The organism is Ancylobacter sp. Lp-2 (assembly GCF_020523795.1).
Taxonomy (GTDB): domain Bacteria; phylum Pseudomonadota; class Alphaproteobacteria; order Rhizobiales; family Xanthobacteraceae; genus Ancylobacter.
The window spans coordinates 115,344-228,287 of sequence record NZ_JAJALI010000003.1; the positions used below are offsets into that span (position 1 = coordinate 115,344).

At 69.1% G+C, this 112,944-nt stretch carries 101 protein-coding genes (2 of these 101 running past the window's edge); 57 read left to right on the top strand and 44 right to left on the bottom strand.

Translation table 11 applies throughout. From position 1 onward, the window contains the following. Both LGR54_RS08830 and LGR54_RS08835 read left to right on the top strand, forming a co-directional pair. Positions 1–1,049, top strand: partial view of an Hsp70 family protein gene (locus LGR54_RS08830; RefSeq protein WP_230361603.1) — the 3' portion only. Its footprint begins 199 nt before the window's first position; only the last 1,049 of its 1,248 coding nucleotides appear in the window; the start codon falls outside the window, past its left edge; it ends in the stop codon at positions 1,047–1,049. An 80-nt stretch (positions 1,050–1,129) separates the two neighbouring features. Then, positions 1,130–2,086, top strand: coding sequence for a LysR substrate-binding domain-containing protein (locus LGR54_RS08835; RefSeq protein ID WP_230361604.1), 957 nt, complete (start codon positions 1,130–1,132; stop codon positions 2,084–2,086). Between the two features lie 3 nt (positions 2,087–2,089). On the opposite strand, the gene LGR54_RS08840 is transcribed toward LGR54_RS08835, so the two are convergent. From LGR54_RS08840 to LGR54_RS08870, 7 genes are all read right to left on the bottom strand, one after another. Continuing rightward, positions 2,090–2,608: a gluconokinase gene (locus LGR54_RS08840; protein ID WP_230361605.1), complete on the bottom strand. Its 519-nt coding sequence runs from the start codon at positions 2,606–2,608 to the stop codon at positions 2,090–2,092. 10 nt (positions 2,609–2,618) lie between these two features. Next, a complete protein-coding gene (locus LGR54_RS08845; protein WP_370638186.1) occupies positions 2,619–3,899 on the bottom strand; it encodes a TRAP transporter large permease in 1,281 nt (426 codons plus the stop codon). Beyond that, a complete protein-coding gene (locus LGR54_RS08850; RefSeq protein ID WP_230361607.1) occupies positions 3,899–4,552 on the bottom strand; it encodes a TRAP transporter small permease in 654 nt (217 codons plus the stop codon). The genes LGR54_RS08845 and LGR54_RS08850 overlap by 1 nt, the downstream gene beginning before the upstream one ends. A gap of 70 nt (positions 4,553–4,622) precedes the next feature. After that, positions 4,623–5,633: a DctP family TRAP transporter solute-binding subunit gene (locus LGR54_RS08855; RefSeq protein ID WP_230361608.1), complete on the bottom strand. Its 1,011-nt coding sequence runs from the start codon at positions 5,631–5,633 to the stop codon at positions 4,623–4,625. 57 nt (positions 5,634–5,690) lie between these two features. Continuing rightward, on the bottom strand, positions 5,691–6,611 hold the full coding sequence (locus LGR54_RS08860) for an NAD(P)-dependent oxidoreductase (protein WP_230361609.1): 921 nt from the start codon (positions 6,609–6,611) through the stop codon (positions 5,691–5,693). A gap of 23 nt (positions 6,612–6,634) precedes the next feature. Next, the gene (locus LGR54_RS08865) at positions 6,635–6,946 is read right to left on the bottom strand and encodes a putative quinol monooxygenase (protein ID WP_230361610.1); all 312 of its coding nucleotides are present in this window, start codon (positions 6,944–6,946) and stop codon (positions 6,635–6,637) included. A gap of 87 nt (positions 6,947–7,033) precedes the next feature. Further along, the gene (locus LGR54_RS08870) at positions 7,034–8,392 is read right to left on the bottom strand and encodes an NAD(P)H-dependent oxidoreductase (RefSeq protein ID WP_230361611.1); all 1,359 of its coding nucleotides are present in this window, start codon (positions 8,390–8,392) and stop codon (positions 7,034–7,036) included. 454 nt (positions 8,393–8,846) lie between these two features. Between LGR54_RS08870 and LGR54_RS08875 the strand changes: the two genes are divergently transcribed. Beyond that, positions 8,847–10,175, top strand: a complete 1,329-nt coding sequence (locus tag LGR54_RS08875) for an NAD(P)/FAD-dependent oxidoreductase (RefSeq protein WP_230361612.1) — start codon at positions 8,847–8,849, stop codon at positions 10,173–10,175. A gap of 83 nt (positions 10,176–10,258) precedes the next feature. Here the strand turns inward: LGR54_RS08875 and LGR54_RS08880 are convergent, their stop codons facing one another. From LGR54_RS08880 to LGR54_RS08935, 12 genes are all read right to left on the bottom strand, one after another. Next, positions 10,259–15,490 (bottom strand): glycosyltransferase, encoded by a 5,232-nt coding sequence (locus tag LGR54_RS08880; RefSeq protein ID WP_230361613.1) that lies wholly within the window; start codon positions 15,488–15,490, stop codon positions 10,259–10,261. Positions 15,491–15,588: 98 nt separating this feature from the next. After that, a complete protein-coding gene (locus LGR54_RS08885) occupies positions 15,589–16,584 on the bottom strand; it encodes a galactokinase (RefSeq protein ID WP_230361614.1) in 996 nt (331 codons plus the stop codon). A 15-nt stretch (positions 16,585–16,599) separates the two neighbouring features. Continuing rightward, complete coding sequence (locus LGR54_RS08890; RefSeq protein ID WP_230361615.1) at positions 16,600–17,820, bottom strand: HAD-IIIA family hydrolase; 1,221 nt, start codon at positions 17,818–17,820, stop codon at positions 16,600–16,602. Beyond that, positions 17,802–18,398, bottom strand: a complete 597-nt coding sequence (locus LGR54_RS08895) for an SIS domain-containing protein (RefSeq protein ID WP_230361616.1) — start codon at positions 18,396–18,398, stop codon at positions 17,802–17,804. The genes LGR54_RS08890 and LGR54_RS08895 overlap by 19 nt, the downstream gene beginning before the upstream one ends. 351 nt (positions 18,399–18,749) lie before the next feature. Then, a complete protein-coding gene (locus tag LGR54_RS08900; protein ID WP_230361617.1) occupies positions 18,750–20,978 on the bottom strand; it encodes a xanthine dehydrogenase family protein molybdopterin-binding subunit in 2,229 nt (742 codons plus the stop codon). A 5-nt stretch (positions 20,979–20,983) separates the two neighbouring features. Continuing rightward, positions 20,984–21,436, bottom strand: coding sequence for a (2Fe-2S)-binding protein (locus LGR54_RS08905; protein ID WP_230361618.1), 453 nt, complete (start codon positions 21,434–21,436; stop codon positions 20,984–20,986). A gap of 160 nt (positions 21,437–21,596) precedes the next feature. After that, positions 21,597–22,250 (bottom strand): arylesterase, encoded by a 654-nt coding sequence (locus LGR54_RS08910; protein ID WP_230361619.1) that lies wholly within the window; start codon positions 22,248–22,250, stop codon positions 21,597–21,599. A gap of 533 nt (positions 22,251–22,783) precedes the next feature. Next, a complete protein-coding gene (locus LGR54_RS08915) occupies positions 22,784–23,323 on the bottom strand; it encodes a flavin reductase (protein WP_230361620.1) in 540 nt (179 codons plus the stop codon). A gap of 38 nt (positions 23,324–23,361) precedes the next feature. Continuing rightward, on the bottom strand, positions 23,362–24,675 hold the full coding sequence (locus tag LGR54_RS08920) for an NtaA/DmoA family FMN-dependent monooxygenase (protein ID WP_230361621.1): 1,314 nt from the start codon (positions 24,673–24,675) through the stop codon (positions 23,362–23,364). Positions 24,676–24,679: 4 nt separating this feature from the next. Beyond that, complete coding sequence (locus LGR54_RS08925) at positions 24,680–25,516, bottom strand: ABC transporter ATP-binding protein (RefSeq protein WP_230361622.1); 837 nt, start codon at positions 25,514–25,516, stop codon at positions 24,680–24,682. Beyond that, positions 25,517–26,335 carry an ABC transporter permease gene (locus LGR54_RS08930; protein WP_230361623.1) on the bottom strand — a complete coding sequence of 273 codons (819 nt, stop codon included), beginning with the start codon at positions 26,333–26,335 and terminating at the stop codon, positions 25,517–25,519. Between the two features lie 85 nt (positions 26,336–26,420). Then, complete coding sequence (locus LGR54_RS08935) at positions 26,421–27,503, bottom strand: putative urea ABC transporter substrate-binding protein (protein ID WP_230361624.1); 1,083 nt, start codon at positions 27,501–27,503, stop codon at positions 26,421–26,423. Positions 27,504–27,662: 159 nt separating this feature from the next. On the opposite strand from LGR54_RS08935, the gene LGR54_RS08940 reads away from it, so the two are divergent. The 3 genes from LGR54_RS08940 to LGR54_RS08950 all read left to right on the top strand — a co-directional run bounded on the left by LGR54_RS08940 (position 27,663) and on the right by LGR54_RS08950 (position 30,732). Continuing rightward, positions 27,663–28,292: a TetR/AcrR family transcriptional regulator gene (locus LGR54_RS08940; RefSeq protein ID WP_230361625.1), complete on the top strand. Its 630-nt coding sequence runs from the start codon at positions 27,663–27,665 to the stop codon at positions 28,290–28,292. A gap of 659 nt (positions 28,293–28,951) precedes the next feature. Beyond that, complete coding sequence (locus tag LGR54_RS08945) at positions 28,952–29,647, top strand: cysteine hydrolase family protein (protein ID WP_230361626.1); 696 nt, start codon at positions 28,952–28,954, stop codon at positions 29,645–29,647. A 29-nt stretch (positions 29,648–29,676) separates the two neighbouring features. Next, positions 29,677–30,732, top strand: coding sequence for a dipeptidase (locus tag LGR54_RS08950; protein WP_230361627.1), 1,056 nt, complete (start codon positions 29,677–29,679; stop codon positions 30,730–30,732). Positions 30,733–30,743: 11 nt separating this feature from the next. Here LGR54_RS08950 and LGR54_RS08955 read toward each other — a convergent pair whose 3' ends face one another. Next, positions 30,744–32,522 carry a chloride channel protein gene (locus LGR54_RS08955; RefSeq protein ID WP_230361628.1) on the bottom strand — a complete coding sequence of 593 codons (1,779 nt, stop codon included), beginning with the start codon at positions 32,520–32,522 and terminating at the stop codon, positions 30,744–30,746. Between the two features lie 110 nt (positions 32,523–32,632). Continuing rightward, positions 32,633–32,890: a DUF2188 domain-containing protein gene (locus LGR54_RS08960; protein WP_230361629.1), complete on the bottom strand. Its 258-nt coding sequence runs from the start codon at positions 32,888–32,890 to the stop codon at positions 32,633–32,635. Between the two features lie 252 nt (positions 32,891–33,142). Here LGR54_RS08960 and LGR54_RS08965 point away from each other — a divergent pair, with 252 nt between their 5' ends. The 4 genes from LGR54_RS08965 to LGR54_RS08980 all read left to right on the top strand — a co-directional run bounded on the left by LGR54_RS08965 (position 33,143) and on the right by LGR54_RS08980 (position 37,485). Next, entirely contained in the window at positions 33,143–34,693 is a 1,551-nt protein-coding gene (locus tag LGR54_RS08965; RefSeq protein WP_230361630.1) for an MFS transporter, read from the top strand. Positions 34,694–34,863: 170 nt separating this feature from the next. After that, a complete protein-coding gene (locus tag LGR54_RS08970) occupies positions 34,864–36,579 on the top strand; it encodes a solute carrier family 23 protein (protein ID WP_230361631.1) in 1,716 nt (571 codons plus the stop codon). Between the two features lie 119 nt (positions 36,580–36,698). Then, entirely contained in the window at positions 36,699–37,031 is a 333-nt protein-coding gene (locus tag LGR54_RS08975) for an STAS domain-containing protein (RefSeq protein WP_230361632.1), read from the top strand. Between the two features lie 31 nt (positions 37,032–37,062). After that, entirely contained in the window at positions 37,063–37,485 is a 423-nt protein-coding gene (locus LGR54_RS08980) for an ATP-binding protein (protein WP_230361633.1), read from the top strand. A 35-nt stretch (positions 37,486–37,520) separates the two neighbouring features. On the opposite strand, the gene LGR54_RS08985 is transcribed toward LGR54_RS08980, so the two are convergent. From LGR54_RS08985 to LGR54_RS09000, 4 genes are all read right to left on the bottom strand, one after another. Continuing rightward, positions 37,521–39,101 carry a Na+/Picotransporter gene (locus LGR54_RS08985; protein WP_230361634.1) on the bottom strand — a complete coding sequence of 527 codons (1,581 nt, stop codon included), beginning with the start codon at positions 39,099–39,101 and terminating at the stop codon, positions 37,521–37,523. Positions 39,102–39,248: 147 nt separating this feature from the next. Next, entirely contained in the window at positions 39,249–39,620 is a 372-nt protein-coding gene (locus tag LGR54_RS08990; RefSeq protein ID WP_230361635.1) for a response regulator, read from the bottom strand. A 5-nt stretch (positions 39,621–39,625) separates the two neighbouring features. Beyond that, the gene (locus LGR54_RS08995; protein WP_230361636.1) at positions 39,626–42,004 is read right to left on the bottom strand and encodes a response regulator; all 2,379 of its coding nucleotides are present in this window, start codon (positions 42,002–42,004) and stop codon (positions 39,626–39,628) included. Positions 42,005–42,061: 57 nt separating this feature from the next. Continuing rightward, positions 42,062–43,231, bottom strand: coding sequence for a PP2C family protein-serine/threonine phosphatase (locus LGR54_RS09000; RefSeq protein ID WP_230361637.1), 1,170 nt, complete (start codon positions 43,229–43,231; stop codon positions 42,062–42,064). Between the two features lie 152 nt (positions 43,232–43,383). Here LGR54_RS09000 and LGR54_RS09005 point away from each other — a divergent pair, with 152 nt between their 5' ends. Then, entirely contained in the window at positions 43,384–43,572 is a 189-nt protein-coding gene (locus tag LGR54_RS09005; RefSeq protein WP_230361638.1) for a hypothetical protein, read from the top strand. 4 nt (positions 43,573–43,576) lie between these two features. Here the strand turns inward: LGR54_RS09005 and LGR54_RS09010 are convergent, their stop codons facing one another. Genes LGR54_RS09010 through LGR54_RS09025 form a run of 4 tightly spaced genes read right to left on the bottom strand, consistent with a single transcriptional unit; the run spans position 43,577 to position 46,540 of the window. Beyond that, positions 43,577–44,314, bottom strand: a complete 738-nt coding sequence (locus LGR54_RS09010) for an SDR family NAD(P)-dependent oxidoreductase (protein WP_230361639.1) — start codon at positions 44,312–44,314, stop codon at positions 43,577–43,579. A 3-nt stretch (positions 44,315–44,317) separates the two neighbouring features. After that, the gene (locus LGR54_RS09015; protein ID WP_230361640.1) at positions 44,318–44,758 is read right to left on the bottom strand and encodes a heme-binding protein; all 441 of its coding nucleotides are present in this window, start codon (positions 44,756–44,758) and stop codon (positions 44,318–44,320) included. Position 44,759: 1 nt separating this feature from the next. Next, a complete protein-coding gene (locus LGR54_RS26010; RefSeq protein WP_230361641.1) occupies positions 44,760–45,671 on the bottom strand; it encodes an NAD(P)-dependent oxidoreductase in 912 nt (303 codons plus the stop codon). Positions 45,672–45,676: 5 nt separating this feature from the next. Beyond that, entirely contained in the window at positions 45,677–46,540 is an 864-nt protein-coding gene (locus LGR54_RS09025; RefSeq protein WP_230361642.1) for an alpha/beta fold hydrolase, read from the bottom strand. Between the two features lie 345 nt (positions 46,541–46,885). Here LGR54_RS09025 and LGR54_RS09030 point away from each other — a divergent pair, with 345 nt between their 5' ends. The 9 genes from LGR54_RS09030 to LGR54_RS09070 all read left to right on the top strand — a co-directional run bounded on the left by LGR54_RS09030 (position 46,886) and on the right by LGR54_RS09070 (position 55,213). Beyond that, positions 46,886–47,839: a cyclase family protein gene (locus tag LGR54_RS09030; protein WP_230361643.1), complete on the top strand. Its 954-nt coding sequence runs from the start codon at positions 46,886–46,888 to the stop codon at positions 47,837–47,839. 76 nt (positions 47,840–47,915) lie between these two features. Then, entirely contained in the window at positions 47,916–48,848 is a 933-nt protein-coding gene (locus LGR54_RS09035; RefSeq protein WP_230361644.1) for a 3-keto-5-aminohexanoate cleavage protein, read from the top strand. A gap of 33 nt (positions 48,849–48,881) precedes the next feature. Beyond that, positions 48,882–49,883, top strand: coding sequence for a Gfo/Idh/MocA family protein (locus tag LGR54_RS09040; protein ID WP_230361645.1), 1,002 nt, complete (start codon positions 48,882–48,884; stop codon positions 49,881–49,883). 10 nt (positions 49,884–49,893) lie between these two features. Next, complete coding sequence (locus LGR54_RS09045; protein WP_230361646.1) at positions 49,894–50,652, top strand: SDR family oxidoreductase; 759 nt, start codon at positions 49,894–49,896, stop codon at positions 50,650–50,652. Between the two features lie 362 nt (positions 50,653–51,014). After that, complete coding sequence (locus LGR54_RS09050; RefSeq protein WP_230361647.1) at positions 51,015–52,043, top strand: ABC transporter substrate-binding protein; 1,029 nt, start codon at positions 51,015–51,017, stop codon at positions 52,041–52,043. After that, entirely contained in the window at positions 52,040–52,873 is an 834-nt protein-coding gene (locus tag LGR54_RS09055) for an ABC transporter ATP-binding protein (protein WP_230361648.1), read from the top strand. Before LGR54_RS09050 ends, LGR54_RS09055 begins: the two co-directional genes overlap by 4 nt. Beyond that, positions 52,873–53,682: an ABC transporter permease gene (locus LGR54_RS09060; protein ID WP_230361649.1), complete on the top strand. Its 810-nt coding sequence runs from the start codon at positions 52,873–52,875 to the stop codon at positions 53,680–53,682. The genes LGR54_RS09055 and LGR54_RS09060 overlap by 1 nt, the downstream gene beginning before the upstream one ends. Then, positions 53,679–54,527 carry an ABC transporter permease gene (locus LGR54_RS09065; protein WP_230361650.1) on the top strand — a complete coding sequence of 283 codons (849 nt, stop codon included), beginning with the start codon at positions 53,679–53,681 and terminating at the stop codon, positions 54,525–54,527. The genes LGR54_RS09060 and LGR54_RS09065 overlap by 4 nt, the downstream gene beginning before the upstream one ends. Before the next feature lie 8 nt (positions 54,528–54,535). Further along, complete coding sequence (locus LGR54_RS09070; protein WP_230361651.1) at positions 54,536–55,213, top strand: hypothetical protein; 678 nt, start codon at positions 54,536–54,538, stop codon at positions 55,211–55,213. Here LGR54_RS09070 and LGR54_RS09075 read toward each other — a convergent pair. Both LGR54_RS09075 and hisD read right to left on the bottom strand, forming a co-directional pair. Further along, positions 55,210–56,121: a polysaccharide deacetylase family protein gene (locus LGR54_RS09075; protein WP_230361652.1), complete on the bottom strand. Its 912-nt coding sequence runs from the start codon at positions 56,119–56,121 to the stop codon at positions 55,210–55,212. The genes LGR54_RS09070 and LGR54_RS09075 overlap by 4 nt on opposite strands. A 3-nt stretch (positions 56,122–56,124) precedes the next feature. After that, entirely contained in the window at positions 56,125–57,441 is a 1,317-nt protein-coding gene (gene hisD / locus LGR54_RS09080) for a histidinol dehydrogenase (RefSeq protein ID WP_230361653.1), read from the bottom strand. A gap of 174 nt (positions 57,442–57,615) precedes the next feature. Here hisD and LGR54_RS09085 point away from each other — a divergent pair, with 174 nt between their 5' ends. The 13 genes from LGR54_RS09085 to LGR54_RS09145 all read left to right on the top strand — a co-directional run bounded on the left by LGR54_RS09085 (position 57,616) and on the right by LGR54_RS09145 (position 70,360). Next, a complete protein-coding gene (locus LGR54_RS09085) occupies positions 57,616–58,092 on the top strand; it encodes a VOC family protein (RefSeq protein WP_230361654.1) in 477 nt (158 codons plus the stop codon). 11 nt (positions 58,093–58,103) lie between these two features. Next, a complete protein-coding gene (locus LGR54_RS09090) occupies positions 58,104–59,342 on the top strand; it encodes an acyl-CoA dehydrogenase family protein (protein ID WP_230361655.1) in 1,239 nt (412 codons plus the stop codon). A 26-nt stretch (positions 59,343–59,368) separates the two neighbouring features. Further along, a complete protein-coding gene (locus tag LGR54_RS09095; RefSeq protein WP_230361656.1) occupies positions 59,369–60,073 on the top strand; it encodes a TetR/AcrR family transcriptional regulator in 705 nt (234 codons plus the stop codon). 95 nt (positions 60,074–60,168) lie between these two features. Continuing rightward, positions 60,169–60,903, top strand: coding sequence for an FCD domain-containing protein (locus LGR54_RS09100; protein ID WP_230361657.1), 735 nt, complete (start codon positions 60,169–60,171; stop codon positions 60,901–60,903). Between the two features lie 128 nt (positions 60,904–61,031). Next, positions 61,032–62,270, top strand: coding sequence for an LVIVD repeat-containing protein (locus LGR54_RS09105; RefSeq protein WP_230361658.1), 1,239 nt, complete (start codon positions 61,032–61,034; stop codon positions 62,268–62,270). Positions 62,271–62,286: 16 nt separating this feature from the next. Continuing rightward, a complete protein-coding gene (locus LGR54_RS09110) occupies positions 62,287–63,291 on the top strand; it encodes a GTP-binding protein (protein WP_230361659.1) in 1,005 nt (334 codons plus the stop codon). Positions 63,292–63,813: 522 nt separating this feature from the next. Then, on the top strand, positions 63,814–64,836 hold the full coding sequence (locus LGR54_RS09115; RefSeq protein WP_230361660.1) for a tripartite tricarboxylate transporter substrate binding protein: 1,023 nt from the start codon (positions 63,814–63,816) through the stop codon (positions 64,834–64,836). 515 nt (positions 64,837–65,351) lie between these two features. Further along, the gene (locus LGR54_RS09120) at positions 65,352–65,804 is read left to right on the top strand and encodes a tripartite tricarboxylate transporter TctB family protein (RefSeq protein WP_230361661.1); all 453 of its coding nucleotides are present in this window, start codon (positions 65,352–65,354) and stop codon (positions 65,802–65,804) included. 18 nt (positions 65,805–65,822) lie between these two features. Then, positions 65,823–67,352, top strand: coding sequence for a tripartite tricarboxylate transporter permease (locus tag LGR54_RS09125; RefSeq protein ID WP_230361662.1), 1,530 nt, complete (start codon positions 65,823–65,825; stop codon positions 67,350–67,352). A 9-nt stretch (positions 67,353–67,361) separates the two neighbouring features. Continuing rightward, entirely contained in the window at positions 67,362–68,387 is a 1,026-nt protein-coding gene (locus LGR54_RS09130) for an amidohydrolase family protein (protein WP_230361663.1), read from the top strand. Then, complete coding sequence (locus LGR54_RS09135; RefSeq protein WP_230361664.1) at positions 68,384–68,794, top strand: cupin domain-containing protein; 411 nt, start codon at positions 68,384–68,386, stop codon at positions 68,792–68,794. Before LGR54_RS09130 ends, LGR54_RS09135 begins: the two co-directional genes overlap by 4 nt. After that, positions 68,791–69,879, top strand: coding sequence for an Ldh family oxidoreductase (locus LGR54_RS09140; protein ID WP_230361665.1), 1,089 nt, complete (start codon positions 68,791–68,793; stop codon positions 69,877–69,879). The genes LGR54_RS09135 and LGR54_RS09140 overlap by 4 nt, the downstream gene beginning before the upstream one ends. A 13-nt stretch (positions 69,880–69,892) precedes the next feature. Next, positions 69,893–70,360 (top strand): cupin domain-containing protein, encoded by a 468-nt coding sequence (locus LGR54_RS09145; protein ID WP_230361666.1) that lies wholly within the window; start codon positions 69,893–69,895, stop codon positions 70,358–70,360. On the opposite strand, the gene LGR54_RS09150 is transcribed toward LGR54_RS09145, so the two are convergent. Beyond that, positions 70,336–71,316, bottom strand: a complete 981-nt coding sequence (locus LGR54_RS09150) for a LysR family transcriptional regulator (protein WP_230361667.1) — start codon at positions 71,314–71,316, stop codon at positions 70,336–70,338. The genes LGR54_RS09145 and LGR54_RS09150 overlap by 25 nt on opposite strands. 77 nt (positions 71,317–71,393) lie before the next feature. Between LGR54_RS09150 and LGR54_RS09155 the strand changes: the two genes are divergently transcribed. The 5 genes from LGR54_RS09155 (at position 71,394) to LGR54_RS09175 (ending at position 76,057) form a co-directional block, all read left to right on the top strand. Continuing rightward, positions 71,394–71,966, top strand: coding sequence for a flavin reductase family protein (locus tag LGR54_RS09155; RefSeq protein WP_230361668.1), 573 nt, complete (start codon positions 71,394–71,396; stop codon positions 71,964–71,966). Then, entirely contained in the window at positions 71,963–73,063 is a 1,101-nt protein-coding gene (locus tag LGR54_RS09160; RefSeq protein WP_230361669.1) for an LLM class flavin-dependent oxidoreductase, read from the top strand. The genes LGR54_RS09155 and LGR54_RS09160 overlap by 4 nt, the downstream gene beginning before the upstream one ends. Before the next feature lie 76 nt (positions 73,064–73,139). Beyond that, complete coding sequence (locus tag LGR54_RS09165) at positions 73,140–74,177, top strand: Gfo/Idh/MocA family protein (RefSeq protein ID WP_230361670.1); 1,038 nt, start codon at positions 73,140–73,142, stop codon at positions 74,175–74,177. Between the two features lie 307 nt (positions 74,178–74,484). Then, positions 74,485–75,033, top strand: coding sequence for a carboxymuconolactone decarboxylase family protein (locus LGR54_RS09170; protein ID WP_230361671.1), 549 nt, complete (start codon positions 74,485–74,487; stop codon positions 75,031–75,033). Positions 75,034–75,094: 61 nt separating this feature from the next. Then, positions 75,095–76,057, top strand: a complete 963-nt coding sequence (locus tag LGR54_RS09175; RefSeq protein WP_230361672.1) for a LysR family transcriptional regulator — start codon at positions 75,095–75,097, stop codon at positions 76,055–76,057. An 80-nt stretch (positions 76,058–76,137) separates the two neighbouring features. Here the strand turns inward: LGR54_RS09175 and LGR54_RS09180 are convergent, their stop codons facing one another. The 6 genes from LGR54_RS09180 to LGR54_RS09205 form a co-directional block, all read right to left on the bottom strand. Beyond that, positions 76,138–77,646, bottom strand: coding sequence for a tripartite tricarboxylate transporter permease (locus LGR54_RS09180; protein ID WP_230361673.1), 1,509 nt, complete (start codon positions 77,644–77,646; stop codon positions 76,138–76,140). Positions 77,647–77,655: 9 nt separating this feature from the next. Further along, positions 77,656–78,105 carry a tripartite tricarboxylate transporter TctB family protein gene (locus LGR54_RS09185; protein ID WP_230361674.1) on the bottom strand — a complete coding sequence of 150 codons (450 nt, stop codon included), beginning with the start codon at positions 78,103–78,105 and terminating at the stop codon, positions 77,656–77,658. Positions 78,106–78,247: 142 nt separating this feature from the next. Next, positions 78,248–79,264 carry a tripartite tricarboxylate transporter substrate binding protein gene (locus LGR54_RS09190; protein ID WP_230361675.1) on the bottom strand — a complete coding sequence of 339 codons (1,017 nt, stop codon included), beginning with the start codon at positions 79,262–79,264 and terminating at the stop codon, positions 78,248–78,250. Between the two features lie 186 nt (positions 79,265–79,450). Continuing rightward, positions 79,451–80,587, bottom strand: coding sequence for a Gfo/Idh/MocA family protein (locus tag LGR54_RS09195; protein ID WP_230362073.1), 1,137 nt, complete (start codon positions 80,585–80,587; stop codon positions 79,451–79,453). A gap of 198 nt (positions 80,588–80,785) precedes the next feature. Beyond that, entirely contained in the window at positions 80,786–81,871 is a 1,086-nt protein-coding gene (locus tag LGR54_RS09200) for a Gfo/Idh/MocA family protein (protein ID WP_230361676.1), read from the bottom strand. Positions 81,872–82,215: 344 nt separating this feature from the next. Then, entirely contained in the window at positions 82,216–83,109 is an 894-nt protein-coding gene (locus LGR54_RS09205; RefSeq protein WP_230361677.1) for a fatty acid desaturase, read from the bottom strand. 157 nt (positions 83,110–83,266) lie between these two features. On the opposite strand from LGR54_RS09205, the gene LGR54_RS09210 reads away from it, so the two are divergent. The 11 genes from LGR54_RS09210 (at position 83,267) to LGR54_RS09265 (ending at position 94,581) form a co-directional block, all read left to right on the top strand. Further along, positions 83,267–84,190: an ABC transporter substrate-binding protein gene (locus LGR54_RS09210; RefSeq protein ID WP_230361678.1), complete on the top strand. Its 924-nt coding sequence runs from the start codon at positions 83,267–83,269 to the stop codon at positions 84,188–84,190. Beyond that, positions 84,187–85,419 carry an ABC transporter permease gene (locus tag LGR54_RS26015; protein ID WP_230361679.1) on the top strand — a complete coding sequence of 411 codons (1,233 nt, stop codon included), beginning with the start codon at positions 84,187–84,189 and terminating at the stop codon, positions 85,417–85,419. Before LGR54_RS09210 ends, LGR54_RS26015 begins: the two co-directional genes overlap by 4 nt. Continuing rightward, positions 85,416–86,345: an ABC transporter ATP-binding protein gene (locus LGR54_RS09220; protein ID WP_230361680.1), complete on the top strand. Its 930-nt coding sequence runs from the start codon at positions 85,416–85,418 to the stop codon at positions 86,343–86,345. The genes LGR54_RS26015 and LGR54_RS09220 overlap by 4 nt, the downstream gene beginning before the upstream one ends. Further along, positions 86,342–87,109, top strand: coding sequence for an ABC transporter permease (locus tag LGR54_RS09225; RefSeq protein WP_304511996.1), 768 nt, complete (start codon positions 86,342–86,344; stop codon positions 87,107–87,109). The genes LGR54_RS09220 and LGR54_RS09225 overlap by 4 nt, the downstream gene beginning before the upstream one ends. Before the next feature lie 144 nt (positions 87,110–87,253). Then, complete coding sequence (locus LGR54_RS09235) at positions 87,254–88,207, top strand: LysR family transcriptional regulator (RefSeq protein ID WP_255607435.1); 954 nt, start codon at positions 87,254–87,256, stop codon at positions 88,205–88,207. Between the two features lie 208 nt (positions 88,208–88,415). Then, positions 88,416–89,399 (top strand): TRAP transporter substrate-binding protein, encoded by a 984-nt coding sequence (locus tag LGR54_RS09240; RefSeq protein ID WP_230361681.1) that lies wholly within the window; start codon positions 88,416–88,418, stop codon positions 89,397–89,399. Next, positions 89,396–89,875, top strand: a complete 480-nt coding sequence (locus LGR54_RS09245; RefSeq protein ID WP_230361682.1) for a TRAP transporter small permease subunit — start codon at positions 89,396–89,398, stop codon at positions 89,873–89,875. Before LGR54_RS09240 ends, LGR54_RS09245 begins: the two co-directional genes overlap by 4 nt. 118 nt (positions 89,876–89,993) lie before the next feature. Next, positions 89,994–91,280 (top strand): TRAP transporter large permease, encoded by a 1,287-nt coding sequence (locus LGR54_RS09250; RefSeq protein WP_214008233.1) that lies wholly within the window; start codon positions 89,994–89,996, stop codon positions 91,278–91,280. A 30-nt stretch (positions 91,281–91,310) separates the two neighbouring features. Further along, positions 91,311–92,570 (top strand): aminotransferase class III-fold pyridoxal phosphate-dependent enzyme, encoded by a 1,260-nt coding sequence (locus tag LGR54_RS09255; RefSeq protein ID WP_230361683.1) that lies wholly within the window; start codon positions 91,311–91,313, stop codon positions 92,568–92,570. After that, positions 92,567–93,373 carry an SDR family NAD(P)-dependent oxidoreductase gene (locus tag LGR54_RS09260; protein WP_230361684.1) on the top strand — a complete coding sequence of 269 codons (807 nt, stop codon included), beginning with the start codon at positions 92,567–92,569 and terminating at the stop codon, positions 93,371–93,373. The genes LGR54_RS09255 and LGR54_RS09260 overlap by 4 nt, the downstream gene beginning before the upstream one ends. A 5-nt stretch (positions 93,374–93,378) precedes the next feature. Beyond that, positions 93,379–94,581, top strand: coding sequence for an MFS transporter (locus LGR54_RS09265; protein WP_230361685.1), 1,203 nt, complete (start codon positions 93,379–93,381; stop codon positions 94,579–94,581). A gap of 10 nt (positions 94,582–94,591) precedes the next feature. Here the strand turns inward: LGR54_RS09265 and LGR54_RS09270 are convergent, their stop codons facing one another. Next, entirely contained in the window at positions 94,592–95,143 is a 552-nt protein-coding gene (locus LGR54_RS09270) for a cupin domain-containing protein (protein WP_230361686.1), read from the bottom strand. Between the two features lie 183 nt (positions 95,144–95,326). Between LGR54_RS09270 and LGR54_RS09275 the strand changes: the two genes are divergently transcribed. Beyond that, positions 95,327–96,607 (top strand): aspartate aminotransferase family protein, encoded by a 1,281-nt coding sequence (locus tag LGR54_RS09275; RefSeq protein ID WP_230362075.1) that lies wholly within the window; start codon positions 95,327–95,329, stop codon positions 96,605–96,607. Positions 96,608–96,631: 24 nt separating this feature from the next. Here the strand turns inward: LGR54_RS09275 and LGR54_RS09280 are convergent, their stop codons facing one another. Together LGR54_RS09280 and LGR54_RS09285 are read right to left on the bottom strand one after the other, a co-directional pair. Beyond that, a complete protein-coding gene (locus LGR54_RS09280; RefSeq protein ID WP_230361687.1) occupies positions 96,632–99,754 on the bottom strand; it encodes a multidrug efflux RND transporter permease subunit in 3,123 nt (1,040 codons plus the stop codon). 10 nt (positions 99,755–99,764) lie between these two features. After that, a complete protein-coding gene (locus tag LGR54_RS09285; protein WP_230361688.1) occupies positions 99,765–100,973 on the bottom strand; it encodes an efflux RND transporter periplasmic adaptor subunit in 1,209 nt (402 codons plus the stop codon). 356 nt (positions 100,974–101,329) lie between these two features. On the opposite strand from LGR54_RS09285, the gene LGR54_RS09290 reads away from it, so the two are divergent. Beyond that, a complete protein-coding gene (locus LGR54_RS09290; RefSeq protein ID WP_230361689.1) occupies positions 101,330–102,358 on the top strand; it encodes an aldo/keto reductase in 1,029 nt (342 codons plus the stop codon). A gap of 83 nt (positions 102,359–102,441) precedes the next feature. On the opposite strand, the gene LGR54_RS09295 is transcribed toward LGR54_RS09290, so the two are convergent. Beyond that, the gene (locus LGR54_RS09295; RefSeq protein ID WP_230361690.1) at positions 102,442–103,245 is read right to left on the bottom strand and encodes a MetQ/NlpA family ABC transporter substrate-binding protein; all 804 of its coding nucleotides are present in this window, start codon (positions 103,243–103,245) and stop codon (positions 102,442–102,444) included. A gap of 446 nt (positions 103,246–103,691) precedes the next feature. Here LGR54_RS09295 and LGR54_RS09300 point away from each other — a divergent pair, with 446 nt between their 5' ends. The 6 genes from LGR54_RS09300 (at position 103,692) to LGR54_RS09325 (ending at position 110,551) form a co-directional block, all read left to right on the top strand. Beyond that, the gene (locus LGR54_RS09300; protein WP_230361691.1) at positions 103,692–103,892 is read left to right on the top strand and encodes a hypothetical protein; all 201 of its coding nucleotides are present in this window, start codon (positions 103,692–103,694) and stop codon (positions 103,890–103,892) included. A gap of 20 nt (positions 103,893–103,912) precedes the next feature. Further along, positions 103,913–105,115 (top strand): methionine ABC transporter ATP-binding protein, encoded by a 1,203-nt coding sequence (locus LGR54_RS09305; RefSeq protein WP_230361692.1) that lies wholly within the window; start codon positions 103,913–103,915, stop codon positions 105,113–105,115. A 4-nt stretch (positions 105,116–105,119) separates the two neighbouring features. Next, positions 105,120–105,785, top strand: a complete 666-nt coding sequence (locus tag LGR54_RS09310) for a methionine ABC transporter permease (RefSeq protein WP_230362076.1) — start codon at positions 105,120–105,122, stop codon at positions 105,783–105,785. Positions 105,786–105,812: 27 nt separating this feature from the next. After that, positions 105,813–106,604 (top strand): MetQ/NlpA family ABC transporter substrate-binding protein, encoded by a 792-nt coding sequence (locus LGR54_RS09315; RefSeq protein WP_230361693.1) that lies wholly within the window; start codon positions 105,813–105,815, stop codon positions 106,602–106,604. A 195-nt stretch (positions 106,605–106,799) separates the two neighbouring features. Continuing rightward, positions 106,800–107,930, top strand: coding sequence for a DNA repair exonuclease (locus LGR54_RS09320; protein WP_230361694.1), 1,131 nt, complete (start codon positions 106,800–106,802; stop codon positions 107,928–107,930). After that, a complete protein-coding gene (locus LGR54_RS09325; protein ID WP_230361695.1) occupies positions 107,927–110,551 on the top strand; it encodes a DNA-binding protein in 2,625 nt (874 codons plus the stop codon). Before LGR54_RS09320 ends, LGR54_RS09325 begins: the two co-directional genes overlap by 4 nt. A gap of 25 nt (positions 110,552–110,576) precedes the next feature. Here the strand turns inward: LGR54_RS09325 and LGR54_RS09330 are convergent, their stop codons facing one another. Both LGR54_RS09330 and LGR54_RS09335 read right to left on the bottom strand, forming a co-directional pair. After that, complete coding sequence (locus LGR54_RS09330) at positions 110,577–111,542, bottom strand: MBL fold metallo-hydrolase (protein WP_230361696.1); 966 nt, start codon at positions 111,540–111,542, stop codon at positions 110,577–110,579. Between the two features lie 143 nt (positions 111,543–111,685). After that, positions 111,686–112,944: the 3' portion of an aminotransferase class III-fold pyridoxal phosphate-dependent enzyme gene (locus LGR54_RS09335; protein ID WP_230361697.1), read on the bottom strand. The gene runs 37 nt beyond the window's last position; the window shows 1,259 of its 1,296 coding nt (coding positions 38–1,296); the start codon falls outside the window, past its right edge; it ends in the stop codon at positions 111,686–111,688.

Genomic DNA, 112,944 nt, shown 5'->3' on the forward strand with positions numbered 1-112,944 from the left:
GCTCGCTGAAATCGGTGCTCGGCACCTCGCTGATCGACGAGACCACGCCGCTCGGCCGCCAGCGGCTCGGCTTCCGGGCGGTGATCGGCGAATTTCTCCGCGAGGTGAAGGCGCGCGGCGAAGCGGCGGCCGGCGCCACGCTCGACAAGGTGGTGCTGGGCCGTCCCGTGCACTTCGTCGACGGCGACCCGTCCGGCGACGCGCGGGCGCAGGACGCGCTCGGCGACATCGCCAGCAGCATCGGCTTTACCGACATCTCCTTCCAGTTCGAGCCGATCGCCGCCGGGCTCGACTATGAACGGCAGGTCGCCGGCGAGGAGCTGGCGCTGATCGCCGACATCGGCGGCGGCACCTCCGACTTCTCCATCGTGCGCATCGCCCGCGGCCATGCCGACCATACCGACCGCTCCTCCGACATCCTCGCCAATGAGGGCGTGCGGATCGGCGGCACCGATTTCGACCGCCAGCTGTCGCTGTCCATGGTGATGCCGCTGCTCGGCCATGGCAGCCCGCTGAAGCGCAAGGGCCTGTCCATGCCGGTGGGGATCTATCAGGACCTCGCCACCTGGTCGGCCATCAACCGGCTGTATGACGGCCGCACCGTCCGCTCGATTCGCGAGCTGGAGCGCGAGGCGGCGCATCCCGGCCTAGTCGCGCGGCTGGCGCGGGCGGTGGAGGACGAGCGCGGCCACGGCCTCGCCCTCGACGTCGAGGCGGCGAAGATCAACGTCGCCGAGGCCGGCGAGACGGTGCTCGACCTCGCCACCATCGAGGCAGGCCTGTCGGTGGGCATCGCCCATGCCGACCTCGTTGAGCATACCGGCCTGCTCGCCGAGCGCATCGCCGCGCGGGTCGGCTCCTGCCTCACCGCCGCCGGCCTCACCGCCGACGCCATCGACGCGCTGTTCCTCACCGGCGGCTCGACCCGGCTGTCGCATGTGCGCGCGGCGATCCGTGCCTGCGTACCGAAGGCGCGGGTGATCGAGGGCGACACCTTCGGCTCGGTCGGCACCGGCCTCGCCATCGAAGCCGGCCGCCGCTACGGCTGACGCTGCGGCGGGCGCCGATTGCCGGCCCCCGCCGCCGCCCGCTATGATGCCGGTTCCCTTCCGCGAACCGGGCATGAGAGATGCAGCTGCCGATCCGCGCCATCTTCGTGTTCCGCACCGTCGCCCGCCTCGGCAGCATCTCCAAGGCGGCGGAGGAACTCGCCGTCACCCCCTCGGCGGTGAGCCAGCAGGTGCAGGCGCTGGAAACCCAGCTCGGCCTGACGCTGATGAGCAAGGTCGGCCGCCGCATCGTGCTCACCGAGGCCGGCGAGCGCTATTTCGCCACCATCAATGACGAGGTGGAGCGCATCGCCGAGGCGACGAACCTGATCCGCGGCTATCGCTCGGTGACGACGCTGACGGTGCGCGCCACGCCGACCCTGTCCAACAAATGGCTGCTGCCGCGGCTCGGGGCGTTTCTCGACCGCCACCCCGACCTCGAGGTGCGCATCGACGGCACCAACGAGCCGACCACCTTCCGGCGCGAGGTGGTCGATGTCGAGATCCGCCATGGCGACGGCCGCTGGCCCGGCCTGTTCGTCGAGGGCATGGCGGAGGAGGACTTCCTGCCCGCCTGCTCGCCGGACTACGCGCCGGCCGCCAGCCTCACCGCCGCCGAGCTGCCGCGCTTTCGGCTGATCCACTCGGTGAAGTCGCAGGCGCAATGGCCGCGCTGGTTCGCGCTTGCCGGCGTGCAGCCGACGGAGCGCTGGGCGCGGGTGCTGTTCGACCGCAGCCACATGGCGATCGACGCCGCCGCCGGGGCGATGGGCATCGCGCTGGAAAGCACGCTGATGATGGAACGCGAGCTGGAGACCGGCCGGCTGATCTGCCCGGTGGCCGAGCCGCCGCCGATCCGGCTGGTGACGCAGTGGATCGTCTGCCCGCACGAGCATCTGCGCCAGCGCAAGGTGCGGCTGTTCCTCGACTGGCTGCGCACCGAGCGCGCCGGCTGGGAGGCCCGCCGCCGCAATGCCCGCGCCGCCAGCGAGGCATTGGCCCGTCGCGCCGCCCGCAAGCCGGCGCCGGCCGGCTGAGGCTCAGCCCGGCACGCGCTCCGCCGCGTGAAGGCCGCGCAACGCCTCGGCGACCATCGCCTCCGGGCTTAGCGTCAGCGACACCGCCACCGCGCCCTCGCCGGGCTCCGGCGCCTCCAGCGTCGCCAGCTGGCTGTCGAGCAGGGTGATGCCGGCGAAATGGCCGGGCCGGGCGCGTAGCCGCTCGGCGATCAATTCGCGCGGGCCGTGGAGATACACGAACCGCACGCCGGCGAGCCGCTCGCGCAGGAAGTCGCGGTAGATGGCCCGCAGCGCCGAGCAGGCGATAACCACCGGCCGGCGCGGCTCCGCCCGCGCCGCCGCGCACACCGCCTCCAGCCATGGCCAGCGCATGGCGTCAGTCAGCCCGATGCCCTGCCGCATGCGGGCGACATTCTCCGGGGGGTGCAGGGCGTCGGCCTCGATGAAGGCCGCGCCGAGCGCGCTGGCGAGCTGCTGGGCGACGGTGCTCTTGCCGGCGCCCGCCACGCCCATCACCACCACGAAATCCGGTACCGTCATCGACCTGCCCTCAGTAGAGCCCGAGCAGGTGCAGCGGCCCGAGCGTCAGCACAGGGAACAGCACCAGCGCGAAGATCGCCAGCGTCAGCACCGTCATCGGCGCCAGCGAGCCCTTCACCACCTCGTCGACGCTCATCCCCGACACCTGCGCCGCGGCGAACAGGCAGACGCCGACCGGCGGGGTGACGAGGCCGAGGGTCAGCGTCATCACCGTGATGATCAGGAAGTGGATCGGGTCGATGCCGAGCGCCGTCACCGTCGGCATCAGCACGGGTATCAGGATGAACATCGCCGGGATCGCCTCCATGAAGATGCCGATCAGCAGCAGGAAGACGAAGATCACCAGGAGGCCGGAGGTCGGCCCGAGGCTCATGCCGCCGAGGATCGCCGTCAGCTTCTCCGGCAGCCCCTCATAGGTGAACACCCAGGCGGCGATCTGCGAGGTGGCGGCGATGAACAAGATGGTGCCGGAGATGCGGGCGGTGGAGACGAGGATCTCCGGCACCTCGGAGAGCGGGATGGTGCGGTAGACCAGCACGCCCAGCACCAGCACATAGGTCACCGCGATCGCCGCCGCCTCGGTGGGGGTGAACACGCCGGAGGCGATGCCGATGATCAGGATCAACGGGGTGAGCATCGGCAGGATGGCGCGCAGCCCGGTCACCACCACCATGCGGAAATTGAACGGCGAAGGCGGATTGTAGCCGTAGCGCACCGAATAGAAGTGGTTGAACACCAGGAAGGCGAAGGCGATGAACAGCCCCGGCACCAGCCCGGCCACCAGCAGCGTGCCGATCGACACATTGGCAATCGAGCCGGCGATGACGATCAGGATCGAGGGCGGGATGATCGAGGACAGCGTGGCGGTGCACAGCGTCATGCCGACCGCATAGCCCTTCGGGAAGCCGTGCCGCTCCATCGCCTTGATCTCGATGGCGCCGACCGAGGCGATGTCGGCCACCGAGGAGCCGGACACGCCGGAGAAGATCACCGAGGACAGCACGTTCACATGGCCGAGCCCGCCCGGCAGCCAGCCGACCATGGATTCGGCGAAGTCGAAGATGCGCTCGGCGACCCGCCCGCGCTCCATCACCGCGCCGACCAGGATGAACAGCGGCACCGCCACCAGCAGGAACGAGTTCATCGAGGAGAACATCGTCTGGGTGAGCAGGTCGAGCGGCATCGGCGTGAACATCAGCAGCGTGGCGACGGCGGCGAGGCCCAGGGCGATGGCCAAGGGCACGCCGAGCGCGCTGAGGCCGCAGAACAGGGCGAAGAGGATGACGCTCATCATTGGTAGTGCGCTCCCGTGACGGTGGGGCCGGCGGCGACGTGCTGGTGGCCGCCGGTCATCGAGATGTCGGCATGGACGATCTCGTCCGGCGGCAGGCCCATTTCCGGCATCGCGATCAGTTCGCGCCGCCGCCGCAGCGAATCGACGATGGCGAGGATGGCGATGACCGAGGAGACCGGCATGACCAAGCCGATCACCCACATCGGGATCGGCAGCGTCGCCGCCTCCTCGTTCATCATGATCTGCTGCTCGACCAGGGTGATGCCGGTCCAGCCGACCAGCAGGAAGAAGCCGATCGAGAACACGACATAGATCGGCACCGCGATGTGCTTCGACAGGCTGGGCATCATGGCGAGGAACACCACGACGCGGGCGCTCTCCACGGTGCGGAAGCCGGCGGCGAGGCCGAGGAACACCATCCAGATGAACAGGAAGCGTACCGCTTCCTCGGTCCAGGGCAGCGGATGACCGATGAGCCGGCCGATCACCTGCATCAGCACCACCACCAGGATGCCGCCGCAGGCGAGGCCCGCCGCGTAGTCGGCGACCACCTCGACCAGCCGGCCGAGCGAGAAGCCGCGAGAAGATCCGGCAACGGAAGACGCGGCGGCGGAAGAGTTTACGGCGGAAGATTTATCGGGCGAGGACATGAGAACACCACCTGTCCACGAGGGGGGAGCGGCGGCCATGGGCCGCCGCCGGGGCTCGGTACGCCTCGCCTCAGCTCTTGCCGGCGAAGGAGGTGGTGCGCTGGAAGAAGGACGGGTCCTTCACCAGTGCCTCGAACACCGGGTAGAGGCTCTTCGACACCGCGACGAAGCCGGCGCGCTGCTCGGGGGTCAGCTCGTTGGTCTTCATGCCGTTCTTCTCCAGCGTGGCGATGGAGGCGGCGATGTCGGCGGCGTCGGCCTTAGCCTTCCAGTCCTCGGTCTCCCTGGCCGCCTCGGCGAGCGCGGTCTTGAACTTGTCCGGCAGCGCCTGGTAGCGGCGCGGATTCATGCCGAGCACCCAGGCATCGGCGATGTGGTTGGAGATGGTCAGGTATTTCTGCACTTCGTAGAGGCGGGCGCTGACCGGCACGTTGACCGGGTTCTCCTGCCCGTCGACCACGCCGAGCTGAAGGGCATTATACACCTCGGCGAAGGCCATCGGGGTGGGCGCCGCGCCCATCGCGCCGAAGAACTTCACCCAGAGCGGGTTGTTCGGCACCCGCAGCTTCAGGCCCTTCAGATCGTCCGGCGCGGTGATCGGCCGCTTGGAATTGGTGATCTGCCGCAGCGGGCGCGACCACAGATCGAGGCCGACGATGCCGATCTTCGACAGGTCGCCGCGCAGTTCCTCGCCGAGCTCGCTGTCGAGATAGGCGCGCAGCTGGTCGGTGCCGTCGAACAGATAGGGCACCGCGATGGCGGTGAATTTCGGGTTGAAGGTGGCGTAGAGCGAGGTGGCGTTGAGCAGCATGTCGAGCGAGCCGCCCGCCAGCTGCTTCACCCCGGCCGAGGGGTCGCCGCCATAGAGGGTGCCGTTTGGGAAGACCTTGATCTCCAGTTCGCCATTGGTCTTCTGCTTCACCACCTCGGCGAAGTGCTTGGCAGCGAGGGTGATCTCCGAGGTGTCGGCATCCGGCGTGGAGAGGGTGAGCGTCTCGGCGCCGGCGGAAACCGCAAGGGAGAGCGAGGCGGCGGCGAGCGAGGCGGCGACCAGAAGGCCGCGGAGCGAGAAGGCGTTCATGTCGTTTCCTCCGTAGCGGGATTCTTTGTCCCGGTTGACTGGCATTATTTGCCATGGTCAGGCGTCGGCGGAAGCCTCCGCCGGCTGGTTGGCGCGCCGCAGCTCGAGGAGCACGGCGCTGTGGTCGAGATCGGCGCCGCCGTGCTCGACCAGATTCTGGAACAGAAGGTCGACCGTGGCGGCGACCGGCAGGGTGAGGCCGTGCGAGCGGGCGAAGCGCAGCGCCGTCGAGGTGTCCTTCACCTGATACTTGGCCGGGCCGCCCGGCGCATAGTCGCCGCGCACCATGCGCTCGCCGTGCTGGCGCAGCACGGTCGAGTCGGCGAAGCCGCCGATCAGCGCCTCCCGCACCTTTTCGGGGTCGGCGCCGCCGCGCTCGGCGAGCAGCAGGGCTTCCGCCACCGCGCAGATGTTCGAGGCGACGATCAGCTGGTTGGCGAGCTTGGCGAGCTCGCCCGAGCCGGCCGGCCCGACATGGGTGACGCGTCCGAGCGGCGCGAACAGCGGCGCGAGATCGGCGATGGCGCGTGCCTCGCCGCCGGCCATGATGGAGAGCGTACCCTCGCGGGCGCCGCGCTCGCCGCCGGAGACGGGGGCATCGACATAGCGCAGGCCGCGACGGGCGCAGGTCTCGGACTGGGCGCGGGCGGTCTCCACCGGGATCGAGCTCATCACCACCAAAGTCGCGCCGGTGCGCATGGCGGCGATCACCCCTTCCGGCCCGCCGAGCACGGCGTCGCAGACCGGGCCGGAAGAGAGTATGCACACCACCGCATCGGCGCCGGTGGCGGCCGCCTTGGCGGAGGCGGCGATTTCGACGCCGTCGGCGACCAGCCCTTCGGCCTTCGCCGCCGTGCGGTTCCATGCCTGTACAGTGAAGCCGGCCTGCGCCAGCCGCCGCGCCATGTGGCCGCCCATGATGCCGGTGCCGACGAGGCCGATCCGGCGCAGCGGTGTGGGCAAAGGGATATCGGCCATCGCGGTGCCTCCTGTTCCGGTCGTCACGGATGCTGGCGGGCGGCGAAGCGCACCGGCCGTTCCTCGACGATCAGCGGCGGAAACGCCTGCCGGAACCGGGCGAGATGCGGCGTCTCCAGATGCGCGTCGAAGGCGGCGCGGCTGTCATAGACCTCGTAGAACACCACGCTGTCGCCGGCTTCCGGCACCACCACGTCGAACTGCCGGCAGCCCGGCTCGTCGGCGAGCGAATGGTGGGCATCATCCTGCGCGGCGGCGAGGAAAGCGTCGAGCGCGCCGGGCTTCACCCGGAACTCGGCGATGACGACGAAGGGCGTCTGCGGGGCGGCGGTCATGTCGTCGTCCTGTGAGAAAGCGGAAAAGGTACGAAGGCCGGGAGGCGAAGGCAGGGAGGCGCGTGCCGCCCTGCCCTCGCCCTTGCCTCAGGCGGCGACGCTGGTGCCGGGGCGGAAGGTGTCTTCCATCTCGCGGCGCAGCCGGACCACGTCGAGATCGGCGGTGAGCTCGACATCGTCGAAGGAGACGATCTGGTCCTTCTTGAGCGGCCGCTTGAGCTTGACGTTGTGGGCGAGGCCGATCGGCAGCGCCCGCAGGTCGAGGCTGCGGGTCGCCGGGATGGCATTGGCCCACACGGCGTAGCCGCCCTCGCCGTCCAGCATCTCGCCGGGCTGCATGTCCTTCTTGGCGGTGGCGACGGCATCGCCGCGGAACTCCTTCGAGCAGCCGGTCGGTTCGCCGCGCAGGCAGGCCGAGAGCACGCTCACCGAGGTCTCCAGCCCGATGATGTGGAACGGGCGCCACATCGAGGCGTACCAGCCGGACGGATCGGTCAGGAGGCCGTACTGCTTGAAGCAGGCGCGCGCATATTCGTTGTGCGCCTTGAAGGTGACGAACACGCCGTAGCGGATGTTGTTGTAGACCTCGCGCCCGTCCGGCTCCTGGCTGGCGGCGATGTCGACGAGGCCGGAGCGCGCCATGCGCCCGCCATCCGCCGCCGGGCGGAACACCTTGGCGAGGTCGTGCAGGCCGGCGGGCGGGAAGGCCAGCCCGTCATCCGGGCAGTCGAGGCCGGTACCGTTGGCCACCGCCGCCATCTCGATCGCCGCCTTGGTGCCGTCGGTGAAGGAGTTGTACATCTTCGGATTGAAGTCGCCGGCCTTCACCTCCTCCTCGGTCCAGCCGAAGAAGCCCCAGACGGTGTCGGGGGTGGAGTAGCGGTAGCGCGGCTCGAAATTCATGCCCTTGCCGGCGGCGGTGATCTCGAAGCCGGTGGCGCGCGCCCAGTCGACCAGCTCGCAGATCAGCGCCGGCTGGTCGCCATAGGCCATGGAATAGATGACGCCCTGCTTGCGGGCGCGCTCGGCGAGGATCGGTCCGACCATCACGTCGGCCTCGACATTGACCATCACCACATGCTTGCGGGCGTCGATGGCGGCCAGCGCGTGGCGGGTGCCGGCGATCGGGTGGCCGGTGGCCTCGATGACGCATTCGATCTCGTCGCAGGCCAGCATCGCCGCCGCGTCGTCGGTGACGAAGGTGCGGCCGGTCTTCACCGCGTCGCCGGCGCTGGTCGCCGCGTAGCGCTCCGCCGGCCAGCCCACCCGCGCCAGCGATTCCCGCGCCTTGCCAACATTGAGGTCGGCGACGGCGACGATCTGCAATCCCTCGATGCGCTGCGCCTGGGCGAGCACCATCGAGCCGAATTTGCCGGCGCCGATCAGGCCGGCCCGGACCGGACGGCCGGCGGCGGCGCGGGCTTGAAGCAAGGTCGAGAGATTCATCGTGCGATCCTCAGATGCGATCCTGGCGCCCCTCGGGTCGAGCCGGGACGGCGCGGGCCATGAGGGAGCGCCGGCGCGGCTCTCCTGTTCAGGAGGCGGCGCGTCAGGCGTCGTTCACGGACGCGCGCGGCCACGGGGCCGGCGTCGGGGACGATGCGGGTTGGGTCGAAAGCGGCGTTTTGTCCTCCACCCCGAAGCCGGGATCACGTCCCGCTTCACGGTGCGGCAGCGATCTGTCGTGCTGCTCGAAGCTGACCATAGGGCGGCAGGTCCGTTAGTTCCATTTAGAAAGACAGCCCGACTTGTTAGCCTGGCTTAACGATCCAGCCTGCCCGCCGGCGCGCTTGCCCAAGTGCACGTTCGCCGCACGTCCAGGGGGTGGAACTTTCCACGCAGGATCAGCCATCATGGCAGGGGTCGCCGGGGGCACGACGACATCAATGAGTGCAGGCCAATGAACAGCAAGATTGAAACACCCTCCCAAACTCACCGACCCCGCGTGGTGATCGCCGGCGCCGGCTTCGGCGGCCTTCAGGCGGCACGCGGCCTCGCCGGCGCACCGGTCGACATCACGCTGATCGACCGGCACAACTACCATTGCTTCCAGCCGCTGCTCTATCAGGTGGCCACCGCCGTGCTCTCGCCGGCCGATATCGCCTGGCCGGTGCGGCACGTGCTGTCGCGGCAGTCCAACGTGACGATGCTGATGGCGCGCGCCGAGGGCGTCGACCGCGCCGCCCGCGAGCTCGTCACCAGCGAGGGGCGCATTCCCTACGACATCCTCGTGCTCGCCACCGGCGCCACGCATTCCTATTTCGGCCATGACGACTGGGCCGCTGACGCGCCCGGCCTCAAGGACATCGAGGACGCCACTCGGCTGCGGCGCAGCATCCTCGTCTCCTTCGAGCGCGCCGAGGCGACCAATGACGACGAGTTGCGCCGGCGCCTGCTCACCTTCGTGATCATCGGCGGCGGACCGACCGGCGTCGAGCTCGCCGGGGCGGTCGCCGAGGTGGCGCGCCACGCGCTGGCGCCGGACTTCAAGCGCGTCGACCCGCGTACCGCCCGCATCCTGCTGATCGAGGCCGGCGAGCGCATCCTGCCGAGCTTCCCCGAGCCGCTCTCCGCCTATGCGCGCCAGAAGCTGGAACAGATGGGCGTGGAGGTGATGACCGGCCGCGCGGTGATCGATTGCGGGCCCGACCATGTCGACCTCGCCGGCGGCGAGCGCATCCATTCCTCGACCAAGATCTGGGCGGCCGGCGTACGCGCCTCGGCGGCGGCACAATGGCTCGGCGCCGAGACCGACCGGGCCGGGCGCTGCATCGTCGGCGCGGATCTCGCGCTACCCGGCGATCCCGACATCTTCGTCATCGGCGACACCTCGGCGCCGCCGCCGGCCAATGGCCGGCCGATCCCCGGCATCGCGCCGGCCGCCAAGCAGATGGGCGACCACGTCGCGGCGGTGATCGCGGCGCGGGTCGCCGGCAAGCCGGCGCCGGGCGCCTTCCGCTACCGCCATGTCGGCGACCTCGCCACCATCGGGCGCAACGCCGCGGTGGTGAAGCTCGGCCGCTGGCAACTGAAGGGGTTCACCGGCTGGGCGTTCTGGGGCGTGGTGCACGTCTACTTCCTGATCGGCACCCGCAACCGCATCGCGGTGGCACTGAGCTGGCTGTGGAACTACATCACCCACCAGCGCTCCGCCCGCCTGATCACCGGCGACCCGACACCCGGGGCCTCCGGCAGCGCTCCACCGCCGACGGCGGCCTCCCCGCACTGAGCGGGGACACTCCACGCGGCGGCTCCGGGCGGGGCTTCCGGGCGGGAGCCCTGACGCCCCCGCCGGACGGCACGGCGTCGGGGCTAGTGCTTCACCGACGCGAACATCCGCTCCATCACCGCGATGCTGTCGTCGTAGAAAGCCTGGTAGCGGCGGCGGCTGGTTTCCGCCAGCGCCGACAGCGGCGTGGGATCGGCGGCCAGCCGCAGGATGCTCGCCACCAGCGCGTCGAGATCGTCATGGCCGTGCAGCGGATCGCCGGTCTCGATGCCCTTGCCGCCCCACTTCGTGGTCAGCAGCGGCATGCCATAGGCCATGGCCTGCACCGTCTTCACATTGATGCCGGTGCCCATGGTGACCGGCGAGACCACGACGTCGGCGTCGCCGTAGAAGGTGCCGATATCCGGCACGAAACCGTGCAGCTTCACCCAGGGACGGCGGAACAGCGCCGCCTCGCCGGGCGCTAGGTCGTCGATCATGTCCCGCACCTGCCCGGCAATGTGCAGGGTGAACGGGCTCTGCTTGCCGCCGAGCTGCCGCTCGATCGCCTGCAGCAGCTGCAGGGCGATAGCGAGATTGATGCGGTTAGCGCTCGCCACCATGCCGACATCGGTCATCTTGGTGAAGGGGCGGTCGAGGAAGCGGGCCTCCTCGACATGCGGGATGACAATAGCGGTCTCGCGGCCGGTGACCGAGTTGAAGTACGCGGCCTCCTCGGCGCGGCGGGCCACCACGAGATCGGCGCGGCGCAGATAGGCGCCCTCCTCCTCCGGCGAGCAGGAGAAGAATTCGAGCGGCTGGCCGTTCTTGCGCAGCATCTCGTAGCGGTCGCCCATCTTGTCGTGGGTGTCGATCACCTTGAGGATATGGGCCGGCACATAGTCGAGCAGGCGCGACTGGAAGACGTAGGAGCAGAACACCACGTCGATGTCGCGGCTGGCGCACAGGCGCTGGATGTGCTCGCCGAGCCCTTCCTCGTACCAGCCATCGAACGGGATCTGCTCGCCATTGGAGCCGAGCCCGCAGGTATTCGGCAGGATGTCGAGGCTGTCCCACTGCGCATGCATCATCGCCACCGTGCTGGCGTCGTACATGTGGCTTTCCAGCAGCGCGAAATGCACCTTGTGGCCCATCTGCTGGAACTTGCGGGCGAAGGCCTGGATGGTGGCCTGGTTGCCGTGATTATCGGGGTGCGAGGGGAACGGGCTGAAATACAGCACGTTCAGCTTGCCGGACTGGCGGCGCTCCAGCGCCGAAAGCGGCGGCTGGCGCTCGGCATGCGCGGCGGCGATGTCCGACGGCGTGCCGGCCGGCAGATGCTCGATCAGGAAGGTATCGCGCCACTTCTCGACCAGCATGGCGCCGTTGCGCAGCGCCAGCGTCTTGGGCTGGGCAGCGCTCTCGGCGGCATAGGAGCCGTGCTCGAAATGGATGACCTCGGACTCGGCCACGCACACCACGCGGTGCCCCTTGTCGCGCGCGGTCATGGCGAGGTCGGAATCCTCGCAATAGGCCGGCACGTAGCGCTCGTCGAAGCCGCCGATCTCGCGCCAGAACGCGCCGCGCACCAGCATGGAGGCACCGGTGGCGTAATCGACCTCGCGGGAGAACGCATAGAGCGGCGCCTGCCGGTCGCGGCCGCGGCCGATATTGGTCGCCGTGCCGTCGGAATAGAGCGCGGCGCCGGTCTCCTGGATGGTGCCGTCCTGGTAGATCAGCTTGGAGCCGGCGATGGCGATGCGCGGATCCTCGTCCATCGCCCGCAGCAGCGGCTCGAGCCAGCCGGGCAGCACCACGGTATCGTTGTTGAGGAACAGCAAATGCCGGCCGCTGGCGCGGGCGGCGGCGTTCTTGCAGTTCAAAAGGAAGCCCTGGTTGCTCTCGCCCTTGGCGACCCGCAGCCCGGGGAACAGCGTCGCCGCGTTCACCGTCTCGTCGGTGGAGCCGTCATCGGCCAGGATCACCTCGTAGCGGATGCCGGTGGCGCGCCCGGCGAGCAACACCGAGCTGAGGCAGGCCTGGGTCAGCTCCCATTTGTTGTAGGCCGGCACGATGATCGACACGTCGATCGGCGTGCTGGCGTCATAGACCGGGTAAGCCGCCGGCGGGGCGGCACGGCAGTTCTCGATGTAGAGATCGAGCGGCAGCACCCGCGCCCGGTCGAGCACGCGCAGCAGCGAGGAACGGTTGGCGAGCTCGCCGAAATTCTCCCGCACCAGCATGCGGCCATTGTCGGAGAGGCGCGACCACAGCGCCTCGTCGCGATAGAGCGCGATCACCGCGTCGGCGAAGGCTTCCGGCTCGTCGCGGATGAGCGCATGCAGGCCATCGACGATGCCCATGCCCTCGGCGGCGACGACGGTGCACACCGACGGCACGCCGGCGCCGAGGCTGGCGCCGAGCTTGCCCTTGATGCCCGCGCCAAAGAGCAGCGGCGCGACGCTCAGCCGGTAGGCGGCGAGCACCGGGTCGAGATCGGCGACATAGCCGACATGGCGCACCCCCGGCTCGTTGGCGAGCGCCAGCACCTCGGGCGGCGCCTCGGCGCCGACGATGTGGAACTCGACACCGGGCAGCGCGGCGCGCACCCGCGGCCACACCTTGTCGACGAACCAGACGACGGCGCCGACATTCGGCGTGTGCTTGAAACCGCCGAGGAAGAACAGGTTGGCGCGCCCGCCATAGCCGGGCGGGTTCTCGCTGACCGGGCTGTAGAGAGCCGGGAAGACCGAGACCTTGTCGAGGTCGAGATATGTCTCGAGGAAGGGGATCTCGGCGGCGCTGACCAGGATGACGTGGTCGACGGCGCGCATCATCGCGACCTCGCGCTCGCGGGTCGCCTCCGCCTTGGCACGATCCGCCGGGTCGCCGCTGAGATCGGCGGCACGCCCCTCGCGCAGGAAATAGAGGTCGGGCGCGTGCAGGATCACCAGCGCGTCGGGCGCCATCTGCCGCGCCGCCGGCAGCAGGGCTTCCGCCACGTCGAAGCGGACGAAGTAAAAGGCGCCGAAATCGCCGCCGCGCTCGCGCACATAGTCGCCGGCGCTGTGATAGCCGCTGGCATGGGTGATCACCGTGACGCCGAGGGCCTCGAGATTCTCCCGGTAAGGCGCGGTGTCGGTGAGATCGGTGGCGCAGAACGTCACCTCGAAGCCGAGGGCGCGCAGATCGGCGATCACGCCGAAGCTGGCGCGCTCGCCGGCCGAGACGTCGGGGCGCGGCAGCCGGTAGTCGGCGACCAGGATGCGCTTGGCGCGCAGCGGATCCTCCACCGGCGCGTGGACCTTGCCCTGATCGGCGCCCTCGGCGGTCAGCTGCATGAGCAGCTCGGCCTCGCGCTGCGCCACGGCGATCTTCTCGGGATCGCGCTTGTCGGCGGAGCGGCGGAAGCGCGCGGCGGTGCGCTGCGAGAACGGCTTCACGCAGGCGGCGAGCACGCGCAGGGCAACCGCGTAGAGCGGTGCGCTGCTCATCTTCCGCGACCGGCCCGTCTCGACCAGATGACCGCAGGCGCTCAGCCAGTCGCGCTGGAACCGGGCGCCCTTGCGGCTGTCCAGCGAGCGACGCAGGCTGTAGGCGCTGCGCTCGGGAAGGATCGCCTCCGGCAGCAGGAGAACGCGCAGCGCCGCCCGTTCCAGACCCTTGCGCAGCGGCCGGAACGGCTTGGAATAGGCCCGGCGCAGCTCGCTCACCAGCCGGTCGCCGGCGGTGGTCATCGCGGCGATGCGCAGCTCGGCCTGCCGCAGCGCGGCTTCGCCGGCGAATTTGCTCTCGGCCAGTTGCCGGCGCAGATCCTCGGCTTCCAGCCGCGCGCTGCGGCCGGACGTGGCCGACCCGCCCTGCAGCGCAGCCTCGCGCGCCTTGATCTCACGCTCGCGGGCTTCGAGAGCCGCGGCGAGGTCGGCGGCGCCGCGCTCGCGTGCCTGAAGCCTCTCGTTCTGCTCCGTCACCGCCTGCAGCCGGGTGGCGAACTCGGCGACCCTGACGCGCTCGTCGGCGGCGGTCGAGGTCAGGTTGTCGATGCGCCCGCGCAGCTCGTCGGAGAGCGCACGCTCCTTCGCCAGCTCGTCGGAACGGCGGATGACGCTGGAGAGTGCCGATACCAGAGCCGCCCGCAGATGAGCCTCGTCGCCTTCCGCCGGAACCCCGATGTCCTCGATTGCCTTCATCAGTCGTTCGACGTCCCGTGCGTTGGATTCGGCCTGCTGGCCGGCGAGTTCCGCCAGCCGTGACAGGAGCTGGTTTCTCTCGGAAAGAAAGCGAAGGCTGGCGGCGCCGAGCTGGTCGACATCGGAGATGGCCGTCTCGGCACTACCCAGATAGGTATCCAGTGCCCCGCGCATCTTGTCACTAGAGCTCAAAGTATCTTCTGGCATCATGATTAGCGGCACGGTACCGGCGCGCAGCGCCGCCAGCGCCAGATGCATGCGGCCGGTGACCACGAGGTCGACCGCCTTGAGCACGAGGACGTTGCCGCCGAAGCCGACGCCGGGATCGACCCGCACGGCCCGGTCGGGGCCGAGATTGGCCTCGATCCAGTCGAGGGCGAGCGCCTCGTAGTCCTCGTCGGAGGGATGGTTCTCCCAACCGCGCGCATCGCTCGACATCAGCACGTAGAAGGCCTGCGGGTGGGCGCGTGACAATTCGCCGAGGATGCGGGCGACGAAGTCGCGGCGCTTCTCCTCCGTCGGCTCGCCGGAGAAGTAGCGGAACGACTGCTCGGAGAAGTTGAGCCCGAGCACGGGATGCCGGTCGCCGGCGCCGGCGATGCGCGCCAGGGTCGCCTCGCTCGCCGCATTGGCCTCGGTGGGGCAGAAGAAGGACAGATCGGGAAAGAAGGTACCCTTGCGCCCGAGCTGGCGTTCGAAATTCGCCAGCGAGCGCTTGTCGCGTAGCCGGAAGGCCACCGAGGGCATCAGCCGCAGCCGCTCCAGTATCTCCGGCGCGACGCGGGAGCGGAACGAGCAGAAGACGAAGACGCCATGGCCCCGTGCCACCGCCTCGCCGACCAGATCGAGGCGCTCGAAGCTCGATTCGAGGCCGCAGGAGCCGTCGACCACATCGGCGCCGAGCACCAGTAGGACGTCGCCGGGCTCCAGCCGCTCGCCATATCCCTGGAACGGGCCGGGCGCCTCGCTGACATGGCCGTAGCCGGCCGGCAGGTCGAGCCAATCGAGCCACCGGCAATCCGCCGACAGGTTGGCGATTACCACCGGCCGATCGCGGAACAGCTCGATCACGCCGCGCAGCATGCCGTCATCGCCCTTGCTGCCCGGCGTGGCGGGAGGAACGAGGATGATGCGGCCCTGGCTCATAAAACGTCCTTGTCTGCGTCTCGGCTCGCCGGGCGGGTCCGTCATGCGGCGGCGACCGACCGGCTCGGTGGCGCCCCGCGCCACCCCTCCGCCGCGGACTAGTGAATGTTGGTCACGGTGGAGCCGCCATTGGTCAGCGCCACCTTAACGACATTTCCGCTGCCGAACCGTTCCGAAAACAACGGATGCAGGTTCGGATCGGCGAGGAACAGCACGAAGCCGCCGCCACCGGCGCCGAGCAGCTTGCCGCCCCAGGCGCCCAGCTCCTTGCCGTGGATATAGAGCTCGTCGATCGCCGAGTTCGACACCGAGGAACCCAGTTGGCGCTTCAGCTGCCAGCCATGGTCGAGCAGCTCGGCGAAGCGCACCACGGTCGACAGGTCGTCGCCCGGCGCCTCCAGCAGCGAGGCCCCGATCCGGGTCATCTCGTACATCTCGCGCAGATAGGCCTCGTTGGCGCCGGACTTGGTGCGCTGGTCCTGGCTCTGCAGCACCGTCGAGGCGCTGCGCTGGCCGCCGGTATAGACCAGCAGCATCGAGGAGTTCAGCAAGGTAAGGCGGCTGGTGGTCAGCCGCAGCGGCTCGATGGAGAAGGAATCGCCGGTGAACTCGTAGCGCGCGAGGCCGCCGAACGCCGCATGGATCTGGTCCTGGACGCCGACATTCTCCTTGAGGATGTCCTGCTCCATGTGGATCGCCTGCCGCGCCAGCTCGTAGCGGGTGAGCTCGATGCCGCGCATGCGGTTGAGCAGGTTCAGGAAGCCGACGGTGAAGGAGGACGACGAGCCGAGCCCGGTCGAGCCCGGCAGGTCCGACATGGTGGCGATGTTGAGCGGTGCGGTCCAGCCGTGCAGCTTCAGCGCCTCGCGGATCACCGGATGCTGGATGTCCTCCACCCGGTCGACGCTTTCCGTCGTGCGGTAGGTGACGCGGAAATGCTGATCGGCGATCGCGGCCAGCGGCAGCGCCTGGATATAGACGAACTTGTCGATCGTGCCGCCGAGAACCGCGCCGGGATGCGAGCGGAAATGCGAGGGGTAGTCGGTTCCGCCGCCGAGAAAGCTCGCCCTAAGGGGGGTCCTGCTGATCCACATATGTGCCTCGAAGATTCAAATCGATTGTCGCAGCAGATCCAGCACGGAACCGCCCCCATAGCGCAGGCCGCGAATGCCCGCGGCGGCGGCGGCCTGCATGTCCGCCTCGGTGTCGCCGATCATCACGCTGCGCGCCGCATCCACCGGCCAGGCGGCGAGCAGATCCTCGATCATACCCGGCCCCGGCTTGCGGTGGCGGCTGTCGCGGCGATAGGCCTCGACGGTGGCCTCGATATGGTACGGGCAATATTCGAGCGCATCGATATGGCCGCCGATCTCGGCCAGCTCGCCCTGCATCGCCCGGTGAAAGGCGAGAATGGCGGGCTCTTCGTAACGGCCGCGCGCGACGCCGGCCTGGTTGGTCACCACGAAGACCAGATAGCCCGCGGCATTGGCGTATTCGACCGCCTCGCGGGCGCCGGGCATCCAGTCGAGATCCTCGACGCGGTGCGTGTAGCCGGCATCGCGGTTCAGCGTGCCGTCGCGGTCGAAGAACACCGCCGGACGCCGACGCACGCGCGGAAGTTCCTCCTGCACGCGGGCGAAGGTCTCGGGCACGCCGATATCGATGAAATAGCTGCCCGCCGGCGCCGGCACCGCCGCCACCCGGCCGGCCGCGACGAGGCGCGGCAACACGTCGGCCTCCAGCGAGCACGCCGTGCCGGCCGGGATGAGGTCGAGGATCTCGCGCGTCAGCAGATAGACGCCGGCATTGATCAGGCCAGGCTTGCCCGCCCGCTCCGGGCTCTTCTCCAGAAAGGCGCGGACATGGTGGCCGTCGAGCGTGACGCTGCCGAAACGGCCGGCGTCCGGCACGTGCTGCAGCAGCATCTGCGCGGCGAGGCCGGGCTCGGCGGCCTTCGCCTCGCGAAAGGCGCGCGCGAAGCGCACGAGGTCGGCGTCGATCCAGCTATCGCCGTTGAGCAGCAGGAATTCGTCGTCGAGCCGCGGACCGGCGAAGGCCAGCGCGCCGCCGGTGCCGAGCGGCGCCGGCTCCACCAGCACCTCGATATCGGCGCCATAGAGACGCTTGCCGTCGAACGCGTCGACGATCTGCTCGCCGAAGCGCCCGGCCAGCAGCACGATCCGGGTAATGCCGTAGCGGGCGACTTCCTGGATCAGGTGATCGAGGAAGGGCCGCCCGGCCACCGGCAGCATCGGCTTCGGGGTCGCGGCGGTCAGATCACCAAGTCGCGTCCCGAGCCCGCCGCAGAGGATCAGCGCTTGGGAGAGCAAAGGGTGGACTCGACGAGCGCGCAGATCAGGTGCCCGACCGCGATGTGCGCTTCCTGGATGTGGTTGGTCTGGCCATGCGGCACGGCGATGAGGATGTCGGACAGCGCCGTCATCTTGCCGCCATTGGCGCCGGTGAGGCCGATGGTGACGATGCCCATCTCGCGCGCCGCCTCGAAGGCCTTCACCACATTGGCGCTGTTGCCGCTGGTCGACATGCCGACCAGCACGTCGCCCTCGCGGCCGATGCCGCGCAGCTGGCGCGAGAAGGTGTTCTCGTAGCCGTAATCATTGCCGATGGCGGTCAGCGCCGAGGTGTCCACCGTGAGCGACAGCGCCGCCATCGGCTCGCGGTCGAACAGGAAGCGGCCCATCAGCTCGGCCGCAAGGTGCTGGGCGTCGGCAGCCGAGCCGCCATTGCCGCAGAAGATCACCTTGCCGCCAGCGGTCAGCGCGGCCATCCACGCATCGGCGGCGCGCTCCACATCGGCGCTCACCTCGGTGAGGCGCTTCATCAGCTTTTCGGTTTCAGCGAAATATGCCGAGATGACCGCCGCCCGGTCGGTCGACTTTGTCAGCATGCGTTCTCTCACGTTGCCGAATGCGCCCCCGCGTGTGCCCGCGTCGGCCTGTCATCATTCCAGGCGCATGATTCCGACATAGCCCTTCCTCCCGCAAAACGCCAGCGTCAGCTTAGTAAAGTTCAAAAATAGAAGCAGTTGGAACGCGATGAACGTCGGACGTCGAGCCCGCCATCCGGCGGTTCGGCGATGGCGCGACCTCGGCAAATTGGCGGCTGGGCAAAGTTGGCGGCTGGGCCGTGGCGCCGGGGCCGGCGCGGCCGCGAGCCCCTCTGTCGCCTCGGCGAGGACGGAGCGGCGGCGAGAGGGGGGGGGAGCGGCCGGCAGCGCGCCGGCCGCTCCCCGGGAGCATCACACCTTGAAGTCTTCCAGCCGGAACGGCAGCGAGCGCAGCCGCTGGCCGGTAGCGTCGAAGATGGCGTTGGACAGCGCCGGGGCGACGCCCGGCACGCCCGGCTCGCCAATGCCGGTCGGCGCGTTGGCGGAGGGCAGGATATGCACCTCCACCTTCGGCATTTCCGACATGCGCAGCGGGATATAGGTGTCGAAATTCGCCTGCTCGACCACGCCCTTGTCGAGGGTGATCTCGTCATGCAGCGCCGCGCCGAGCCCGAAGCCGACGCCGCCCTCGATCTGGGCGGCGATCACGTCCGGGTTGACGGCGATGCCGCAATCGACGGCGCACACCACCTTCTCGACCTTGATCTGCCCGTTCACCACGGCGACGTCGATCACGCTGCCGACCACGGTGTTGAAGCTCTCGTGCAAGGCGAGGCCCCGGCCCTTGCCGGCGCCGGCCTTCGGGCCCCAGCCAGCCTTTTCGGCGAGCAGCTTGAGCACGGCGGCGTGGCGCGGCTTGTCCTTCAGCAGTTCGAGGCGGAACTCGACCGGGTCGCGACCGGCGGCATGGGCGAGCTCGTCGATGGTCACCTCCACCACATGGGCGGTGTGGGTGTGGCCGACCGAGCGCCACCACAGCGTCGGCACCTTCACCTTCGGCGAATGCAGCTGCACGCTGAAATCGCCGATGGCGTAGTTGGTGTCGGCCGCGCCCTCCACCGAGGTGCCGTCGACGCCTTCCTTGATCGCGAAGGCCTCGAAGGGCGTGCCGGCCATGAAGGACTGGCCGACGATGCTCTGCTCCCAGCCGGCGATCTTGCCGTCGGCGGTCAGGCCGGCCCGGACCTTGTGGTAGAACATCGGGCGGTAATGGCCGCCCTTGATGTCGTCCTCGCGGGTCCAGACGAGGTGCACCGGCGCCCGGCCGTCGATCGCCTTGAGGATGGTGGCGGCCTCGGCGATGTAGTCGGCCGGCGGGTTGGCGCGACGACCGAAGGAGCCGCCGGCCCAGACGGTCTCGATCTTCACCTGTTCGGGCTTCAGTCCCATGATGCCGGCGGTGACCGCCTGCTCGATGGTCTGGAACTGCGAGCCAGCATGGATGGTGACGCCGTCGGCGGTCTTCTCGATCACGCAGTTCAGCGGTTCCATCGGCGCGTGGGCGAGATAGGGGAAGGCGAACTCACTCTCGATCGTCTTGGCCGCGCCGGCGATGCCCTTGGCGGCGTCGCCGCGCCGGGCGGCGTTGAGGCCGGGGGTGGCGGCGAGCGTCTTGTACTCGTCGAGCAGCTCGGTGGTGCCACGGCTCTCCGCCTGGCTCTCGTCCCATTCGATGGCGGCGAGCGCCTCGCGACCCTGGATCGCCGCCCAGGTGTTCTGCGCCAGCACCGCGACGCCGGCCGGCACCGCGACCACGTCGACGACGCCCGGCACCTTCTTGGCGGCGGCGGCGTCGAAGGACTTCACCGTGGCGCCGAAGCGGTCCGGCCGCCGGAGGACGGCGGTGAGCATGCCGGGAACACGGACATCGAGCGCATAGACCGCCTTGCCGTCGGTCTTGTCGACGGAATCGAGGCGCGGCAGGCGGGTGCCGATCAGCCGGAAGTCCTTGGGATCCTTCAGCGTCACATCAGTGGGGATCGGCAGGCGCGCCGCGTCGGCGGCGAACTCGCCGAAGCCGGCGCGGTGGCTGCCGCTGGTCAGCGTCCCCTTGTCGATGGTGACGCTGGCGGCCGGCACCTGCCATTTCGCGGCGGCGGCGGCGATCAGCATCTGGCGGGCGGCGGCGCCGGCCTTGCGCAGCTGCTCCCAGCTATTGGCGACCGAGGTCGAGCCGCCGGTACCCTGCACCGGGCCGAACAACAGGTTGTTGTAGAGCTGGGCGTCGGCCGGGGCGAAGGCGGCGCGCATCTGGCTCCAGTCGGCGTCGAGCTCCTCCGCGACGATGGTGGCGAGGCCGGTGGTGACGCCCTGGCCCATGTCGAGATGCTTGATGAGCACGGTGACGGTGCCGTCCGGCGCGATCTTCACGAAGGCGTTCGGCATCGGGCCGTCGGTCGGCGCGGCGGCGAGCGCCTCGGACGGGCCGAGCCGGACGCCGATGACGAGGGCGCCGGAAATCGCGGCAGCGGCCTTCAGGAAGCCGCGGCGGGACGGCGCGGCAAGGGTGGCAGTGTTTGCGGACGCGGGAGCGAGGCGCTCAAGCATCCGGGCATAGTCGGCGGGCTTGATGATGTGCATGGCGCTCACGCGAGGTTGGAGGCGGCTTCGTGGATGGCGGCGCGGATGCGCTGATAGGTGGCGCAGCGGCAGACATTGCCGTCCATCGCGGCGTCGATGTCCTCGTCGGTCGGCTTGCGGTTCTCGCTGAGCAGGCCGACGGCCGACATGATCTGGCCGGACTGGCAGTAGCCGCATTGCACGACGTCGAGCTTGCGCCACGCCGTGACGACGGCGGTGCCGACCTCGCCGCCGACGCCCTCGATGGTGGTGACGTTCTTGCCCTCGACATCGGACAGCGCGGTCTGGCACGAGCGTACCGGCGTGCCGTCGACATGCACGGTGCAGGCGCCGCACAGCGCCGCGCCGCAGCCGAACTTGGTACCGGTCAGCCCGACCACGTCCCGCAGCGCCCATAGCAGCGGCATGCTGCCATCGGCCTCGATGGTGTGTTCGGATCCGTTGAGTGTGAATTTCATCTTCGCCCTCTCCAATGGGGATGAGGACGCGCGGGCGCACGCCGCCGAGTTTCCCGGCCGACGACGAACACCTCTACGCTCCCGCCAAAAGGCTAGGCTTCATGACGACCATCATCTAATCACCAGTCCGTGACTGATCAGGACCGCCCGGGCGGCCCCCTCACCCGCCGCCGGCGACGCCGGGAAGCCAGGCCTCCACCGTCGGCAGGATGCGGGAGACGATGACGTCGATCCCCGCTGCGTTGGGATGCATGCCGTCGCGCAGGTTCAGCGACGGCACCGCCGCCACCCCGGACAGGAAGAAGCGATAGAGCGGAACGCCGTGCTTGCGCGCCAGTCGCGGATAGATCGCCTGGAAGCGCGACATGTAGACGAGACCCTGGCTCGGCGGCGCGATCATGCCGGCGAGCAGCACGGAAATGCCCCGCGCCCTGAGGCGCGACAGGATGGCGTCGAGCGCCGCCTCCGTCTCCGCCGGGTCGGCTCCGCGCAGCGCGTCATTGGCCCCGAGTTCGAGGATCACGCCTCGCGTGCCGGTTGGCACCGAGCGGTCGAGGCGCGCCAGCCCGGCACTCGCCGTATCGCCGGAGACCCCGGCATTGACAATGGTCACGTCGTGCCCGCGAGCCCGCAGCGCCACCTGGAGCTTGGCGGGAAGGGCATCGCCGGCGGCGAGGCGATAGCCACTGGTCAGGCTGTCGCCGAGCGCGACAATGCGCAGCGTCTCGGCCCGCGCGCCCAGGGTGGACAGCAGCAGGACAGCCAGCAACAGGGTGAGGCTTCGAAGCCGGAGCGGCGGTGCGGGAAGGCTCATGCGGCGGATATTCCGCTGTTCCGCCGCCACGATCCAGACCCTCGCCGGGACCTCACCAACCTCTTACCGGCGCCACGAGGTCGCCGCCGGATGGGAGGGGCCGACGGCGCGAACCTTCGGCACCCGGCCGGAACACTCGCCTCCCCCCGGCGTTGGCCAGAAGACCGAAGGGGAGATAGCGCATGAGACTGTCGATCGTGCTGGCGGCAAGCGCCGCCCTGGTGGGCATTTCCGGCCCGGCCCTCGCGCAGGATGGTGGAAATCCGCCCGGAACCGGCCCCGCGCCGACACAGCCGGCACCCGCACCGCCGCCGATGCCGGGAGGCCCGCCCGCCCCGCCGCCGGGAGCACCCGACGGACCGCCGGCACCCGGATCGGCGGTGCGACAGCCGCCTCCGGGACCGCCGCCGGGACGTGCGGAAAACCAGTCCCCGCTGCCGGATTGCTCGCCGCCGAACTGCGGCACCCCGAAGATCATGGACTAGCGTACCGGCACGGCCGGGCTGGCGCCCGGCCCGCTCAAGGCCCGGCACTCACTCCGGCGGCTTGCCCAGCGCGTGATAGCCGCGCAGGAAATACATCAGCCCCTCGCGGGTGCCGGCCTCGTCGAGGCCGACCACCTCGCAGAACAGCACGTCATGCGTGCCGACCTCGACGAAGCGGGTGATGCGGCAATCGAAGCTCGCCAGCGCCCCGACCAGCACCGGCGCGCCAGTGATGCCGGGACGCCACTCGCCGGCGTGGAAGCGCTCGGCCGGCGGCACCTTGCCGCCGAAGCGGTCGGACAGCTCCTGCTGCCCGGCCGCCAGCGTGTTGACGCACAATACCCCATTGGCGTGGATGGTGGCGCTCGCGGACGAGCCGCGATTGAGGCACACCAGCAGCGTCGGGGGGTCGTCGGTGACGCTGCACACGGCGGAGGCGGTGAAGCCGTGCCGCCCGCCGGGCCCGTCGGTGGTCACCACGTTCACCGCCGCGCCGAGGCGGGCCATGGCGTCGCGATACTCCTGTCGGCCGACCGGAGCGAGCTCCGGTTCGGCCGGCACGATGTCCTTGTGCAGGCAGGAACCCATGGGGATCTCCTTATCCCGCGCGATGTCCGCGCTGTCGCTCAGAATTCGCGCAGGTTGTCGCGCAGAAGCTGGTGCTTGTACTCGGTGCGCACAAGCCCGCGCGCCTGCAGCTCAGGCACCAGCCCGTCGCAGATCTCGGTGATGTAGCGGCGCGAGACGCGCAGCACCGGGGTGGTGATCAGGAAGCCGTCGCCGCCGACCTCCTCCATCGCCGCGCCCATCTTCTCCGCCACCTGCGCCGGCGTGCCGATCAGTTCCAGCGAGGAGACGAGGCCGCCGCCGCCCGACGCCGCCAGCTGGCGCAGCGTCTTGCCGGAGCCCCACTGCTGGAACTTGTCGAGCGTGCCGGACTCGCCGTTGGTCACCAGCTTTTCCGGCAGCGGCTTGTCGAGGTCGTACTTCGAGAAGTCGATCTCGGTGATGGCGGAGATCGAGATCAGCACGTCGGTGACGAAATTGTCGGACATGGTGACGTTGTCGTAGCGGGCGCGCGCCTCCGCTTCCGTCTCGCCGAGGCTCGGACAGATGCAGAAGAACACCTTGATGTCGTCCGGGTTGCGGCCGAATTTCTCGGCGCGGGCGCGGATGTCGGCGCGGAACTCCTTCATGCCCTCGATGCCGTTCGCCACCGAGACGATGGCGTCGGAATGCTGGGCGGCGAAGTCGCGGCCGCGCGGCGAGGCGCCCGCCTGAAGGTAGACCGGGCGGCGCTGCGGTGAGGGCACGGTGTTGAGCGGGCCGCGCACCTTGTAGAACCGGCCTTCGTGATCGACGGTGTGCACCTTGGAGCCGTCGGCATAGATGCCGTTCTTGCGGTCGAGCACCACCGCGTCCGGCTCCCATGAGTCGAACAGCTTGCCGACCACTTCCATGTACTCGTCGGCCATGGCGTAGCGGTCCTCGCGGGCCGGCAGCTTGTCCATGCCGAAATTCTTCGCCATCAGGTCCTCGGCCGAGGTGACGACGTTCCAGCCGAAGCGGCCCTTGGTCAGGCTGTCGATGGTGGAGGACAACCGCGCCAGCATGAAGGGCGGATAGGCCATGGTGGACATGGTGGCGACGACGCCGAGATGGCTGGTCGCCATGCCCATGGCCACCGCGAGCGGCGCCGGATCGGCCTTCGGCACCATCATGGCGTGCGCGAGCGAGATGTCGCGCGAGGCGCCGTAGGTCTCCGGCACCATCAGCTTGTCCTCGATCATGATCAGATCGAAGCAGGCGCGCTCCATGGCCTGCGCCATCTCGATATAGAACCGGCCGTCCCACGGATTGCCGCCCTGGCCGAAGGGTTCGCGCCATTCGTCGGGCGTGAAGTTCATGAACCAGGCGAGGTGGAAGCGCTTGTCGGCCATTGTGTCAGTCCTTCACCAGTGCCGCAGCGGAGGTGCCGCCAGCGGATAAGAGAGAGTCGGGAACCAGAGCGAGACGTGCCTGGGCGCGGTCCGCCTCGAAGCGGCGACTGTCGCGGACGATCCGGCACTTGGTCTCGTAGTCGGAGACGATAGTGGCGCCGAAGCGCTCCGGCGCCTGCGGGTCCTTGCGCGGCCGCTCGACGGCGATGACGCGGGTGCCGAGCAGGAACGCCTCGGGCAGATCGTGGGTGACCATGACGATGGTCATGGCGTTCTCTTCCCACAGCTCGCTGACCAGCTCGTGCATCTGCTTGCGGGTGCCGGGGTCGAGCGCGCCGAACGGCTCGTCGAGCAGCAGCACCTTCGGCTTCATGATCAGCGCCTGCGCGAGGGCGAGGCGCTGCTGCATGCCGCCGGATAGCTGGGCGGGATATTTCTCCGCGTGCTCGGCGAGGCCGACGCGGGTGAGCAGCGCCATGGCGCGCTCCTCCACCGCCCGGCGGCGGGCGCCGAACAGCCGGCCGAGCAGCGGCGACGCCGCCCATTGCGGACCCATCATGACGTTGCCCAGCACGGTACGGTGCGGGAACACCGAGTAGCGCTGGAACACCACGCCGCGATCGGCGGTCGGCTCGGGGGCGATCGGCTCGCCATCGATCAGGATGCGCCCGCGCGTCGGGGCCTCCTGCGAGAGCAGCATGCGCAGGAAGGTGGTCTTGCCGGCACCGGAGGGGCCGATCACGGCGAGGAATTCGTGGTCGTCCAGCGTCAGGTTGATGCGCTCGAGCACGATATGCTCGCCATATTCCTTCCAGACGTCGTCGAAGATGATCTGGGTCATTCAGGCCGCCTTGATCCGGTCCCAGGGATAGGCGACGGCGGCGATCTTGCGCAGCGCGTAGTCCATCAGGAAAGCGAGCAGCGTGATCCAGGCGACATAGGGCAGGATCACGTCCATCGCGAGATAGCGACGCACCAGGAAGATGCGGTAGCCGAGCCCGCCCTCGGCGGTGATCGCCTCGGCGGCGATGACGAACAGCCAGGCGGCGCCGAGCGAGAGGCGCACCGAGTCGAGCAGGCGCGGCATCACCTGCGGCAGGATCACCCCGGTGATCATCTGCCAGGTGGAGGCGCCGAGCGTCTGCGCCTTGACGATCTGCTCGGTCGGCAGCGAGGCCACGCGCAGCATCACGTCGCGGGTGATGAAGGGCGCGATGCCGAACACGATCAGCACGATCTTCGACTGTTCGCCGAGCCCGAACAGGATGAACAGGATCGGCAGCACGGCGAGCGGCGGGATCAGCGAGAAGGCGGCGAAGAACGGCTCGAAGGTGGCGCGCAGATAGGGCACGAAGCCGACGAGGATGCCGAGCACCAGCCCGATCAGCGCGGAGATGCCGAGGCCGAGGAACAGCCGCTGCAGGCTCAGCCAGGTATCCCACCAGAGCAGGTACTGCTTGGTGGCGATGTCGATGGTGGTGCCGAGCCGCATCATGCTGGCATAGAAGGACGAGAAGCCGGGCATCAGCTTGTCGGCCGGGTCGATGGCGAGCCGGGCGCTGGAGCCGAGGAAATAGACGCCCACCAGCAGCACGAACGGCAATATGGCGAGGATCACCTTCGCGCCAGGGCTCGGCGCATAATTGATGATGCGGCGCATGGATCAGCCTTCCGTTGCGAGACGGTGAGCGAAGTCGGAATGGGGGAGGAAACCGGGCCGGCGGGCCGGCCCGGTGTCACGCGGCTCAGAGCTTGCCGTCGGCGGCGAGCTTGGTGAAGGTCGGGTTGATCCGCATCTTGATGTTGGCCTTGTCGCCGAGCACCGTGCCGTCGGCGACCTCGATGCCGATCGAGTCGACGCTGGTGGCGCCCTGGCCGAACAGGCCCTGCGAGAAGCAGAACTGGCGGATGCTGTCCCAGATCTTGGCGTTGTCGGCGGAGGTCAGGAAGGCGAGCGCCTCGGCCGGGGTGTAGAAGAAATGGGTGGTGTCGAGCTGGCTCTGCAGGCCGCCGGCGTCGGTGCCCATGGCGCTGGTCATCACCGCGCGCATCTCGTCGCCGTTGGCGCCGCCGGCCTTGAGCACGCCGAGCGCCTCATACCAGGCGCCAAGCACCGCCTTGGCGAAGTCGGGATTGTCCTTCAGCACCTCGGTCTTGCCGACGAACACGTCCATGATCTCGCCGGGGATCTTGGAGCTGTCGAACAGCAGCGTCGAGCCCGGCACCTTCAGCATGTCCTCGGTCAGCGGCTTCCACGACACCGCGTGCTTCAGGTCCGGCTGCGAGACATAGGCGGCGGAGATCTCGCTGTCGGAGATGTTCACCGTCTTGGTGGCGGTCGGGTCTGTGACGCCGGCCTGCTGGAGGCCGCGATTCAGCAGGTAATGCGAGACGCTGTACTGCAGCAGGTAGACGTCCTGGCCGGCCAGTTCCTTGATGTCCTTGGCGGTCTTGGACATCACGATGTCGTTGCCGTTCGAATAGTCGGTGATCAGGAACACCGAGGTATCGACGCCGCCGGCGGCGGGCATGGTCAGGCCGTCCATCGAGGCGACGCCGACCGCGTCGATCTCGCCGGCGATGAACTGGTTGACCGAGCCGACATAGTCGTTGGCCTGGATCAGCTCGACATCGATGCCGTACTTGTCGGCCCACTTCTTCATGATGCCGGACGACTTCATGTAGGCCAGCGGCATGAAGCCGATATAGACCGTGTAGGCGACCTTGAAACTCTTCTTGGGGGCGGCATGCGCCGGGCTGTCGGCGCTGGCGAGGACGACGGCGGCGAGGCCGGCGGCAAGCGCGGCGGCTCTCAGGAAACGCTTCATAGGGCGGGGCTCCGGGTCGCGGGGGACGTCGCTGGGATACCTCGCTATTAAGCGTTGACTTAATACGGCATGCAAGCCTAACAAATGAGCACGCATAGCATGCAGGCAAGGCAGAAAATGCCGTGCTTTTCCGATCGGGATTTCTACGGAGGAAGCCTCATGACCGCAAAAGCGGCACGCCGGCGCCTGCCACCGGCCGAGCGCCGGGTGATGATCCTCGACGAGGCGCTGCGCCTGTTCGCCGAGCGGCATTACTCGATCGTCACGGTCCGCGACATCGCGCAGGTGTGCGACATGAATGTCGGGCTGCTCTACCACTATTTCGACAGCAAGGACGATCTGGTGCGCCGGGCGCTGGAGCACGCCATCCAGCAGCTGACGCTCGGCTACGAGGCGCGCCGCACCGATCAGCCCGATCCGCTGGCCGAGATCCTCGCCTGGCTGGAGACCCATATCGAGATCGCCCCGACGCTGGTCCGCATGGTGAAGCTGATGGCGGATTATGCGAGTTCCGGCATGCAGGACGAGGTGCTGGACGCGCTGATCGCCGGCTTCTACCGCAGCGAGAAGGAACTGCTGGAAGACGCCCTGCAGCGCGGCATCGCGGCCGGGCTGTTCCGGCCGCACGACATCTCCCGCACCGCGCGCCGTATCGGCCTGATGCTCGACGGCATCTTCTTCGCCTCGACCAGCCGCGGCGACAACCGCGTCTCGCAGGACATACGCGACCTCGCCGATGTGGTGCCGGGCTGGATCGGCGCAACCGCCGCCGCCCCACAGGCGTCCTGAAGGGCCGGCCGAACGCCGACAGGTGTCGCCCTGCTCGGCGGCGCGTGCCCGTCTTGCCTCCGGCGAGCCAGGGACAGGCACAGCGAGACGTGAGGAATGCGCAGCAAAGCGCGCCCGGACGCGCCACCTTCGAGGCCCGGCCGACGCCGCGCCTCAGAGCGGGCACCTTGGCGCGGGCAGCCAAGAGAGTGCCCCAGAGTCGGCCTCGCCATTCCGCCTACCGAAAGCGAGGCGATCCGGCTACGACGGAGATGTCGTCGGTGCGCAGCGGCGCGGTGAGACGCGACGCCATCGGCAGGCGTCGAACCCCTCCCACCCCAGCCTCGCCCCGAAGGAGAGACGCGGATTGAGAGGCTTCGACAATAGCGGACCGGACTCTGGACGACGTCCCGGCCGGTCGAGCCGGCCCTCGGGGGCCCGGCTCCGATGCCGCAGCGGCATCGGCAGGTGTTGCCCCCTCCCACCTCAGCCCTCGCCCCGAGGGAGAGAGACGGATTGAGAGGCTTCGACAGTAGCGGACCGGACGCGGGATGACGTCCCGGCCGGTCGAGCCGGCCCTCGGGGGCCCGGCTCCGATGCCACGGCATCTTGGAAGCGGCGGCCGATTGCGGCATGGTCGGACGGCCCCGCCCTGCCCGCCACCGAAGCCCTCCCCCGCCATGTCCCCTCCCGCCACGTCCCACGTCGCCGCCCGCCCCTATGACTGGCCGCATGGCCGCGATCTCGCGCCGGCGACCACGGCGCTGATCATCATCGACATGCAGCGCGATTTCTGCGCCCCCGGCGGCTATGTCGACGCCATGGGCTACGATGTCGGCCCGGCGCAGGCGCTCATTCCCCGCATCGTGGCGCTGCGCGAGGCGGTGCGGGCGTTCGGCGGGCTGGTGATCTACACACGCGAGGGCCACCGGCCGGACCTCTCCGACCTGACGCCGCAGAAACGCTTCCGCTCGCGGCTCGCCGGGGCGGAAATCGGCAGCCCCGGCCCGCTGGGGCGCCTGCTGATCCGTGGCGAGCCCGGCTGGGACATCGTGCCGGAGCTCGCTGCCGCGCCGGGCGAGCCGGTGATCGACAAGCCGGGCTTCTCCGCCTTCTACGCCACCGACCTCGACCGCATCCTGGTGGCGCGCGGCGTCCGGCACCTCGTCATCTGCGGCGTGACGACGGATGTGTGCGTGCATTCGACGATCCGCGAGGCGGTGGATCGCGGCTACGAGCCGCTCCTGGTGGAGGATGGCTGCGCCGCCACCGTCGAGGCCAACCATCGGGCGGCAATCGACACCATCACGACCGAAGGCGGCATCTTCGGCACCGTGGCCGCCAGCGCGACGGTGATCGCCGCCCTGCGCGGCTGACCATTTGAAGACGAAACGGACGGACAGGAATGGAAGCGGTTTTCGACGGGCATAACGACGTGCTGCTGCGGCTGTGGGAGCACGCCCGGGCCGGCATCGACCCGGTGCGCGAATTCGGCGAGGGCACCGGCAAGGGCCATATCGACGCGCCCCGCGCCCGCAAAGGCGGGCTCGCCGGTGGCCTGTGCGCCATCTACATCCCGTCTGGCGAGCTGATCCTGAAGCAGCCCGACGCGAACGGCCATTATTCGACCCCACTGGCCGAACCGCTGGAGCGATCGTCCTCACTGGACACCGCACTGGACATGGCGGCGATCGCCTTCCGGCTCGACCAGGCCGGCCTGTGGAAGCTGTGCCGCTCCACCGCCGAGATCCGCGCGACCATGGCCGCCGGCACCTTCGCCGCCGTGCTGCACATGGAGGGCTGCGAGGCGATCGGGCCGGACCTCGCGGCTCTGGAGACCTTCTACGCCGCCGGCCTGCGCTCGCTCGGCCCGGTGTGGAGCCGCAACAACATCTTCGGCCACGGCGTGCCCTTCGCCTTCCCGATGAGCCCGGACACCGGGCCGGGCTTGACCGAGGCCGGCTTCGAGCTGGTCCGCGCCTGCAACCGCTTGGGAATCCTCATAGATCTCGCCCACATCACCGAAAAGGGCTTCTGGGACGTGGCGAAGACCACCGACCAGCCGTTGATCGCCAGCCATTCCAACGCTCACGCGCTAACCCCGGTGGCGCGCAACCTCACCGACCGCCAGCTCGACGCCATCCGCGAGAGCGAGGGGCTGGTCGGGCTCAACTACGCCACCACCATGCTGCGGCCGGACGGCATGGAGAACGCCGACACGCCGCTCTCGGCGATGGTCGCGCATATCCGCCATCTGGTGGAGCGGGTCGGCATCGACGGCGTGGCGCTGGGCTCGGATTATGACGGCGCCACCATCCCCGCCGCCATCGGCGACGCCGCCGGGCAGCAGGCGCTGGTGGAAGCGCTGGCCGCCGACGGGTTCACCTCCGACGAACTCGCCAAGCTGTGCCGGGAGAACTGGCTGCGGGTGCTCGCCCGCGCCTGGCACGAAGACGTCTGAGATTCGCGGGCTTAATCAGGGCGTTCGCCGGTGATCTCGCTGAGACGCCGGCTCATCTCCTCGCTGTAGCGGCGGATGGCGTGCGTCTCGCTGAGCACGCCGACCAGCTGCCGGCCGCGCGCATCCGCCACCACGGCGAGCACGTCCGCCTCGGCGTGGTCGAAGGCGTCCAGCGCCTCGCGAATGGTCATGCCGGGGAGCAGCGCCGTATCCGGCAGGCGCAGCAGGGCGCGCAGCGACGCCGGCGGCGCGACGCCCTCCTCCGCCGCGGCATAGAGTGCCGCCAGCGGCACCATGCCGGCATAGGCTCCGTCCGCTTCGGTGGCGACGACATAGGCGGTGGAGCCGGGCGGATAGGTGCGGCGCGCCGCCTCGAGCGTGGTGTCGGCAGCCAGCCGCGGCACCTCGATCCGCATCAGCTCGCCGACCTTGAGGTCGCGCAGCCAGCCGATGTCGTGGGCGCCGCGAATGCTTTCCCCACGTAAATGGAAGCGCCAGGTGGCGAAGGAGAAGCCGAACAGCCGGCGCGTCATCAGCGAGGAAACGCCCGACGCCGCCAGCACCGCCAGCGTCAGATGCAGGTCGCCGGTCATCTCCAGCGCCAGCAGCGTCATGGTCATCGGCCCGCCGACCACCGAGACCGCCAGCGCCGCCATGCCAATCAGCGCATAGAGCGCGTGATCGGCGGCGATGTCGGGCAGCACCGCCTCCAGCGCGCCGGCATAGACCCGTCCCGCCAGAACCCCCATCAGCAGCGAGGCGAAGAACAGGCCGCCGCGAAAGCCGGAGCCGATGGAGACCGAGGACGCCGCTACCTTGGCGAGCAGCAGCAGCGCCAGCGGCGCCAGCAATTCATCGCTGGCGATGTGCTGGTAGACCGCGCCATGGCCGGCGGAGAGCACGGCGGGGGTGGCGAGCGCCATCAGCCCGACCGCCAGCCCGCCCAGCGCCGGCCGCGCATAGACAGGCACCGGCGAACGGCGGAACCCCGCCTCGACCAGTGTCGCCCCGCGCATCACCGCGATGCCGACAAGGGCGCAGAGCGCGCCGAGCAGCAGCACCGCCGGCAGATCGGCGAACGCCGGCGCGGCAAGGTCCGGCAACGTCGGCACCGCCTCCGGCATCAGCAGCCGGCGCGTCAGGGCGGCGGTGAAGCTCGCCGTCATCATCGGCGCGAAGGCGGGGATGGCGTAGGTGCCGAGGATCAGCTCGAAGCCATAGAAGGCGCCCATCAGCGGCGCGTCGAAGGCGGCGCCGATCGCCGCCCCGGACGCGCAGCCGACCATCGTCCGGAGATCGACGCGTCGCAGATGCAGCGCCTGCCCCAGGCGGGAAGCGATGCCGCTGGAGGCCTGCGTGTAGCCGGCTTCCAAACCGACCGACGCGCCCACGCCGCTCGACGCCATGGTCTGGACGGCGACAACGAGGCTGTCCGTCAGCGACATGCGCCCGCCATGCAGCGCGTTGGCCTCGATGGGATCGACCGGCGCACCGGAAGAGAACCGCCGCGCCAGCAGGCTGGCGAGGCCGAAGGCGAGCCCGCCGAGCGTCGGCACCAGCACCAGCAGCAGCGGCGCAAGGCCGATGGTCGTGGAGAGATGGGCATCCGGCGCGATGCCGAACAGCACGACATGCAGCCACTGGGTGGCCTGGCCGAGGACGACCACCACGACCCCGGCCAGAACGCCGATCAGGCCGGCCAGCGCGACCACCACCAGCTCGCTGGTCCGCACCATGGAGCGCAGCCGGGCGGCGAGCGAGCGCGGTTGCGGAACAGGGTCGAGCGTCACGGGCCAGCCTTCGCGGATCGGGCGTTGCGCTCCCGTGTTTAGGCAGTGCCGGCGATGCCGGCAACCGCCAATCGGAACGTGGGAGGCAGGCGCGACGCCGCGGCCAAGGGTCAGGATTTGCCGGCTTTGCGATCCTCGATATCGGCCTCCGGCCGGTCGGTGCCCTCGGAGGTCTCCTGGTGCCAGGCGCCGGAGGCGTCCTGATAGAGGATCGGCCGGGTCTCGCCGCTCAGCGACTGGCGCGCCGCCGCGTCGCGGGCGGCCTTCAGCGCCCCCTCATGGGTGGCGTGGGTTTCGGAAAACACGTCGCCGAGCTTGTAGGCCCAGCCGCCGTCATGCTCGACGATCTCGTAGCGAATATGGCTCATCTGACATCCTCCCAGCCTTGGGAAATCGCCGGCGCAGCCGCCGGTTCCGCTCGAAGCGCTGCGCGCAGTCTAGCACCGCCGCGACGGCGGGACTTGCCCATTCCCATGATGGCTCCCGTGACGGCCGCGACACGCTCCACGCGCCGGCCGAACCCTTTCCGATGCGGAAAGCGGGTGGCGAGGGCCGGCGGAATGGGCTATCGAGCCTCGCCCGGGCCCATGCGGCCCCGTGCAGAGTGCGGAGTGCAGGCCATGCGTGCCGACCACGACGAGCCGACCGGCCCCGGCACCACCCCCGGCACTGCCCCCGGACTCCGGGCGACGCGCAAGGAGTGGATCGGCCTCGCCGTCATCGCCATCCCCTGCCTCGTCTATGCGATGGACCTGACGGTGCTGCACCTCGCGGTGCCGCAGCTCGCTTTGCATCTGTCGCCGAGCGCCACGCAGCTTCTGTGGATCATCGACATCTACGGCTTCATGGTCGCCGGAACGCTGATGCTGATGGGCACGCTCGGCGACCGCATCGGCCGCCGGCGCCTGCTGCTCATCGGCGCGGCCTGCTTCGCCGCGACCTCGGTGCTCGCGGCCTTCGCGCGCACCGCGGAGGAGCTGATCGCCGCCCGCGCCCTGCTCGGCATCGCCGGCGCGACGCTGGCGCCGTCCACCCTCTCGCTCATCCGCAACATGTTTCTCGACGAGCGCCAGCGCACGCTCGCCATCGGCGTGTGGATCGCCTGCTTCTCGGCGGGAGCGGCCATCGGGCCGCTGGTCGGCGGCGCGGTGCTGGCGCATTTCTGGTGGGGAGCGGTGTTCCTGCTCGCGGTGCCGGTGATGCTCGGCCTGCTTCTGATCGGACCGCTGCTGCTGCCGGAATATCGCGACGAGAAGGCCGGCCGGCTCGACATCGTCAGCGCCGTACAGTCGGTGGTCGCGGTGCTGGCGCTGATCTACGGCATGAAGCATGTCGCCGAGGCGGGACCGGACGGACAGGCGGCGGTAGCCGTCGCGCTCGGCCTCGTCGTCGGCGTCTTCTTCATCGCCCGCCAGAAGCGCCTCGCCGACCCGATGATCGACCTCGCGCTGCTGCGCCACCCGATGATCGGCCCGGCGCTCGGCGTCAACATCATGGCGATGTTCGGCGCCATGGGCATCTTCCTCGCGCTGTCGCAATATCTCCAGCTGGTGCTCGGCATGGGGCCGTTCGAGGCCGGGCTGTGGACCGCGCCGTCCGGGGTGTGCTTCGCCATCGGCTCGCTGGCGACGCCGCATATCGTGCGCCGGGTGCGGCCGGTCCGCCTGCTGGTCGTGTGCCTTGTCCTCTCCGCCGCCGGCTTCGCGCTGCTGAGCCAGATCGACCGCGCGCCGCTGCCGATCATGACCGCCTCGATCGTGATGTTCTGCCTCGGCCTGTCGCCGGTCGGCACGCTGACCACCGACCTGATGATGCGCTTCGCCCCGGCGGAGCGGGCCGGCGCCGCCTCGGCGATCTCCGAGATCAGCTTCGAGTTCGGCGGCGCGCTCGGCATCGCCGTGCTCGGCAGCGTCGTGGCGGCGACCTACCGGGTGGACATGGCGCGCCTTGCTTTGCCCGAGGTAGGCCCCGAGACGCTCGCGCTGGCCCGGCGGACGCTCGACGGCGCGGTGACGGCGGCGCGGCAACTCGGCGGGCCGGCGGGCGAGGCGCTGATGGACGCGGCACACGCCGCCTTCGCCCACGGCCTCGGCCTGGCGGCGCTGAGCTGCGCGCTCATCACCCTTGCCGCCGCCGTCGTCGCGCAACGGCTGCTGGGCGGCACGCGCTGATCGCCGCGACAAGGATCGCAGTTGCGGGGGAACCGGCGAGGTTTCATAGTCCGCGCAACGGATTCTCCGATCGATGACCGCAGCGCGTGGCCCGGCCGAGGCCGGGGCGGGCGGAGGGAGGCGAGACGTCCGTCCCTGCCGCCGCTCCAGCCCTTCCGGTACCTCCCTCCATGCCGCGCAAACCGTCCAACATCGTCTACGCCGCCGACGACAAGATGCCGCTCGGCACGCTGCTGGTCCTCGGCGTGCAGCATGCGACGCTCGCTTTGCTCTTCGTCGTCTATCCCCTGGTCGCTGCCACCGAGGCCGGCCTGTCGTTCACCGACACGCAGATCCTGATCACCAGCTGCATCATCTTCATGGGGGTGGCGACCATCCTCGAATGCCTGCCGCGCTCGAAATCCGGCGCCGGCATGCTGCTGGTGCAGATTCCCAACACCGCGCACCTGCCGCTGGCGGTGCAGGCGCTCTCGGCCGGCGGCACCGCGCTCTATGCCACGATGAGCCTGATCGCGGCGGTCTCGCAGTTCTCGCTGACCCGGTTCCAGAACGCGATGCGGGCGATGTTCCCGCCGGAGATCTGCGGCGTGGCGGTGACCATGCTCGGCGTCGCGCTCGCCGCGCCGGCGCTGCGCCGCATGTTCGGCCTCAGCGCCCATGAGGCGACGACGCTGCTCGACCTGCGCTACCCGCTGGTAAGCTTCACCGCGCTGTTGATCATCATCGTGCTGGCGATCTTCTCGCGCGGCGCGCTGCGGCTGTTCGCGGTGGCCATCGGCGCCGGCGTCGGCTGGGTGCTCGCCGCCTATGTCGGGGTCGCCCGGGCGCCGGCGGAGCCCGGCCTCGGCGCGCTCGCCTTCGTCGACCTGCCGCAGCTGGGCTGGCCCGGCCTCGCCTTTTCCTGGGCCATGGTGCCCGCCGCCGTACTGACCGGCATCATCTCCGCCGTCGATATGCTCGGCACGGTGGTCTCCATGCAGCGCATGGACGATTCCGACTGGCGCCGCGCCGACATGGGACAGGCGGCGCGCGCCATCCGTGCCAACACGCTGAGCGATGCCGGCGCCGCCGTCACGGGCGGCTTCGCCAGCGCCTCCTCCTCCGCGGCCATCGGCGTCGCCTTCGCCACCGGCGCCACCGCCTGGCGCATCGGCGTGGTCTCCGGAGTGCTGATCCTGCTCGCGGCCTTCTCGCCGAAGCTGATCGGCGCGCTGACGGTGATTCCCGATCCGGTCGTCGGCGCCATCCTAGTCTACAGCGCGGCGTTCCTGATCGTTGCCGGCATGGAGCTCATCCTGTCCCGGCGGCTGAGCGACCGGCGCATCTTCACCGTCGGCCTCGCGGTGATGGCCGGGCTCGCGGTGGCGATCCTGCCCGAGCTGGTCCATGCCGCGCCGACCTGGGCGCAGCCGATCCTGGAATCGCCGCTCTCGGTGTCGACGGCGGTCGCCGTCGCCCTCAACCTGTTCTTCCGCATCGGCATCCGCCAGGAGGCGGCGGTGACGGTGACCACCGAGGACAACCCGTTCACCCTCGCCACCGAGTTCCTGGAGCGGCAAGGCGACGTGTGGGGCGCGCGGCGCGACGTGGTCGCCGCCGCCATTCCGGTGGTCGCCGAGGCGGTGGAGATGCTGCTCGACACCGGCGTCGCCCCCGGCACGCTGGAGATGCGCGCCAAGTTCGACGAGATGAATTTCGACGTCGTGCTCGCGTATCAGGGCGAGGCGATCGAGATCCCCACCCTGCGCCCCTCGCCCGAGGACCTACTCGGCGACAGCGCGGCGGTGGCGCGCTTCGTCGGCTACATGCTGAGCAAGCGCGCCGACAAGCTGGTGATCGGCAAGGTCGGCGACCGCCAGACGCTCACCCTGCGCTTCGAGCATTGAGGCGGAGTACCTCCCACGCGCGCCGCTTGCCGGCGACCGCCGATCTCGGATAGTTCTGGTGCGGCCGGATGCGGTTTTGTCCCGCCGTGCCCGAACCCCTAGCCGGAGCCGTGTCTTCCATGCAGATCGACCGCTTTGTCGAAAAGGACGTCGTGATCACCGCGGTACGGGGGCGGCTCGACAGCTCGACCTCGCCGAAGCTCGACGAGTTCATGGCGGTGATCCCGGATGGCAGCAGCGTGCTGCTGCTCGATTTCGCCGAGCTCACCTATATCTCCTCGGCGGGGCTGCGCGTGGTGCTGAAGGCCGCCAAGCTGGCCAAGGGTTCCGGCGTCACGCTCGCCATTTGCGGGCTGATCCCGCCGGTGCACGAGGTGTTCGACGTCAGCGGCTTCTCGACCCTGATCCCGATTCATCCGAACCGCGACGCCGCACTGGCGACGCTGGGCTGAGCATTCGTTCCGAGGCGGCCGCGGAGAGTACATGATCATCGCGCAGCTCGATCTCCGCCTTGAGAATGACCTTGCGGAACTCGAGCCTCTGGTTCGGGCGCTCGACTTCTTCTGCGAGACGTCTGCGCTGCCGGAGAAGGTAGCACACCGCCTCACCATGGCGGTCGACGAGCTGATCAACAACGCCGTCGATTACGGCTATCCCGACCACCGGGCCGGCGAGATCACGGTCTCGCTCCGCCATCGCGGAACGCAGGTGGAGATCGAGCTCGCCGACGATGGCGACGCCTTCGACCCGTTCACCGCGCCGGCTCCGGATCTGACCAGCCCGATCGAGGATCGGCGCATCGGCGGCCTCGGCGTGCATCTCATCCGCACGCTGGCGGCGAGCTTCGCCTACCGCCGCGACGGCGACCGCAACGTGGTGACGCTCGCCTTCACCCTCGACATCTAGAACACCGCCCACAGCAGCCAGCGAGAGCCCCACCGTCAGGCCCGGTACGCCTGGGTCAGGCTGTTCACCAGCTGGCGCGCCAGCCAGACGATGCGCTCGAACAGGATGGTCATGCGGAACAGCGCGTCCTGCTGCATCGGCGTGAGCGCGTGCTGCTCGGACAGCCGATGGCGCAGCGCCTCCATCACCTGGTCCCGGTGCCCGAGCAGGCTGAGCACCATTTCAGGGTCGTCGGCGCCGAGGCTTTCGCCGTGCTCGGCCACCGCGCCGAGCAGCGCGTGCAGCGCCTCGATGAGCCGCCGCGCGGTCGGCAGCGCCTGCGCCGGCCCGGCCACCTCGGCGAACTCGCCCAGCGCCTCGTGCAGGGCGCTGACATTCATCGCCGCATCGTCGAGCAGTAGGGCCACCGAGACCTGACGCCGGCTCATCTGGCCGTCCAGAAGGGCGGCGAGATAGGCCTTGACGCTGCCGGCAAGAGCGACGCCCGCCACGCGCAACGTCGCCGGTGCTGGCGTTGTCGTGTCCGCCTCCTCGCGCACCTTGTCGAGCATCATCGGCAGCCGGTCGGCGAGGCGTGCCAGTTCGCGGACGGTCAGGTCGAGCGCGGCGGCGGGATCGGACAGCGATTCCCGCAGCAGGAAGGCCGGCTGCGCCAGTGTTTCGGCCGCGCTGGCCGGCAGCATGCGCTCCAGAAGCCGGCAGGTCGCGCCCTGCGCGAGCGCGGCGATGAAGGCGCCGCCGATCTGCGCCAAGAGGAAGATCACCGCGATCTGCGCCCGCGTGTCGCCATCGGCCGGCAACACGCCATCGAAGACGCCGGGAAAGACGGCGACGGCGACGCTCAGCGCCGCCAGCAGCAGCGAGCCGGCCCCCTTCTGCACCACCTGGATGGCGAAGATCGCCCGCCCGGCCATGGTCTCGCCCGGCACCATCAGCGCATTGTTGAGCATGCCGGCGGCATTGGCGCCGGCGACCAGCGGCAACGCCGAGCCGAGGTCGAGCAGCCCGCCGCCGACCGCGGCGACAGCAACCGCCGCCGCGACCGAGGAGGACTGCGCCGCTACGGAGAAGCCGAAGCCGATCAGCGCCAGCAGCAGCGGATGCTCGAGCGCGACGTCCCACCACGGGTTGTGCATCAGCTCGTCGCGGATCGGGCCGACCGCGATTGAGACCAGATGCATGCCGAACAGCAGTAGCCCCGCCCCCAGCGCCGCCTCCACCACATGGCGCATGCGGTCGCCACGGGCGAGCTTGAAATAGGTGATGAAGCCGCCGAGGCCGATCACCACCCCCGCCGCCGTCGAGGTGTCGATGGCGACGATCAGCGGCAGCAACGCGGTGCCGACATTCGCCCAGTTCGGCGCGCCCAGCGCCGGACCGGCCGGCAGCACGCCGCCGCGCACGAAGGACACGATGATCCACGACACCGCCGTCGAGCTCTGGGTGACGATGCCGGCAACGGTGCCGCTGAGCGCCACGCTCAGCGGCCCGCGCAGGGCGCGGGAAAACGCGGCACGGCCACGCCGGCCGACCAGCGGCACCAGATTGGCGGACAAGGAACGCACGCCGATGAAGAACAGGCCAAGGCCACTGAGCAGCAGCGCCAGGGTCGCCATACGCTCAGCGACCCCGCGGATATAAGAAAGGCATTCAGTTTCCCCGATGACGGACGGCAGGGCTAACGAAACGCCCACGCTTGCCGTCCTGTTCCAGCGGCACGTAGTGACAGTTTGATGACAGATGGTCCGTTTCGCGACAGCGGGTCATCCGGCCGGCGCCAGCAGCGCCCGGATCTTCTCCATCAGCCGCGGCAGTTCGACCGGCTTGGTGTCGAAATCGTCGCAGCCGGCCGCCAGCGCCGCCTGCCGGTCCTGCTCCATCGCGTGGGCGGTCAGGGCGATGACGGGAATCGCGGCCGTCTGGGGATCGGCCTTCACCCGCCGCGTCGCCTCCCAGCCGTCGAGCACCGGCAGGCTCATATCCATCAGGATGAGATCGGGCCGGCGCGATGTGGCGAGGTCCACCCCCTGCTGCCCGTCCACCGCCAGCAGCACCTCGAAGCCGTTGCGGGTGAGCCGTCGCGAGAGCATGTCGCGGTTCAACTCATTGTCCTCGACGAGGAGAATCGTCGCCATGCCCGTCAGCCTCCCGCTTCCGACGCGGCCTTGCCGGCGGCCACCTTGCCGGGCCCGGCCTTGCTGCGTCCGGCGATCGCCGCCAGCGCCGCGCCCAGAGTGCCGATCGGCTGAGCGCTCTTGTTAAGGATCAGCAGCGTGTTCTGCGCCAGATAGCTGCGCTCGCTCTCGGTGAGTTCCTTCGCCGTCAGCACCACGATCGGCATGTCCGCATAGGCGGGGTTGGCGCGGACCTCGCTGAGGAAGCCGAAACCGTCCATCACCGGCATCATCAGGTCGAGCAGCACCAGCGACGGCGTCGGATGGGCGCCGAGCCAGATCAGCGCCTCCCGCCCATTGCCCGCCTCGACGGCATGAAGCCCGCCATCCTCGATAGCAGCTCGCACCATCGCCCGCACATCCGGGTCGTCGTCGATCACCAGCACCTGCCCGGCGCCGTCGCCGGGGGTGAATTTGTGGATCAGGCTCAGCAGGCGCTGCCGGTCGACCGGCTTGGTCATGTATTCGGAGGCGCCCAGCGCATAGCCGAGGTTCCGGTCGTCGACGATGGTGAGCATGATCACCGGAATATGCGCCAGCTCCGGCTCGGACTTCATGATGCCGAGCACCGACCAGCCGTCAATCTTCGGCATCATGACGTCGAGCGTGACGATGTCCGGCGGGTCGTGCCGCATGATGTCGAGCGCGTCGGAGCCGTCGCGGGCATGGCGCACCACATAGCCTTCCTTGCCGAGCGTGGCCGCCAGCACCTCGTGCACCACCGGGTCGTCGTCGACCACCAGCACGGTGATGGCGCCGGCATCGGCCGGCACGAGGCCCTCGATCATCGGCAGCACCGGCTCGGGCGATGCGTCGGTTTCGGCCGGCAGTTCGATGACGAAGGCCGAGCCCTCCCCCGGAACGCTGCTGACGGCCATCGTGCCGCCGAGCATGGCGACGAAATGCTTGGTGATGGTCAGCCCCAGCCCGGTGCCGCCGAAATTGCGGGTAGTGGAAGAATCCGCTTGGGTGAAGGCCTGGAACAGCCGGCCGATCTGCTCCTCGGTCATGCCGATGCCGCTGTCGCGCACCTCGAAGCGCACCACGCCGATGCCGCCTGCCTCCTCGCGGCGCGAAACGGTGAGGCTCACCTGCCCGCCCTTGGTGAACTTGGCGGCGTTGGAAAGCAAATTGATCAGGCTCTGCTTGAGCTTGGTGACGTCGGTGCGCAGCGAGCCGAGATCGAGCGGGCAGTCGATGACGAAGCGGTTGCCGTTCTTCTCCATCAGCGGGCCGACGATGGTGCGCACCTCGTCCACCGTGCGGTTCAGGAACACCTGCTCCAGATAGACGTCCATGCGGCCGGCCTCGATCTTCGACAAATCGAGAATGTCGTTGATGAGGCCGAGCAGATGCTTGCCGGCCGCCTGGATCTTGTCGAGGTCGGCCACCATGGCGGTGTCGCCGGCGTCGGCGGCGTCCTCGCTGAGGATCTCGCTATAGCCGATGATGGCGTTGAGCGGCGTGCGCAGCTCGTGGCTCATATTGGCGAGGAAGGCGGACTTCACCTGGCTCGCCGATTCCGCCGCCTCCTTGGCCTCGCGCAGTTCCTGCTCGATCTGCACCCGGCTGGTGATATCGACGAAGGTGGCGATGATGGCCGGCGCGCCGCGGAAATCGAGGTCGCCATGCGCGACCATGGTCCAGACCGGCGTGCCGTCCGGCCGCGGCAGAATGAATTCGCGCCGCTCTGAGTCCGGGCCGCTCAGTATGTCCCACAATGCGCGCCCCTTGTCGGGGTCGGTCAGCACCTCCTCGACCCGCCGGCCGGTGAAGGTCGCGGCGGCGCGGCCGAGCAGCCGCTCCACCCCGCCGTTCACATGCAGCAGCGTGTGGCTGGCGCGGTCGACGATGATGAGGCCGACCGGCGCGGCGGCGTCGATGGCGCGCAGTTGCTCCTCGTCCTCTCGCAGCTTCATCTCGGCGAGCTTGCGATCGGTGATGTCGGTGTAGATGGCGATGAAGCCGCCGCCCGGCACCGGGTCGCGGCGCACCTCGAGGATGGTGCCGTCGGGGCGGGTACGCTCGAAGCGGTGCGAATGGTCGAGCTGGGCCACGCGCTTGGCCAGCACCGTCTCGATGTCGACGTCGTCGCCGAATTCGCCGCGCGCGCCGAGATAGCGGATGTAATCCTGGAAGGTGTGGGCGTTGTCGAAGAACTCGTCGGGCATGTCGAGATATTCGCGGAACAGCTGGTTCCAGGTCACCAGCCGGTAATTGGCGTCGTACATGGCGACGCCTTGCGACATGTTCTCCAGCGTCGCCCGCAGCAGCGTGGCCTCGCGCCCCAGCCCGCCGGCGTCGAAGGGACAGCTGTCGCCGTCCTGCTGATCCGCCTCGCCCATCTGCCCATTCCCCATGCATTTGCGCCACCGACCGCTGGAGCCGAGGGCGATTCCGGCCTAGATCACATCGAAGGTCAAAAGGATGGCCGCCATGTCGTCCGATTGCGGCTCGCCGGCCTCGAAGGCACGCACCGCCTCGACCATCGACCGCAAGCAGGCCTGCCCGCCCGAGCCCGCGGCCAGCAGCTCGCCGATCGGTGCCTCGCCATAGAGCGTCCCGGCCGGGTCCTGCGCCTCGGTGAACCCGTCGGTGACGATGAGCAGGCGGTCGCCCGGCGTCAGCTCGGCGCGGTCCGCCCGGTAGGCGAAGCCCTCGACGATACCCAGCGCCGGCCCGCCGCCGCCGCCGAGCCGTGCGACCGAGCCGTCGGTCCGCGCGAGATAGGGCGGCACATGGCCGGCCCGCACATAAGCGAGCACGCCGGTGGCGAGATCGACGCTGACCAGCGCGAAGGTGACGAACATGCAGCTGGCATTGCCGCGCGCCAGCGCCTCGTTGACCAGCCCGACCGCCCTCGCCGGATCGGCGAACAGCTCCGGCGCGTCCGGCCGCGCGGCGAGCGCGCGGAACAGAGCATGGGTGCGCGCCATCATCAGCGCCGCGCCGGCCCCCTTGTCGGAGACGTCGCCGAGCGCCAGCACGATCTGGTCGTCGCCGATGAAGAAATAATCGACGAGATCGCCGCCGACTTCCTTTGCCGGCTCCAGCAGTGCCGCGACGGCGATCTGCCGCCCCACCGCCTCCCCGGCGAAGGGCGGCGGCACCAGGGCCAGCTGGAGCGTACGCGCCTCGTTCAGCTCGGCCTGCTTGCGCTTGAGTTCGTCGCGGGTGCGATCGCGCAGCACCTTCTTCTCCAGCGTGGCGAGCACGCGGGCCCGCAGCAGCGTCGGGTTGAAGGGCTTGAAGATGAAGTCGTCGGCACCGAGCTCGATGCAGCGCACCACCGGGTCGAGCTCGTTGAGCGCGGAGACCACGATCACCGGCAGATCGTTCAGCCGGCCGTCGGCGCGTAGCGCCTCCAGCACGCCGAAGCCGTCGAGCTCCGGCATCATGATGTCGAGCAGCACGAGATCGTAGGGCGTCTTGGCGATGGCCGCCAGCGCCTCGTGGCCATTGGCGGCCTCGTCGATGCGGCTCAGGCCGAGCCGGCGCAGGCGACGGGCCAGCAGGTCGCGATTCTCAGCCACGTCGTCGACCACCAGAATGGCCGCATTCTGGTCCACCATGCCCGCGACACCACCGTACTGCGCTTGATAGGAAGGCGCCGAACGACGCCGGGCGGGACTATCCGCGCAATCGGCCGGCTTCGCAACGGCCTGAATGCGCCGGAACCCCCTCGCCCCCTCCGGCATTCACAGACGGAGAGCGGAGGGTTTCCATGCTGACGATCATCGTGCTGATCCTGATCCTGGTACTGCTGGGCGGTGGCTATGCCGGCCACCGGGCCTATGGGCTGCGTGGCCTCATCGGCGTGCTGGTGATCGTGCTGCTGGTGCTCGCCGTGCTCGGCTTCGTCAGCGACGAGATCGCCGTCGGGCCCGGCGTCGCGCCGATCATGCGGGAATAGACGGTCAGCGTGCCGTCCAGCCGCCATCGACCCGCAGGCTGTCGCCGGTGACGAAGCGGGCGCCGGGCGAGACGAGAAAGAGGATCGCCTCGGCGATGTCCTCCGGCACCGGCAGATCGTTCAGCGGCACCATGTCGTAGACGAAGCGCTTGAACTCGGGGTCCTCGAACATGCCCTGCGTCATCGGCGTCACCACGAAGGTCGGGGCCACCGCGACGACGCGGATGCCGCGCGGCGCCAACTCCACCGCCATCGCCTTGGTGAGCCCCTCCACCGCATGCTTGGTCATGCAGTAGACGGTGCGCTTGGGCGAACCCACATGGCCCATCTGCGAGGACATGTTGACGATGACGCCGCCGGCTCCCATCGCCCGCGCCGCCGCCCGCGCGACGCGGTAGACCGAGCGGATGTTGAGGTCGATCATCCAGTCGAGCGTCTCGTCGTCGACATCGACCATCATTTTCGGGCGGTTGCCGCCGGCATTGTTCACGAGGATGTCGAGATCGGTCATCGCCTGGAGGCAGGCGAGGAACGCCTCGTCGCGCACATCGGCGGCGAGCGGCTCGATGCGCCCCTCGCCTTCCGCCGCCAGCGTGTCGAGATCCGCCTGCGTGCGGGCGACCGCGATCACCTTCGCGCCCGCCTGCGCCAGGGCCAGCGCCGTCGCCCGGCCGATGCCGCGACCGGCGCCGGTGACCAGTGCCGTCTTTCCGTCCAGCCTCGCGGCGTCCAGCCTCGCCATCGCTCAGCGCTCCTCGATGTCCGGCACGAGGCCGGCCGCCTCGATGCCGGCGATGGCACAGAGCTCGTCGATGTCGGACGTGTCGCCGCTGATACCGACCGCGCCGATGATCGGTCCGCCGGGTCGCTCGCGCACCAGCACGCCGCCGGGCACCGGCACCACCCGGCCATCGGTGGCGGCGGCGAGCGCGGTGAAGAAGCCGCCCATCTTCGCCGCCCGCGCCGCCAGCCCGCGCGAGGAGATGCCCATGCCGAGCGCACCCCACGCCTTGCCATAGGCGATCTCGAAGCGGGCGATGCCGCTGCCGTCCTCGCGGCGCACCAGCTTCACATGGCCGCCGGCGTCGAGCACCACCACGGTGAGCGGCTGGGCGCTGCGCGTGCGGGCGTCCTCCAGCGCCACGCGGCCGATGATGTCGGCCCGGTCGAGGGTGAGCTCGCCCATCTCAGTCCCCCTTGCTGCCGTCTTTGCCGCGTGCGCCGGTCATGCCCTTGAGCACCGCGAACAGCGAGGCGGTGTCCTCCTTACCGCGCCCTTCCGCCAGCGCGGCGAAATAGAAGGGCAGGCTCGCCGCCATCAGCGGTGTCGGGCTGCGCATCTCGCGGGCGAAGTCCATGATGAGCTGCAGGTCCTTGATGTAGATATCCATCTTCATCGTGGCCGGCTCGTAGCGCTCCTCGATCATCATCGGCGCCCGTACGTCGAACATGCGCGAGCCGCCCGCACCCGGCCGGATCGCGTCATAGACGAGGTTGAGGTCGAGCCCGGCGCGCTCGGCGAGCAGCAGCGCCTCGGCGGTCGAGAGGTTGTGGATCGTCACCAGGAGATTGGCGATGTATTTCAGCTTCATGCCGGTGCCGAACGCACCGCAATAGCGGACGTCGCGGGCAAAGCCGGCGAAGGCCGCCTCCACCTTGCGGAACGCCGCCTCCTCGCCGCTGGCATAGATGGAGAGGTCGCGCTTCGCCGCCTGCGCGCCGGTGCCGCTGACCGGGCAGTCGAGCACATCGGCACCCTCTGCCTCCAGCGCGGCGCGGCAGGCCTCCTTGGCGTCGATGGGCAGCGTGCCCATCTCGCACACCACCGCACCGGGGCGCAGCGCCTCGGCGATCTCCTTCGTCACCGCCTCCAGCGCCTTCACCGAGGGCAGCGCCAGCAGCAGGATGTCGGCCGCCTCGGCCACCTCGCGCGCCGAGCCGACCGGCGTGCCGCCCTGCCCTGCCAGCGTCGCCATGGCCTCGTCGGCGACATCGGTGCCGACGACGCCGAACCCGGCGTCCAGCAGGTTCTTCGCATAGGCCGAACCCATGATGCCGAGACCGATGATGCCGACGGTCCCCTTGGTCTCACTCGTCACGCGCGTCACTCCGCCGCTTGCCTGGAAATGTCGAGAAACTCCGCCACCCGCGCATTGAAGCCGGCGACGTCCTCCATATTGGCGATATGCGCCACGCCGGGCAGGCTCACATGGGTCGCGCCGGGTGTCGCCGCGGCCATGGCGCGCATCGCCTCCGCCGGCGCCGCGCCGTCCTCGGCGCCGCCGATGTAGAGCGTCTCGGACGTCAGGCGCGGCAGATGGCGCAGATAGTCGAGCCGCTTCAGCGCCTCGGCGCAGCCGATATAGCCGACCGGCGAGGTCGCCAGCACCATGCGGGCGGCGCGGTCCACCACTTCCGGCCGGTCCTGTCGCGTCGGCGCGGTGAACCAGCGCTCCATGGTGCCGGCGAGGATCGCGCCCATGCCGCCCGCCTCGACCGCCGCGATGCGCTGGTCCCAGCCGGCGACGAAGGGAGGCGGGGCATCGGCCCGCGCATCGGCGCAGATCAGCCGGTTCACCCGCTCGGGGTGGGCGAGACCAACGCCGAGCGCTGTCATGCCACCCATGGAGAGGCCGAGCACATCGGCCTGCCGCACGTCGAAATGGTCCATCACCGCGATGAAATCCGCCACCAGCATGTCGAAGCTGTAGGGCCCGGCCGGCGCGCTGCTGCGCCCATGCCCGCGCGTGTCGTAGCGCAGCACGCGGTAGCTGCGGGTGAGGAAGGGGATCTGGTCGTCCCACATGGTGAGATCGGCGGCCAGCGAGTTCGACAGCACGATCCAGGGCAGGTGCACGGCGCCGTCCACGCGCACGGCGAGTTGCGCCTCGCCCGAGACGACGCGGTCCGTGATGCCGGCGTTCGTGATGGCAGTGTTGGTGCTGCCCGTCCCCTCGACTTGGTTCATGGGGTGTCTCCTCTCCATTGTCTTTGCGGGGCGTTTGCCGCCTCCGGCCCGTCGCGACGCTAAAGGCGCCCCGCGCGGGCGGCGAAACCATATGTTCTGATCCGCGCGATCACGATTGCTGATCGCCGCCCGACGTTGGCGTTCGCCCGGCGGGATATGCGCCTCCCCCACTTTCTTGCCGCTCCGGACGATTGACAAACCCGGCGCGCCGATCTGATATTTATCAGACGATAAACAAATCGGATGCGGTTGCAAGCCCTGTCATCGCTACGCGGACAGCCGCACCCCGACCCGGCGGACGCCAACCGCCCGGCTGCGCAAAAATCGAAAAAAGTGAGGAAACCCATGGATATCGACGTCGGACTCGCCGCCATCGAAGAAGCCTCGCGCAAGCTCTCCAACTGGGGACGCTGGGGCAAGGACGACCACAGCGGCACGCTCAACCATGTCACGCCGCAGGACATCGTCGAGGCCGCCGGACTCATCAAGACCGGTCGGGTGTTCTCGCTCGGCATCCCGCTCGACCGCGAGGGACCGCAGAACGGCCTGTTCGGCGGGCGCTTCAACCCGATCCACCAGATGCTCGCCACCGGCACCGACGCCATCACCGGCCAGCAGGACTGGAACAAGATCCGCTATGCCGACGACACGCTGAACCTCTGCGTGCAGGGCGCCACCCACTGGGACGCGCTCGGCCACATCTTCTACGAGGACAAGGCCTATAACGGCCACGATCCGCGCCACATCAACGCGCGCGGGCTCAACGTGCTCGGCATCGAGCATTCCAAGTCGAAGATGAACGGGCGCGGCGTGCTGCTCGACATCGCCCGCTTTCGCGACGTCGACTGGCTCAAGGACGGCGAGAGCATCTCCAATGACGAGCTCGACGCCTGCGCCAAGAAGCAGGGCGTGGAGATCCGCCGCGCCGATTTCGTCATCGTCCGCACCGGCCAGATGGAACGCTGCCTCGCCGAGGGCGAATGGGGTGGCTATGCCGGCGGCGACGCGCCGGGCGTGAAGTTCGAGAACTGCTACTGGTGCCACGAGAAGGAGGTCGCGGCGATCTGCTCCGACACCTGGGGCGTCGAGGTGCGGCCGAACGAGACCACCGAGGCCAACCAGCCCTGGCACTGGGTGGTGATCCCCGCCATGGGCCTGTGCATGGGCGAGATCTTCTACCTGAAGGAGCTCGCCGAGGACTGCGCGAAGGACGGCGTGTACGAGTTCTTCTTCTGCGGCCCGCCGCTGATCATCACCGGCGGCACCGGCTCGCCGATCAACCCGCAGGCGATCAAGTAGCGCCCGTCACCGGACGACATCGCCGGGCGGCGCGGGAATGCGCCGTCCCTCGCCGCTCTCATCATCGGAGCCGACCATGGCTGCCGCCCGCAAGGTCATCGTCACCTGCGCCTGCACCGGCGCGATCCACACCCCCTCCATGTCGCCGCATCTGCCGGTGACGCCGGACGAGATCATCGCCGACGCGCTCGGCGCCGCCGAGGCCGGCGCGGCGATCCTGCATCTGCACGCCCGCAACCCGGAGACCGGCAAGCCGGACCAGACGCCCGAGGCGTTCGGCCGCTTCCTGCCGCAGCTCAAGCAGCAGACCAACGCCGCCATCAACATCACCACCGGCGGCAGCCCCTATATGAAGGTCGAGGAGCGCGTGCTGCCGGCGGCGCAATTCAAGCCGGAAGTCGCCTCGCTCAATATGGGCTCGATCAATTTCGGCCTCTACCACCTGCTCGACCGCTACAAGGACTTCAAGTTCGAGTGGGAGCGCCAGCATCTGGAAGCCACCCGCGACCTCGTTTTCCGCAACTCCTTCAAGGACATCGAGTACATACTCGCGACCTGCTACGGCAACGGCACCCGCTTCGAGTTCGAGTGCTATGACATCGCGCATCTCTACAATCTCAAGCATTTCCTCGACCGTGGCCTCGTCAAGCCGCCTCTGTTCGTGCAGTCGGTGTTCGGCATTCTCGGCGGCATCGGCACGCATCCCGAGGACATCATCCACATGAAGCGCACTGCCGACCGGCTGTTCGGCGACAAGTATCGCTGGTCGGTGCTCGGCGCCGGCGCCTCGCAGCTGCGCGTCGCCGCCATGGCCGCCTCGATGGGGGCGAATGTCCGCGTCGGGCTGGAGGATTCGCTGTGGCTCGGGCCGGGCGAACTCGCCACGTCCAGCGGCGCGCAGGTTCGCAAGGCGCGGCAGATCCTCGAAGGCATGGGCCTGGAGCTTGCCACACCCGATGAGGCGCGTGCCATGCTGGAGCTGAAGGGCGCCGACCAGGTCGCCTTCTGACACGCCGTCTTCTGATCGAATGGATCCGCGAACATGCTGAACGTCGCCATCATCGGGCTTGGCCGCTGGGGCCAGACCCTCGTCGCCTCCGTGCAGGAGAAGAGCGACCTGCTGCGCTTCACCACCGGCGCCACCGGCAGCCGCGCCAAGGCGGAAGCCTTCGCCGCCGGCGCCGGCATCACCCTCAAGGACAGCTATGAGGAGGTGCTGGCCGATCCCGCCGTGGAGGCGGTGGTGCTGGCGACGCCGCATCTCCAGCACGCCGCGCAGATCGAGGCCGCCGCGCGCGCCGGCAAGCATGTCTTCGTCGAAAAGCCCTTCACCATGAGCAAGGCGAGCGCCGAGGCGGCGGTCGCGGCGAGCGAGGCCGCCGGCATCACGCTGGCGCTCGGCCACAACCGGCGCTTCCATCCCCACATGCAGCGCCTGCGCGCGCTGGTGCGCGGCGGCGAGCTCGGCACCATCCTGCATTGCCACGCCGAGCTGAGCTCGCCCACCGGCCTGTTCCTGCCGAAGGGCGTGTGGCGCACCGATCCCGAGCAGTCGCCGGCCGGCGGCATGACCGGGCTCGGCATCCATCTCGTCGATTCGATGATCGACCTGTTCGGCGCGATCGAGGCCGTCGCCTGCCAGAGCGTCAACCGTGTCGCGCCGTCCGGCGCCGAGGACACCACCTCGGTGATGCTGCGCTTCGCAAGCGGGCAGACCGGCACCCTGCTCGCCTTCACCGCGACGGCACCGGTGTTCCGCTTCTCCGCCTATGGCGCGAAGGGGGTGGCCAGCATCACCACGCCGACGCTCGGCGGCTTCAGCCTCGAGCCCGCCCCGACCGCGCCGGGCCAGCCGGCGCCGGCCGCCACGCACGAGACCCTCGCCGGCTTCGACACGCTGCACGCCGAGCTGGAGGCCTTCGCGCGGGCGGTGCGCGGGCAGGCGCCCTATCCGATCCCGCCGGCCGACATGATCCACGGCGTCGCGGTGCTGGAAGCCATCGTCGCCGCCGTCGGCCGGGACCGCTTCGTCCCCGTCGCCTGAGGAGATCAGCATGTCCGACGCCGCGCCCCGCACCCTCATCGTCACCGGCGGTTCCCGGGGCATTGGCGCCGCCATCGCCCGTGCCGCCGGCCGCGCCGGCTTCCGCGTCGCCCTGAGCTACAAGGGCGATGCGGCCGGAGCCGGGGCGGTCGCCGACGCCATCGCCGCCGCCGGGGGCGAGGCGCTGGCCGTCCGGGCCGACGTGGCGCGCGAAGAAGACGTCGTCGCGCTGTTCGCGGCGGTCGATACCCGCTTCGGGCCGCCGGACGTGCTGGTCAACAATGCCGGCGGCGTCGGCCCGCTCGGCCGTGTCGAGGCGATCACCGCCGCCACCCTCGCCGAGGTGATGGCGGTCAATGTGACCGGCAGCTTCCTGTGCTGCCGCGAGGCGGTGACGCGCATGTCGACCCGTCATGGCGGGCGTGGTGGCGTCATCGTCAACATGTCCTCGCGCGCCGCCGAGCTCGGCGGTGCCGGCGAATGGGTACACTACGCCGCCAGCAAGGGGGCGGTGGACAGCCTCACCATCGGCCTCGCCCGCGAGGTGGCGACGGAGGGCATCCGCGTGAATGCCGTCGCCCCCGGCCTGATCGCCACCGAGCTGCACGCCAGGGCCGGCGCGCCCGACCGGCTGGCGCGGCTCGCCCCCGCCATCCCGATGCAGCGCCCCGGCACCGCCGAGGAAGTTGCCGACATCGTGATGTGGCTCGCCTCCCCCGCCAGCGCCTATGTCACGGGTGCGATCGTGCCGGTGGCCGGCGGGCGCTGAGGCGTTTTCCCTGGTGATGGCTCGATGATGCGGCGGCCTCCGTCGACGCGGCGGAGGCCACGACGCGCACGGGCGCGGATGCCGCGGCGCCGCATGGATTCAGCTTGCGAACGAAGCGCAAATCATCTTGCATCGTTGACATGATCGAAAATCCACGTGATTATCAATCGATAAACAAGCAGACACCGCCGCGTTGAAAACCAGCGGCGGGCAACGCCAAGCTGACGCTACCAAGCCGACGATACCAAGCCGACCGGGACGCTCATCGATGCCCGCGCGGGAGTCGTGGAACAGCCCGGACGACGCTACCGAGAACAACAAGCCACCCGGCGACGATCCGGGGGCATCGGGAGAAGACGACCATGGCAACACGACGCGGCGCGCTGGCGCTCGCGGCCGCTTTGGCGGCCCTCATCATCGCCCCCGGCGCCCTGCCGGCGGCGCAGGCCGACCCGGTGAAGATCCGCATCGGCTGGTCGACCATGCCGGGGCACCTGATCCCCGTGCTCTACAGCAAGCCGGACATCCTCAAATATTACGGCAAGAGCTACACGGTGGAGCCGATCCGCTTCCGGGGCTCCTCGCCGCAGATCACCGCCATGGCGGCGGGCGAGATCGACATGGCCGCCTTCGGGCCGCTGGTGCTGGCGCTCGCCGTCACCAATGCCCGGCTCGACGTGAAGGCGGTCGCCGACATCATCCAGGACGGCGTCGAGGACTATCACAGCGAGACCTTCCTGGTCCGCAGCGATTCCGGCATCTCGAAGGTGACGGACATGAAGGGCAAGCGGGTCGGCACCAACGCCATCGGCTCGGCCTCCGATACCGCGATGCGGGCGATGTTCCGCAAGAGCAACATGCAGGACAAGCGCGACTACACCATGGTGGAGGTCGCCTTCCCGAACATTCCCGCCATGCTCGACGAGCACAAGATCGACCTCGGCACCGTGCTGCAGCCGATGTCCGACCAGTTGCTCGCCACCGGCAAGTACAAGGTGCTGTTCACCTCCGAGGATGCCATGGGCCCCTCGCAGCTGGTGTTCCTCGCCGCCAACGGCAAGTTCCTGAACGACAACCGCGCGGCGCTGATGGACTTCTTCGAGGACCATGTGCGCGCGGTGCGCTGGTTCACCGATCCGAAGAACCATGACGAGGCGGTGAAGATCATCGCCAACTTCATGCAGCAGCCGCCCGAGACGCTGCAATACCTCTTCACCAAGGGGGATTATTTCCGCGATCCCTTCATGGTGCCGAACGTCAAGGCGCTGCAGGAGAGCATCGACATCGCCGTCGATCTCGGCCTCGCCCCGCGCGGCATCAAGGTCGATCCCGACTATGTCGATCTGAGCTTCGTCAAGGAAGCGCAGAAGCGGATCGAGGCCAGCCAATGAGCGTCACCCATCTCGCGCCGCCCCCGCGCAGCCGTGCCCACGCCGCCAGCAGCATCTCGATCAGCGACGTCTCCCACACCTATGGCGCCCGCACCGCCGGCGGCATGCTGGCGCTCGACGGCATCAACCTCGACATCGGCGACGGCGAGTTCCATTGCCTGCTCGGCCCCTCCGGCTGCGGCAAGAGCACGCTGCTGTATCTGATCGGCGGCTTCATCCCGGTGCAGGCGGGAATGATCTCCACATCGGCCGGACCGGTCACCGCACCGGGCCCGGATCGCAGTATCGTTTTCCAGAACTTCGCGCTGTTCCCGTGGAAGACCGTGAAGGACAACGTGCTTTACGGGCTGAAGAAGGCCGGCTTCAACGCCGCCGAGCGCGAGCAGCGCGCCCGGCATTACATCGACATGGTGCACCTCACCGGCTTCGAGAACGCCTATCCCTCGCAATTGTCCGGCGGCATGCAGCAACGCGCCGCCATCGCCCGCACCCTGGCGGTGGATCCCGGCATCCTCCTGATGGACGAACCGTTCGGCGCACTGGACGCCCAGACCCGGCGCGTCATGCAGGAAGAGCTGCGCACCATCTGGCGCGACAGCCGCAAGACAGTGGTGTTCGTCACCCATGACGTGCAGGAGGCGGTGTTCCTCGCCGACCGCATCTCGATCATGAGCGCCCGGCCCGGCCGCATCCAGCACGTCATCGACGTCGACCTGCCCAAGGAGCGCGGCGAGGAAATCCTCGAGAACCGCGAGTTCATCGGCCTCAGCGAGCACATCTGGCGGCTGGTACGCGAGCAGGCGGTGGCGGCGACGCGGGGGGCGCATTGATGAGCGACGTCCTCGCCGGCGGTCGCGGGCGGGGCCGCGTCGGCCCGTCGCTGTCCTATGCCGTCGTCAATACCGTGGTGCGCTTCACGCCGCTGCTGGTGCTCGCGCTCGGCTGGGAGTTCCTCGGCCTCAGCGGGCTGGTGTCGCGGCAGATGCTGCCGGGGCTCGGCGAGATCTTCGCCGCCTTTTCCGACATGCTGTTCGGCGGCGACCTCCTCTACAACACCCTGCGCTCGGTCAGCCGCGCCGCCGCCGGCCTCGGCGCGGCGGTGGTGGTCGGCATCTCCGCCGGCCTCTTAATGGCCTCGTTCCGCCCGGTGCGGCTGCTCATCAACCCCATCGTGCAGATCTTCTACCCGATGCCGAAATCGGCGCTGATCCCAGTGGTGATGATCTGGCTGGGGTTGGGCGATTCCTCGAAGATCCTGCTGATCTTCCTCGGCTGCCTGCTGCCGGTCATCGTCGGCACCTATAATGGCGCGCGCGGGGTGAACCCGTTCCTTTTGTGGTCGGCGGCGAGCCTCGGCGCCTCGCGCTTCGATGTACTGCGCGAGGTGGTGCTGCGCGGCGCCATGCCGGACATCCTCAATGGCTGCCGTACCGCGCTCGCCTTCTCCTTCATCTTGATGGTGAGCTCGGAATTCGTCATCGCCACCGACGGCGTTGGCTTCATGATCTCCTCGCTCGGCGACGGCGGCCAGTACCCGGCCATGTTCGCCGCCATCTTCTTCGTCGCTGGCATCGGGTTTGCCGCCGACCGCCTCTACGCGCTGCTGTCCCGGCGCCTGCTTCGCTGGAGGGAGGCATGATGAACATGGCTGACGCCAAGCCGCTCGCCGGCGCCGGCAAGTCGCCGGTCCAGAAGGCCCCGCGCCCATCGCGTCCGATCTCGCCGCGGATGGTCGACATCGCGGTGCAGGTCGCGGTGGTGGCGGCGCTCGCCGGCATCTGGGAATTCGGCGCCCGCTTCGGCGCGCTCAACCCCTTCCTGCTGCCGCCGCTCAGTGTGGTGCTGGGGCGGATCTGGGAAGACCTCATCGCCGGCACCGTGCCGGTCGATCTCGGCCTCACCCTCTACCGGGCGCTGACCGGCTTCGCCATCGGTGCCGTCATCGGCATTCCCACGGGCATATTGATGGCACGCTCGGCGCTTGTGCGCTGGTTCTTCGATCCACTGGTGTCGATCGGCTTCCCGATGCCGAAGATCGCCTTCCTGCCGATCTTCATCCTGTGGTTCGACATCTACGACACCTCGAAGATCATCATGGTGGCGTTTTCCTGCTTCTTTCCCGTGGTGGCGGCGACCTGCGCCGGCTGCTCCAGCCTCGACAAATGGCCGATCTGGTCGGCCCGTTCCTTCGGGGCGAAGGAGCGGGAGCTCCTGTGGGAAGTCTATCTGCCGATGGCGATGCCGCAGATCCTCACCGGCCTGCAGGTGGCGCTGCCGACCGGCATGATCACCACCATCGTCACGGAGATGCTGATGGGCGGACGCGGGGTGGGCGGCGCGATGATCATGGCCGGGCGCTTCGCCGACTCGGTCGGGGTGTTCGCCGGCATCGTGCAGATCATCATCCTCGGCTTCGTGGTGGTGAAGAGCCTGGAGATCGTCCGCCGCCGCCTGCTTATCTGGCATCCCGAAAGCCGCAAGTAACGGTGCAGATGACGCAGCACCTGACGCCGAAGCTGCCGGCCCTCGTCTTCTACGGCGTGGACAGGGCGCCGGTCGATCCGTCCCGGTTCGACGGCCTCCTCCGGATGCGCCTGCTTCCGGGGGAGGTCCTGCGCCTGAACGACGAGGCCTTCGACCTGCCACCACCGGCGATCGGGCAGGAGAAGGTCGCGACCGACCTCCGGCTGGCGGAGCACCTCAAGCGTCTCGCCGGCGGCTGGAACCGCAACGCCGCGCACTTCATCGACGGCTATGTCGCGCATCTTCACGCCGTCATCGCCGCGCATCGCGAGGAGATCGCCGAGCGGCTCCGCCCGATGGCCGGCCTGTTCGCGCCGGAGGACGTGCTCTATTCCGCCCCGCTGCCACTGCCGCGCGCGCTGCTGCCGCTCGACGACGGTGGCGGGCCGGTGCCGGTCGACATGTTTCTCTGGCTGGGAGGCCGCGCGGAGGCCGTGCTGTTCGCCCCCTCGCCGCTGCTGCCGGCCGCCGAACGGCGACGTCGCGAGCGCCTTGCTGCCGCCGGGATCCGCGTGACGGTGCTGGCCGCCGCCGACCTCGCGAAACCGGATGTCGTCGCCGATCTGCTCGGCGAACGCGGCAACGGCTTCTGGCGCGACGAGGTGTTCCCCGTCGCGCCCGGCGCGCCGCGCCTGCCGGATTTTTAACCCGGCCCCGCCCCGCTCGCGCCGCGATACCAGTCGGCGATCTCCTCGCCGGTCATCATCGCCACCTGCCGGCGCGACAGCACATAATCGAGCAGTTCCTCGAAATAGCCGATGCGGTGCGGCACGCCTGTGAGGTAGGGGTGAGTGCTGATCGCCATCACCTTGGCGTTGTCCGCCCCCTCCTCCCACAGCCGGTCGAACTGGTCCACGCAGCGGCGCAGGAAGGCGTCGGAGGGCTGGTGCTGCACGGCGTGGACGACGATGTCGTTGGTCTCCACCGAATAAGGCACCGACAGCATCGGCCCGTGCGCGGTCGACAGCTCCAGCGGCAGATCGTCGATCACCCAGTTGGCGACATAGCCGACGCCCGCCTCCTTCAGGAGGTCGAGCGTCTGGTCGTTCTCGGTGAGGCCGGGGCTCTCCCAGCCGGGCGGCGGCCGGCCGGTGAAGTCGCGGATGGTCTCCACCGTGTCGAAGATCGCTTTGCGCTGATCCTCCACATGGTGCATCGGCCGCTGCACATAGCCGTGCCCCATGAACTCCCAGCCGGCATCGCGCGCCGCCCGTGCCACTCGCTCATAGGAACGGCACACATGGCCGTTCACCGCGAAGGTAGCGCGCAGGCCACGCGACTCGATGGCTTTCAACAGCCGCCAGAAGCCGACCCGCATGCCGTATTCGTGCCAGGCCCAGTTAGGCAGGTCCGGCATCAGCGGCTGGCCCATGGGCGGCGGCAGCACGGTGCGCGGCATGGCGCGGGCGATGGACCATTCCTCGACATTGACGATGATCCACACCGCGACGCGGGCGTCGCCCGGCAGATGCAGGCGCGGCCGATCCGGGAAGGCAAGATAGGGCGCGCGCTCGCTGAGCAACGCCTTTGGCGGGGCGCTCGATGATGCGTTCATGGCTCACCCCGCCCGCCGCGCCGCCGTCGCATAGTCGACATTGCCGCCGCCATAGCGGCGCACACGGACATTGGCCTGCTCGGCATGGCCGAGAAAGCCTTCCAGCACGCAGAGCCGCGAGCAATATTCGCCGACCTCGGCGCTGGCGGCGTCGCTGGTCACCTTCTGATAGGTGCAGGTCTTGAGGAACTTGCCGACCCACAGCCCGCCGGTGTAACGCGCCGCCTTCTTGGTCGGCAGCGTGTGGTTGGTGCCGATCACCTTGTCGCCATAGGCGACATTGGTGCGCGGGCCGAGGAATAGCGCGCCGTAATTGCGCATGTTGGCGAGGAAATAATCCGGGTCGGCGGTCATCACCTGCACATGCTCGGAGGCGATGCGGTCGGCCTCGACAACCATCTCCTCGACGCTGTCGCAGACGATCACCTCGCCGAAATCGCGCCACGCCGCCGCGGCGATCTCCGCCGTCGGCAGGATGGTCAGCAGCCGCTCGACTTCCGCCATTGTCTCGCGGGCCAGCTTCTCCGAATTGGTGAGCAGCACCGCCGGCGAGGTTGGCCCGTGCTCGGCCTGCCCGAGAAGGTCGGTGGCGCAAATCTCGGCGTCCACCGTGTCGTCGGCGATCACCAGCGTCTCGGTCGGCCCGGCGAACAGGTCGATGCCGACCCGGCCGTAAAGCTGGCGCTTGGCCTCGGCGACGAAGGCATTGCCCGGCCCGACCAGCATGTCGACCGGCGCGATGCTCTCGGTTCCCAGCGCCATCGCCGCCACCGCCTGCACGCCGCCCAGCACCAGGATCTCGTCGGCGCCGGCGAGATGCATCGCCGCGACGATGGCTGGGTGCGGCCCGTTGCGGAACGGCGGCGCCGCCGCCACCACGCTCTTCACCCCCGCGACCTTCGCCGTCACCACGCTCATATGCGCCGAGGCGACCATCGGGTATTTGCCGCCCGGCACATAACAGCCGACCCGCTCCACCGGCACGTTCTTATGGCCGAGGATCACCCCCGGCAGCGTCTCCACCTCGAGGTCGAGCACGCAGGCGCGCTGCTTCTCGGCGAAGTTGCGCACCTGCGCCTGCGCGAAGCGGATGTCGTCGAGATCGGACTTCGACACGCTGGACAGCGCCGCCTCGATCTCCTGGTCGGACAGGCGGAAGCTCGCCGGCGACCATTTGTCGAAGCGCTCGGAATAGGCGCGGACAGAGGCGTCGCCGCCGGTCTCGATTTCCTTGAGGATGGTCTCGACGGTGGCGCGCACCTGCGCGTCGGCATCGGCGCGCTCCTCGACGGAACGCGCGGTCTTGAGATGGCGGGCCATGTTTTCCTCCCGGCGCCGACGTAGCGGCACCCGCTTCGATGCACCTTGCATCCGCTAGCGATCGATTGTTATTTATCGAGTGAAAACTAAATCGAGCGACAGTGTCAAGCCTGCCTTGCCCACCACCTTCCTTGATGTTATTTATCGAACGATAATTAAATAAGGAGGAACGCCATGAAAGCCACCGGCCTCAACCATCTGTCGATCGGCGCCAGGGACGTCGACGCCTCCGTGCGCTTCTATGTCGAGATGTTCGGCATGGAGGTGATCCCAACCTATAATTTCGGCTTCCGCACCCAGTATCTGCGCTGCGGCGACCAGCAGCTGCACGTCTTCGGCCTGCCCGACACCACGCCGCACTACCAGCACTTCGCCATCAATGTGGACGACTTCATGGGCGTGTATGAGCGCGCCCGCGACGCCGGCCTCATCGACCACAAGACCTTCGGCAACGGCGTCAACGAGATGCCGGACGGCACGGTGCAGCTCTATCTGCGCGATCCCGGCGGCAACCTCGTCGAGGTCGACTGGCCGGACGTCGCCAGCCTCGACACCGCCCGCATTCCCGAATTGAAGCGCCTCGCCGACCGCTTCGAGCAGGTGGGCGAGAACCTCGAGGCGACGCTGTTCCTCAACCGCCGGCGCGCCTGAGGGAGGAAGCGATGACCGACACCGCCTCGCCCCTCGTCTCCCCTGCCCTCGCCGCGCCGCGTGCCCTGCGTTCGCCGGACGAGCAGCGCCATGACGACTTGCTCCAGCGCGCCACCGACCTCGCCTCGGTCTTCGCCGAGCGGGCGCCGCGCGCCGAGGAGTTGCGCCGGCTGCCGCCGGAGAACGAGCGCGACCTGCATGATAGCGGCCTCTACCGCATGCTGCAGCCCCGGGCGGTCGGCGGCGCCGAGCTCGGCTATGAAAGCCTGATCACCATCGGCGCGGCGCTCGCCGCCGGCTGCGCCTCCACGGCGTGGAACCTCACCAATCTCGCCAGCCACCACTGGATGCTGGCGATGTTCCCGCCCGCCGCGCAGGACCGCATCTGGAAGGAGGATCCCGACGCGCTGATCGCCTCCTCCTTCGTGTTCCCGGCCGCGAAGGTGACGAAGGCGCCGGGCGGCTATGTCGTCTCCGGCCGCTGGCCATTCTCCTCCGGCGTCGACGTCTGCTCGTGGAACATGCTGGCCGGCATCGTCCGCGCCGAGGGCGAGGCGCCCGATCACCGTGTCTTCCTCGTCCCCCGCGCCGACTACCGCATCCTCGACACCTGGCACGTCACCGGCCTCAAGGGCACCGGCTCGAACGACGTCGTCTGCGAGGAGGTGTTCGTGCCGGAGGAGATGACCGTCTCGGTCGCCGACCTCAAGGGCGGCACGACACCGGGCAGCGAACGCCACCCCGCCCCGCTCTACCGGCTGCCGGTCTTCGCGCTGTTCCCCGCCATCCTGTCCGGCGTCGGGCTCGGCAATGGCGAGGGCGCGCTCACCGATTACGTCGCTTCCACCCGCAAGCGCGCGGCCAACTACACCGGCGCGCGGCTGGCCGAATTGCAGAGCCTGCAGATCCATGTCGGCAACGCCGCCGCCCGGCTCAGCCATGCGAGGCGGATGATGCTCGCCATCTGCGAGGAGGCGATGCGCGATGCCGAGCGCGGCCATGTGCCGGACCTGGTGACGAAATTCGCCTATCGCCGCGACCTCGCCTTTGCGACCCAGCTCACCACGCAGGCGGTCGACGAGATCGACGCCGGCAGCGGCGCGCAGGCACTTTACCTCGGCGGAAGCCAGCAGCGCCGCTTCCGCGACGCCCATGCTATAAGCGCGCATATCGCCTTCAGTACCGATGTCGCCAATGCCGCCTTCGGGCGTCTGGCGCTCGGCCTCGATGCCGATAATCCGGTCGTGTGATCAACGCGACGGCGGACGAAAGGAACGTGACGACACCGATGGCGGGACGCTCATCCTCATTGGCCGCGGCGGAGGGCAAGGCCCTCGCGCCACGGCGCACGCGCAACAAGCCGGAAGAACGGCACAAGGAGTTCGTCCGCAAGGCCATCGAGCTGTTCGCCGAGGTCGGCTTCGAGGCCGGCACCCGCGAACTCGCCCAGCGGCTCGGCGTCACCCAGCCGCTGCTCTACCGCTATTTCCCCAGCAAGGACGACCTGATCGCCGCCGTCTACCAGGAGATCTACGTCAATCGCTGGAAGCCACAATGGCGCGAGGGCCTGCTCGACGAAAGCCGGCCGATCCGCGAGCGCATCGTCGCCTTCTACGAGGATTATGCCGGCACGATCTTCACCCCCGAGTGGATCCGCATCTATCTCTTTGCCGGCCTGCGCGGCGTCGACATCAACCGGCGCTACGCCACCACCGTCGAGGAGCAGATCCTGCGGCCGATCACCCTCGCCACCCGCACCAGCTTCGGCCTCGGGGGCGGCGAGCCGCCGACCCCGGAAGAGGTCGAGCTGTTCTGGACCCTTCAGGGCGGCATCTTCTACTATGGCGTGCGGGAGATCGTGTACCGGTTCCCCATGCCGGTGGACCGGCCGACCATGATCCGCAACGCCGTCGACACTTTCCTGACCGGCGTCGGCCCGGTGCTGAAGCGGCTGGCCGAGCGCGGCGACGCCCCGGCTTAGACCATTCGCCGACAAACGCTCGAACATCGGCGCCTTGATCGAAGATGCCCTCCGCCTATGATCAGGGGACGAGTCTGTCGCGAGCGGAGAGTGCCGTGTCCCTTTCATCTGTCGCGCCCGGTGACGACGATGCCACCACGCTGGGCATCGAGATCTATGCCCGCCTGCGTCGCGACCTCATCGCCGGCCATCTGAAGCCGGGCGAGCGGCTGCGCTTCCGCCAGCTCAGCGCCGCCTATGGCGTCGGCATCGCGCCATTGCGCGAGGCGCTGTCCCGGCTGGTGTCCGACCAATTGGTCCGCTTCGAGGGCCATCGCGGCTACACCGTCGCCCCGCTGTCGCTGTCCGACCTTCACGATCTCTGCGCGCTGCGCACCGAGCTTTCCTGCAACGCGCTGCGCCGTGCCATCGCCCGCGGCGACGAGGACTGGGAAGCCGAGATCCTCGCCGCGCTGCACCGGCTGGAGCGCACGCCGCTGCCGCACTCGGTGGAGGACCGCAAGGCGGTGGACGAATGGGAGCAGCGCCACGACCGCTTCCACTACAGCCTGATCGCCGCCTGCGATTCGCCGTGGCTGCTGCATTTCTGCGGCGCGCTCTCCGATCACTTCCAGCGCTACCGCCGGGCGGTGATCGTCGTCACCTCCTCGTCGGAAGCCCTGCTGAAGCGGGTGCGCGAGCAGCACCGCACCGTGGCGGAAGCTGCGATCGCCCGCGATGCCGAGCGCGCCACCGCCGTGCTCGCCGAGCATTTCCAGGGCAGCGTCGAGGTGGTGATCCGCAATTACGAGGAGGTCTCGCGCAGCCTGTCGGCCGGCAACGGCGACTGAGGTTTTCGCGAACCACCAACCGCCCATTTTATTGACATCGATAATTTGTTCGAACATCCTTGCGATTAACAATCACAAGGACCGCTCGACGGGCGTGCGCTCGCGACGCTCCGCCGGGAGGACGCCTGATGCTCGACCACACCAAGGCCGCCGACGTTAAAATCGACCTCATCTCCGGCATGCGGCTGATCGCGCACGACCCGCTGGCCGGTTTCGGCGGCGTTGGCGAAGGCATGTCGCTGCAACGGGCGCCGGACGGGCGGCGCATATTGTGGGTGGCGCATGAGGGTCCGCCGAAGAACTTCACCGGCATCGACGTCACCGATCCGAGCCGGCCAAAGGTGATCGTGCAGACCGAGCTGCCGCACAACAAGGTGCGCTCCAACTCGCTGGAGACCACCGGCGACCTGATGGCGGTGGCCTACCAGACCGTGCAGCCTGGCCTCCAGCCGGCCGGCATCGACCTGTTCGACATCTCCGTGCCCGAGACGCCGCGGTTGATCAGCCATTTCGACTGCTCCGGCCCGCATTCGCGCGGCGTGCACCAGGTGTGGTTCGTCGATGGCGAGTTCATCCACTGCGCCGCCGGCGCCGCCGACTTCACCCCGCGCAACCCGCTGGACGATCAGGCCTACCGCATCATCGACGTGCGCAACCCGTCAAAGCCGGTCGAGGCCGGCCGCTGGTGGCTGCCCGGCACCGCCGAGGGTGACGCTGCCGCACCCCCGGAGCGGCTGAAGATCGACAGCGGCTTTCGCTGCCACAACACCAATGTCTATCCCGCCCGCCCGGACCGCGCCTATGTCGGCTATATCGACGGCGGCTTCCACGTGATCGACATTTCCGACAAGTCGCGCCCCACCGTCATCTCCCGCTTCAATCCGAACCCGCCCTTCCCCGGCTTCGCGCACACGCTGATGCCGCTGTTCGGCCGCGACCTCGCAGTGGCCAGCCACGAATGCATCCACGATGACGGCTTCGACTGGCCGAAGCTGACCTGGCTCCTCGACATCCGCCGCGAGGACAACCCGGTGCCGCTCTCCACCCTGCCCATGCCCTCCTTCGAGGAATATTCCCGCAAGGGCGGGCGCTTCGGCTGCCACAACCTGCATGAGAACCCGCCGCGCGACACCGCGCTCCACTCCGAGACGCTGCTGTTCTCGACGCTTTTCAATGGCGGCCTGCGCGTGCACGACATCAGCGATCCGCTGGCCCCGCGCGAGGTGGCGGCCTTCGTGCCCTCCGCCCCGCCCGGCGCCCGCGTGCCGGCGACCCAGATCAACGAGGTCTATGTCGACGAGAACGGCATCGTCTATTGCGGCGACCGTCATGCCGGCGGCATCTACATATTGGAGCTCGACATCTGAGCCGCGGGGAAAGGCGATGATCCCGGTCATCCTGATCACCGGCTTCCTCGGCAGCGGCAAGACCACGCTGCTCAACCATCTACTGCGCGATCCCGGCATGGCGGACAGCGCGGTGATCATCAACGAGTTCGGCGATGTGGCGATCGACCATCTGCTGGTCGAGAGCGCCATCGAGAACACCGTCGTGCTGCAGAGCGGCTGCATCTGCTGCACGGTGCGCGGCGATCTCGTCGACACGCTGGACGATCTCTGCACCAAGGTCGCGCGTGGCGAATTGCCCGCCTTCTCGCGCATCGCCATCGAGACCACCGGCCTCGCCGATCCCGCCGCACTGGTGCGGGCTTTCCTCACCGAGCGGACGCTGGCGACGCGCTTCGCGCTGCGCGCCGTGGTCGCCACCGTCGACGCGGTGAACGGCGCCGGCCAGCTCGACGCCTTCGCCGAGGCCCGTCATCAGGCGGCGCTCGCCGACATACTGGTTCTGACCAAGTCCGACCTCGCCGCGCCCGCCGCCGTCACCGACCTCACCCACCGGCTGCAGTCGATCAATCCCGGCGCGGCCCTCGTGCCGGTGGTGCAGGGCGCCATCGCTCCCGACGATCTGTTCGCCCGCGTGCCCGGCACTCCGTCGCGTACCAGCGGCGACGTTCTCGCCTGGCTCAACAGCGACGCTTTTACCACGGAGGAGAGCAAGGCCCGCTCGGCCCACGACGACGGCATCCGCGCCTTCGCCGTCACGCTGGACCGGCCGGTGACGCGGGAGGCGCTGCGCGGCTGGCTGCGCTCCGTGCTGTCGCTGCGCGGTGCCGATCTGCTGCGCATGAAGGGGATCGTGGCGCTACGCGGCGAGGCGGCGCCGATGGTCGTGCATGCCGTGCAGGCGGTGCTGCACCCGCCCGTCCAGCTCTCCGCCTGGCCGAGCGACGATCACACCACCCGCATCGTCTTCATCACCCGCAATGTGGAAGCGGAGGCTCTGCGCAATAGTCTCGAAGTTCTCGCGTCACGCCCGGCGGCGTGAAAGAAGCACCGGCGCCGGCCGGACATCGTCGCGATAACCCTGATCAGAATTATGTATACAATATCCTTCGCCGGATCGAACGAAGCATTCCCAGATGTAATGTCGCACATACGTCAGAATTACTGACATATAGGCATCCTCCTGCTCTTATAATTTCGGGAAGCCTATCACGCACTTCTGGACAATGTCGACAAATCGGATGGTTATCGGATCACGATCGAATAAATACTCGAACAACACACGCCAATAACCGTCAAAACATAGAACTCCGCCGCAATGATGCGCCGACCGGAGCGCCGCATGCCGCTTTTCAGCGATCTTCCCTCACCCGCCGCCCCACCACTTTATTCAAGTAAAAATCCTATTCATGCTATTTTGTACTATAGCCATGCCGAACAGCTATAGCTTATTCGGGTATGAATATTTCATTTTAACTTGACAATGCCGCAACGGCACTCTCTCCTCAGGCCACAAGACGTCACAAGACGCTGTGCCATCGTCCTGCCTGGGAAGGAACGCCACATGATCCCCTCTCGTGCCGCTCGGCCCTTACATCTGCGTCTGAAACACGCCGCGCTCGCCGCCGCGTTCGGTGCCGCGCTGGTCGCGGCGCCGGCCGCGTCCCATGCGCAGGCCGCCCTCACCGGCCCCATCGAGATCACCACCGGCACCAGCCCCGGCGGCACGCCGGACGTGCTGATGCGCCGGGCCGCCAAGATCCTCAACGAGCAGAAGATCATCACCAACCCGCTGGTGGTGCAGAACCGCACCGGCGGCTCGTGGATGGTCGCGGCCAATTTCGTGATGGGCAAGAAGGGCGACCGCAACATCGTTTTGTGCATCGCCCAGCCGATCCTCACCACCCCGATCACCCAGGGCCTGCCGACGCTCTACGACAAGCTGACCCCGATCAGCATGTTCATCCAGGGCGACCTGGTGCTGGTGGTGCAGCCGGATTCACCGGTGAAGGACCTCAAGCAACTGGTCGCGCTCGCCGCCCAGCGCGAGCGCTCGGTGAAGGTGGCCGGTGCCCAGTCCGGCTCCACCGACCACATGGTGGCCGGCCTCGTCGAGAAGGCCGGCAAGGTGAAGCTGAATTACGTACCCTTCGACGGCGGTGGCGCCGCCCAGGCCGCCTTCCTCGGCGGCAATGTCGATTTGATGACCCTCACCCCCAGCGAGGCACTGCCGCTGGTGAAGGGTGGCAAAGCCCGCATCCTCGCCATCCTGTCGACCGAGCGCAGCGCGGCGCCGGAGCTGAAGGACGTCCCGACCGCCAAGGAGCAGGGCTTCGACATCGTCTGGGGCCAGGCCTGGGGCCTTGCCGGCCCGCCCGGCCTTGACGCCGAGACGGTGAAGTTCTGGGACGACGCCATCGCCAAGCTGGTGGCCAACCCGGAATGGCAGGCGAGCCTCAAGGAGAACTTCCTGCGCAGCCGGATGGTCCCCGCCGCCGAGGTGAAGCCCTACATGCAGAAGCTGCATGACGAGCATCTCGCGCTGCTGCGCGATCTCGGCCTCGCCAAGCAGCCGGCGGTGCAGTGAGCGGCGGGAGGTTCGCCCGGCCGGAGACCGCTCGTCTTCGGCCGGGAAGCCACCTCTCCCGGAGGGGATGAACGCCGCCGCGGCACCGTTCCCCTCTCCGCGGTCCGCCGCGGCCTGTCCGTTCCCCTCGAGGATCGTTCAGGCCGGCCGGCCGAAAGCGTCCCTTCTCCCTATCGGGGGGGAGGGTTGGGACTGAAGGGTCTCCGGATGAAGGGTCTTCGCCGCTCCGCAGCCCCATCCCCTCGCCGCCTCGCGGGGCGGCGCCATGTCTCCTGTCGGGAGAGGGGCGGAAGAAGATCGGCGGACCGCTTCCCGTGAGTGGCGATGCCGCGCCTCTTCCTCCTCTCCTGTCGGGAGCGAGAACGATGAGGTCCTGGCCTCGAAGATCCTGATCCGAAGGTTTTGCCCGCCGAAGTTCTTCACCCCGTGAAGGTCTTCCTACCTCCGCCCGAACCGCCTCGCCCAGACCGCCCCGCCCAGACTGCCCGCCCCTGCCCAGTGCGACGGAGCCTTGCATGAAAGCCACCAACTTCATCATTGCCGCAGTACTGTTCGGCCTGTCCGCCCTGGCGCTGCTCGGCACCTGGGGGCTGCCCTATTGGGCGGACTTTGCGCCCGGCTCAGCCTTCGCGCCGTTCTGGGTGGCCGCAATCGGTCTCGTCCTCGCCATCGCCCTGCTCGTCACCACGCTGGCGGATGATGGCCACGAGCCGCACAGCTTCCCGGACCGGCGCGGCATTGTTCGCGTCGCCGCCCTCACCGCCGGACTGTGGCTGATGGTGCTGCTCATCCCGCTCGTCGGCTTCATGACCGCCGCCATCGCCTTTTCCCTCTTTCTGCTTCTCGGCATCGAACGGCGCCCTCTGGTCCCGAGCCTGCTCACCACCGCGGTGGTGAGCGGCCTCGTCTATGGCGTGTTCATCGCGTGGCTCGGCATCGCCCTGCCCACCGGTCCGTTCGGCCTCTGAAGCGCCGGGAGCTCATCCATGGACGCCCTCGCCTCCCTCGCCCAGGGCTTTTCGGTCGCCATGACGCCGACGAACCTCCTGTTCGTGCTCATCGGCGTCACCCTCGGCCAATTGATCGGCGCCCTGCCCGGCATCGGCCCCTCGGCCGGCATGGCGCTGCTGCTGCCGGTCACCTTCGGCCTCGATCCGGTCACCGCCCTCGTGATGCTCTCCGGCATCATGTATGGCGGCATGTATGGCGGCACCCTCACCTCGGTGCTGGTGAACGTCCCCGGTGAGGCCGCGAGCGTCATGACCGCCGTCGATGGCAACCAGCTGGCGCGGCAGGGCCGCGCCGGGCAGGCGCTCGCGGCCTCCGCCATCGGCTCCTTCCTCGCCGGCATCGGCGCCGTCACCGCCCTCGTCTTCCTCACCCCGGCGCTCAGCGCCTTCGCGCTCGGCTTCTCCGCCCCGGAATATTTCCTGCTCGCCCTACTCGGCATCACCGCCACCGCCAGCATGGGCACCGGATCGGCGGTGAAGGCGATGATCGGCGCAACCCTCGGGCTGATGATCGCCCTCGTCGGCACCGACCCGATCCAGGGCACCTCGCGCCTCACCTTTGGCTCGCTGGAACTCCTGGAGGGGGTGGACTTCCTGCCCGTCGCCATCGGCGTGTTCGGCATCGCCGAGATCCTGGTCTCGATGGAGCAGACGCAGGCCAGCGCGGCGGTGCGCACCCGGCTGCGCGACATGTGGCTGACCCGCAAGGATTGGGTCGAGTGCCGCATGGCGATGCTGCGCGGCGGGGTGATCGGCTTCGTCATCGGCCTGATGCCCGGCGCCGGCCCGACGGTCGCCGCCCTGCTCGCCTATGTCGTCGAGAAGAAGGCGAGCCCGCACCCGGAGAAATTCGGCCATGGCGCGCTGGACGGCGTGGCGGCGGCCGAATCCGCCAACAATTCGGCGGCGCACGGCGCCATGGTGCCCATGCTGGCGCTCGGCATTCCCGGCTCGGCCTCGACGGCGGTGTTGCTGGCGGCGCTCGTGCTGCTCGGCATCCGCCCCGGCCCGATGCTGCTCACCGAGCAGGCAGACCTCGTCTGGGGCCTCATCGCCTCGATGTTCATCGGCAACGTGATTCTCTTGATCATGAACCTGCCGCTGGCCCCGCTCTTCGCCAGCGTGCTGCGCATTCCCTATTCCTATCTGGTGCCGGGCATCCTCATCGTGTCGCTGGTCGGCGCCTATGCGATCAGCCTCAGCCTGTTCAATGTCGGGCTGACGCTGTTCTTCGGCATGGTCGGCTATCTGATGATCCGTGCCGACATTCCCCGCGCGCCGCTGGTGCTCGCCGTGGTGCTGGCGCCGCTGATGGAAAGCTCGCTGCGCCAGAGCCTGATGCTGTCGGAAGGCAGCGCGGCGATCTTCGTCCAGCGCCCGCTCTCCGCCGTGCTGGCGCTCCTGGTGATCGGCTCGCTCGCTTTGCCGCTGTTCAACTTCATGCTCGCCCGCCGGGCGGCGCGCCGCGCCGGCGTCGCCGAGGCGCTGTCCCATTCCTCCGACTAGGACCTACCGATGACCGCACCCGTGATCGACGTCCACGCCCATATCCTCACCGAGGAGATGATGGCCCGCATGCGCCGCGAGGCGCCCGAGATCGGCCCGACGCTGTCGGAGGTCGATGCCGAGGGCGGCGTGCTCAAGGTCGGCGACATCGTGCAGCGCCCGTTCCCGCGCGGCGGCTGGGACCTCGACCGGCGCCTCGCCGATCTCGCCCTCGCCGGCTTTGACCTTCAGGTGCTGTCCAACTGCCCGCAGACCTTCCTCTATGACCGCGAGGCGGCGCTCACCGCCGCCTTGTGCCAGATCCAGAACGAAGCGATCGCCGATCTCGCCCGTCGTCACCCCGACCGCTTCCTCGGCATCGCCACCCTGCCGATGCAGGACCCGGCCCGCGCCGCCGACGAATTGCGCCGCGCCGTCACCAAGCTCGGGCTGAAGGGCGCGCAGATCGGCTCGCACATCGAGGGCAAGAACCTCGACGACCCGGCGCTGGAGCCGATCTGGGCGACCGCCGAGGAGCTCGGCGCCTTCATCCTGATCCACCCGCAGAAGACGGCGGCAGGCAACCGCACTCAGGAGTTCTACCTCAAGAACCTGATCGGCAACCCGCTGGAGACCACCATCGCCGCCGCCTCGCTCGTCTTCGGCGGCGTGCTGGAGCGCTACCCCGATCTCAAGATCTGCCTCGTACATGGCGGCGGCTTCCTGCCCTTCCAGACCGGGCGCATGATCCATGGCTGGAAGGAGCGCCCGGAATGCCGGCGCTTCATTAAGGAGAGCCCGGAAGTCTCGATCCGCCGGCTATATTTCGACACGCTGACGCATTTCGGCCCGGCGCTGCGCTACCTCACCGACACGTTCGGCGCCGATCATGTGCTGCTCGGCAGCGACTATCCGTTCGACATGGGCACGCTGGAGGGCGCCCGGCAGGTCCGCGCCGCCGGCCTCGCGCCGGCCGACGAGGCGGCGATCCTCGGCGATACCGCGGCTGGCTGGTTCGGCCTGAGTGCCGAGCAGCGCAAGGCGGTCAACGCATGAGCACCGCCGCCATCCTCCGCCCGAGCGCGCTCCCCGTCACCGAGCGTGGCGGCGGCGCGCGCACCGTGCGCCTCGTCACCGCCGAGCTCGGCTCGCAAAAGCTGCTCAACGGCATCACCCGCTTCGGGCCGGGCGCGGCGATCCCGCTGCACAGCCATAATTGCGAGGAGAGCGTCATCATCCTCGACGGCGACGCGGTGTTCGAGATCGACGACGTCACCCACGAACTGACGACGCACGACACCACATGGATCCCGCCGGACGTGCCGCATCGCTTCCGCAACGCCTCGGACAGCGCGCCGCTCGCCATCTTCTGGACTTACGCCGACGTCGCCGCCACCCGCACCCTGTCGGCGAGCGGCGAGACCCGGTCCATCGCCTCCGAACATGCCGGGAGCCGGGCATGAACGCCGCCGTGCAGCCTGAAGCGCCCTCCACCGCGCCGGCATCGGCGCTCGAGGGCCTCGTCGCCGACGCCATGCGCGCCTGCGGCCTTCCCGCCGAGGACGCGCAGCGCGTCGGCAAGCTGATGGCCGAGGCCGACCTCACCGGCGCCGACGGCCACGGCATCTTCCGCCTGCCGCAATATGTGCGGCGGCTGAGGGGCGGCGGCGTCAATCCGCGCCCGCGCATCGAGGTGGAGCGCGCCGCCCCCGGCGTCGCCCTCGTCGACGGCGACAACGGCATGGGCCATCTGGTGATGAGCGTGGCGGCGGATACCGCCACCGCCATCGCCCGCGAAATCGGCATCGGCTGGGTCGGCGTGCGCCGCTCCAACCATGCCGGCCCGGCGGCGCTCTATGTCGACATGCTGGCGCAGCGCAGCCTGGTCGGCATCTATTCCGTGGTGGCGAGCTCCAACCACATGGCGCCGTGGGGCGGCACCTCCTCGCTGCTCGGCACCAACCCGCTCGCCATTGCCATCCCCGCCGGCGAGGGAGCGCCGACCGTGCTGCTCGACATCGCCACCACCGTCGTCTCCTACGGCACGGTGAAGAAGCACGTCCTCAACGACATGCCGATGCCCGAGGGCTGGCTGGTCAGCAAGGCGGATGGCAGCGCCATCACCGATCCGAAGCGCAGCGGCGAGGGCCTGCTCCTGCCGATCGGCGGTCACAAGGGCTCCGGCCTCGCGCTGATGCTCGGCCTCTTGGCCGGCACGCTCAACGGCGCCGCCTTCGGCCGCGAGGTGGTCGACTTCAACGCGGATTCGGCGACCGAGACCAATACCGGCCACTTCATCCTGGCACTCGACATCGCCCGCTTCATGCCGCCGGCCGCCTTCGCCGCGGTGCTGCAGCGCCAGCTCGACGAACTGCGCCACGACGCGCCGCTGCCCGGCACGGACGGCGTGCGCATCCCCGGCGACCGCCGCGCCGTGCTGCGCAACGCCCGCGCCCGCGACGGCGTACCGATCCCCCTGCCGCTGCGCCGCCAGCTCGACGAGCTCGCCGCGACGCTCGGCATCCACCCGCTTGCCAGCCGGCTTTGAAGGAGACCGCGACATGTCTGCAACCGCCGAGACCGCAACCGCCGAACGCGCCACCATCAACGAAGGCGCCTTCAAGGCCGGCGACGGCGCCTATCTGTTCCAGCTCGACCAGCTCTCCGCCATCGAGGGCGGGCCGGGCTATTCCACCGCCATCGGCTCCGTGGTGGAGGGCATCCGCACCCAGGTCGGGCTGATGCGCAAGGCGGCCGGTACCGGCGCCCGGCCGCACTCCCACCCGAACGAGCAGTGGAACTACGTGGTGCAGGGTCGCCTGCGGGTGAACATCGAGGGCCAGCCCGAGCGCATCGCCGGGCCGGGCACCCTCATCTACTTCCCGCCGGGCGTCATCCACTGGACCGTGGCGCTGCCGGAGGAGGACGTGGTGTTCTTCGTGGTGAAGGACGCCACCCACGGCATCGCCGGCAAGGCCGCCGACGGCACGATGAGTGGCGGCCATTACGACGCGCCGGCCTCCTCGTAGAGCCCGGCGCTCTCGCCCCAGACGCGGCCGATCCGCGCCGTCTCCTGCGCCAGCACGTCGAGAAAGGCGGCCGCTACGGGTTCCAGCGGCCGCCGCGCCGGCTCGATCAGCACCAGGTCCATGCCGAGCGGCGGGGCGGCGATCGGGTTGATGGCGAAGCGCCGGGGCACGTCCCACCCGGCCGGCCGCGTGGCCGACCATTCGACCTCCTGCGCCATCATCAGGCCCGGCAGAATCGCCACCCAATCGGTCGAGGCGACGAAGTCGAGCGTGCCCATCATGGCGTCGAGCTCCAGCCGCCGCTCGACGATCACGCCGTTGGAGGCGAAATAGGTCTCGATATTGGCGCGCCGCGCGTTCTGCCCGCTCGGCACCACCACCTTGAGCGGCCCGAGATCGGCGAGCGTCACCGGCTTCATATGCGCCCGCCCGGATGCCGCGCCGGAGACCAGCACCTCCGGCGTATAGGCGAAGCGCGTCGTCTTCACCCCCACCGAGCCGGTGGAGGCCGGCACGATGGCGAAGGCGAGCTCGCCGGCCCGCACCTGCTGGGTGAGGGTCGCCGAATAGGCCTCGGTGATGCGCACCACCACATTGGGGTGCGCAGCCACGAAGCGCGCCAGCGCCGGCGCCAGCACCGAACGGGTCATGGTCGGCATCAGGCCCACCACCATCTCGCCGTCGAGCCCGGTGCCGAACCGCTCCACCGAGCGGTTCGCCGTCTCGTTGAGCCGCAGCAGCTCGATGCAGTGATGGTAATAGCTCTCCCCGGCCGGGGTCGGCTGCACCGTGCCGCCGCCGCGCGCGAACAGCTTCACCCCGAAGCGGTCCTCGATCTTGCGGATGTGCTGGGAGACGCCGGACTGCGTGGCGTTCTCCCGCTCGGCCGCCGCCGTGAAGGAGCGCTCCTCATAGGCTGCCACGAACAGCCGGACATCCCGCAGCGTCTCGCTCATCGCCATTACGTTTCCTGATGAAGAGAAGCAGATCATATCATTTCTACAGCGGGAGGCGCCAGCCTAAGCTCGCTACCATGAGCGAACATGTCATCGACTTCCGATCTTCAGACGATCATGGCCATTTCCGGCGTGCGCTCGGACGCTTCGCCACCGGCGTCACCATCGTCACCACCCGTACCGCCGAGGGAAAGCTCGAGGGGCTGACCGCCAACAGCTTCTCCTCGGTCTCGCTCGACCCGCCGCTGGTGCTGTGGAGCCTGCGTCGGCAGGCCCCGTCGCTGGCGAGCTTCACCGCCTCGGGCGTCTTCGCGGTCAACGTGCTCGGCACCCACCAGAAGCACCTGTGCCGCCACTTCGCCACCCCGCATCCCGACAAGTTCGACGATGTGGCGCATTGCATCGGCGATCACGGCGCGCCGCTCATCGAGGACGCCATCGCCCGCTTCGAATGCCGCACCGAGCAGGTCATCGAGGCCGGCGACCATCTCATCTTCCTCGGCCGGGTGTTGCGCGCCGCCCATCGCGACGGCGAGCCGCTGATCTATGCCACCGGCGCGCTGTGCGGCCCGGCGTTGCTGCCCGCCGACCCGCCGTCACATGCCATTTCCGCGAACCACATCTCCGCGAACCGGGAACGCGCCTCATGAAACTCGGCTTCTTCACCATGCCGATCCACCCGCTGCACCGTCCGCTTGCCGAGACGCTGCGGGAGGACCGGGAGTTCTGCCTCATCGCCGAGAAGCTCGGCTTCTGCGAGGGCTATTTCGGCGAGCACGTCACCGACGGCGCCGAGACCATCACCTCCTCGCTGATCTTCATCGCCTGGCTGCTGGAGGAGACGAAGACCATCAAGCTCGGCTCCGGCACCATCAACCTGCCGAACCAGCACCCGGCCCGCGTCGCCGGCGAGGTGGCGATGCTCGATCACATGGCGCAGGGCCGCTACATCATGGGCATCAGCCCGGGCGGCCTTTTGTCGGACGCTGAGGTGTTCGGCAATCTCGACAAGAACCGCACCGAGATGTTCGTCGAGGCCATCGACCACATCCTCGGCATCTGGTCCGGCGAGGCGCCCTACAAGCGCGTCGGCCAGCACTGGACCATCTCGACCGAGCGCACCTATCTGCCGGCGCTCGGCCAGGGGATGATGCACAAGCCCTACCAGACCCCGCACCCGCCGATCGTCGTCACCGCCGTCGCGCCGTTCTCCAAGGGCGTCTCGGAAGCCGCCGCGCGCGGCTGGGAGCCGATCTCGGCGAACTTCCTGCTGCCCTGCTGGGTGAAGACCCACTGGCCGAAATATGTCGAGGGCTGCGAGAAGGGCGGGCGGCCGGCGGATCCGGCGAACTGGCGGGTGGCGAAAAGTATCTTCGTCGCCGACGACCTCGCCACGGCGAAGCGCTACGCCACCGAGCCGGGTAGCCCGTACTATGCCTATTACAACTCGCTGGCGACCAAGCTGGTCGGCAATGGCCGCGCCAACCTGTTCAAGCGCGACCAGAGCGCGCCGGACTCATCGGTGACGGTGGACAGCGTGCTGGCCGACCTCGTCATCTGGGGCACGCCGGACAAGGTGGCCGACGAACTCGCCGCCTTCGAGGAGGAGATCGGCGAATTCGGCACCCTGCTCTATGCCGGCCATGACTGGGCCGACAAGAAGCTCGCCATCCGCTCGCTGGAGCTGATGGCGGAGCAGGTGATGCCGGCGGTGAATGCCGGTCGCCAGTCCGCCGCCGCCGAGTGACGTTCGAAGATCAAGAGCCGCCACCAAAGGCGCGAGACACGAAAAGCAGCCGCCAAAGGCGGCGAAGGGAGGACACATGATCCGCGCCGCAATCGCCGGCCTCGGCTGGTGGGGCAAGCACATGATCCGCCGCATGGCGGATTCCAGTGAGCTGCGCATCGTCGCCGCCATCGACACCTCGGAAGCGCAGGCCGCCTTCGCTGCCGAGCACGGCATCCCGCTGACGACCAATTGGGACGATGTGCTGAACGATCCCTCGATCGACGCGGTGATCCTGTGCACGCCGCACTCGCTGCACACGGCGCAGGTGGCGCAGGTGGCCCGCGCGGGCAAGCACGTGTTCTGCGAGAAGCCGCTCGCCCTGACCCGTGCCGACGCCGAGCGCTCGGTCGCCGCCTGCCGCGCCGCCGGGGTGAAGCTCGGCATCGGGCATGAGCGCCGCTACGAGCTGGCGATGCTGGAGATCAAGCGCCTCGTGCAGTCCGGCGCGCTCGGTACGATCATGCATGTCGAGGCAAATTTCAGCCATGACAAGCTGGCGAGCGTTCCGAAGACCGACTGGCGCGCCTCGCCGATCGACGCCCCCGCCGCCGGCATGACCGCCATGGGCATCCATCTCACCGACGGCTTCCTCGAACTGTTCGGGCCGATCTCCGAGGTCTACGCCGCCACCGCCACCCGCGCTTCCGACCGGCCGAATGGCGACGTCGTGTCGGTGCACACCCGCTTCGCCTCCGGCGCCACCGGCTATCTCAACGCCATCCTGGTGACGCCGCTCTATATCGGCATCACCGTGTTCGGCACCGACGCCTGGATCGAGGCGCGCAACCAGACCCATCCCGACACCCCCGGCCCGACGACGCTGACCATCCAGCACAAGGATGGCCGGCGCGAGGTGCGCGAGTACGAATGGACCGACACCGTGCGCGCCAACCTCGAAGCCTTCGCCCGGTCCATCGAGACCGGCGCGCCCTATGTCTTCACCGACGCGCAGAAGATCGGCAACATCGCGGTTCTCGAAGCCATCTGCCGCTCGGTGGCGACCAACCTGCCGGTGAAGGTCGACGCGGTCGAGGAGACCGACGACCGCCCGGCTTTGGCCGCCAGCGCCTGAGACTTGAGGCTATTGCTCGACGCACGACGCTTGGGACGACGACGCTCCCTCTCCCCGTGCTGAACTCGGCAATTGCCGGGTTCCGCACTCGGAATGATCGACATCGGATGTATCCGATGTCGATGGAGAAGGGTGGGGTGAGGAGCCTTCCGGACTTCCCAATGTAGTCCCCTCTCGCCGACCCGCTACGCAGGCCACCTCTCCGTCGAAGCCGGCAGTTGCCGACTTCGACCTTGCTGAAACCGAACTCAGCAACAGCCGAGATCGGACGGGGAGAGGACAAGAAAGACAAACGACCGAGGAACGCATGGACAGCCTGACCGAGACCGACCCCCGCTACCGCGAGCTCGACCCCGCCGCGCTCGACGCCGAGCAGCGCCGCATCTTCGAAGAGATCGGCCGCCCGCGCGCCGGCGCGGTGCCGGCGCCGTTCCACATCTATGTCGAGAGCCCGGAGTTGGCGGAGACCGCGCAGGCGGTCGGCGCCTTCTGCCGCTACCGCACCGGCCTGTCCCCGCGCCTGTCGGAGCTCGCCATCCTCACCACCGCCGTCTATTGGGGCGCCGAGTACGAGTTCGGCGTGCATTCCCGCGAGGCGCGCAAGGCCGGGGTGCCGGAATTCGAGATCGAGGCGCTGGCCGCCGGCCGCCGCCCGGATTTCACCGACGCCGACGCGGCGCTGGTCCACGACTTCTCCAGCGCGGTCTACCGGCACAAGGACGTGCCGGACGAGCTGTTCGCCGCCGCCGTCGGCCGCTTCGGTCGCCGCACGGTGATCGAGCTGACCGGCCTGCTCGGCTACTATTCGATGCTCGCCATCGCGCTACGCGTGTTTCGCGTCCCGTCGCCCGCGTGAGAGGATCAGCACCACAAGGGGCACACCACAACAGAACAGGCCCCGTTCGGAGGAAAACGCCATGGAACTGCGCAGCATCGAGGCTTTCGTGCGCGTTGCCGAGCTCGGCAGCATCACCCGAGCCTCCCGCGATCTCGGCATCGTCCAGCCCGCGCTCAGCCGGCACATCCAGCGCATCGAGACCGAGCTCGGCACGCCCCTGCTGGTCCGGCTGCCGCGCGGGGTGCAGCTCACCCTCGCCGGCCGCCGCTTTCTCCAGCACAGCCGGCGGATCCTGCACGAGGTCGCCCGCGCCGCCGAGGAGATGAACATCGGCGGCGACGGCGTGTCCGGCCGGGTGGTGGTCGGCATCTCGCCGACGCTGTCCTCGCTGCTCACCCCCGGCCTCATCGAGCGCTGCGCCTCCGCCTATCCGGCGATAAACCTCACCATCGTCGAGGAGTTCACCCGCCGGCTTCAGGTCGACCTCGTCAACAGCCAGGTCGACCTCGCCTTGCTGACCAACCCGCCGCCGAACCGGGCGCTGCGCTTCACTGCCGTGCTCACCGAGCCGATCGTGGTGGTGATGCCGCGCCTGTCGCGCGGCGTCTCGCCGGTGGTGACGCTGGACGAGCTCGCCTCCACCCCGATGCTGGTGACGCGCGGCATCCGCGCGCTGGTCGACGAGCAGCTGGCCTCGCACGGCGTGTGCATCGAGGTCGATTGCGAGATCGACGCGGTGGAGGCGATCCGCCGCATGCTGCTGCGCGGGCGCGGCGCCTCGATCATGCCGATCTCCGCCTTTCGCAAGGAGATCGACGAGGGCCTGCTCACCGGGCTGGCGGTCGGCGGCGTCAATCTCTCACGCACCATCATGCTCTCGCATGTCGGCGACAAGGTCAGCGCCGCTGCCCAGGCGGTGATGGGCCTGCTACGCGCCGAGATCGACGCTCTCGCCCAGCGCGGCATCTTCAGCGCCCTGCCCGACCCGAACGCCGCGCATTGGGCCACGCCGCAGCGGCGCACACTGGCCGGCGTTGCCTGATCCACAGCAAGCCTCCTCAACGCGAAACGGCCGGGCTCCACGCCCGGCCGTCGTCGTTTCAGCCCCACAGGTTCCCCGCCTCAGTCGGTGCTTTCCTCGAAGGCGCGCTGGCGGGTCACCCGGATCATCGGCGCCACCAGCACGATCAGCAGAAGGAAGGTCAGCACCAGGAAGCTCAGGCTGATCGGCCGCGTCACGAACACCGACGGGTCGCCATGCGAGATCAGCAGCGCCCGGCGCAGCGTCTCCTCGATCATCGGCCCGAGGATGAAGCCGAGCAGCAGCGGGGCCGGCTCGCAATGCAGCTTCTTGGCGAGGAAGCCGAAGCCGCCGAAGATCGCCGCCAGCACCACATCGAGCGCGTTATTGTGGATCGAGTACACGCCGATGCAGCAGAACAGCATGATCGCCGGATAGAGCATGCGGTAGGGCACCGAGAGCAGCTTCACCCAGATGCCGACCAGCGGCAGGTTGAGGATGACCAGCATCAAATTGCCCAGCCACATGGAGGCGATCAGCCCCCAGAACAGGTCCGGCCGCTGGTTCATCAGCTGCGGTCCGGGTGACAGGCCCTGCATCATCAAGGCGCCGATCATCAGCGCCATCACCGCGCTGGACGGCAAGCCCAGCGTCAGCATCGGGATGAAGGCGGTCTGCGCGGCGGCGTTGTTGGCGGCCTCCGGCCCGGCGACCCCCTCGATGGCGCCCTTGCCGAACTCGCCCGGCGTCTTGGAGAGCTTCTTCTCCAGCGCATAGGTGGAGAAGGAGGCGAGCACCGGCCCGCCGCCCGGCAGCAGGCCGAGGCAGCCGCCCAGCACGGTGCCGCGCAGCGCCGGCGCGATGAAGCGCTTGATGTCGGCCCAGCGCGGCCAGAGGTTCTTCACCTCCTTGACGAAGGTGCGGCTCTGCTCACTGCCGCCGAGATTGGAGATGGTCTCGCCGATGCCGAACATGCCCATAGCGATCACCGCGAAGTCGATGCCGTCGCCGAAGGAGGGAATGCCGAAGGTGAAACGCTCGACGCTGGTATTGGCGTCGATGCCGATGGTGCCGAGCAGGATGCCGACCAGGATCATGCCGATCGCCTTGACGATCGAGCCATGGGCGAGGATCACCGCCGCGACGAGGCCGAACAGCATCAGCGAGAAATAGTCGGCCGGTCCGAAATCGAGCGCCACCTCGGCGAGCGCCGGCGCCGCCACCGCGATGACGATGGTGGCCAGCGTACCGGCGATGAAGGAACACAAAGCGGCAGTGGCCAGCGCCAGCCCCGCCTGCCCCTTGCGCGCCATCTGGTAGCCGTCGATGGCGGTCACCACCGAGGAGCTCTCGCCCGGCAGGTTGACGAGGATCGCGGTGGTCGAGCCGCCATATTGCGCGCCGTAATAGATGCCGGCGAGCATGATCAGCGCCGCCGGCGCCGGCAGCGCGAAGGTCACCGGCAGCAGGATCGAGATGGTCGCCACCGGGCCAAGGCCGGGCAGCACGCCGATGATGGTGCCGAGCAGCACGCCGAGGAAGCCATAGGCCAGGTTCATCGGCGTCAGGGCGACGGAGAAGCCAAGCAGGAGGTCGTTGAACAGTTCCATGCCCTGCCCTCACCAGAACCGCGTATGGGGAAGATTGAGGCCGAGGCCATAGGAGAACAGCGCGGTGCAGAAGATCACCAGCCCGACGGCCAGCAGCGCGGTTTCCAGCCACGGTTTTAGGTCGCGCCCGGCGATGCGCGAGGCGACCACCACCGCGAGGCCCGCGACGGGAAATCCCCAATCCTCGATCAGGAAGCCGAACGCCAGCACGCCGCCAAGCAGCACGACGAGCGGGCGTATGTCGACCTCGCCGACCTCCTGCGTCTCGCTCACCATCGAGCGCACCAGCAGGATGCCGCCGAGCAGGATGAGGCCGCTGCTCACCACCAGCGGGAAATAGCCGGCGCCCATGCGGGAGGTGGTGCCGACGGGATAGTCCGAGCCGATGATGATGGCGACGGCGCCGAGACTGCAGAACAGCAGCCCGGTGAGGAAGTCGGACGAAAGCCTGATGTTCATGGAGCACCCGTTCGGTGGTCCGCCGGGTGCGGCGCGGACGCCGCATCGAGGCTCGGCGGATGGGGGCCGGAAGCGAAGGCAGAGGGACGGCACACGAGGGCCGGCACCGGGATACGGGCCGGCCCTGCGGCGGTCGCGGGCGTCAGTCCGCCTTGACGCCGATGTCCTTGATGACCCCGCTCCACTTGGCGGCGTCGGCCTCGATATAGGCCTTGAAGTCCGCCGGAGTCGGGCTCGACACCGCGATGACGCCGGATTCGCCCATGCGCTCCTTGATGGTCGGATCCTTCATCGCCTCGACGATGGCGGCGTGCAGCTTGTTGATGATCGGCTGCGGCGTGCCGGCCGGGGCGAGGACGCCCTGCCAGGACGACGACACGCTCTTGGGGAAGCCCTGCTCGGTCATGGTCGGCACGTCCGGTAGCTGCGGCACGCGCTGCTTGGTGGAGACGCCGAGCGCCTTCAGCCGGCCGCCCTTCACATGGTTGATGCCGGAGGAGATGGTGACGAACATCAGGCTGACATGCCCGCCCATCACGTCGGCGGTGGCCGGTCCGGCGCCGCCCTTGTAGGGCACATGGATCATGTCGAGCCCGGCCTCGCGGCGAAATGCCTCCATTTCCAGCCGGTTGACCGAGCCCGAGCCCGGCGAGGCGAAGTTCACCTGTCCCGGCCGCGCCTTCACATATTCCACCAGTTCCTTGACGTTGTTCGGCGGGAAGGCCGGGTTGGCGATCAGGAGGCCGGGCGTGTCGGCGACGATGGAGATCGGCACGAAGTCCTGCAGCGGCTTCACGCGCAGGTTCGAGAAGATGTACGGATTGATCGATACCGTACCGACATTGCCGAGGAACAGCGTGTAGCCGTCCGGCTTGGCGCGGGCGGCGAGGTCCATGCCGACATTGCCGGCGGCGCCGTCGCGGTTCTCCACCACGATCTGCTGGCCGAGGATCTGCGACAGCCGCGGCTGCAGGAGCCGGGCGGCGAAGTCCGAGGCGCCACCCGGGGCGAAGGGCACGATCAGGGTGATCGGCTGGTTCGGATAGTCGGCCTGCGCCGAGGCGGGAAGCGCGGTCGCGAGGCCGGCGGCGAGGACGGCGCCGGCCAGGGCCACGCCGGAGAGCACGGCACGGCGTGTGACGGACAGACAGGCTTTCATCGTTCCCTCCCAGGAATCGCGACGCCGCTTGTTGTTTTGGCTGGCGCCGTTTTCAGCTTGCGGTGGCAGGCACGTCTCGTCAGTCCAAACCTCTGCGGTCCCTGGCGCCCCGGCCCGGCCTGTTCAGGCCGTGCCTCCTCAGGCCCAACCGTTCTCAGGCCCAACCGATCTCAGGCCCAACCGTTCTCAGGCCATCGCGGCCTCGCGCATCATCTCGCGCTCGCCCTCGACTTCCAGCGGCAGCTTCACCGGCCGCTTGAGCTTGGCGGAGAGGTCGAGCGCCTTGGTGAGCATCAGCCGGTTATGCGCCTCGGCGGCGGTGGCGTGCTGGGTCGGCAAATCGAGCGCGATGCGGTTGAGCCAGGATTCCGTCTCGGTGCGCATCGGCCCGCGCAATTCGCCGAGCGCCATGTCGCCGGGCGGATACGAGCCCATGAAGTCGACGAGGCGGCTTTTGTCCGGCAGGTAGCCTTCCTCCTGCGGCGCCGAGACCGCCAGCACGATGTCGCGGTGTGTGTCGTCGATGGTCAGCACCCCGGTGGTGCCGACGATGCCGACGTCGAGGCTGTACACCGCGCCCGGCCAGGTCACCGGCAGCGCCCAGGAGATGCTGAGGTGATAGACCGAGCCGTCGCTCATCATGATCATGCCGGCGGTGCCGTCGATGCCGCGCCAGTCTGAGCCCAGCACCTTGTCGACCGAGCGGGCATAGACCTCCACCGGTGTCTTGGCCTCCAGGTACCACATGACGATGTCGAGCGCGTGGGTGCCGGAGATCACCATCGGCGAGATGGTCTCCGGCGCGTTGGAGCGGCGGTAATTGTCGATGGCGACCAGTCGGTTCATGAAGGCGCGGGAGGTGACCATCGTCACGTCGCCGAGCGCGCCGGTGCGCACCTTCTCCTTCGCCGCCAGCCAGCGGCGACGGAAGCGCTGGGTGTAGCCAACCACCGCGTCGACGCCGGCGGCCTCGATCTCGCGCAGCACGCGGGCGGAGTCGCCGAGATGCGTCGCCAGCGGCTTCTCGATCAGCATCGGCAGGTCGCGCTCCAGCGCCGCCATCACCGGGTCGACATGCAGATGCTCGTCGGTGGCGACGATCACCGCCGTCACCTCCGGGCGCTTCAGCAATTCGCGATGGTCGGTGGTGACGAAGTCGGCGCCGATCTCCGCGCCGACGCGCCGTCCCTTCTCCGCGTCGATCTCGGCGAGGCCGATCCATTCCACCGCCGGATGGCGGGCGGCGACCGCGCCGCGGAACAGGCCGACGCGCCCGCCGCCGATGATGGCGAGACCGATCCCCTTGGGCGAGTTGCGGCGCATCACGGATGATCCTCCAGTTCTTGTGCAGTACAGCGACGGTCCTGCATCATGATTTCGATCCGACAGCATGTATCCGTCCTGGATGCGAGCGGACCATGCGCGGCTAGACCGCGCAAATACTCTTTCGCCATTGGGACATAGTGAAAGAGCATGGATAAAAGCGCGCGACGGGGCGTCTCGCCCGAGCCACGCCAGTTGTCAGGAGGCGGCCAGCGCGGCCGCCTTCAGATCGTTGATCTGCGCCAGCGCGCGGTTCGACAGCGGCAGGTCGACGGGCTCGTTGATCGCCGCCGACAGATCCGCCGCCATGTAGCTCTGCATCACCGTGCGCGCGTGCTCGGGCGCCACCATCACCGGCCGGTCGCGCAGCACGGCTTCGAGGAAATGGATGGTCTCCGGGCCCATCTGGCCGGCGAACACATGGTCGACCTGCTCGCCCGGCATGGTCGACATCGGGAAGCGCGTGCCCTCGCTCACCGTGCTCAGCCAGTTGTCGCGCTGGGTGTCGTCGAGGATCAGCGCGCCCTCGGTGCCGGTGATCTCGATCCAGGTACCGCAATAGTTCGGATAGGCCGGCGGCAGGTTCCAGCCGCCGCCGATCACCACCAGCGTGCCGTTGTCCATCGTCACCGTGGACCACATGCAATCATAGGAACCGTTGATATCCTGCATGTAGCCATAGGCGCCCTGCGAATAGACCCGCAGCGGCTTGGCCGGCTCCAGCAGCCAGAACACGAAGTCGAGATCGTGCGTCGATTCCATCGCCGCCGGCGAGAGCTTGGTGCGCGAGGCGATCTTCTTGCCGAGGCTGCGCGACAAATGCCGCGACACCATCACGTTCACGACCCGCCCCAGCGTGCCGTCGGCGATCTTCTTCTTGGCATAGGCGATCTTGGGGTTGAAGCGCTGCGAATAGCCGATGGTGAACTTCACCCGGTTGCGGTGTGACAGCTCGATGAGCTCGTTCGCCTCCCACAGCTCCATGGCGATCGGCTTTTCCAGGAGCACATGCTTGCCGGCCTTCAGGCAGTCGCGGGCGATCGGGTAATGCGTGTTCTCCGGCGTCGTCGAGATGTAGACCACCTCGATGGCGTCGTTCTCCACGATGTCATGATAGTCGAGCGTGGCGGTGGCCGGCTTGGTGAGGAGGCGCACCTCCTCCAGTCGCTCGGGGCGGATCTCGCAGATGTGCAGACGGTCGACCAGCGCCGAGCGCGAAAGGGTTTCGGCGCGAATACCTCCGCACCAGCCCGTTCCAATGACGGCGACCTCGACCTGCCTCATCACTTTCCACCCCAGGGTCAGACTTTTATTTGACCCGGAGCGGACCATGCGGTGTCAGGCCGCGCAAATACTCTTTCGCCATTGGGACATAGTGAAAGGGCATGGCAGGAGGCGGCTGCAAGTACCCGACGGCGGCCCGGCGGCATCTCGAAGGCGCCGGGCGGAGCCACGGCGCGGGCGGCGATCTGACAAGCGGCGATCTCGAAAGCAACCGGCCCGCCGGTCCGGCATTGTCAGGGTCGACGGCGGCGAGGTCTTGCGTGTCCTCCCGCCCCGTTCCCTCCCGCCTCGCGGGTGGCGGTCTCCCGACCGTCACCCGTTTTTGTCTGAGGAAAGGTGCTGGTTCAGCTCGCCTTCGGGTGGCGCGGATCGTCATGCGCGCGCAGCAGGAAGCGGCGGGCGACGTCGAGATAGCCGGCATAGACCAGCCCGCCATTGCGCTCCACCAGATCTTCGCGCTCGTCACGATAGACCGCCGGCAGCCGGTACCACGGCAGGTGCGGGCGCAGATGATGCAGCACGTGCAGATTGTTGTTGAGGTAGAGCAGGCCGAGCAGGCCGCCCTTCTCGACGATGGCGGTGCGCTCCTCATGCTCCTCGGCGAAGCGGTGCTCGGCGAAGGAGCGCAGCCGGGTCAGCGCCGCGCCGACATAGACGAAGCCGAAGAGATAGGTCGCCAGCGGCATGCCGCACACGCCGACCACCCAGGCGAGCAGGCCGGCGACGCCCAGCGCGTGCCGCGCCCAGATGCGCCGCGCCTTGCCCTCGCCGCGCCACACGGCGCGGGCCTCGGTCCACAGGAAGCCGCCGATCATGATGAACGGCCCGAGGGTCAGGCGACCGACCAGCGTCATGTTGAACCGCAGCAGCAGCCGCGTGACGCCGCCGAGCCGGTCCCAGTCGGTCTGGCGCAGATACACCGATTCCGGGTCCTCGATGGGATCGGTGAGGTGCTCGTCGCGGTGGTGGCGCAGATGCGACGAGCGGTAGATCGGATAGGGCAGCCACACCGACAGCGGCGGCCAGCCGACCGCGTCGTTGATGCGCCGCGAGCGCGTGGGATGCCCGTGCATCACCTCATGCTGCAGCGATCCCTGCCAGGCGACCAGCCAGCCGCCGACCGCGCAGAGCATCCAAAACGGTACCGCCTCCCACCACCAGGTCAGGGCAAGCCAGCCGCCATAAATGAGCACGGCAAGGCCTATGGTCGGCCATTCGAGGCGGGGAGAGTGCGGCATGGAGAGAAGGACCGGAGAGGGAGGGAACATCGCGGCTGGCAAGCGAATTGTATGCCAGTAAGGAAGACTATCAGTACATATTGTCTATAAATTTACTAGTGATATGTCTAGCGGATCCGCGGACCGGTAGGCCGGTGCGCATGAGGGGAGCACTACGATGAGCCTTCGCCGCCTTATCGCCACCGCCGCGCTCGTCGCCGGCCTCGGCCTTGCTGTACCCGTCGCGGCCTCTGCCGCCGACAGCGTCACCGTCGCCTCCAAGATCGACACCGAAGGTGCGGTGCTTGGAAACATCATCGCGCTGCTGCTGGAGCAGAAAGGGCTCGACGTCAAGGAGCGCATCTCGCTCGGCCCGACCAAGATCGTGCGCACCGCGCTGCTGGAGGGCGAGGTCGACATCTACCCGGAATATACCGGCAATGCCGGCTTCTTCTTCAATGTCGACGCCGACCCGGCGTGGAAGAAGGCCGACACCGCCTATGCCAAGGCCAAGGAGTTGGACGCCGCCAACAAGGTCGTCTGGCTCCAGCCGGCCCCGGCCAACAACACCTGGGCCATTGCCGTGCGCGGCGACGTCGCCAAGGCCAATAATCTCGCGACGCTCGACGACTTCGGCAAATGGGTCGCCGGCGGCGGCAAGGTGAAGCTGGCCGGCTCGGCCGAGTTCGTCGAGAGCGCGGCGGCGCTGCCGGCCTTCCAGAGCGCCTATGGCTTCAAGCTCGGGCAGGACCAGTTGCTGGTGTTGTCCGGCGGCGACACCGCCGCCACCATCAAGGCGGCGGCCGAGGGCACCTCCGGCGTCAACGCCGCCATGGTCTACGGCACCGATGGCGGCATCGCCGCGCTCGGCCTCAAGGTGCTGGCCGACACCAAGGGCGTGCAGGCGGTCTACGAGCCGGCGCCGGTGGTGCGCGCGGCGGTGCTGGAGGCGCATCCCGAGATCGCTACCGTGCTCGCCCCGGCCTTCTCGGCGCTGACGCTGGAAACCCTGCAGGGTCTCAACGCCAAGGTGCAGATCGAAGGCCAGGACGCCCGCGCCGTCGCCAAGGAGTGGCTGACCGGCAAGGGACTGCTGAAGTGAGCCTCGCGGGCGAGGCGGTCGTCGCTCCGGCGCCGGAAGCCGCCGCGCCCGCCCGGCCCCGTGCCGGCGCTCCCCGCGCCAACCCGCTGCTGGTGCTCATCGTCACCGGCATGGTGGTGGCGCTGGGCAGCCTCGGCTTCGTGTCGGCGGCACCGAACCGCATCGTCAGCGGCAAGCCGCTCGCCTTGTGGGTGGCGGTGGAGCCGGGCGTCGCCGCGCTGGTCGCCGCCCTGGTGGTGGCGCTCGGGGCGTCGGCGCTCATCCGCTCCGGAGTCTGGCGCGACCGGCTCATCGCCCTGATCGCCGCCGCGCTGCTCGTCGCCAGCCTCCTAGCCGCCGCCCATGCGGCCGGCCTCGTCGCCGCCGCGAGCGGACCGGTGGCGCGCACCTCGCTCGGCGCCGCCTTCTGGATCGTCGCCGCCGGCGCCGCCTTCGCACTCGCCGACGCGGTGGGGCGGCTCGCGCCGCATCCGCTGGCGCAATCGGCCATCGCCGCGGCGGTGGTCGGCGCGCTCCTCGCCCTCGCCGCCTCCGGCGCGCTGTCCGACCTGTCGCTGGCGCGCGAATTCGCCAACCGCCGCGCCGCCTATGGCGCCGAGATGCTGCGCCACCTCGCTCTGGTCGGCGGCGCGCTCGCCGCCGCGCTGCCGATCGGCACGCTGCTCGGCCTCCTCGCGCTGCGGCGGCCGGGCTGGCGCAAGCCGCTCTTCGCGGTGCTGAACCTCATCCAGACCATTCCCTCCATCGCGATTTTCGGCCTGCTGATCGGGCCGCTCTCGGCGCTATCGGGGGCGTTTCCGGGATTGCGCGCGCTCGGCATCGGCGGCATCGGCGCCGCGCCGGCGGTGATCGCGCTCACCCTCTACGGGCTGCTGCCGGTGGCGCGCGGCGCTTTCACCGGCCTCGCCTCGGTGCCGCCCGCCGTCATCGACGCCGCGCGCGGCATGGGGCTCGACGAGCGGCAGATCCTGCGCCGCGTCTCCATCCCGCTCGCCTTGCCAATCCTCGTCGCGGCGCTCAGGGTGGTGGTGGTGCAGCTCACCGGCCTCACCGTGGTGGCGGCGCTGATCGGCGCCGGCGGGCTCGGCGTGTTCATCTTCCAGGGCCTCGGCCAGACCGCCACCGACCTCATCCTGCTCGGCGCGCTGTCGGCCATCGCGCTGGCCCTCGTCTTCGACCTCGCGCTGCGCAGCCTCGGCGAGCTCATCGCCACCGGAGAGCGTCCATGATCGTGCTCGACCGCCTCACCAAGCGCTACGGCCCGACCGTCGCGGTCGACCAGCTCTCGCTCACCGTGCCCACCGGCTCGATCTGCGCGCTGGTCGGCGCCTCCGGCTGCGGCAAGTCGACGACGCTGCGCCTCATCAACCGCCTCATCGAGCCCGATGGCGGGCGCGTGCTCATCGAGGGCACCGACGCCGCCAGCCTGCCGGCCGTCGCGCTGCGCCGGCGCATCGGCTACGTCATCCAGTCGATCGGCCTGTTCCCGCACTGGAGCATCGCCCGCAACATCTCAACCGTGCCGGAGCTGCTCGGCTGGACGCCCGCCCGCATATCGGCCCGCGTCGACGAACTGCTCGATCTCGTCGGCCTCGATCCGGCGCTGTACCGCCACCGCCGGCCGCACCAACTGTCCGGCGGCCAGCAGCAGCGCGTCGGCGTCGCCCGCGCGCTCGCCGCCGATCCCGACCTTTTGCTGATGGACGAACCGTTCGGCGCCCTCGACCCGGTGACGCGCGACGGATTGCAGGGCGCGCTCATCGACATCCAGGCCCGCACCGGCAAGACGGTGGTGATCGTCACCCACGACATCGACGAGGCGATCCGCCTCGCCTCGCGCATCGCCGTGCTCGACGGCGGCAGGCTGATCCAGCAGGGCACGCCGCGCGAACTGCTCGCTCACCCGGTCAACAGCTTCGTCGAGGCCTTCGTCGGCGGCCCGCGCCGGGGCCTGCGGCTCCTGCAGGTGACGCCGGTCGGCGAGCGCACCGATTACTCGGTCGACCACGGAGACGCGTGCGAGCCCATCGCCGCCGACGCCATGTTGGACGCGGCGCTGGCGCTGATGGTCGCTGGCGGCACCGACCGGCTGCCGGTGCGCGACCAGGCCGGACGGCGCGGCACGCTCTCGCTCGCCGACGTGGTGACGTCATGAGCGACATCGCCAGCGGCCACACCCGCCCGCCCGCCGGCGCCCTCGCCCGCCTCGCCGCCCGCCCGGCGGTGTGGGCGAGCCTCGCCTTCGCCGCCGCGCTGATGCTGCTGCCCTATAGCGGCCCGCTGTTCCATGCGTTGTTCCCGGATCTGCCGCGCCCGCTCTACACCCGCGCCAGCTTCCTCGACCTCGCACTCTCCCATGCCGGGCTGGTCGGCCTCGCCAGCCTGGTGGTGGTGAGCCTCGGCATCGCCATCGGCATCTTCGTCACCCGCCCGGCCGGGCGCGACTTCGCCGGCCCGGTCGACACGCTGACCGCGGTCGGCCAGACCTTCCCGCCCACCGCCGTGCTGGCGCTGGCGGTGCCGGCCATCGGCTATGGCGGCGCCCCGACCGTCATCGCGCTGATCGTCTACGGCCTGCTGCCGGTGGTCAGCGCCACCATCGCCGGGCTCGGCGCGGTGCCCGCCGCGCCAGTGCAGGCCGCCGACGGCATCGGCCTGTCGCCGGCCGGGCGGCTGGTCAAGGTCGAGCTGCCGCTCGCCGCGCCGGTGATCCTGTCCGGCATCCGCACCTCGGTGATCCTCAATATCGGCACTGCCACTATCGGCTCCACCGTCGGCGCCCTCACCCTCGGCTCGCCGATCATCGAGGGCCTGTCCGGCTCCAACCCGGCCTATGTGCTGCAGGGCGCCCTGCTGGTCGGGCTGTTCGCGGTCGCCACCGATCTGTGGTTCGACGAGCTGGAGCGGGCGCTGCACTGAGCGGGGCATGCCGATGACCTGCCTAATGTAGCGCCATATTCACCGGAAAAATGCGGTTAATTCGATCTTAAGGCGCCCCGGGCGCCGCGCTACTCTCCGCTCCCGGACAGGGGCTCCCGTGAAAAGGGGCCGCAGCGGGAGAGGATGGACGTGCGCCATTTCGAGAGCGACGCGCTGGCCGCGCTGATCGCCGTCGCCGATTTCGGCAGCTTCACCGCCGCTGCCGAGCATCTCGGCAAGACGCAGGCGGCGGTCAGCATGTCCGTGGCGCGGCTGGAGGAGCGGCTCGGCAAGAAGCTGTTCGAGCGTGGCCATCGCCGCGTCACCGCCACCGTCACCGGCGAGTGCCTGATCGGCTATGCCCGGCAGATCCAGTCGATCGAGGCCGAGGCGCTCGCCGCCGTCGCCGACCGGGTGACCGAGAGCCGGGTACGCCTCGGCATGCCCGACGATTTCATGGGCTCGATCGGCGAGGCGCTGTTGCACCGCTTCAGTCCGCAGAACCGCGCCGTCTATATCGACCTCTCCTGCGATTTCTCGCGCAAGCTGCGGCTGATGATGAACAATGGCGAGCTCGACGTCGCCATTGTCACCCAGGGGCCGGAGGACCCGCCGGACCAGGTGTTCCGCTATGAGCGGCAGGTCTGGTGCACCGGCCCGAACGGCTATCCCGAGCACGAGGACGTGCTGCGCCTCGCCATGTTCTCCGACGATTGCTCGGCCCGGCCGCGCGTCTTCGCCACGCTGGACCGTGCCGGCCGGCCCTGGCGGCTCGCGCACACCTCCTCGCATGTCAGCGGCATCCACCTTGCCGTCGCCTCCGGCAACATGCTCACCGTGCTGCCGGAATCAGCGGTGCCGGTCGGCTGGCGCTGCCTCGGCGAGGAAGACGGCCTGCCCGCTTTGCCGGCGCTGCCGCTGGTGCTGCTGGTCAGCCGCAGCGAGCGCCTCGCCGCCCGCCGGCTCGCCGCCTTCCTGCGCCGCGAATTCGCCCGGCCCTACGAGCCCGGCGTCGGTGCCGTCAGCTGGATCGAGACGCCGGAGCCGGCGCTCGCCGGCGCCACCCTTGTCGCCGCCACGAATAAAGCGGGCTTATGAAACCATAAGAACTTGTTGGCCCGCCCCCGTCCCTCGGCAATTGACGCTACGGGCGCCGCAGGACCACAGTGTCACCAACTCGTCATCGAGAGCCCGCCCAAGCGGTATTCCCTGCCGCCTAGGGATACGTCTCTCGCACAGAACGATATCAGGGCAGGAACTCCGAGGATTCATCTGATTTTGACGGGTGAGACATTTGGAGACGACTATGCGCATTGACCGCAGGACTTTCATTGCCGGCGTCGCCGCCGCCTCCACCTTCGCGATTACCGGGCGCGCCTCGGCCGCCACCACGCTGAAGGTGGCGCATTCCTCGCCCGAGGACAGCCTCATCCAGCAGGCTCTCGTGAAGTTCAAGGCCGATGTCGAGAAGTCGACCGGCGGCAGCGTGAAGGTGACGATCTTCGCCAACGGCCTGCTCGGCGACGAGGGCCCGGTCTGCGAGCAGGTCGGCGACGGCTCGATCGACATGGGACTCGGCGGCGTCATCGACGCCATCGACCCGCGCATGAGCGTGGTGTCCCTGCCCTTCCTGTTCGACAGCTTCGCCAAGGTCCACACCGTCCTCGACGGCCCGGTCGGCAAGGAAATCTACGCCATGGCCCCGCCGAAGGGCTACGAGATCATCGGCGCGCTGGATTCCGGCTTCCGCAGCTTCACCAATTCGAAGCACCCGATCGAGAAGCCGGCGGACATGGCCGGGCTGAAGATGCGCACCCCGCCGATCCCGGTCGCCATCGAGACCATCAAGACGCTGGGCGCGCTGCCGCAGGCCATTCCCTATGGCGAGGTCTACACCTCGCTGCAGAGCGGCGTGGTCGACGGCGCCGAGCCGGAGCTGCGCGATTTCTACGACGCCAAGTGGTACGAGGCGCAGAAGTATCTGTCGCTGTCCAACTACATGTGGATGGCCAACTGGTGGTACGCCAACAAGGCCAAGCTCGACAGCCTCTCCCCCACCGAGCGCAAGGCGGTCACCGACGCCGCCACCGCGACGCAGGGCTGGTACCGCACCGCCATCGCGGACTCCTATGCCGGCGTCATCGCCAAGCTGAAGGAGAAGGGGCTTCAGGTGAACCCCGTCGACACCGCGCCCTTCGCCGCCATGGTCGGCCCGGTCTACGAGACCTTCTCGAAGGAATACGGCGCCGATCTCGTGAAGTCGGTGCGCGACGCGGCGGCCAAGGCGTGAGCGCCCCCGCCGTGCCGGCTCGGACCGGGCTCGCCCGGTTCGGCCGCGCCGTGCATCTCGGCCTGAGCTGGGCCGGGATGCTAGCGCTCCTCGTGCTGCTGGTCTCCACCGGGCTCGGCGTGGTCGGTCGCTATTTCCACATCCAGGGCGTCACCTGGTCGTTCGAGATGCTGTCGATCATGTTCCTCTGGATCATCGCGGTCGGCACCGTGCTGGCCGAGGTGGTCGGCGAGAACGTCTCGGTGGACGGCACCAGCAGCGACCGCGGGCCGTTCTTCCGCACCTATCACGCGCTGGTGCTGCTGCTGGTCTCCGCCGCTCTCATCCGCAGCGGCTACGCGATGCTCGGGCGCACCGGCTACATGCCGACGCCGGTGATGCGCATCCCTTCCTGGACCATGCAGGGCATCGTCATCTTCATGGGCGTCGGCCTCGGCGCCATCGCGCTGCTGCGCCTGTTCCGAATCCTGCGCTAGGGCCTTTTCGAGCGAAGTGGATTCCGGTTCGCGTGAAGAAAATGTGTAAACTCAACGATCTGGATCGTTTCCGCGGTTCCATGAGGAGCGGAAACGATCCAGACGCCGAAAGATCCGCATGACCCTCCTCGTTCTCTTCGGCGTGTTCGCGCTCACGCTGTATTCCGGCGTGCCGGTCGCCTGGTCGATCGCCATGTCGGCGCTGGTCGTCATCACGGTCGGCCTGGTGCCGCTGCCGCCGGCCTGGTTCGCCCAGCAGGTGTTCAACGGCGCCAATTCCATCGCGCTCGCCGCCATCCCGCTGTTCCTCGTCGCCGGCGGCATCATGAACGAGGGCGGGCTGACGCGGCGCATCATCAATCTGTGCGACGACGTGTTCGGCCGCATCCGCGGCGGCCTCGGCCTCGTCAACGTCGCCACCTGCATGGTCTATGGCGGCATCACCGGCTCGGCCACCGCCGACACCGGCGCCGTCGGCTCGGTGATGATCCCCGCCATGACCGAGCGCGGCTACCCGAAGGACTTCTCCGCCGCGGTGACGGCGGCGGCCGGCACGCTCGGCATCATCATCCCGCCCAGCGTGGTGATGATCATGTACGGCGTCATCACCAATACCTCGATCGGCGGGCTGTTCGCCGCCGGCATCATCCCCGGCCTGATGCTCACCGTCACCTTCATGCTGACCGCCTACTGGGTCGGCGTGCGCGAGAACTTCCCCAAGTCGGAGACCACGCCGACCATCGCCTCCTTCTCCAGGCACCTGTTCCGCGCCCTGCCGGCGGTGCTGATGCCGGTCGGCGTGCTCGGCTCCATGCTCACCGGCATCGTCACCCCCACGGAAGCCGCCTTCGTGGCGGTGGTGTGGGCGCTGGTGGTCGGCGGCCTGCTCTATCGCGAGATCAGCTGGGGCAAGTTGTGGAAGGTCGGCGACGAGACGGTGAAGATGACCGGCGCCATCATGATCATCATGGCGGTGTCAGTGCCCTTCTCCTGGATCCTCACCGTGGAGGAGGTGCCGCAATGGACGGCGGGCCTGCTGCATGACCTCGGCGCCGGCTATGTCGTCACCACGCTGTTGATCATCCTGCTGCTCACCTTCGTCGGCACCTGGGCCGATCTCGGCCCGACGCTGATCATCCTCGCTCCCATCGTCCACCCCATCGGCCTCGAAGTCGGCCTGCAACCCTACCAGCTCGGACTGATCTTCGTGATCTCCGGCGGTATCGGGCTCTTCACCCCACCGGTGGGCACCAACATCTTCGTGGTCTGCAACATCGCCAAGATCGGGGTGAACCCGGTCACAAGGCGGCTGATCCCCTTCTTCATCAGCAGCAACATCTGCCTTCTGGTCGTCGCCTTCGTTCCGGCCACCACCGAATGGCTGCCCAAGCTTCTCGGATTCTGACAAGCCTCTGATATCACTGGAGTAAATGACATGGACGCACTGACGGTGCCGTTCGGCGTCTCGAGCAGCGCCCGCAAATTGCCGCTGCTCGACGGCAAGGGCTTCACGGTGTCCCGCAGCCACGGCGCGCGGCTCATCGATACGGAGGGCAACAGCTTCGTCGATTACGGCATGGCAATGGGCGCCAGCCTGATCGGCCACGGCCATCCCGACGTGATGGAGGCCTGCGTCAAGGCGCTGCACAATGGCCCGATGCCGGGATTCTCCAACGATATCGAGGAGTTGGCCGGCAAGGCGCTGGTCCGCATCGGCGGCGAGCGCGTCACCCGCGCCACCTTCGCCACCACCGGCACCGAGGCGGTGCACCTCGCCTGCCGCATCGCCCGCGCCGCCACCGGCAGGCGGCTGATGGCCAAGGCGGTCGGTGGCTATGATGGCTGGTTCGACCCGATCCGCTTCGGCCTGGTGGAATCCGCTGAAGCCGAGCGCACCAACGAACGCCCGGTCAAGGAAGGCACCACGCTGTTCCGGGTCAACGAAGTCGATGATATCGATCAGCTTTTCGACGAGATGGGCGACGATCTCGCCGCCATCCTCGTCGAGCCGATGCTCGGCAACACCGGCTGCCTCGTCCCCGAGCGCGCCTTTTTCGAGCACCTGAGCAAGCGGGCGCAGGAAAACGGCACGCTGATCATCGCCGATGAGGTGATGGTGGGCCTCAGGCGCGGCGTGAAGCTGGTGTCGGAAGAACTCGGCCTGACGCCGGACCTCGTCACCCTCGGCAAGGCCATCGGCAGCGGCGTGCCCGTCGCCGCCGTGCTCGGCACGCCCAAAGCGTTCGAAGTGGTGGAAAACGGCACGGTTCCTTGCTTCGGCACCTATCACGGCAACCCGCTGGTCGCCTCGGCGGTGCTGGCGACGATGAAGCTTTTGGAAGACGAGAGCCATTATACCCGGCTGTTCGACTGGGGCGCGGCGCTGCGGCGCGCGGCGGTCGAGGCCTTCGCCGCCGAGGGCATCACCGCCATCACCACCGGCTTCGACAGCGTGTTCTCGCTGTGGTTCACCGACCGCATGCCGCGCAACTATGACGAGGCCAGGACCAAGGTGCGGCCGGAAGCGACCCGACTGGTGAGCGACACGCTGCGCCGGCACGGCGTGGTCGGCCTGCCCTCGCCCTGGGGGCGCTACTTCATCTCCTTCGCCCATGGCGACAGCGAGATGGAAGTCACCGTGCCGGCCTTCCGCGCCGCCGCGCGCGCACTCGCCGCCTCGGGTTTCAAGGGATGAGCCCCGCCAGCGAGAACGCGCCGGTTCGCCTGCTGGTGACAGGCGCCAGCCGCGGCATCGGCGCGGCCATCGCGCTCAAGCTCGGGCGCCAGCACGGCGGGCGGCTGCGCATCGCCATCGCCGGCCGTTCCATCGGCGACGCCCTCGCCGGGGTGGCGGCCGAGCTCCGCGACCTCGGCGCCGACGTCACCACCCTCGCCGGCGACCTCGCCGACGCCTTGGTGCCGGAGCAGCTGGTCGCCGAGGCCTCGGCCTTCTGCGACGGGCTCGACGGCGTCGTCGCCAATGCCGGCATCACCGGTCCGGCGCCGCTGGCGACGCTCGATCCCGCCGAGTGGGACCGGCTGTTCGCGGTCAATGCCCGCGCGGTCTGGCTCATGGCAAAGGCGGCGCATCCGCACCTCGCCGCCAGCCACGGCGCCCTCGTCGCGGTGGCCTCGGCCTCCGGCATGGCGCCGCATCCCGGCATGGGTGCCTATTCGGCGAGCAAGGCGGCGCTGATCATGCTGTGCCGCCAGCTCGGGCAGGAATGGGCGCCGGCCGGGATCCGGGTGAACAGCGTCTCGCCCGGCATGATCCGCACCACGCTCACCGAGGCGATCTACCGCAACCCGGAGGTGGCGGCGGAGCGCAACCGCATCGTGCCGCTCGGGCGCGTCGGCGAGGCGGAGGACGTCGCCGGTACGGTGGCCTTCCTCCTCGGCCCGGATGCGGGCTTCATTGTCGGCCAGAACATCTGCATGGATGGCGGCTATACCGAATCCGCCCTCGGCCGCATTCCCGGCCTGCCGCGTTCGGCCTGAACCGAATGCCGACCAAGGACCTCGCCGTGCCGCCTTCCCCGACGGGCCGACAGATGCCGGCGTTGCTGCGCATCCTGCCGATCTCCTTCGTCAATTTCTGCACCTATCTCGGCGTCGGCGTGCCGCTGGCGATCCTGCCGGCCTATGTCATGCACCAGCTCGGCTACGGGCCCGTGCTGGCCGGCCTGTCGGTCAGCAGCCAGTTCCTCTCCACCGTGGTGACGCGCTCGCTCGCCGGGCGGATGTCGGACGCCATCGGCGCCCGCCGCACCGTGCTCTACGGCCTCGTCTCGGCACTGCTGGCCGGCCTGCTGCTTACCGGCGTGCCGTTCCTGACGGCGACGCCGCTGCTCGCCTATGCGGCCATTGTGGCCAGCCGGCTGCTGCTCGGCTTCGGCGAGAGCTGCTCCGGCACCGGCACCATCACCTGGAACATCGCCCGCGTCGGCACCGCCCATACCGCGCAAGTGATGTCCTGGGGCGGGGTCGCCGCCTATGGCGCCATCGCCGCCGGGGCGCCGCTCGGCGGGGTGGCCTATGCGGCGGGAGGCCTGTGGGCGGTCGGACTGGTCTCGACGCTGGCGGCGCTGCTCGGCCTCGCGGTGGCGTTGCTGCACGCCGAGACCCCGGTGATCGCCGGGGTGCGCGAGAAGGCCGGCCGCACGCTGGCGCTGGTGCTGCCCTTCGGCGCGGCGCTGACGCTCGGCGCCATCGGCTTCGGCGCGGTGGCAAGCTTTGGCGGGCTGATGTTCATCGCCGCCGGTTGGGATGGCGCCGCGCTGCTGGTCTCGGTGTTCGGCCTGTGCTTCGCCGGCTCGCGGGTGGTGTTCGGCGGCCAGATCGACCGCATCGGCGGCTTCCGCGTCGCCGCCATCGCCCTCGGGCTGGAGACGATCGGCCTGGTGCTGATCTGGCTGGCTCCGGCGCCGCTGCCGGCGCTGATCGGCGGCGCGCTGGCCGGCCTCGGCTTCGGCATGGTGTTCCCCTCGCTCGGCGTCGAGCTGATGAAGCGTGTGCCGGCTGCCAGCCGTGGCGGCGCGCTCGGCATCTACACCGTGTTCCTCGACCTGGCGCTCGCCATTACCGGGCCGCTGGCCGGGCTGGCGCTGGCCTGGTTCGACTATCCCGGCATCTTCGCCCTCTGCGCCGTCTGCGCGGCGGCGGGCATCGGCATGGTCTCACTCTGCCGGGCCCCGCGCGAGGTGTGAGGCCGGCCGCTCAGAAGGTCGGCGGCGTGCAGGCGCTCACCACCTCGCACGGCACCGGCCCGATGCAGCGGAAACGGTGCGGCCGCCGGCTCTCGAAATAATAGGCGTCGCCCGGTCCGAGCACCCGGCGCTCGCCGTCCACCGTCACCTCCAGCCGACCCGAGAGGATGATGCCGCCCTCCTCGCCGTCATGCACCAGCGGGATGACGCCGGTGTCGGCGCCGGGCTGGTAGCACTCCTTCAGGATCTGCAACGCCCGGCCGAAGGCGCTCTCGCCCACCTGGCGATAGGAAACCGCGCCCTTGCCGATCTCGGTCAGTTCGTCCTCGCGGTAGAACGCCTTCTTCGGCAGCGTCGGCGTCAGCCCGAAGAAATCCGCCATGCTGATCGGAATGCCGTCGAGGATGCGCTTCAGCGCCCCCACCGACGGGTTGCTGGTGTTGGATTCGATCAGCGAGATGGTCGAATTGGTCACCCCGGCCCGCCGGGCCAGCTCGCGCTGCGACAGCTTGTGCAGCTGGCGGACATAGCGGAGCCGCCCTCCGAGATCGTCCTCGACCATGCCGGTGTTTCACCCGTTGCGAATAGCGCAAATCCTTCGACACGACCGCCTATATATCAATGGCTTACCTCACGCCAGAAAAGGACTTGTTCCCCGCTGCCCATCGTGGCCAAGGTCGGCCTCCGCAAGAGGAGATCTTCCGTGAACATCCGCGCCAATACCCCATCCCTCGAAGCCTTCTGGATGCCGTTCACGGCGAACCGCCAGTTCAAGGCCGCGCCGCGCCTGCTCGCGGCCGCCGAGGGCATGTACTACACCAGCGACGACGGGCGTCGCGTGCTCGACGGCACCGCCGGGCTGTGGTGCGTCAATGCCGGCCACGGGCGGCGGCAGATCACCGAGGCGGTCCAGCGCCAGCTCTCCACCCTCGACTTCGCGCCCACCTTCCAGATGGGCCACCCCATCGCCTTCGACTTCGCCGAGCGGCTGGCTGCCATCGCCCCCGGCGGGCTCGACCGGGTGTTCTTCACCAATTCCGGTTCGGAATCGGTCGACACCGCGCTGAAGATCGCCATCGCTTATCAGCGCGCCATCGGCCAGGGCACCCGCACCCGGGTCATCGGCCGCGAGCGCGGCTATCATGGCGTCGGCTTCGGCGGCATCACCGTCGGCGGCCTCGTCAATAACCGCCGCGTCTTCCCGCTGCTGCCCGGCGCGGACCATCTGCGTCACACCCATGATCCGGCGCGCAACGCCTTCACCAAGGGCGGCCTGCCGGCGCATGGCGCCGAGCTTGCCGACGATCTTGAGCGCCTCGTCGCCCTGCACGGCGCCGAGACCATCGCCGCGGTGATCGTCGAGCCGATGGCCGGCTCCACCGGCGTGCTGCTGCCGCCCAAGGGCTATCTGGAGCGCCTGCGCGAGATCGCCACCCGCCATGGCATCCTGTTGATCTTCGACGAGGTCATCACCGGCTTCGGTCGCCTCGGCGCGCCGTTCGCCACCGATTATTTCGGCGTGACGCCCGACCTCGTGACCACCGCCAAGGGCATCACCAACGGCACCATCCCGATGGGCGCGGTGTTCGCCAGCCGCAAGGTGCATGACGGCCTGATGACCGGACCCGAGGCGGCCATCGAGCTGTTCCACGGCTACACCTATTCCGGCCACCCGGTGGCCTGCGCCGCCGGCATCGCAACGCTGGACGTCTATGCCGAGGAGGGCCTGCTCACCCGCGCGGCCGAGCTCGCTCCGCACTGGGAAGAGGCGCTGCATTCCCTGCGCGGCCTGCCCAACGTCGTCGACATCCGTACCATCGGCCTTGTCGCCGGTATCGAACTCGCCTCGCGAGAGGGCGCGCCGGGCGCCCGCGCCTATGACGTCTTCACCGACTGCTTCGAGAAGGGCCTGCTGATCCGCGTCACCGGCGACATCATCGCTTTGTCGCCGCCGCTGATCGCCGAGACCCAGCACATCGACGACCTCGCCTCGATGCTCGGCGACGCACTCAAGCGCGCCGCGTAAGCACCCGACACGGCCCGCTCCCGCTCACTCGGCGGGGGCGGGCTTGGCGTGCGCCGCCACCTGCTGCGTCGCCTGCGGCCCTCTGGCGAAGCGGCGCTGCAGCTTCGCCAGATAGATGTAGACCACCGGCGTCGTGTAGAGCGTCAGCACCTGGCTGAGCGCCAGTCCGCCGACCATGGCGTAGCCGAGCGGCTGGCGCAGTTCCGAGCCGGTACCCGTCCCCAGCATCAGCGGCACGCCGGCCAGCAGCGCCGCCATCGTGGTCATCAGGATCGGCCGGAAGCGCAGCCGGCACGCCTCGGCAATCGCGTCCTCCGCCGTCATTCCTCGCTCCCGCTCGCCGGCTATGGCGAAGTCGACCAGCATGATGCCGTTCTTCTTCACGATGCCGATGAGCAGAATGATGCCGATGATGCCGATAACCGACAGGTCGAAGCCGCCGGCCCACAGCGCCAGCAGTGCGCCGATGCCGGCCGAGGGCAACGTCGACAGGATGGTCAGCGGGTGGATGTAGCTCTCATAGAGCACGCCGAGGATGACATAGACCGCGAACAAGGCAGCCGCGATCAGGGCGGGCTCGCTGGCCAGCGCGCTCTGGAACACCTGCGCACTGCCCTGGAAGCTACCGGTGATCGTCGACGGCGCGCCGAGCCCGACCGAGGCGGCATTGATCGCCGCCACCGCCTCGCCGAGCGACACGCCCTGCTTCAGGTTGAACGACAGCGTCACCGCCGGGAACTGCGCCTGGTGCGACACCGACAGCGAGCCCACCGCATTGGAGTCGATCGACACGAAGGTGGAGAGCGGGATCGCCGCGCCGGAGCTCGGCGACTTCACATAGATCTGGTCGAGCGTGCCGATGTGCTTCTGCTGCTCCGGCGTCGCCTCGATGATCACCGAGTAGGAATCCAGCTGGGTGAAGTATTGCGTCGCCTGGCGCTGGCCGAAGGCATCGTTCAGCGTCGCGTCGATCAGCTCCGGCTGGATGCCGAAGCGGGCGGCGCGGTCGCGGTCGATGCTGATCTTCAGCTGCGGCGCGCTGCCCTGCTGGTCGCTGGTGACGTCGGTCAGCTCGGGCAGCTGGCGCAGCCGGGCCAGCAGCTTCGGCGCCCAGTTGTTCAGCTCGTCTAGATCGACGTCGGTCAGTGTGTACTGGTACAGCGCGCGCGAGATGCGCCCGCCGACGCTGATGTCCTGCGAGGGTTGCAGGAAGACATTGGCGCCGGAGACCTGCATCAGCTTCGGCCGCAGCCGGTCGATCACCTGCCGGGCATTGACGTCGCGCTCCTCGCGCGGCTTGAGTGCGATGAAGAACCGCCCGGTATTGGTGGTATTGGCGCCGCCAGCGCCGAGCATGGAGCCGAAGGCCGCCACCGCCGGATCCTTGGCGATCACCGCGCCGAGCGCGGTCTGCAACCGCTTCATCTCCTGCGGCGAGACATCCTGCGCCGCCTCGGAGAGGCCGGTGATGACGCCGATGTCCTGCGTCGGGAAGAAGCCCTTCGGCACCACGACGAACAGCCAGCCGGTGAGCGCGATGGTGGCGAAGAACACCATCAGCGTCAGGAAGCGGAAGCGCAGGGCGATGGCCAGCGTGCGCTCGTAGAAGCCGAGAATGCCGTCGAAGCCCGCCTCGACGAAGCGATAGAGCCGTCCGTGCTCGTGCGAGGGCGCCTTGAGGAAGCGCGAGCACAGCATCGGGGTCAGCGTCAGCGACACCAGCGCGGACACCGCGATGGCGGCGGTGACGGTGAGGGCGAATTCGCGGAACAGCCGCCCGACGATGCCGCCCATCAGGAGCAGCGGGATGAACACCGCCACCAGCGAGATCGAGATCGACAGCACGGTGAAGCCGATTTCCCGCGCGCCCTTCATCGCCGCCTGGAAGGCGGGCTCGCCCTCCTCCATGTGGCGGACGATGTTCTCCACCACCACGATGGCGTCGTCGACCACGAAGCCCACCGCGATGGTCAACGCCATCAGCGATAGGTTGTCGAGGCTGAAATCCAGCACGTACATCACCGCCGCCGAGCCGGCGAGCGAGATCGGCACCACCACCGCCGGGATCAGCGTCGCCCGGATGTTGCGCAGGAACAGAAGGATCACCAGCACCACCAGCGCGATGGTGATCCCGAGGGTGAACTGCACGTCCTCCACCGAGGCGCGGATGGTGGTGGTGCGGTCGACGATGGTGTCGATGGTGATGCCGGCGGGAATGATGCCGTCGAGCTTGGGCAGCGTCGCCTTGATGGCGTCGACGGTCTCGATGACGTTGGCGCCCGGCTGCTTGAAGATCAGCAGCACCACCGCGCGCTTGTCGGTGCTCCAGGCCGCGACATTGACGTTCTCCGGCCCCTCCACCGCCTGGCCGACGTCGCGCACGCGGATCGGCGCGCCGTTGCGATAGGCGAGGATGACGTCGTCATAGTCGGCCGGCTTCACCAGCTGGTCGTTGGCGGCGATGGTGAAGCTGCGCACCGCATTGTTGATCGTGCCCTTCGCCGCCAGCGCGGTGGAATTGGACAGGGTGGTGCGCACATCCTCGAAGGTCAGGCCGCTGGCGGCGAGCCGGGCGGGATCGAGCTGCACCCGCACCGCCGGCTTCTGCTCGCCGCCGATGACCACCTGCGCCACGCCCTGCACCTGCGACAGGCGCTGGGCCAGCACATTGTCGGCGAAGTCGTCCACCGCCGTCATCGGCATGGTGTCCGAGCGGGCGGCGAGGATCATGATCGGGCTATCGGCCGGATTGACCTTGCGGTAGCTCGGCGGCGAGGACAGGTCGTCCGGCAATTGCCGCTGCGCCGCGGTGATCGCGGCCTGCACGTCCTGCGCCGCCGCGTCGATGTTGCGGGTGAGGTCGAACTGCAGCGTGATCGAGGTCGAGCCCAGCGTCGAGGTCGAGGTCATCTGGTCGAGGCCGGCGATCTGGCCGAAGCGCCGCTCCAGCGGTGCGGCGACCGCCGAGGCCATGGTGTCCGGGCTGGCGCCGGGCAGGCTGGCCGAGACCTGCACGGTCGGGAAGTCGACCTGCGGCAGCGGCGCCACCGGCAGCAGCGGATAGGCGACCACACCGAGCACGGCGAGCGCCGCCATCATCAGCGAGGTGGCGATCGGGCGTTCGATGAAGGGGGCCGAGAGGTTCACGCTGCCGTCCTCACTGGGTGACCTTGCCGCTCTCGCTCTCGGCGAGATGGGCGGCAGGCTTGTCCTTGCTCTCGACGATGGCGACCTTGGCGTTCGGGCGCAGCCGGTATTGGCCGTCGACGATGATGCGGTCGCCATCGGCGAGGCCGCTGGTCACCACGGTGACGCCGCCGGCGACCCGCCCGGTCTCGATCGGCTTCACCGTGGCGGTGTCGCCGTCGCCGAGCACCCAGGCGAACAGCCCGTCGGGGCCACGCTGCACCGCCGCCACCGGCATGGTCAGCGCGTCCTTCACCGTGTCCACGGCGAGGTTCACATGCACGAAGGCGCCGGGCCACAGCCGCTCGTCCTCGTTGGGGAACACCGCCTTGAGCTTCAGCGTCGCGGTGGCGGCGTCGATCTGGTTGTCGACCACCGCCAGCGTCCCGGTGCCGAGCACGGTGCCGTCGTCGCGCGCCGCCACCGCCGTCACCGGCCCGCGCGCGGCGGCCTGCTGGACCGCGTCGAGATCCTTTTCCGGCAGGGAGAAGATGACCGAGATCGGCTTCAGCGTCGTCAGCACGGCGATCGCCGTGCTGTCGCTGGAATGCACGATATTGCCGGCGTCGAGCTGGCGCATGCCCATCCGCCCGTCGACCGGGGCGGTCACGATCGTGTAGTCCAGATTGGTCTGCGCGGTCTCGATCGCGGCCTCGTCGGCGACGATGGAGGCCTTCAGCCCATCGACGGTCGCCTGCTGCTGGTCCACCGATTGCCGGCTGGCATAGTCCTTCTGCACCAGCTGCGAATAGCGCGTGAGATCCGCTTCGGCGCCCTTCAGCTGGGCTTCGTCCTTGGCCTTGGCGGCACGCGCCTGGTCGAGGCTCGCCTGCGCCAGCCGTGGGTCGAGCTTGGCCAGCACGTCGCCGGCCTTCACGTTCTGTCCCTCGGTGAAATTCACCGATTGCAGCGTGCCGTCGACCCGCGCATGGATATTCACCGTCTGCGAGGCCTGCACGGTGCCGAGCCCGTTCAGCACCACCGGCACGTCGCGCCGCTCCACCGCCGCGACATGGACATGCACCATCGGCACCCTCGGCGCGGTCGCCGTCTGGGCCGGCTCGGCTGGCTTCACCCGGCTTTCGCGCCAGGCATAGGCCCCTCCGCCAAGCACCGCCGCCACGATCAGCAAGGGGACGGCAAGGCGTCCTCTGCGAGGCGGCCTGGTTGCAGTCTCCATCATTTCACTCCGCTGGCGCTCCGTCGTCAGCGCCATTGTGCCCCGTGGCAAGGCTGAAAGTGTAATTAAATCTTGTTTAGTTTCAGGACGTTACGTAAGCTGTGACCCGTTTGCACCGTCGTGTTCCGCCCCTTCGCCTCTCCGTTTGCGCAGCATGCGGCTAAGCCCTTCGGATCGCTCGGCGATCGCCGTAGCCTGGCTGTCATGGCCGCCCGCGATCATGCAGGCGTGAAAGCGGCGGTGCCGCCGACGGCCTATGATTTTACGGCGCGACCCCGCCCGGCATCCGTCGGCCCCGCGCGGCCTCGCGCGGCCCCGCTCCGCTCCGGGGCCTGCCCTCTCGAAAGGTACATTCCATGCGCTACCACACGCTCGGCCCATCGGGCCTGCTGGTCTCCGAGATCTGTCTCGGCACCATGACCTTCGGCGGCAAGGGCGGCATCTGGACCGCCATCGGCGATCTTGACCAGCAACTGGCCGACGGCATTGTCGCCCGCGCCCTCGAGTCGGGGGTGAACTTCATCGACACCGCCGACGTCTATTCCGAGGGCCTGTCGGAGGAGATCACCGGCCGGGCGATGCGCAATTCCGGCCGCCCGCGCAGCGATGTCGTGCTCGCCACCAAGGTGCTCGGGCAGATGGGGCCGGCGGTGAACGACCGCGGCGCCTCGCGCGGCCACATCATGGACGGCGTCAAGGCCAGCCTGAAGCGGCTCGGCACCGACTATATCGACCTCTACCAGATCCACGGCCTCGACCCCGTCACCCCGATCGAGGAGACCATGCGGGCGCTGGAGGACCTCGTGCGCCACGGCCATGTCCGCTATGTCGGGCTGTCGAACTGGTCGGCCTGGACGATCATGAAGGCGCTCGGCATCGCCGACCGGCATGGCTGGGTGCGGCCGGTGACGCTGCAGGCCTATTACACCATCGCCGGCCGCGACCTCGAGCGCGAGATCGCGCCGCTGCTGGAGGCCGAGCGGCTCGGGCTGATGGTGTGGAGCCCGCTGGCCGGCGGCCTCTTGTCCGGCAAATACGACCGTGCCGGCAACGGCCCGCAGGGTTCGCGGCGGGTGTCCTTCGATTTCCCGCCGGTGAACCGCGACCGCGCCTTCGACTGCATCGATACCATGCGCGTCATCGCCGAGGCGCACGGCGTCTCGGTGGCGCGGGTGGCGCTCGCCTATGTGCTGGCCAAGCGCTTCGTGATGTCGATCATCGTCGGCGCCCGCTCGGTGGAGCAGCTCGACGACAACATCGCCGCCACCGAGCTCAGGCTGACGCCGGAAGAGATCGCGGCGCTCGACGAGGTCAGCGCCCTGCCGGCGGAATATCCCGGCTGGATGATCGAACGGCAGGACCGGCGTCCCACCGATCCCCGCTGAGACGGAAACGACAGGCAGGAGACGCGCCCAACCCAGCCCGGGAGACCCGGATCGGGCGCGCTCCTCGGCGACCCGCCTGCGGCTCACCACGCCGGCAGGATGGCGCCCTTGAAGCGGGTGAGCAGGAAGTCCTTCACCTCCTGCGACTGGTAGGCCTTCACCAGCTTCGCCACCGCCGGCTTGCTCTCGTCGCCGGCGCGCACGGCGATGAAGTTGCCATAGGGGTTGTCGGTGCGGCTTTCCTGGATCAGCGCGTCCTTGCGCGGGTCGAGCTTGGCGCCGAGCGCGTAATTGGTGTTGATCACCGCGCCGTCGAGGTCGGCGATCTGCTTGGGCAGCAGCGCCGCGTCGAGCTCGCGCAGCTTCACCTTCTTCGGGTTGCCGGTGACGTCGAGCACGGTCGGCTGCAGGCCCTTGCCCGGCGCCAGGGTGATCAGGCCGTTGGTGGCCAGCAGGTTCAGCGCCCGCCCGCCATTGGACGGGTCGTTGGGAATGCCGATCTCGGCGCCCTCGCGCAGGTCCTTGAAGTCCTTGATCTTCACCGAATAGAAGCCGATCGGCTCGACGATGGTGAAGCCGGCCGGCACGATCTTGTAGCCGCGCGAGGCGATCTGCGCGTCGAGATAGGGCTTGTGCTGGAAAGCGTTGGCGTCGAGGTCGCCGCGCGACAGCGCCTCGTTGGGCAGGGTGTAGTCGGAGAAGGTGACGACCTCGATGTCGAGCCCGTCCTTCGCCGCCACTTTCTTGGCGACCTCGGCGATCTCCTCCTCGTCGCCGCCGATCACCCCGAGCTTCACCTTGTCGGCGGCATGGGCGGGCAGGATGGCGAAGGCGGCGAGCGTCGCGCCGAGGCCAAGGCCGAGCCAGCGGCGGGAAAGGGCGGTCATGACAGTCACTCCTGGATCACGGGAGGCGCCCGTGGCGCCGGTCACCTCAGCTAGGCGGCACGGGCGGCAATAGTCTATTGAATTTATGGAATACAAGATATGCATAATTGTTATGCGCGCTGCCCAGACGCTATGCAGGCACCCCACACCAAGGGCGGATCCCAGTAATCTATTAGTTTGATTGACTTCTTGGGCCAGCGTGCTACATAAGCCGCCATCCGATGGCGAAGCTGTCGGATCGCGGGATTTGACACCCGGCAGATTGCACCGCGTCACCAATGCTAAAGCGCCACGGAGCGACTTCGTGGTTGGGCAACGAGCTTAAGGAGCTGAGCCATGACCATGTGTTGTCGACGTCCCAAACGGGCCTGAGGCCCCCTTCTCCGCCCTTGCCGAGACTGCAGGATCGTCCGCCGCGCGGTGATCCGACCATTGGGATATCCATCATGAGCTCCGTGACCCTGTCGGGCGCCACCGAGGCGCCGCTGAATCTTTCCGAACCCACCCTCGACGAGATCCTCGCCGATCCGCTCGTCGGCCTGATCCTGCGCCGCGACGGCCTCACCCCCAATGTGGTACGGGTGAAGCTTGACCGCGAGCGCCGGCGGCTCGCCCGCTCGGCGCCGGCGCTCTCCCGCGCTGCCTGAGCCGGCCCCGCACGACCGAGATGATGCTCCAGAACGCCGCCGCCCCGTCCTTCCCGCCTATTCTGTTCCGCGACCTCGCCGCCACCGCCCCCATGGCGGCCGGCGAGGCTTTTCGCGCGGCGGGCGCCCCCGGAAAGGCTCCCGGCAACGGGCAGGGCCGCGATGGGGTGGCCGGCGGCGCGTCCATCGTGCTGCGCAACGTCTCGAAGACCTTCCCTGCCCGTGGCGCCGATGCGGCGGTGACGGCGCTGGAGGACATCTCGCTCGAGATCCCGCGCGGCGAGATCTACGGCGTGATCGGCCGGTCCGGCGCCGGCAAGTCGACGCTGATCCGCACCATCAACGGGCTGGAGCGTCCCACCGGCGGCGAGGTGATCGTCGACGGCGTCGTCGTCAACCGGCTCGACGACGCGGCCTTGCGCGCCGAGCGGCGGAAGATCGGCATGATCTTCCAGCACTTCAACCTGCTGTCCTCGCGCTCCGCCTTCGACAATGTGGCGCTGCCGCTGGAGCTGTCCGGCCTGTCCCGCGCGGCGATCCGCGAGCGGGTGGAGCGGCTGCTCGACCTCGTCGGCCTCGCCGACAAGCGGGACCGCTACCCGGTCGAACTGTCCGGCGGGCAGAAGCAGCGCGTCGGCATCGCCCGCGCGCTCGCCACCGATCCCAAGGTGCTGCTGTCCGACGAGGCGACCAGCGCCCTCGATCCCGAGACCACCCGCTCCATCCTTGCCTTGCTGGCGCGGGTGAATGCCGAGCTCGGCGTCACCATCGTGCTGATCACCCACGAAATGGCGGTGATCAAGGAGATCTGCCACCGCGTCGGCGTCATCGAGGCCGGGCGCATCATCGAGGAAGGCCCGGTCGCCGAGGTGTTCGCGCATCCGCGCACCGCCACCGCCCGCTCCTTCATCGGCAGCCTGCCCGGCCGCGAGATCCCCGCCGCCCTCGCCGGACGCCTGCGCGACGACCCGGCCGGCGCGACCCAGAGCGTGCTGCGCCTCACCCTCACCGGCGCGGCGGCGAGCCAGCCGCTCGTCACCCGCCTCGCCCGCGAGCTCGGCATCGACATCGCCCTGCTCGGCGGCCAGATCGACAGCATCGGCTCCCTGCCCTTCGCGCTGCTCTATGTCGGCGTGCCGACGCCGGCCTGGGCGAGCGGCGCCGTCGGCGCGGCGCTGGAGGCCGCCGGCGCCCGCACGGAGGTGATCGGCCATGTTCTCTGACCTCATCTCGCCGGCCATCGTGAACCTGATCGTCGGCTCGACGCTCGAGACCCTCTACATGGTCGCCATCGCGGCGCTCATCGGCACGCTGGCCGGCCTGCCGCTCGGCATCTTCCTGGCGACCAGCGGCAAGGGCGAGCTGTTCGAGGCGGTCACCGTCAACCGCGTGCTCGGCCTGGTCGTCAACGCGACTCGCTCGACGCCGTTCATCATCCTCGTCGTCGCCATCATCCCCTTCACCCGGTTGGTCGCCGGCACCTCGATCGGCACCACCGCCGCCATCGTGCCGCTCTCCATCGCCGCCGCGCCCTTCATCGCCCGCATCGTCGAGGCGGCGGTACGCGAGGTCGACCAGGGCCTCGTCGAGGCCTCGCTGGCCATGGGCGCGACGCCTTTGCAGATCGTGCGCAAGGTGCTGATCCCGGAGGCGCTGCCCGGCCTGGTGCTCGGCGTCACCCTCTCGGTGGTCAGCCTGCTGTCCAACTCCGCCATGGTCGGCGCGGTCGGCGGCGGCGGCCTCGGCGACCTCGGCATACGCTACGGCTACCAGCGCTTCATGCCGGAGGTGATGCTGATCGTCGTCGTCGTGCTCATCGTGCTGGTGCAGTCGGTGCAGTCGCTCGGCGAGACGCTGGCGAAGAAGGTGAACCGTCGGCTGCGCCGCCACTGACCTGACGTCCGAATCCGGAGAATGACCATGCTTACCCGCACCGCCCTCGCGGCGCTCGCCGTGCTCCTCGCCGGCGCTGCCGGAACCACTGCCGCCCTTGCCGAGACCATCCGCGTCGCCGCCACCCCCGGCCCGCACGCGCAGATCCTGGAAGCCGCCAAGCCGGTCGCCGCCGCCAAGGGGCTCGATATCAAGATCGTCGAGTTCTCCGACTACGTGATCCCGAACCAGGCGCTCGACGCCGGGGAGATCGAGGCCAACTCCTTCCAGCACCAGCCCTATCTCGACGCCCAGAAGGCCGATCGCGGCTACGCCATCGAATCGGTGGCCACCACGGTGAACTTCCCGATGGGCATCTACTCGTCGAAGTGGAAGAGCTGGGCCGAGGTGCCGGACGGCGGCACCGTCGCCATCCAGAACGACCCGACCAATGGCGGGCGCACCCTGCTGCTGCTGCAGGAAAAGGGCATCATCAAGCTGCGCGACGGCGTCGGTTTCAAGCCGACCATCCTCGACATCGTCGAAAACCCGAAGAAGCTGCGCATCATCGAGCTGGAGGCCGCGCAGACGCCGCGCGCGCTCGCCGATGTCGACGCCGCCGGCATCAACACCAACTACGCCGTCTCCGCCGGCCTCGACCCGGTGAAGGACCCGATCCTGCGCGAGGACGCCTCCGGTCCCTATGTCAACGTCATCGCCGTGCGCAGCGTGGACAAGGACAAGCCGTGGGTGAAGACGCTGGTGGAATCCTATCGCTCGCCGGAGGTGAAGGCCTTCATCGACAAGCAGTTCAAGGGCTCGGTGCTGACCTCCTGGTGAGGCCGGCGCCTCCCCGCGCGCTGCCCGCTTTGCTGCCCGCCTGCCGGCGCCGCCACTGGCGCCGGCGCCCATCGGCGGGCATGTTGACGCCATGCACAGCCGCTCGATTCGCCCCCGGACCGCACCGCAGCCGATAGGCGGCGTGGCGGCCTGCGCCCTCGCGGCACGGCCCGGCCGCCCTAAATCGAGCGCCGCATGACGTTCCGTTTCCTGCATTCCAGCGACCTGCATCTCGGCAAGCGCTTCGGCAGCATCGCCGACGAAGGCCTGCGCGAGCGCCTGCGCGACGCCCGCCACACCGCGCTCGGCCGCCTCGCCGACCGGGCCCGCGCGCAGGGCGCCGGCACCATCCTGCTCGCCGGCGACACCTTCGACACCGAGACCCCCTCGCCGGCCATCCGCCGACAGGCGCTGGCGGAGATGGGCCATCAGGCCCCGCTCACCTGGGTGATCCTGCCCGGCAACCACGATTCGCTTCAGGCGAGCCAGCTGTGGAGCGCTCTGCGCGCCGAGGCGCCGCCCAATGTCGTGCTCGCCACCGAGCCGGCGCCGCTGGAGCTCATGCCCGGCGTCGTGCTGCTGCCGGCGCCCTGCACCACCCGCCGGCCCGGCCGCGACCTCACCGAGTGGATGGACGCCGCGCCGACGCCGGAGGGCACGCTGCGCCTCGGCCTCGCCCATGGCGCCATACGCGACTTCTCCGAGGACGGCGTCGGCCTCGACGTGCTGGCGCCGGACCGGGCGGCGCGCGCCGGCCTCGCCTATCTCGCGCTGGGCGACTGGCACGGCGCGGTGGAGGTCGATGCCCGCACCCGCTACAGCGGCACGCCGGAGCCCGACCGCTTCAAGCATGACCGTCCCGGCTCGGCGCTGCTGGTGAGCCTCGACACCCCCGCCGCGCCGCCGGAGGTGACGCCGGTGGAGACCGCGCACTTCGCCTGGCGCGAGCTGCCGCTGCATCTGCTGTCGGGCGACGACACCGCCGCCGGACTTCCCGGCCTGCTGCCGCCCGGCCCGGCGCGCCGGCAGACGCTGGCGCGCGTCCTCGCCTCCGGCCGCGCCAGCCTTGCCGGGCGCACCGCGCTCGCCGCCGCCATCGACCATGCCGCGCCGGAATTCGCCCTGCTGGAACTCGACGACAGCGGGCTCGCCACCGATGTCGAAGCCGGTGACCTCGACCTCATCGACCGTGCCGGGGCGCTGCGCGAGGCCGCCGAGGCGCTTTCCGCCGAGAGCCTCGACGAGACCCGTCCCGCCACCGAGCGCGCCATTGCCCGCGCCGCGCTCGCCCGCCTGTTCGCGCTCAGCCAGCAGGCCGGCGCATGAAGATCGCGGCGCTGCGGCTTCACAACGTCAAGCGCTTCGCCCGCCAGGGCGTCGCCATCGAGGGCATCGGCGACGGCGTCAACGTGCTGTGCGCCGCCAACGAGTTCGGCAAGTCGACCAGCTTCGAGGCGCTGCACGCGCTGTTCTTCCAGCCGCATACCGGCCTGCCCAAGGATGTGAAGCGCCTCCAGCCCTATAGCGGTGGCAACCCGCTGGTGGAGGCCGACATCGTGGTGCCGGAGGGCCGCTTCCGCCTCACCAAGCAGTTCATCGGCGGCCGGCGCGCCAGCGTCGTCGACCTCGCCACCGGGCGTCTCGTCGCGCAGGCCGACGAGGCCGAGCGCTTCATCGCCGGGCTCATCCGCGGCGGCACCGCCGGCCCGGCCGGGCTGCTCTGGGTGCGGCAGGGCAATACCGGCCTCGACAAGCGCAAGGAGGACGAGGACGAGCGGCAGGTCCGCGAGAGCCTGCTCACCTCGGTGCAGGGCGAGGTCGAGGCGATCACCGGCGGCCGGCGCATGTCGGAGATTCTCGCCGCCTGCGAGGAAGAACTGGCCCGGCTGGTCACCGCCACGCTGCGGCCCCGCGCCGGCGGCCCCTATCACGCCCTGCTGGAGGAGCGCGCCCGCCTCGCCGCCGAGGAGCAGCGCCTCGCCGCCGACGTCGCCACCCTGCGCGACGCGCTCGACCGGCGCGCCGCCACGCTCCGGCGCCTCGCCGAGCTCGGCCATGCCGAAGAGAAGGCCGCCCGCCGCGCCGCGGTCGACCAGGCCACCCTCGCCTTCGAGACCGCCAAGGCGCATGCCGAGAAGCTGAAGGCAGCGGAAGCCGAAGCCGCCCTCGCCGGCAACCGCCGCGACACCGCCGCGCGCGAGCTGGCCGCGTTCCACGAGGCACTGGAGCGCGCCGGCGCGCTCGCCGCCGAACTCGCCGCGGTCGAGGCCCGCCGGGTGGAGGCCATCGCCCGCCGCCGCGCCGCCGCCGCCGCCATCGACGCCGCAATGGCCGAGGTGCATGCCAGCGAAGCGCGGGAGCAGGAAGCGCGGGAGCTGCTCGCCCGCCTTGATGCCGCCCTGAAGGCCCGGCAGGCCACGCAGGAACTGGAGGCGCTGCGCCTGCGTCTGCGCCAGGCGGAAGCCGCCCGCGCGGCGAGTGAGCAGGCCGAGGCGGCGCATGCGCTGCTGGCCGTCCCCGCCGACGCCGTCGAGCAGCTGCAGCGGCTCGAGATCGAGATCGCCCGGCTGCGCGCCGCCGAGGAGGCGAGCCTGCCCTCGCTGCGCCTCGCCTATGAACCGGGTGCTGCCGCGCTCCTGCTCGACGGCGCGCCGCTGCCGCCGGACGAGGACCGCGCCATTCGCGATGTCGCCCATGTCGCTCTCCCCGGCATCGGCGCGCTGACCATCCGCTCCAACCGCCCGGCCGGCGCCGACAATGCCCGCAAGGCCGCCGAGCGCAGCCGCGCCGAGCGGCTCGGGTCGCTCGGCGTCGCCGACCTCGCCGCCGCCCGCCGCCGGCAGGTGGAAGCGCAGGAGAAGGCCGCCGAGCGCGAGCGGCTGCGGCTCGATCTGCGCCATTTCGCGCCGGAGGGCTTGCCGCGTCTGCGCGAGGAGGTCGCCCGCCGCGCCGTGGTGCCGCCGGAAGCGCTGGAGCTGACGGCCGACCCGGAGCAGGCGCGGACGGCGCTCGCCCGTGCCGGCGAGCAGGTCGCCGCCGCCCGCAATGCCGCCCGCGAGGCGCAACCGCTTCAGGCCCGCGCCATCGAGGCGCATGCCGAGACGGAAGCGGCGCTGAAGACGCTGGCCGGCGAGTTGTCCCGCCTCGACGCCCTGCTCGGCCCGGGAGCCGAGCGCCCGGCGCGGAAGCAGGCCCTCGCCGCCGCCCATGCCGAACGCCGCGACGCCTTCGCGACGGCATCCGCACGGGCGGGCGACCTGCGTGACGCCGCTCCCGATCTCGCCTCCGCCGAAGCCGTTCTGCGCCGTGCACGCTCGGTCGAGGACGCCGCCAGCCAGGAAGAAAGCCGGCTCCACATTACCCTTGCCGACCTCAACGGCCAGATCCGCACCCGCGCCGACGACGCGGTGGAAGAGGCGTGGAGCGAGACCCGCGACGCCCTCGACGCCGCCAATGCCCGCGTGAAGGCCTTCGAGACCGAGGTGGCGGTGCTCGATCGGTTGCGCACCGCGCTCCAGGCCTCGCGCTCGGCGGCGCGCGACCTCTATCTCCAGCCGGTGCTCGCCGAGCTGAGGCCGCTGCTCGGCCTCCTCTTCGACGACATCGCCATCACCTTCGACGAGAAGACGCTGCTGCCGCAGGCGGTGCGCCGCAATGGCCAGGACGAGGAGGTCGACCGGCTCTCCGGCGGCATGCGCGAGCAGCTGTCGGTGCTCACCCGCCTCGCCTTCGCCCGGCTGCTCGCCCGCGACGGCCGGCCGGCGCCGGTGATCCTCGACGACGCGCTGGTCTATTCCGACGACGACCGCATCGAGCGCATGTTCGACGCCCTGCACCGGCAGGCGCTGGAGCAGCAGATCATCGTGTTCTCCTGCCGCCAGCGCGCCTTCTCCCGGCTCGGCGGCAACGTGCTGCACATGCAGCCCTGGCAGCCCGACCTCGGCTGAGGCCGGGCGCGCCGGGGCGGGCCGCTCAGAGCACGAACCGCTTGCCCACGGCCGAGGGCACCACTTTCTCTCCATGGGCCGCGGCGAGAGCACTCACCGCGCGCCAGCCGGTGCAATGGCCGGGCACGATCAGTTGCAGGTCGAACCGCGCCAGCGCCTCGACCGTTTCCGGGATGATCGCCTCGGTGCTTCCGGAGAGGTGGAAACCGCCGAACACGCCATAGAGCGGAATGTCGGGAAAGCGGGCGCGGGCGTGGGTCAGCACGTTGATCAGCCCGGCATGCGAGCAGGCGGTGAAGACGACCAGCCCCTTGCCGGCCACGTTGACCGCGACGAAGCGTTCGTCCGGCATCACTTCGTCCGGCTCCCACGCCCCCGTCGCGGTCTGGCGATACTGGCCGGGAAGCCCGCGCTCGAAGCCGCTCACCCGCGGAATCTCGCCGCTCACATGGAAGCTCCCGCCGAACAGCGCCTGTTCGTCGCGGGTGACGATGGCCTTGGCGCCGTTGCCGGAGAGGATGTCCACGCTCGGCACCGGCTCCATCGGCCGGAACGTCCCATCGGCGGAACGCGACGCGCGAAGGGCGAACATGTCGGGGTGAAGATAGGTCGGCACCGGCTTGCCGCCATTGCCCATCGCGATCATCTGGAGCGCGCGCGGCAGCGCCCCGCCATGGTCCCAGTGGCCGTGCGACAGCACCACCGCGCCGACGGCACCGAGATCGACTCCGAGCCGGCTCACATTGCGTTCGAACACCCATTCCTCGGGCCCGGTATCGAACAGCAGCGCATGACGTGCCGCACCCGTCCGGACGGTGATCAGGCAGGACAGCCCGTGCGCCGCGCAGCACAGGCATTTCCCGGAGAGCCAGGGCATGCCGCGACGGCGATGGCCGGCGAACTCGGTCTCGACGAAGCGGGGGTTCGACGAGAGGCTGTCGGTCGTATTGTCGACCAGGAAGAGAATGTCTGCCGTGTCGACGGCCTGCATGGAAGTGACCCCGCCTCGAGATGCGACGGGGCCACTCTAGTGCGTTCCGGCGCCGCGCCTAGTGCGCCGGCGGCCGGCAGGCGGGCGGAGACCGGCCAGCCGGCCGCCACCCGATGTGTCGGCGGCCGGGCCGCCGCCGCATCTCACGCCGACAGCAGCGCCGCGCGCTCCAGCCGGTCGCGCACCACCGGGCGCTCCAGCGGCAGGCTGGCGCGGTCCTGCGCCTTCAGCGCCGCGAAGGCGCCGTCGGTCGCCTCCAGCGTCAGCGCCACGTCCTTCTCGGTCAGCGCGGCATTGATGAACATGTTGTGGTAGGGGTGCAGGTACACGCCGCGCCGCACCGCCGCCGCCGTCCAGAAATAGCCGAGCCGCATCTCCGGGTCGTCGGCGAACAGGATCTGCGGCATCTGCACCGGCCCGCTCTGGCGCAGCGCGAAGCCATAGGCGGCCGCCTGCGCGTCCAGCCCCTCGCGCAGCAGCCGGCCCATGCGCTCGGTGCGCTCCAGATAGTCGCTCTCGCGCACGATCTTCAGCGTGGCGATCGCCGCCGCCATCGGCACCGCCGAGAACCAGTAGGAGCCGGTGACGAACACGCTGGTGGCCGCCTTGCGCATGTGCTCCAGCCCGACCAGCGCCGAGATCGGCTGGCCGTTGCCGATCACCTTGCCGATCGAGGTCAGGTCCGGCTTCACCCCCAGCGCCGCCCAGGCGCCGTCGCGCGACAGGCGGAACGCCGCGCGCACCTCGTCGAGCACCAGCACCGCGCCCTCGGCGTCGGCGAGGCGGCGCGCCTCGCGGGCGAAGGTGGCGTCCGGCTCGGACTGGTCGCGGAAGGTCTCGTGGCGGAACGGAGTGGCGAAGATCGCGGCGATGTCGCCTTCATGCGCCTTCACCGCCTCGGCGAGGCTCTGCGGATCCTGGTCGCGGTAATAGACGATATGGCCGCGATCCTCGGAGAGGATGCCCGCCGGCCCCGGCGTGCACCACGGCGCGGCGCCGTGATAGACGCCCTTGCCGACCAGGATCTTGCGCTTGCCGGTATGGGAGCGGGCGATCACCGTCGCCATCGAGGTGGCGTCGGTGCCGTTCTTGCAGAACATCGCCCAGTCGGCGTGGCTGAGCATGCCGACCATGTCCTCGGCCAGCGTCACCATGATCTCGGACGGGCCGGTCAGCGTATCGCCGAGCTGCATCTGCGCCCGCACCGCCGCGTCGACCTCCGGCTGGCGATAGCCGAGCAGATTGGGACCGTAGGCGCACATATAGTCGATATATTCATTATCATCCGCGTCCCACAGCCGCGTGCCCTCGGCGCGGCGGAAGAACTGCGGGAAGTCAGCCGGCAGCAGGGCGGTCGATTCGTGCCCGTACATGCCGCCGGGGATCACCTTGGCCGCCCGTT

What these genes read in the sequence shown, in the direction of transcription:
- LGR54_RS08835 (WP_230361604.1), top strand. Translation starts at nt 1,130, where the DNA reads ATGCAGCTGCCGATCCGCGCCATCTTCGTGTTCCGCACCGTCGCCCGC.
- LGR54_RS08840 (WP_230361605.1), bottom strand. Translation starts at nt 2,608, where the DNA reads ATGACGGTACCGGATTTCGTGGTGGTGATGGGCGTGGCGGGCGCCGGC.
- LGR54_RS08845 (WP_370638186.1), bottom strand. Translation starts at nt 3,899, where the DNA reads ATGAGCGTCATCCTCTTCGCCCTGTTCTGCGGCCTCAGCGCGCTCGGC.
- LGR54_RS08850 (WP_230361607.1), bottom strand. Translation starts at nt 4,552, where the DNA reads ATGTCCTCGCCCGATAAATCTTCCGCCGTAAACTCTTCCGCCGCCGCG.
- LGR54_RS08855 (WP_230361608.1), bottom strand. Translation starts at nt 5,633, where the DNA reads ATGAACGCCTTCTCGCTCCGCGGCCTTCTGGTCGCCGCCTCGCTCGCC.
- LGR54_RS08860 (WP_230361609.1), bottom strand. Translation starts at nt 6,611, where the DNA reads ATGGCCGATATCCCTTTGCCCACACCGCTGCGCCGGATCGGCCTCGTC.
- LGR54_RS08865 (WP_230361610.1), bottom strand. Translation starts at nt 6,946, where the DNA reads ATGACCGCCGCCCCGCAGACGCCCTTCGTCGTCATCGCCGAGTTCCGG.
- LGR54_RS08870 (WP_230361611.1), bottom strand. Translation starts at nt 8,392, where the DNA reads ATGAATCTCTCGACCTTGCTTCAAGCCCGCGCCGCCGCCGGCCGTCCG.
- LGR54_RS08875 (WP_230361612.1), top strand. Translation starts at nt 8,847, where the DNA reads ATGAACAGCAAGATTGAAACACCCTCCCAAACTCACCGACCCCGCGTG.
- LGR54_RS08880 (WP_230361613.1), bottom strand. Translation starts at nt 15,490, where the DNA reads ATGAGCCAGGGCCGCATCATCCTCGTTCCTCCCGCCACGCCGGGCAGC.
- LGR54_RS08885 (WP_230361614.1), bottom strand. Translation starts at nt 16,584, where the DNA reads ATGTGGATCAGCAGGACCCCCCTTAGGGCGAGCTTTCTCGGCGGCGGA.
- LGR54_RS08895 (WP_230361616.1), bottom strand. Translation starts at nt 18,398, where the DNA reads ATGCTGACAAAGTCGACCGACCGGGCGGCGGTCATCTCGGCATATTTC.
- LGR54_RS08900 (WP_230361617.1), bottom strand. Translation starts at nt 20,978, where the DNA reads ATGCACATCATCAAGCCCGCCGACTATGCCCGGATGCTTGAGCGCCTC.
- LGR54_RS08905 (WP_230361618.1), bottom strand. Translation starts at nt 21,436, where the DNA reads ATGAAATTCACACTCAACGGATCCGAACACACCATCGAGGCCGATGGC.
- LGR54_RS08910 (WP_230361619.1), bottom strand. Translation starts at nt 22,250, where the DNA reads ATGAGCCTTCCCGCACCGCCGCTCCGGCTTCGAAGCCTCACCCTGTTG.
- LGR54_RS08915 (WP_230361620.1), bottom strand. Translation starts at nt 23,323, where the DNA reads ATGGGTTCCTGCCTGCACAAGGACATCGTGCCGGCCGAACCGGAGCTC.
- LGR54_RS08920 (WP_230361621.1), bottom strand. Translation starts at nt 24,675, where the DNA reads ATGGCCGACAAGCGCTTCCACCTCGCCTGGTTCATGAACTTCACGCCC.
- LGR54_RS08925 (WP_230361622.1), bottom strand. Translation starts at nt 25,516, where the DNA reads ATGACCCAGATCATCTTCGACGACGTCTGGAAGGAATATGGCGAGCAT.
- LGR54_RS08930 (WP_230361623.1), bottom strand. Translation starts at nt 26,335, where the DNA reads ATGCGCCGCATCATCAATTATGCGCCGAGCCCTGGCGCGAAGGTGATC.
- LGR54_RS08935 (WP_230361624.1), bottom strand. Translation starts at nt 27,503, where the DNA reads ATGAAGCGTTTCCTGAGAGCCGCCGCGCTTGCCGCCGGCCTCGCCGCC.
- LGR54_RS08940 (WP_230361625.1), top strand. Translation starts at nt 27,663, where the DNA reads ATGACCGCAAAAGCGGCACGCCGGCGCCTGCCACCGGCCGAGCGCCGG.
- LGR54_RS08945 (WP_230361626.1), top strand. Translation starts at nt 28,952, where the DNA reads ATGTCCCCTCCCGCCACGTCCCACGTCGCCGCCCGCCCCTATGACTGG.
- LGR54_RS08950 (WP_230361627.1), top strand. Translation starts at nt 29,677, where the DNA reads ATGGAAGCGGTTTTCGACGGGCATAACGACGTGCTGCTGCGGCTGTGG.
- LGR54_RS08960 (WP_230361629.1), bottom strand. Translation starts at nt 32,890, where the DNA reads ATGAGCCATATTCGCTACGAGATCGTCGAGCATGACGGCGGCTGGGCC.
- LGR54_RS08965 (WP_230361630.1), top strand. Translation starts at nt 33,143, where the DNA reads ATGCGTGCCGACCACGACGAGCCGACCGGCCCCGGCACCACCCCCGGC.
- LGR54_RS08970 (WP_230361631.1), top strand. Translation starts at nt 34,864, where the DNA reads ATGCCGCGCAAACCGTCCAACATCGTCTACGCCGCCGACGACAAGATG.
- LGR54_RS08975 (WP_230361632.1), top strand. Translation starts at nt 36,699, where the DNA reads ATGCAGATCGACCGCTTTGTCGAAAAGGACGTCGTGATCACCGCGGTA.
- LGR54_RS08980 (WP_230361633.1), top strand. Translation starts at nt 37,063, where the DNA reads ATGATCATCGCGCAGCTCGATCTCCGCCTTGAGAATGACCTTGCGGAA.
- LGR54_RS08985 (WP_230361634.1), bottom strand. Translation starts at nt 39,101, where the DNA reads ATGGCGACCCTGGCGCTGCTGCTCAGTGGCCTTGGCCTGTTCTTCATC.
- LGR54_RS08990 (WP_230361635.1), bottom strand. Translation starts at nt 39,620, where the DNA reads ATGGCGACGATTCTCCTCGTCGAGGACAATGAGTTGAACCGCGACATG.
- LGR54_RS08995 (WP_230361636.1), bottom strand. Translation starts at nt 42,004, where the DNA reads ATGGGCGAGGCGGATCAGCAGGACGGCGACAGCTGTCCCTTCGACGCC.
- LGR54_RS09000 (WP_230361637.1), bottom strand. Translation starts at nt 43,231, where the DNA reads ATGGTGGACCAGAATGCGGCCATTCTGGTGGTCGACGACGTGGCTGAG.
- LGR54_RS09005 (WP_230361638.1), top strand. Translation starts at nt 43,384, where the DNA reads ATGCTGACGATCATCGTGCTGATCCTGATCCTGGTACTGCTGGGCGGT.
- LGR54_RS09010 (WP_230361639.1), bottom strand. Translation starts at nt 44,314, where the DNA reads ATGGCGAGGCTGGACGCCGCGAGGCTGGACGGAAAGACGGCACTGGTC.
- LGR54_RS09015 (WP_230361640.1), bottom strand. Translation starts at nt 44,758, where the DNA reads ATGGGCGAGCTCACCCTCGACCGGGCCGACATCATCGGCCGCGTGGCG.
- LGR54_RS09025 (WP_230361642.1), bottom strand. Translation starts at nt 46,540, where the DNA reads ATGAACCAAGTCGAGGGGACGGGCAGCACCAACACTGCCATCACGAAC.
- LGR54_RS09030 (WP_230361643.1), top strand. Translation starts at nt 46,886, where the DNA reads ATGGATATCGACGTCGGACTCGCCGCCATCGAAGAAGCCTCGCGCAAG.
- LGR54_RS09035 (WP_230361644.1), top strand. Translation starts at nt 47,916, where the DNA reads ATGGCTGCCGCCCGCAAGGTCATCGTCACCTGCGCCTGCACCGGCGCG.
- LGR54_RS09040 (WP_230361645.1), top strand. Translation starts at nt 48,882, where the DNA reads ATGCTGAACGTCGCCATCATCGGGCTTGGCCGCTGGGGCCAGACCCTC.
- LGR54_RS09045 (WP_230361646.1), top strand. Translation starts at nt 49,894, where the DNA reads ATGTCCGACGCCGCGCCCCGCACCCTCATCGTCACCGGCGGTTCCCGG.
- LGR54_RS09050 (WP_230361647.1), top strand. Translation starts at nt 51,015, where the DNA reads ATGGCAACACGACGCGGCGCGCTGGCGCTCGCGGCCGCTTTGGCGGCC.
- LGR54_RS09055 (WP_230361648.1), top strand. Translation starts at nt 52,040, where the DNA reads ATGAGCGTCACCCATCTCGCGCCGCCCCCGCGCAGCCGTGCCCACGCC.
- LGR54_RS09060 (WP_230361649.1), top strand. Translation starts at nt 52,873, where the DNA reads ATGAGCGACGTCCTCGCCGGCGGTCGCGGGCGGGGCCGCGTCGGCCCG.
- LGR54_RS09065 (WP_230361650.1), top strand. Translation starts at nt 53,679, where the DNA reads ATGATGAACATGGCTGACGCCAAGCCGCTCGCCGGCGCCGGCAAGTCG.
- LGR54_RS09070 (WP_230361651.1), top strand. Translation starts at nt 54,536, where the DNA reads ATGACGCAGCACCTGACGCCGAAGCTGCCGGCCCTCGTCTTCTACGGC.
- LGR54_RS09075 (WP_230361652.1), bottom strand. Translation starts at nt 56,121, where the DNA reads ATGAACGCATCATCGAGCGCCCCGCCAAAGGCGTTGCTCAGCGAGCGC.
- hisD (WP_230361653.1), bottom strand. Translation starts at nt 57,441, where the DNA reads ATGGCCCGCCATCTCAAGACCGCGCGTTCCGTCGAGGAGCGCGCCGAT.
- LGR54_RS09085 (WP_230361654.1), top strand. Translation starts at nt 57,616, where the DNA reads ATGAAAGCCACCGGCCTCAACCATCTGTCGATCGGCGCCAGGGACGTC.
- LGR54_RS09090 (WP_230361655.1), top strand. Translation starts at nt 58,104, where the DNA reads ATGACCGACACCGCCTCGCCCCTCGTCTCCCCTGCCCTCGCCGCGCCG.
- LGR54_RS09105 (WP_230361658.1), top strand. Translation starts at nt 61,032, where the DNA reads ATGCTCGACCACACCAAGGCCGCCGACGTTAAAATCGACCTCATCTCC.
- LGR54_RS09110 (WP_230361659.1), top strand. Translation starts at nt 62,287, where the DNA reads ATGATCCCGGTCATCCTGATCACCGGCTTCCTCGGCAGCGGCAAGACC.
- LGR54_RS09115 (WP_230361660.1), top strand. Translation starts at nt 63,814, where the DNA reads ATGATCCCCTCTCGTGCCGCTCGGCCCTTACATCTGCGTCTGAAACAC.
- LGR54_RS09120 (WP_230361661.1), top strand. Translation starts at nt 65,352, where the DNA reads ATGAAAGCCACCAACTTCATCATTGCCGCAGTACTGTTCGGCCTGTCC.
- LGR54_RS09125 (WP_230361662.1), top strand. Translation starts at nt 65,823, where the DNA reads ATGGACGCCCTCGCCTCCCTCGCCCAGGGCTTTTCGGTCGCCATGACG.
- LGR54_RS09130 (WP_230361663.1), top strand. Translation starts at nt 67,362, where the DNA reads ATGACCGCACCCGTGATCGACGTCCACGCCCATATCCTCACCGAGGAG.
- LGR54_RS09135 (WP_230361664.1), top strand. Translation starts at nt 68,384, where the DNA reads ATGAGCACCGCCGCCATCCTCCGCCCGAGCGCGCTCCCCGTCACCGAG.
- LGR54_RS09140 (WP_230361665.1), top strand. Translation starts at nt 68,791, where the DNA reads ATGAACGCCGCCGTGCAGCCTGAAGCGCCCTCCACCGCGCCGGCATCG.
- LGR54_RS09145 (WP_230361666.1), top strand. Translation starts at nt 69,893, where the DNA reads ATGTCTGCAACCGCCGAGACCGCAACCGCCGAACGCGCCACCATCAAC.
- LGR54_RS09150 (WP_230361667.1), bottom strand. Translation starts at nt 71,316, where the DNA reads ATGAGCGAGACGCTGCGGGATGTCCGGCTGTTCGTGGCAGCCTATGAG.
- LGR54_RS09155 (WP_230361668.1), top strand. Translation starts at nt 71,394, where the DNA reads ATGAGCGAACATGTCATCGACTTCCGATCTTCAGACGATCATGGCCAT.
- LGR54_RS09160 (WP_230361669.1), top strand. Translation starts at nt 71,963, where the DNA reads ATGAAACTCGGCTTCTTCACCATGCCGATCCACCCGCTGCACCGTCCG.
- LGR54_RS09165 (WP_230361670.1), top strand. Translation starts at nt 73,140, where the DNA reads ATGATCCGCGCCGCAATCGCCGGCCTCGGCTGGTGGGGCAAGCACATG.
- LGR54_RS09170 (WP_230361671.1), top strand. Translation starts at nt 74,485, where the DNA reads ATGGACAGCCTGACCGAGACCGACCCCCGCTACCGCGAGCTCGACCCC.
- LGR54_RS09175 (WP_230361672.1), top strand. Translation starts at nt 75,095, where the DNA reads ATGGAACTGCGCAGCATCGAGGCTTTCGTGCGCGTTGCCGAGCTCGGC.
- LGR54_RS09180 (WP_230361673.1), bottom strand. Translation starts at nt 77,646, where the DNA reads ATGGAACTGTTCAACGACCTCCTGCTTGGCTTCTCCGTCGCCCTGACG.
- LGR54_RS09185 (WP_230361674.1), bottom strand. Translation starts at nt 78,105, where the DNA reads ATGAACATCAGGCTTTCGTCCGACTTCCTCACCGGGCTGCTGTTCTGC.
- LGR54_RS09190 (WP_230361675.1), bottom strand. Translation starts at nt 79,264, where the DNA reads ATGAAAGCCTGTCTGTCCGTCACACGCCGTGCCGTGCTCTCCGGCGTG.
- LGR54_RS09195 (WP_230362073.1), bottom strand. Translation starts at nt 80,587, where the DNA reads ATGCGCCGCAACTCGCCCAAGGGGATCGGTCTCGCCATCATCGGCGGC.
- LGR54_RS09200 (WP_230361676.1), bottom strand. Translation starts at nt 81,871, where the DNA reads ATGAGGCAGGTCGAGGTCGCCGTCATTGGAACGGGCTGGTGCGGAGGT.
- LGR54_RS09205 (WP_230361677.1), bottom strand. Translation starts at nt 83,109, where the DNA reads ATGCCGCACTCTCCCCGCCTCGAATGGCCGACCATAGGCCTTGCCGTG.
- LGR54_RS09210 (WP_230361678.1), top strand. Translation starts at nt 83,267, where the DNA reads ATGAGCCTTCGCCGCCTTATCGCCACCGCCGCGCTCGTCGCCGGCCTC.
- LGR54_RS09220 (WP_230361680.1), top strand. Translation starts at nt 85,416, where the DNA reads ATGATCGTGCTCGACCGCCTCACCAAGCGCTACGGCCCGACCGTCGCG.
- LGR54_RS09225 (WP_304511996.1), top strand. Translation starts at nt 86,342, where the DNA reads ATGAGCGACATCGCCAGCGGCCACACCCGCCCGCCCGCCGGCGCCCTC.
- LGR54_RS09235 (WP_255607435.1), top strand. Translation starts at nt 87,254, where the DNA reads ATGGACGTGCGCCATTTCGAGAGCGACGCGCTGGCCGCGCTGATCGCC.
- LGR54_RS09240 (WP_230361681.1), top strand. Translation starts at nt 88,416, where the DNA reads ATGCGCATTGACCGCAGGACTTTCATTGCCGGCGTCGCCGCCGCCTCC.
- LGR54_RS09250 (WP_214008233.1), top strand. Translation starts at nt 89,994, where the DNA reads ATGACCCTCCTCGTTCTCTTCGGCGTGTTCGCGCTCACGCTGTATTCC.
- LGR54_RS09255 (WP_230361683.1), top strand. Translation starts at nt 91,311, where the DNA reads ATGGACGCACTGACGGTGCCGTTCGGCGTCTCGAGCAGCGCCCGCAAA.
- LGR54_RS09260 (WP_230361684.1), top strand. Translation starts at nt 92,567, where the DNA reads ATGAGCCCCGCCAGCGAGAACGCGCCGGTTCGCCTGCTGGTGACAGGC.
- LGR54_RS09265 (WP_230361685.1), top strand. Translation starts at nt 93,379, where the DNA reads ATGCCGACCAAGGACCTCGCCGTGCCGCCTTCCCCGACGGGCCGACAG.
- LGR54_RS09270 (WP_230361686.1), bottom strand. Translation starts at nt 95,143, where the DNA reads ATGGTCGAGGACGATCTCGGAGGGCGGCTCCGCTATGTCCGCCAGCTG.
- LGR54_RS09275 (WP_230362075.1), top strand. Translation starts at nt 95,327, where the DNA reads ATGCCGTTCACGGCGAACCGCCAGTTCAAGGCCGCGCCGCGCCTGCTC.
- LGR54_RS09285 (WP_230361688.1), bottom strand. Translation starts at nt 100,973, where the DNA reads ATGGAGACTGCAACCAGGCCGCCTCGCAGAGGACGCCTTGCCGTCCCC.
- LGR54_RS09290 (WP_230361689.1), top strand. Translation starts at nt 101,330, where the DNA reads ATGCGCTACCACACGCTCGGCCCATCGGGCCTGCTGGTCTCCGAGATC.
- LGR54_RS09295 (WP_230361690.1), bottom strand. Translation starts at nt 103,245, where the DNA reads ATGACCGCCCTTTCCCGCCGCTGGCTCGGCCTTGGCCTCGGCGCGACG.
- LGR54_RS09300 (WP_230361691.1), top strand. Translation starts at nt 103,692, where the DNA reads ATGAGCTCCGTGACCCTGTCGGGCGCCACCGAGGCGCCGCTGAATCTT.
- LGR54_RS09305 (WP_230361692.1), top strand. Translation starts at nt 103,913, where the DNA reads ATGATGCTCCAGAACGCCGCCGCCCCGTCCTTCCCGCCTATTCTGTTC.
- LGR54_RS09315 (WP_230361693.1), top strand. Translation starts at nt 105,813, where the DNA reads ATGCTTACCCGCACCGCCCTCGCGGCGCTCGCCGTGCTCCTCGCCGGC.
- LGR54_RS09320 (WP_230361694.1), top strand. Translation starts at nt 106,800, where the DNA reads ATGACGTTCCGTTTCCTGCATTCCAGCGACCTGCATCTCGGCAAGCGC.
- LGR54_RS09325 (WP_230361695.1), top strand. Translation starts at nt 107,927, where the DNA reads ATGAAGATCGCGGCGCTGCGGCTTCACAACGTCAAGCGCTTCGCCCGC.
- LGR54_RS09330 (WP_230361696.1), bottom strand. Translation starts at nt 111,542, where the DNA reads ATGCAGGCCGTCGACACGGCAGACATTCTCTTCCTGGTCGACAATACG.